The organism is Solwaraspora sp. WMMD1047 (assembly GCF_029626155.1).
Classification (GTDB): domain Bacteria; phylum Actinomycetota; class Actinomycetes; order Mycobacteriales; family Micromonosporaceae; genus WMMD1047.
In genome coordinates this window covers 3,716,945-3,832,287 of the sequence record NZ_JARUBL010000001.1, presented here as the reverse complement: position 1 = coordinate 3,832,287, position 115,343 = coordinate 3,716,945, and the positions used below count along the sequence as shown (strand labels likewise).

The following is a 115,343-nucleotide window of genomic DNA, read 5'->3' as shown; positions in this document are numbered from 1 at the left end:
CGTGGTCCTGGCCGAGATCCGCGGCGAGCCCAGCGTGCACGCCCTGGGCCGGCGGCTGCCCTCCGGTGTCCAACGGCAGGCGCTGACCATCGTCCTGCTCTCCGCCGCCGCCGTCGCGGTGTCCACCCTGGTGCTGCTGGCACTCACCCCGTTCCGGCTGGATCAGGTGCTGTTCGAGGTGGTCTCCGCGTTCGCCACCGTCGGCCTGTCCACCGGCATCACCGCGCAGCTCGGCACCGCCGGGCATGTCATCCTCGTCGTGCTGATGTTCATCGGCCGGATCGGACCGATCACCGCCGCCGCGGCGCTGGCCCTGCGGGAGCGGACCCGCCGCTACGAACTACCCGAGGAGCGACCCATCGTTGGCTAGGAAACCGGACACCGACAAGCGCATCGCCGTACTCGGCCTCGGCCGGTTCGGCGGTTCGCTGGCCCTGGAACTGATGCGCCAGCGGTGGGAGGTCATCGGGGTGGACGCCAACCCGGCGGTGGTGCAGGGCTACGCCGACCAGCTCACCCACGCGGCCGTGGCCAACACCACCGAGGAGACCGCGCTGCGCCAGCTCGGCATAACCGACCTGACGCACGCGGTGGTCGGCATCGGCACCGACCTGGAGGCCGGCATCCTCACCACCTCGCTGCTGGCAGACCTCGGAGTGGCCAACATCTGGGCCAAGGCGGTCAGCCGCCAGCACGCCCGCATCCTGGAACGCGTCGGCGCACACAACGTGGTGCTGCCCGAACACGAGATGGGCGAACGGGTCGCGCACCTGGTCACCGGCCACATCCTCAACTTCATCGAGTTCGAGGACGACTACGCCCTGGTGAAGACCCGGGCACCGGCGGAGGCCACCGACCGCACCCTGGCGGACTCCGAACTGCGCACCCGGTACGGGGTGACCGTGGTGTCGATCAAGCGACCGGGGGAGAACTTCACCTACGCCACCGCCGGCACCACCCTCTACGCCGGGGACATCCTCATCGTCGCCGGCCGCACCCGCGACGTGGAGGCCTTCGCCAGCCTCGGCTGACCGCGCCGGGCCGCTGCGGGGCGTCAGCAGAGCAGGTCGACGTGCGCGTGCGCGGCGGCGGCGATGTCGTCGCCGCGCAGCCACCGCCGAGCCCACAGCGGTGCCGCCACGGCGGCCACCGGATCCCCGCCGGACCCGTCCGCGGCCTGCGCGGCCAGCTCGGCCAGCAGCGCCGTGGCCAACGCGTACGCCATCCGCAGCGCGAGTCCGCGGGCGCCCGCGACCACCGCCGCCGCGCCCGGGTCGGCGGCGACCGGAGCGAGCGCGGCCCGCAGCCCGGCGGCCGTGTCCGCGAGCGCGTCCGCCAGCGCAGGGTCGAGCCGTACGGCGGTGTCGGCGGCCTCCTCCAGCCGGGTCAGCAGCGGCTCCGCGGCACCGCGGGCGGCCGAACGCAGCACGTCCAGGGCGAGCACGTTCGTGGTGCCCTCCCAGATCGGCAGCACCTGGGCGTCGCGCAGCAGCCGCGGCACGCCGGTGTCCTCGACGTAGCCGGCGCCGCCGAAGCACTCCACGTACTCGGCGGCCGAGGCGACCGCCAGCCGGCCGGTGGCCAGCTTCGCCAGCGGCGCCACGATCCGCAGCTCGGCGGCGGCGGCCGGATCGGCGGCCACCTCGACCCGGCCCAGCAGCGCGAACGCGTGGCCGGCCAGCACGAACGCGCCGGCCGCGTCGACGGCCAGCGCGCCCAGGGTGGCCCGGTGCAGCGGGGAGTCGGCCAGCCGCCCACCGGCGACCTGGCGGACCTCGGCGAACGCCCGCGCGTACGCCAGGCCCCGGCGCATCCCGGCGGCGGCCGCGGCGGCGTTGTGCAGCCGGGTCACCACCACCAGCGTCATCGCCCGGGACAGGCCGGGAGAAGCCGGGTCGCCCAACGGCAGCGCGTACGCGTCCCGCAGGCCGATCTCGGCGGTCGGCAGCGCCCAGGTGCCGAGCTTGTCCTTGAGTCGGTGCACGGTGACGCCCGGGGCGGGCGCGCCGGCCGGCGCGTCGACCGGCGCCAGCGGCGAGTCGTCCGCGTAGCGGGGCACCAGGAACGGCACCAACACCCGACTGCCGGCGCCGGCGTCCGCCGGCCGGGCCAGCGCGACCGCCATCGCCGAGTCGGCGGCCGAACAGAACCACTTCTCGCCGGTGAGCCGCCACGACCCGTCCGCGGCGGGGTGGCCGACGGTGGTGGAACGGGCCAGGTCGGAGCCGCCCTGCGACTCGGTCATCCACTGCCCGCTGGTGATCGCGGTGGCCGGGTCGGTCGACAGCAGCCGGGGCAGCCACTCCTGCCGTGCCGCCGGGTCGACCTCCGGCAGGCTCAGCAGCGCCGCCGCCCCGTCGGCCATCGCCACCGGGCAGGAGAAGGTGGCCGACTCCGGGCCGTACAGGTGCAGCAGGGCGTGCTGAACGACCCGGGCCGCCGGGCCGAAGGTGGCGCGGGCACCCGGCTGGTAGGGCAGCGCCACCACCGCGTGCCGGGCGGCCGCGGCGCGTTGGGCCTGCCAGCCGGCGCTGGTGTCGATCCGGTCGATCCGCGCCCCCCACGGGTCGTAGCGCACCAGCACCGGCGGGTTCGCCTCGGCCTGGGCGTGGGCGGTACGCAGCGGGCCGGCCACGTCGGCGGCCAGGGCGGTCAGCCGGTGCGCCGCGGCGGCGTGCCCGGCCGGGCCGAGGCGCCGGTCCAGCCAGCCGCGCAGCAGCGGGTCGCCGGTGTACGGGTCGGCCGGCGCGGGCACCTGTTGCACGTAGCGGGCCATCGGTCCTCCGGCGCGGTCGGGGTGGGACCCAGCCGACGCTAGACGACCCGGCGCGGCGGTGGCCAGCTTCGCCGGTGTCGCTGCGCCGACCGGGGCGCGGTCCCTACCGTCGAGAGATGGCCGACTTCACGCATCCGACCCGGCCCCGCCGGACGGCGCGGGCCGTCCTGCTGGGCGCCGCGGTGGTGGTGCTGGTCTGCCTGGTCGGGGCGACCGGGCTCGGGCTGTGGAACTACCAGTCGGTGCGGGGCGCGCGGGAGCCGGCCCGGCAGGTCGCCGAGGCGTTCCTCGGCGACCTGGTCGTCGGGGACGCGTCCGCCGCGTACGACCGGCTCTGCGCCGGCACCCGGGACCGCTGGCAGCGGTTGGAGTTCGAGCGGTGGCTGGGCGGGCAGCCGGCGATCAGCCGGTACACCGTGCGGGAGGTGAGCGTGGTTACCCGTGACGGGCGGCCGCGGGGCACGGTCACCGCCGAGCTGACCGAGCGGTCCGGCAAGGTGCGCACCCACCCGCTGACCGTGGTCGACGAGGACGGTGACTGGCGGGTCTGCGGGGACCCGTACTGATGGCCGGGTCACCCCGTCGTCGCGGCCAGGGTGTCCGCGCGGCGCGGCGCGGCGCCCGGGCGGCGGCGTCGGCACCGGCCGGCAGCGGGCTCACCCGCCAGTGTGGGCGGTGGTTCGGGGCCGGCGCTCAGCCGGGACCGAGGTCGCCGGTGCGGTGGTGCCGGCGACACAGCACCTGGTAGCGCACCTCCGCCGCGTCGGCGGTGTCGCCGATGACCACCCGGGCGCCCTCGCGGGCGACCACCCCGTCGACCACCCGCGCGTTGAGCAGCCCGGCGCGGCCGCACCAGCACAGCACCTCGACCTGGATGCGGCACACCTCGTCGGCGAGTTCGAACAGCCGCTGCGCGGCCGGGAACAGGCAGGACCGGAAGTCGCTGGCCAGCCCGAACGCGAACACGTCGACGTCGTAGCGGTCGACCAGCTCGGCCATCTGTTCGACGTGCGCGACCCCGTAGAAGCAGGCCTCGTCGCAGATCAGGTAGTCGACCCGGAAGCCGTCGGCCCACCGGCCGCGTACCAGCGCCACCAGGTCCAGGTCGTCGGTGACCTCGATCGCCTCGTGGGCCAGGCCGATCCGGGTGGTCACCTGCGGGCCCAGGGACCGGTCTATGCGGGTCAGCACCAGCCCGTTGCGGCCCTGCCGGGCGTGGTTGTAGTTCATCTGCAGGGCCATGGTGGACTTGCCGCAGTCCATCGGACCCCAGAAGAACTTCAGCATCGCGCCGTGCCGCAGCCGGCCGTCACCGGCGGCCAGGCAGGCGGTCGCCAGCGCGGACGCCTCTCCCGGCGGGGGAGGCGATCCGGCGGGGACGTCGTCGGTCGTCACGGTCGGGCAGCCTAGGCCACCGGCGCCAGCCGGCCCGCCGCGACCTGCCGCAGTGTGCCCCAGCCCGCCCACCGGGGCGCACCGGCGTCGATATTCGGTGGAGGTCCGAGCGGTACGGCCGATACCTTCGGGGCCGGTCCACCGGAATCGAGGAGGTCGGCATGGCACGCATGGTCCGCGGTGAGGTCGCCGTTGCCGCCACGACCCGGGAGCTCCCCACCGGCTGAGCTGCCCGCCTCGTGGCGGTACCACCGGCCGTCGGGTCCGTCCCGGCGGTCCGCACCTCGGCGTCCCCGGCGCCGGGTCACCGCTTACCGCACCGACACGAGGAGACTCCGTGACATCCCCATCATCCTTCGAGCCGTTCGACGCGGCCGAGGGCGGACCCAGCCACGTCACCCGAACCGGCCAGACCGTCCGGCGAGCAGCCCGACCCTGGACCGGCACCGTCCACGCCCTGCTGCGTCACCTGGCCGACGTCGGGTTCACCGGTGCGCCCCGGGTGGTCGGCGACGGCTTCGACACCGACGGCAACGAGGTCCTCAGCCACATCGAGGGCGACATCGGCCACCCGCGCGCCTGGTCGGACCAGGGCGTCTGGCAGGCCGGTCGACTGCTGCGCGACCTGCACACCGCCACCGCCACCTTCCGGCCGCCGCCGGGCGGCGGCTGGCAGCCGTGGTGGATGCACGACCCCGACGCGCCGGATCCGGTCATCGGGCACTGCGACGCCGGCCCGTGGCACACCGTGGCCCGCGACGGCCTGCCGGTCGCGTTCATCGACTGGACCCTGGCCGGCCCGGTCGACCGCCTCGACGAGGTGGCGGCGGCGGCCTGGTGGCACGCCCAACTGCACGACGACGACGTCGCGCGCCGGCACGACCTGCCCGGTCCGGCGGCCCGCGCCCGCCAGCTCGGGCTGTTCCTCGACGGCTACCGGCTGCCCGCCGCCGCCCGCGACGGCCTCGTCACCCGGATGATCGAGGTCGCGGTCCGGGACTGCGCGGCCGAGGCGCGGCGGGCCGGGATCACCCCGGACTCGACCGACGCCGCGCCCCTGTGGTCGCTGGCCTGGCGGGCCCGCGCCGCGGACTGGATGATCCGCCACCGCACCCGGCTGGAGCACGCCGTCCGGGTGTGACCGGCACCGGTGGGCCGCCGACAGCCAGTCGGCGGCCCACCGTCACAGCAGCCGGGGCGGGGTGTTGCCGGCCGCCACGATCGCCCGCCGGATCGGCACCGCCAGCAGCAGCACGAATCCGATCACGAAGAACGCCAGCAGCGAGATGATCGCCACCCGGTAGCTCTCGGTGGCCCCGTAGGCGACGCCGAACAGCAGCGGACCCAGCCAGCTCGTGCCCTTGTCGGAGATCTCGTAGAGGCCGAAGTACTCGCCCTCCTTGCCCTTGGGGATCAGCTGGCTGAACAGCGACCGGCTCAACGCCTGGCTGCCGCCGAGCACCAGGCCGATCCCGCCGCCGAGCGCGATGAACGGCAGCGCCTGACCGGCCGGCAGCTGGTAGGCGATCACCAGCACCACCGTCCAGAGCACCAGGCTGATCAGCACGGTCTTCCAGGCGCCGATCCGCTTCGCCAGCCACCCCATGCCCAGCGCGCCGAAGAACGCCAGGAACTGCACCATCAGGATGGTCGGCACCAGCACGTCGTCGGAGAGCTGCAGCTCCTCGGTGCCGTAGACGGCGGCCAGCGCGATCACCGTCTGGATGCCGTCGTTGTAGACCAGGTAGGCGATCAGGAAGAACAACGTCAACGGGTACGCCTTGAGGCTGCGCAGGGTGTGCCACAACTGCCGGAACCCGTCGATCAGCGGGGAGCCCTGCGCCGCCCCGGCGGCGGGTGGCCGGTTGCGCAGCCGCAGCAGCGGGATGGTGGTGAACGCCGCCCACCAGAGGCCGGCCGACACGATGCTGTAGCGGGCCACCTGCCCGGTGTCCAGCCCGAGGGAGTCCTTGAACAGCACCGCCACCACGTTGAGCGCCAGCAGCGTGCCGCCGCCGAGGTAGCCGATCGCCCAGCCGACGCTGGACACCCCGTCGCGTTCGTCCGGGCCGGCCAGCTGCGGCAGGAACGAGTAGTAGACGACGATGCTGGCCCCGAAGGCGATGTTGGCCAGCAGGAACAGCCCGGCGCCGAGCAGGTACCGGTCCCCGGTCAGGAACACCATCGCGACGGTGGCCGCCGACCCCAGGTACGCGAAGACCGCCAGCAGTTCCTTCTTGTACGGCGACCGGTCGGCGATCGCCCCCACCACCGGCAGCACGAACACGGTCAGGAACACCGACAGCGACACCATGTACGGAAACAGCGAGCCGGGTGCGATGTCGAAGCCGAGCAGGTCGATGGTGCGGCCCCGGCACGGATCGTCGGAGTCGCAGCCGGCGCCGGCCTTGGCGATGACGGTCAGGTACGGCCCGAGGAAGACCGTCACCACGGTGGTCGAGAACGCCGAGTTGGCCCAGTCGTAGAAGTACCAGCCGGTGCGTTCCCGGCGGGTGCTCAACGGCTGCCCACCACCGTCGGCGGGGGTGTCGCCGCCGGGTCCGGCGCGGTCGGCGGGCGGTACGTCACGGTCGGCCATCGGTGGCGTCCTTCGGGCAGGCGGGGCGGCGCGGGTGCGGTGCGGAACGGCGGGACGGGTGGAGCGTCGGCGGCCCGGGCTACCCGACGGGGTCGGGTGGCCAGTGGCCGCGGCTGGCGTACACGTCGCGCAGCACGTCGACGTGATCGGTCATGATGCCATCCACACCCAGCTCCAGTAACTCGTGCATCTCGGTGGGTTCGTCGATCGTCCAGACATGCACCTGCAGCCCGAGCCGGTGCGCGTAGGCGACGAGCCGCCGGTCCACCACCGGCAGCCGCCCGTACCGGACGGGCACCTGGGCGGCCACCACCGACGGCGGCAGCCGCAGCGGCCGGCCGGCAAGCGACCCGATCCGCAGCCGGGCCACCCCGCGCATGCCGAGTGAGGTGGCCACCTTCGGACCGGCCAGGGCCCGCAACCGGGCCAGCCGGGCGTCGCTGAACGAGGCCAGCAGGACCCGGTCGGCCGCGCCGGTGCGCTCGAGGGTGCGGACCGTCGGTTCGGCCCCGCCGTCGGCCTTGACGTCGATGTTGAACCGCACCTGCGGCCAGCCGCCGAGCACCTCGTCCAGGCGCGGCACGGCGGCCGCCCCGCCGACCCGTACCGTGGCCAGGTCGGCCCAGGTCAGGTCGGCCAGCCGCCCCGGTTCGCCGGTGAGCCGCCGCAGCGTCGCGTCGTGGAAGACCACCGGGACACCGTCGCGGGTGGCGTGCACGTCGGTTTCGACGTACCGGTAACCGAGCGCGATCGCCCGCGCGAACGCCGCCCCGGTGTTCTCGTCGCCGTGCGCGGCCCCGCCGCGGTGCGCGAAGGCCAGCGGGGTGGCGGCGTCGAGGTAGCTGGTCGGGCGCGTCACGCTGGGCAGTATGCCCGGCGCCGGTGTCGCGCGGGTGACCGGCAGGCGGACGGCGCCGGCACCCGGGTCGATGCCGGGCCGGCCCAGTAGGGTGTCGCCATGCGTGTGCTCGCCGTCGACTTCGGCACCTCCAACACGGTGGCGATGGTCCGCGGCGCGGACGGCCGCGCCCGCCCGTTGCTGTTCGACGGCGCCCCGCTGCTGCCGTCGGCGGTCTACCTCGACCAGCAGGGGCGGCTGCTGGTCGGCCGGGACGCGGAACGGTCGGCCCGGCTGGACCCGGCCCGGTTCGAGCCCAACCCGAAGCGGCGCGTCGACGACGGCACGGTGCTGCTCGGTGATCGGGAACTGCCGGTGCCGGAGTTGGTGGCGGCGGTGCTGCGGCAGGTCGGCGCCGAGGCGTACCGGCAGCTCGGCGGGGTCGACGAGCTGCGCCTGACCCACCCGGCGCGATGGGGTGAGCAGCGCCGCCAGGTGCTGGTGACGGCGGCGCGGGCGGCCGGCCTGCCGGTGCCCCGGCTGGTCGCCGAGCCGGTCGCGGCGGCCTCCTACTACACGGCGGTGCTCGGTTCGGCGGTGCCGCCCGGACGCGCGCTCGCCGTCTACGACCTGGGCGCGGGCACCTTCGACGCGTCGGTGGTGCGGCGCACCCCCACCGGGTTCGACGTGCTGGCCGAGCAGGGGCTGGCCGAGGTGGGTGGGCTCGACTTCGACCAGGCGCTCGTCGAACATCTGGGGCGCGGCTATTCGGAGTCCCGTACCCAGATGTGGAACAGCCTGGTCGCACCGGCCGACCCGGGGCAGCGCCGGCAGCGGGCGCTGCTCTACGACGACGTACGCGGCGCGAAGGAGATGCTGTCGCGCACCACCCGCGCCGACGTGCACCTGCCGGCGTTGGACATCTCCGCGCACGTCACCCGGGACGAGTTGGAGACGCTGATCCGGCCGCTGCTGGCCCGTACCGTGGACTGCCTGGCCCGGGCGGTGGCCGCGGCCCGGCTGGCGCCGGCCGACCTGGTCGGCATCTTCCTGGTCGGCGGGTCCAGCCGGATTCCGCTGGCGGCGCATCTGATCCACACCGGGCTCGGGGTGGCGCCGACCACCCTGGAGCAGCCGGAGACGGTGGTGGCCGAGGGCGCGTTGTGCCTGGGCGCGCCGACCGGGGTGCCGCACGGCGGGCATTCGGGGGTGCCCAGGCCGGTGACGGGGGCGCATCCGACGGCCCGCGCCCGGGTCGCGGCCGCCTCGCCGGTGGTGACGGCGCTGCCGACCAGCGGGGCGCCGGTCTCCCCGGCGTTCGCGCCGCCGCCGACCCCACCGCCGCGGCCGCCGGTGATCGCCGCGCCGGTGGCGGCCCGACCACCGGCGCCGACCCGATCGTGGTACGAGGAGCCGCTGGCCGCCTGGACGGCCGCGCTCGGTGCCATGGTGGTGATCGCGCTGGTGGTGCTGCTCGTCGTGGCGCTGCGCTGAGCGGGGCGATCACCGTGCCGGTCAGCGGTTTGGGCGCTGGCACCGTCCCGGGGTCAGGGCTGCCGCCGGGGATCCCAGAACCGGGCCAGGGTGCTGGTGGCCGGGTCGTCGGAGGCGGCGAGTGCCTGCCATGGGTCGACGTCCGGGGGTAGCTCTTCGCTGGCGTACTCGGCGAGGTCGGCCGGCGGGGGCGCACCGGCCGGTGCCGCGGGCGGCTCGGCGTAGCCGGCTTCGCCGAGGGTGGCGGGGTCGGTCCAGGGGAAACCGTCGACCGGCTCCGGTAGCGGGCCGATGTCCAGCGGGTCCGGGAATCCCGGCTGGGGCCAGGTGTCCGCGTCGGCGTACGGGGCGAGATCCGGGTCCGCGCCGACCGGCGCCTCGGTGGAGCCGGCCGCTGCCGCGTCGGCGGACTCCGCCCCGTCCGGGGGCTCCGATCCGTCCGCGGGACCGGGGAAGGCTGCGGCCGGCTGGTCGGCGAATGGTTCGTCGGGGCCATCGGCGAATCCGCCGTACCCGAACGGGCCGTCGGACCCGGCGTCGTCGTCGGGTCCGGCGTCGTCAGCGGGGCCGAGGTCCGCGAAGTCCTCGACCGGGTAGTCGCCGTACCCGGGGTCGGCGGGGTCCGCCGGCCCCGACAGGTCGGCGGTGTCCCGGTCGTCGTACTCGGCGTCGTCGCCCGGCCAGTCGTCCCAGTGGTCGGTCACCCGGTTCCCTCCTGCCCGGTCCCGGCCGGCGCGGGGGAGAGCACCCGGGCCCGGATGAGAACCTCGTCGACCTGTTTGATCCTGCCCCGCAGGGTCTCCCGCTCCGCCTGCAGCGCGGCGCGCCGCCGGGCCCGGCTGGCCTTGTCCTCGGCGACCGCCTTGTCGATCTCGGCGAGGTGTTCGTCGAGTTGCCGCAGCCGCCGCTCGATCGCGTCGTCAAGCGCCAGGGTCAGGGCGTACTGCAGGTCGGTGAAGCGGTGGGTGATCTCGTCGCCGAGGGTGGCGCGTGCCTCACCGAGCACCTCCCGCAGCCAGACCCGGGCCTGCTGCCGGTCGGTCTGCACCCGGCGGCGGTGCAGGATGAAACCGCCGGCGGCCAGGCCCAGGCCGAGCCCGGCGAACGGGATCAGCAGTCCACCGCCGATCAGCGCGCCGGCGCCCAGCGCGGACGCGCCGGCCATCGCGCCCCGGCCGGCCATGAACGCCACCCCGCCGGCGGAGACGGCGATCATCATGCTGTCGGGTCCGCCGCCCTCGCGGCGGGGTCGGCTGGTCAGCGCGTGCCGCAGGGTGGCGTTGAGCCGGCCGAGCACGAACTGCAGCTCATGCGGCGGGAACACCTGCGCCAGGGTACGTTCGCCCACCTTGCGGAACCGGAACTCCAGGTCCTGGGAGAGCCGTACGGACAGCGCCTGCAGGCCCCGGTCGAGCTCCTGCGGCAGCGCCTTGAGCTCGTCGCCGCGGCCGTTGTCGATCCGGCCCAGGAAGTCCTCCTGCAGGGCGGTCAGGTAGCCGCGCAGCCGGCCGGTCGCCTCGACCCGGGCCCGCTGGGTTTCGGTGTTCAACGCCAGTGACCACTGCCGCGACTCGGTGCGCTTGCGGGCCGCCAGCGCCGCCCGGTCGGCGCGGACCCGGACCGCCTCGGCCGGGTCCGGGTCGGCGGCGGTCAGCCGCTCGCCGACGGTGAGGTCCAGCCGGACCAGTTCGCTGCGCAGCGCCCGCAGCACGTTCGCCTGCCGCAGCAGGTGCCCGCGGCCGGCCAGGTCGATCAGGGCGTGCTGCAGGTCGGCGACGCGGGACTCGCGGGCGAACTCGGCGGCGGCCGCCGGGGTGGTCAGCGCCAGCTCGGCGAGCCGGGCCGACACCGGGAACCAGGCCGCGGCGCCGAACCGGGGAGCGTGCGCCTGCAGCTGGGCCCGGTTGGCGGCGAGGATCTCCCGCCAACCCGGATAGGCGTCGATCTTGGACAGCGCGAACACCACCACGTTGACCCGCTTGCTGGCCTCGATCAGGAAGTCCAGTTCCGGGCGGGTGAACGGCGAGGAAGCGTCGACGACGAACAGCAGGGCGGCGGCGTGCCCGGCCGCGTCGAGGGCGATCTCGGTGTGCGCCGGGTCGAGGCCACCGGTGCCGGGCGTGTCGACCAGCCGCAGGTAGCGCAGCAGCGGCGCCGAATGGGTCACCTCGATGCGCCGGGGTGGGCGCTGCCCCTGCGGCAGCCGCCCCAGCCGGGTCCCCCAGTCGCGCAGGTCGGCCAGCTCCAGCGGGATCGGGTCGTCGCGGTCGGGCAGCCAGGCGCGGGCGCCGTGCGCGGCGCCGTGGCCGAACTCCAGGTAGCTGGCGGTGGTGACCGCGGTGTCCACCGGTGACAGGTCCGGCACCCCGACGAGCGCGTTGACAAGTGAACTCTTGCCGCGTTTGGTCTCGCCGACGACCACCACCGACGGCGCGGTCACCTCGCGGCGGCGGGCCGCGTCCAGCTCACCGGCGGCGTCGGGGTCGACCTTGCGCAGGAACCCCAGCGTGCTGTCCACGGCACCGGTGAGCAGCTTCGCCAGGGCCGCGTCGGAGGGCGCCCCGGCGGTCATGCCGCGGCCCCGGTGCCGTCGCCGCGCAGCCGCTGGGCCAGCAGGTAGAACCCCCGGTGGGCGACCTGCGCGACCCGGGCCTGCGACGGGCTCGCGCCGGCCACCGCGAAGACCCGCCACCGGGTGGCGGCGGCCAGTGCCGCGTCCCGCAGCTGCGGCGGTTCGCCCGCCGGCAGGCCGAGGATCCACCGGGCGTCGTCGGCCAACGCCAGCCGGATCAGCTCCTGCTCCAGCTCGGCGGGCAGCTCCACGGCGCCGGCGCTGACCTGCTGGGCGGCCTCCAGCAGCCGCAGCCGGTGGTAGTCGGGCTGTTGCAGCAGCCGCTCGATCGCGTCGCGCAGCACCTCCCGGTCCGCCGCCCGCTCGGTGTGGCCGGCGGTCTTGTCCAGGCTGGACAACGCCCAGCCGGCCTTGATGGCGTCGGTGCGCCAGCGGAACGCCTGGTCGAGGGTCTGCCGCAGGCGGGGGAAGCCGGAGGCGAGGAAGAGCAGCCGGACCAGCTCACCGCTGGACAGGTCCGGTCGGGCGGCGAACTGGGCGATGGCGAAGCCGATGCCGTACAGGTCCAGCAGCCGCAGCAGCCGCTCCCGCTGCGCGGCCGGGACCGGGCACTCCCGGGAGGTGAACAGGTCCACCGACGCCAGCAGCACCACCCGCTGCGCGTGCGGCAGCCGGGCCAGCACCCGCAGCGCCTCACAGTCGGCCGCGGTCAGCCGGCCGGCCTCGGTCGTCTCGGCGAGCAGACCCACCGTCGGCACCACCTCCGAGACCACCCGCCGCAGCACCCGGGCCTGGTCGGCGGCGAGTGGTCCCACCACCGGCCACGGGTCGGCCACCCCGCCGACCAGCTTGTCGACCTTGTTGAACAGGCCGAGCGAGTTGATCGGGTTGCCGGCCAGCCGCGCCGACACCGACCGGAACGCCTCCAACGCCTGCAGGTCGTCGTCGCGTACCGACTGGGTGAAGACGTAGATGATCGCCTCGGCGCCGGCGATCGCGTTGGCCGAGTCGTCGTCGATGTCGTCGTCGAACGGCCCGGACCCGTCCTCGAACAGGAACTGTCTGGCCCCGGCGCTGACCGAGGTGTTCGTCGAGGCCAGCCCCGGGGTGTCCAGCACCGTCAGGTCGCGCAGGTGGTCGCTGGTGAGGGTCACGTCGACGTAGGCGATCTCCGAGCGGGGCACGCCGAGCCGCTGCGGGATCATGCCGGCGGTGTCCAGCGGCAGGCTGGCCCGGCCACCGTCGCGGCGGATCACGTCGACCCGGTCGGCGGTGCCGTACCGGAACTGGGTGACGATCCGGGTGCACTCGCCGACCTCGGTCGGCGCGACCCGCCGACCGATGAGCGCGTTGACAAGTGTCGACTTTCCGGCTTTCAGCCGGCCGGCGATCGCCACCCGCAGCGGTTCGTCGAGGCGCCGCCGCACGGCGGACACCTGATTTCGCGCCTGCGGGCCGAGCCGGCCGCCGACCTCGTCGCAGAGGGCGGCCACCCGGGCACTCAGCGGACCAGGTCCCATGATTGGTCAGCCGGCGTCGACATCGGCGACAATGGCGGGGAACCGCTGCTGGTGCGCGTTCATCTGGTCGGGCGTCCCTCCGGGCGGCGGCCGGGGTGAGCGCCCCGGCCGGACTTCACACATTACGAATATCCTGCCGGCGCAGGATCCCATGTTCGTGCCACGGTCTCACGGGTCGGTGGCGGTGAGTTCAGGCGGGAGGACGGTTGCGGCATGCGACGGGCGGTGACCTGGCACCGCCTCCGGTCGACCCGGCGGTCCGGTCCGGCAGCGACCCCACGGCCGGCGGGAACGCCGTGACCGACGCCGACGCCTCAGCCGGCGGTGATGTGCTCGACCGGGTGGTGGCCGAGGCGTCGGCGCTGCTGGCCCGCCCGGGGCTGGTGGTGGTGCACGGCGGTCCCGGCTGTGGCCGCAGCACCGTGCTGCGACGCCTGGGCGCGGCGTTCCGCGGTCCGGTCTTCACCGGCGGCGGCCTGGCCAGCCTGCAGACCATGCCCGCGTTCGCGCTGACCCGCGCGGTGCGGGCGCGGCTGCCGGTGCAGGATCCGGCGCTGCTGGCCGAGGCGGTGCGGTCCCGGGTCCGCGGCGGTCTGCTGCTCCTTGACGACCTGCAGTGGGCCGACCCGGCCACCGTCGCGGCGTTGACCGCGCTGCTGCCGCACTGCCGGATCGCGGCCGCGTTGCGGACCCCGAACCGGCTGCCCACCGCGGCGGTCGCCGCGCTGCGGGCCGGCGCGGCCGGCTGGCTGCCCGTGCCGCCGCTGGACCGGGCCGGCGCCACCGCGTTGGCCGCCGCGGCGGCCCCGACGCTCGACCCGGCCACGCTGGCCGAGGTGGTGCGCCACGGCGGCGGCGTGCCGCTGGCGGTGACGGCGCTGGCCCGGCACGCCGCCGGCAGCAGGTCCGGCGCGGGCGCCGCAGCGGGCGGTCGGCACGACGTCGACCAGGTCGGGTACGCGGTGGCCGTGGCGCTGGCGGACCTGAGCCGGCCGGCCCGCACCGCGCTGGCCGCGCTCGGGCTGCTCGGCCGCCCCGCCCCGGCCGCCCTGCTCGGCGCGGGCGTCGACGAACTCGCCGCCGCGGGCCTGGTGACGAACGCGCCGGCCACCGTCGCGGTCCCGGGCGTCGCGCCGACCGGTGACGCGGCCGCCGGCGCGGCCACGGGTGTCCGGCCGGTTGACGGCACGTCCGCGCCGGACGTCGCGCCGGTCTCGCCGTACCTGGCGGAGGTGGCCGCCGGGCTGCTCGACGAGCCGGGCCGCCGGGCGCTGCACCGGCGGCTGGCCGCGCTGGTGCCGGCCGGGGAGGCGGCCCGGCACCTGGCCGCGGCGGGGGCGCCCGAGGAGGCGTACCGGCTGGCGGTGGCCGCGGCCGAACGGGCCGCAACCACCGGGGACCGCGCCGACCTGCTGCTGCTGGCCTGCGGGCTGCCGGGCGTGGACCCGCCGGAGACGGTCCGGGTGGACGCCGGCCGCGCCGCGCTGGCCTGCGGCCGGTCCGCCGCGGCGGCCCGCGCGCTGGCCGGCGTCACCGGCCCGGCCGGCACCGTGTTGCGGGCCGAGGCGTTGCTGCACGCCGGTGACCTGCCGGCGGCACGCGCCGCGGCGGAAGCGGTGCCGGCCGACGTGCCGGACGAGGTGGCCGCCGGGCGGGACCGGGTGTTGCTGCTGGCCCGGCTGGCGCAGGACCCGGCGGCGGCCGGGCGCGCCGCCGCCGAAATCACCGCCCGGCACGGCCGCACCCCGCCGCACCCGGGGCTGCGGGCCGCGCTCGCCGCGGTGGCCGCCGCCGTCCGCGAGCCGGGGTGGGAGTACGCCCTGGCGTCGGCGGCCGGGGCGGCCGGTGCCGACGACCCGCTCGCCGCCCGCTGGAGCGCCTGGTTGCTGGTGGAGACCCTGGCCGCCGACGGCCGGCTGGCCGAGGCCGAGCGCAGCGCCAGGTCCGCCGCCCAGGCGTGCGCGGCGGACCTGGCCTACAGCTGGCAGGTGCGTTTCGTGGCCGCCGGGCTGTGGTGCGCGGCCTTGCGCGGCGACCCCACCGCCGGCGGCCCCACCACCGGCGGGGAGCCGCCGGCTGACCCGCCGCCCGCCGACCCCGGCGAGGTGCTGCGTCGCGCCGGTGACCTGACCGACCGCACCCTGCCGGCGGCGGCGCGTGGCTACGCGGTGGCCGCCGTCAGCCTGGTCGAGGCCGACGGCGGGCTGCTGGGTCCGGCCCGGGCCCGGCTGTCCGGGCTGGACGCCGGCCCGGTGGCCGCCCTGCTGGACTGGGTCCGCCGGGAGGCGGCCTGGCTGGACGGCCAGCCGGACCGGGCCGCCCGCGCGGCGGTACCGGGCGGTCCGCCGCTTGTCGACGGGCTCGGCCGGATCACCGCCCGGTGGGCGCGCCACGACGGCGCCGACCCACCCGCGGACCCGGCCGGCGTCCCGGCCTGGCCGCAGCCGGTGCGCGCCACCCTCGCCGCCTGGGCCGACGCGGACGGCGCGGCGGTGCGGTTCACCGACGCGGCAGCGGCCTGGCGGCCGGTGGCGGTGCGGGAACAGGTCCGCTGCCTGCTGGCGGCGGGACTGCACGAACCGGACCGCGACCGGGCGGTGCCCGCGCTGCTGGCGGCCGAGCGGTTGGCCGAGCGGGCCGGGCTGGTGGTGCTGCTGGGCCGGGTACGGCGGGCCCTGCGCCGGCACGCGGTGCGCCGCGACGGCACGCCAACGCGCACCGGTGGCGACCTGACCGGCCGGGAACGCGACGTGCTGCGCCTGGTCGCCGGGGGTGAGCCGACCCGCCGTATCGCCGGGCGGCTGGGCATCTCCGTCGAGACGGTCGAGACCCATGTGCGGTCGGGGATGCGCAAGCTGGGGGCGCGGACCCGCACCGAGGCGGCCGCGCTCGCGCTGGCCGGACCGGGGTGACCCGGCGCCGGGTGGCGGGGCGGGCAGCCGCGGGGTGGGGGCGCGCCGGTCCGGGGTGACCGCGGGCGGGGCGCGGGAGAATGGCCGGGGGGAGTGGGGATGAACGGGGGACCGGATGAGTGACGAACCGCCCCGCTATGTGGTGCCGACGGCGGGCGACGCGACGGCGGTGCTGCGCCGGCTGACCCGGGCGGGCTGGTTGAGCCGGGAAGGGTTCGCGTTGGCCGAGAGCGGCTGGGACGTCAGCGCGGCCCGGGTGGTGCTCTTCGGCCGGGTCGCCGACGCCGACACGGTCCGGCTGGCGGTGCTCGCCTCGGTGCGGGGGGCGGGCGTGGTGGCGATCACGGATGTCACCGAGGATCACGGCCGAGCGCTGGTGGCCGACCTGGAGCGGCTCGGGGCGGTGCAGCTGGATCCGGACGCCGAGCCGGCGGTCGACCCGGTCGAGGCGGCCGGGCGGCTGGTGCCCGAGCAGCGGGCCCTGCTGGAGCGGCTGGCCAACGGGGAGACCATCGCGGCCGCCGCGGCGGCGGAGTTCCTGTCGTTGCGCACGGCCAACCGGCGGATCGCCCAGGCCCGGGCGGCGCTCGGTGTCGGCACCACCCGGGAGGCCGTGCTGGCCTACCTGCGCCAGCGTCCACCACCCCGCTGACCAGCACTCGTCGGCGCGGCGACCCGGACCGTGGACCCCGCTGTCCGCACCGGGCGGTCCTGCCGGCTGCGTCGCGGCGGATTTTTCCAGCGTGCGTCCTGTCCTGGCGGGCGCCGCGCCGGGTCCGGCGTCAGGGCAGGCTGCGGTGCGGGCGTCCGCCGTCGAGGGGGCGGCTGGGGTCGACGTGCCGGGGGCGGTCCGGCTCGTCGGGGCGCAGCGGCGCCAGGGTGGCGGTCAGCGCGTCGATCACCCGGGCGGTGGCCCGTACCGCGGCGCCCGGGGTGGCCGGGTCGACCGCGGTCAGGTCGACCGGCGGGCCGAAGCGCACCTGGATCACCGGGCGGCGGCGCAGCGACCGGGCCAGTCCGCGTAGCGCGCCCCGGGGGGCGCTGTAGGGGAGTACCTCGTGTGCGCCCCACTGGGCGACCGGGACGACGGCGGCGCCGGTGGCGAAGGCGAGCCGGGCCACTCCGGTCTTGCCGCGTTCCGGCCACATGCCGGGGTCCAGGCCGATCCGGCCCTCCGGGTAGAGCAGCACCACCGAGCCGGCCACCGCGTCGGCGGCCACCCGCAACGCCTCGCCGACGGTGGCGGTGCGTCGGTCGACGCGGATGTGGCCGCTGTGCCGCATCGCGGCGCCGATCACCGGGGCGCGGAACAGGCCGCCGGTGGCCATGATCCGGGGGGTGATGCCGCGGACCTGGCAGGCGGCGACCAGCACCACCGGGTCGAACGGGCTGATGTGGTTGGCGGCCAGGATCAGCGGGCCGTGCCGCAGCGCGTCGGGAACGTCGCCGGTGACCCGCAGCCGGGCCAGCGGGGCGACCACGGCGCGGGCGAGCAGTTGCGCGGCCCGCCACAGCAGCGGCGCCCGCCACCGGGCGCCGCCCGGTGGCGCGGTCAACGCCGCCCCGCAGAGGGGCCGTTCGGCCCGGGACCAGGGTGACGGACGACTCTGCGCCGGCCGCTACGACCCGGAGTAGTATCTACTACCGGCCGTCGTAGAAGTTGCCGTTGTCGCGGCGACCGGCCGGGAACCGGGGAGGGATCCGTGGACGCGCTCGACGTCGCCCGCTGGCAATTCGGTGTCACCACCGTCTACCACTTCCTCTTCGTACCACTGACCATCGGGCTGTCCCTGCTCGTCGCCGTCCTGCAGACCCGCTGGCACCGCACCGGCGACGAACGCTATCTCAAACTCACCAAGTTCTACGGCAAGCTCTTCCTGATCAACTTCGCGATGGGGATCGTCACCGGCATCGTGCAGGAATTCCAGTTCGGCATGAACTGGAGCGACTACTCCCGCTTCGTCGGCGACATCTTCGGCGCCCCACTGGCCATCGAAGCCCTCGTCGCGTTCTTCCTCGAATCCACCTTCCTCGGACTGTGGATCTTCGGCTGGGACCGGCTGCCCCGCCGCATCCACCTCGCCACCATCTGGGCCGCCGCGCTGGGCTCCGCCCTGAGCGCCTACTTCATCCTGGCCGCCAACTCCTGGATGCAGAACCCCGTCGGCTACCGGATCAACCCCGACAGCGGCCGGGCCGAACTCACCGACATCGGTGCCGTGCTCACCAACAAGGTCGCCCTGGTCACCTTCCCCCACACCATCGCCGGCTGCTTCCTCGTCGCCGGCTCCCTGATGGTCGCCGTCGCCCTGTGGCACCTCATCCGCCACCCCGACGGCCCCGACACCGCCGCCTTCCGCACCGCCACCCGCCTCGGCGCCTGGGTCACCCTGGTCGCCGCCGCCGCCGTCGTGATCAGCGGCGACATCCAGAGCAAGATCATGACCCAGGTGCAGCCGATGAAGATGGCCGCCGCCGAAGCCCTCTACGACACCGAGGCACCCGCCTCGTTCTCCGTGCTCACCATCGGCAGCCTCGACGGCAGCCGGGAACTGTACGCCCTCAAGATCCCCTACCTGCTGTCGTTCCTGAGCACCGGCGACCCCGAGGGCACCGTCCGCGGCATCAACGACCTGCAGACCCAGTACGCCACCCAGTACGGCCCCGGCAGCTACACCCCGATCATCCCGGTCACCTACTGGAGCTTCCGCCTCATGATCGGCCTCGGCCTGGCCGCCGCCGCCATCGCCGTCTGGGCACTGTGGGCGCAGCGCCGCGGCCGCACCCCCACCTCCCGCTGGCTGCTGCGCGCCGGCCTGCTCATGCCCCTGCTGCCACTGGCCGCCAACTGCTTCGGCTGGATCTTCACCGAGATGGGCCGGCAACCCTGGATCGTCTTCGGCGAGATGCTCACCCGCGACGGCGTCTCCCGCAGCGTCTCGCTCACCGAGGTCCTCACCAGCTTCACCGCCTTCACCCTCGTCTACGCCACCCTCGCCGTCATCGAGGTCAAACTGCTGATCCGCTACGCCCGCGCCGGCCTGCCCGACGTCACCCCCGACCCCGAACCCGACGACCACAGCGACGACGACCGCCCCCTCGCCTTCGCCTACTGACGACTACCGACCCGGAGCCTCCCCGTGGAACTGACCACCGTCTGGTTTCTGCTCATCGCCGTGCTGTTCACCGGCTACTTCATCCTCGAAGGCTTCGACTTCGGCGTCGGCATCCTGCTGCCCGTCCTCGGCCGCACCGACCGGGAACGCCGCGTCCTGATCAACACCATCGGACCCGTCTGGGACGGCAACGAGGTCTGGCTCATCACCGCCGGCGGCGCCATGTTCGCCGCCTTCCCCGAGTGGTACGCCACCCTCTTCTCCGGCTTCTACCTGCCGCTGCTGCTCATCCTCATCGCCCTGATCCTGCGCGGCGTCGCCTTCGAATACCGCCACAAGCGCCCCGAACCCGGCTGGAAGGCCCGTTGGGACGCCGCCATCGTCGCCGGCTCACTCGTGCCGGCGATCCTGTGGGGCGTCGCCTTCGCCAACATCCTGCACGGGGTGCCGCTGGCCGCCGACCACGAGTACACCGGCGGCCTGCTCGACCTGCTCAACCCGTACGCGATCCTCGGCGGCGTCACCACCGCGGCGTTGTTCGTCACCCACGGCGCCGTCTTCCTCGCCCTCAAGACCACCGGCGAGATCCGCGAACGCGCCGGCCGGCTCGCCGTGCGCACCGGCCTGGCGGCCGCCGTCGCCGCCGTCGTGTTCCTGTCCTGGACGCTCACCATCCGCAACACCCCGACCGCCGTCGCCCTCGCCGTGGTCGCGTCCGGCGCGCTGGTCGCCGGTCTGGCCGCCGCCCGGGTACGCCGGGAGGGCTGGGCCTTCGCCGGCACCGCCGCCGCCATCGGCCTGACCGTCGCCACCCTGTTCGCCGCGCTGTTCCCGAACGTGCTGCCGTCCACGGGCGACCTGGCCGGCACCCTCACCGTCACCAACGCAGCCTCCACCGGCTACACCCTCACCCTGATGACCTGGGTGGCGGCGATCTTCACGCCGATCGTCCTGGCCTACCAGGGCTGGACCTACTGGGTCTTCCGCAAACGCATCGGCACCGCCAACATCCCACCCAACTGACCGCGCCGACTCTAATGATCACGAAGGATCAGGGTGCCGGAATGCACCCTGATCCTTCGTGATCACCAACGGCACCGCGTCAGCGCGGCGCCACCCGCGGTCGGACCACCACCCGCGGCAGCGACCGACCGCCGCACGCGTCAGCCCAGGTCCACCGACGGGTACAGCGGGTGCCCCGACAGCAGCTCCGACGCCCGCCGCGACACCTCGTCGGCCACCTTCTCCTCCAGCACGTACCGCGCCTTCGACGCCGACCCGTCCGGCCCGACACCGGCGGTGGTCTGCGACAACACCGTGTGCATCAGCTCCGCGACCTCGTCCATCTCGGCCACCCCCAGCCCGCGGGTCGTCAACGCGGGCGTGCCCACCCGGATCCCCGAGGTGTACCAGGCCCCGTTCGGGTCCCGCGGCACCGCGTTGCGGTTGGTGACGATCCCCGCGTCCAGCAGCGCCGACTCCGCCTGCCGCCCGGTCAACCCGTATCCGGCCACGTCCAGCAGCACCAGGTGGTTGTCCGTCCCGCCGGTCACCAGGGTCGCGCCGCGGCGCAGCAGCCCGTCGGCGAGCGCCACCGCGTTGTCCACCACCCGCCGCGCGTAGTCGCCGAACTCCGGCCGCCGCGCCTCCGCCAACGCCACCGCCTTGGCCGCCATCACGTGCGGCAACGGCCCGCCGAGCACCATCGGACAACCCCGGTCCACCTGCTCGGCCAGCTCCGGCTGGCACAGCACCATCCCACCGCGCGGCCCGCGCAGCGACTTGTGCGTCGTGGTGGTCACGATGTGCGCGTGCGGCACCGGATCGAAGTCCCCGGTCAGCACCTTGCCCGCCACCAGCCCCGCGAAGTGCGCCATGTCCACCAGGAACGTCGCGCCCACCTCGTCGGCGATCTCCCGCATGATCCGGAAGTTCACCAACCGCGGATACGCCGAGTAGCCCGCCACCAGGATCAACGGCCGGAACTCGCGGGCTGCCTCCCGCACTGCCGCGTAGTCCAGCAGCCCCGTCGCCGGGTCCGTGCCGTAGCTGCGCTGGTCGAACATCTTGCCGGAGATGTTCGGCCGGAACCCGTGCGTCAGGTGCCCACCGGCGTCCAGCGACATCCCCAGCATCCGCTGGTCACCCAGCTCCCGCCGCAGCACCGCCCAGTCCGCCTCGGTCAGGTCGTTGACGTGCCGCGCCGACAGCCGCCGCAACGTCGGCCCCTCCACCCGGTCGGCCAGCACCGCCCAGAACGCCACCAGGTTCGCGTCGATCCCCGAATGCGGCTGCACGTACGCGTGCGCCGCCCCGAACAGCTCCCGGGCGTGCTCGGCCGCCACCGACTCCACCGTGTCCACGTTGCGGCAACCGGCGTAGAACCGCCGCCCGACCGTGCCCTCGGCGTACTTGTCGCTGAACCAGTTGCCCATCGCCAACAGCACCGCCGGCGACGCGTAGTTCTCGCTGGCGATCAGCTTGAGCGACTCCCGCTGATCGGCCAGCTCGGCGCCGATCGCGTCGGCCACCCGCGGCTCCACGGCCCGCACCACGTCCAGCGCCCGCCGAAACGCCGCCGACTCGGCGCTGAGCTGGGAATCCGACGCATCGACAGCGCCACGGAAGGAATCAGACACGGAACCTCCAGGAGAAGACACGGGGGAGGCCCAGGCGCGCGGCACCACGTCACTCGACGAGGCCGCTCCCCGATGGTTCATCCCATCCCAGCACGCCAGTCACGGCCCGCCGCCGAGCCTACCAACCCGAACCCCACCACCGACGGCACGGCGCCCCGGACCGCCGTTCACATCCGACGGTGCCGGCCGCCCGCGGGTCAGCCCGCGTCGCGCAGCTCCGCCAACCGCGCCTCGATCTCCGCCAACTCGGCCCGCAGCTTCTCCGCCTGCTGCTCGGCCTCCGACCGCTCCGCCGCCATGATCTGCTCGACCGCCTCCCGCACCCCGGGCACGTCGATCAACCCGACCATCTTCAACGCCTCCACCGGCTTGATCACGTACGGCTTCGCCAGCGCCTTGCTGCCCTGGTTCGCCGCCACCGTCCACTCGCCGTCCGCGTACGCCAGGGTCACCGTCAGCCCGGCCGGCCCCTTGGGCCGGGCTGCCTTCGCCGGCCGCCGGCCCGATTTGGCCGGCGCCTCCGCCGCCGGGGCAGGGTCCACCGAGGTCACCGTCGTCTCCTCCCGCGGCGCCGGCACCGGCGACCGAGTGATCTTGAATTCGGGCTCCGGCGGCGCCGGCGCCTCCACCTTCGGCTCCGCCGGCCGCCGCGCCGCGCCCCGCGGCGGAACGGTCAGATCGGCGGGGGAGAAGGGCAGCTCGTCGCGGCCGAACCGCACCACCACCCACTCGTCGGACACCGCCGGATCGGTCAACCCGACCACCTGCCCGATCTGCCCGGCGATCTGCCCGGCCGACTCGGTGAACATCACCTTCGGCTTACGACCCGACGCCAACGTGTCCCGGATGCTCTGCAACTCGTCGGTGGTCAACCCTCGATCGGCGGTACGCGCGGCAGCCATCAGTTCCCTCTTCCGTACACCTGTTTGATTCCGCTCTTACTACCAGCCGGGCCCGACAACGTCGAGCCGGCACCCGGCGACCACCCGCCACCACCCCGGCGCGCCACGGTAGCGTGACCCGATCAAACGCAGCCCAGGGGAGGGCCGATGGCGCCGGTGACCGTGGTGACCGGCGGCAGCCGAGGAATCGGCGCCGCCACCGTCGCGCAACTCGCGACCGCCGGACACGACGTCGCCCTCTGCTACCGCCGCGACGAGGCCGCCGCACACGCCGTCCTGCGCCAACTGGAGGCCACCGGCCGGCGCGGCCTCGCCATCCGCGCCGACACCACCGACCCCGACGACGTCGACCGGCTCTTCGACACCACCGGCGACCAGCTCGGCCCGATCACCGGCCTGGTCAACAACGCCGGCGTGACCAGCCCGATCGGCCCGTTCATCGACCTCACCGACGACGACCTGCGCCAGGTCGTCGACGTCAACCTGATCGGCTACATCCGCTGCGCCCAACGGGCCGCCCGCCGGATGCCACCCGGCTCGGCCATCGTCAACGTCTCCTCGGCCGCCGCCACCCTCGGCGCCCCCGACGAATACATCCACTACGCCGCCGTCAAGGCCGCCACCGACGCGCTCACCGTCGGCCTGGCCAAGGAGCTCGGCCCCCGCGGCATCCGGGTCAACGCCGTGTCGCCCGGCCTGATCAACACCGACATCCACGCCAGCTCCGGCATGCCCGACCGCCCCCGCCGACTGGCGCCCCAGGTCCCGCTGGGCCGCCCCGGCGAACCCGACGAGGTCGCCGCCGCGATCGTCTGGCTGCTCGGCCCCGGCGCCTCCTACACCTCCGGCGCCATCATCCGCATCGCCGGCGGCCGCTGAACCCACCCCGCGGACCCCGACCCCGCGGACCCCAACCCCGCGGAACTGGGCAACCCCCGGTCCGACGTGGCACGATCGCGCAGGTGACCAGCAGACCCGCCGCCGCGCAGCACCTGCGCGACCTCGCCCGGCTGCGCCGCATCCGCGACCGCATCGACCGCGAGTACGCCCAGCCGCTGGACGTCGAGGCGCTCGCCCGCGGCGAGAACATGTCGGCCGGCCACCTCAGCCGCCAGTTCCGCCTCGCCTACGGCGAATCGCCCTACGGCTACCTGATGACCCGGCGCATCGAACGCGCGATGGCCCTGCTGCGCCGCGGCGACCTCAGCGTCACCGACGTCTGTTTCGCCGTCGGCTGCGCCTCGCTGGGCACCTTCAGCAGCCGCTTCACCGAACTCGTCGGCGTGCCGCCGAGCGTCTACCGCCGCCAGGCCGGGCGCGCCACCGCCGGCATGCCGTCCTGCGTGGCGAAACAGGTGACCAGACCGATCAGGAATCGAGAAGCCTCCGCCGCCGGCCGCGCCTAACGTGACTGCCATGGACATCAGCATTCACTCCAGCTACCTCCCGCAGGACGATCCCGACGCCGCGCTGGCCTTCTACCGCGACCTGCTCGGCTTCGAGGTCCGCAACGACGTCGGATACGGCGGCATGCGCTGGATCACCGTCGGCCCCACCGGCCAACCCGGCACCTCCATCGTGCTGCACCCACCCGCCGCCGACCCCGGCATCACCGACGACGAGCGCCGCACCATCGCCGAGATGATGGCCAAGGGCACCTACGCCGGCATCAACCTGGCCACCCCCGACCTCGACGACACCTTCGAGCAGCTGCAGGCCGGCAAGGCCGACATCGTCCAGGAGCCCACCGAGCAGCCGTACGGGATCCGCGACTGCGCCGTGCGCGACCCCGCCGGCAACATGATCCGCATCCAGGAACTGCGCTGACCGCACCACACCGATGGAGACCCCGATGAGCAGGGCCACGAAGACCGACACCCACCCGCCCACCTCGGCGGCCGCCGACAGCCACGACCTGATCCGGGTCCAGGGCGCCCGGGTGAACAACCTCAAGGACATCAGCATCGACATCCCGAAACGCCGGCTCACGGTCTTCACCGGCGTCTCCGGCTCCGGCAAGAGCTCCCTGGTCTTCGGCACCATCGCCGCCGAGTCACAACGGCTGATCAACGAGACCTACAGCACCTTCGTCCAGGGCTTCATGCCCACCCTGGCCCGGCCCGAGGTCGACGTCCTGGAAGGGCTGACGACCGCGATCATCGTAGACCAGCAACGGATGGGCGCCGACCCCCGCTCCACCGTCGGCACCGCCACCGACGCCAACGCGATGCTGCGGATCGTCTTCAGCCGACTCGGCAAACCGCACATCGGCTCACCCAGCGCCTACTCCTTCAACGTCGCCTCGGTCCGGGCCAGCGGCGCGATCACCGTCGACCGCGGCGCCGCCGCCAAGGCCACCAAGGTCACCTTCACCCGCACCGGCGGCATGTGCCCGAACTGCGAGGGCCGCGGCACGGTCTCCGACTTCGACCTCAGCCAGCTCTACGACGACAGCCTGTCGATCAGCGAGGGCGCCATCACCGTCCCCGGCTACAAGGCGGACAACGTCTGGACCGTGCAGACCTTCGCCCAGTCCGGCTTCATCGACCCCGACAAGCCGATCCGCCGGTACACCAAGAAGGAACTGCACGACTTCCTCTACAAGGAACCCGTCAAGATCAAAGTCAACGGCATCAACCTGACGTACGAAGGGCTCATCCCCAAGATCCAGAAATCCTTCCTGGCCAAGGACCGGGAAGCGATGCAACCCCACATCCGCGCCTTCGTCGACCGCGCCATCACCTTCACCGCCTGCCCCGAATGCGGCGGCACCCGGCTCAGCGAAGCAGCCCGCTCCTCGAAGATCAACGGCATCAACATCGCCGACGCCAGCGCCATGCAGATCACCGACCTCGCCGAATGGGTCCGCGACCTCAAGGAACCATCCGTGGCGCCGCTGCTGACCGCACTCGGCCACACCCTCGACTCATTCGTCGAGATCGGCCTCGGCTACCTCTCCCTCGACCGGCCCGCCGGCACCCTCTCCGGCGGCGAGGCCCAACGCACCAAGATGATCCGCCACCTCGGCTCCTCACTCACCGACGTCACCTACGTCTTCGACGAACCCACCATCGGCCTGCACCCGCACGACATCCAACGCATGAACAACCTGCTGCTGCGGCTGCGCAACAAGGGCAACACCGTCCTCGTCGTCGAACACAAACCCGAGACCATCGTCATCGCCGACCACGTCGTCGACCTCGGCCCCGGCGCCGGAACCGCCGGCGGCACCGTCTGCTTCGAAGGCACCGTCGACGGACTCCGCGCCAGCGACACCCTCACCGGCCGCCACTTCGACGACCGCGCCACCATCAAGGCCACCCCCCGCACCCCGACCGGCGCCCTGCAGATCCGCGGCGCCGACACCCACAACCTGCGCGACGTCGACGTCGACATCCCCCTCGGCGTACTCGTCGTCGTCACCGGCGTCGCCGGCTCCGGCAAGAGCTCCCTCGTCCACGGGTCGATCCCCGCCGACGCCGGCGTCGTCTCCGTCGACCAGACCCCGATCCGCGGCTCCCGCCGCAGCAACCCCGCCACCTACACCGGCCTGCTCGACCCCATCCGCAAGGCGTTCGCCAAGGCCAACGGCGTCAAACCCGCCCTGTTCAGCGCCAACTCCGAAGGCGCCTGCCCCAACTGCAACGGCGCCGGCGTCATCTACACCGACCTGGCGGTGATGGCCGGCGTCGCCACCACCTGCGAGGAGTGCGAAGGCCGGCGGTTCGAAGCCTCCGTGCTCGACCACCACCTCGGCGGCCGCGACATCAGCCAGGTGCTCGCCATGTCGGTCACCGAGGCGCGGGAGTTCTTCGGCGCCGGCGAGGCACGCACCCCGGCCGCCCACGCCATCCTCGACCGGCTCGCCGACGTCGGACTCGGCTATCTCAGCCTCGGCCAGCCCCTCACCACGCTCTCCGGCGGCGAGCGGCAGCGGCTCAAACTCGCCACCCACATGGCCGACAAGGGCGGCATCTACGTCCTCGACGAACCCACCACCGGACTGCACCTGGCCGACGTCGAACAGCTGCTCGGACTCCTCGACCGGCTCGTCGACGCCGGCAAGTCGGTCATCGTCGTCGAGCACCACCAGGCGGTCATGGCGCACGCCGACTGGATCATCGACCTCGGCCCCGGCGCCGGCCACGACGGCGGCCGGATCGTCTTCGAGGGCACCCCCGCCGACCTGGTGTCCACCCGCTCCACCCTCACCGGCGAACACCTCGCAACCTACGTGGGTGCCTGACCCGGCACCCGGCCGCGTAGGCGCCGGACCCGACCTGTCAGCTCACCTGGCGCAGGAGAGCGGCCAGATCGGCGGCGGAGGCCGGGCGGGCGGGGGCGGCGAACATCCCGTCCGGATCGAGGTAGGCGAGCTGGGCGGGGGAGCCGGGCGCGAACCGACGGCACTCGGCGAGCGGACCCACGTCGTACGCGTCGAAGCCGAGCGAGTCGATCAGGGTGGCGACCGCTGCCCTGGCCGGACCATGGTCGCCCGCGATCGGCACGGCGCTGCGGTCCGGTGCGCCGGCCGGCCGGGCGAGCTGCGGCAGGTGCCTGAAGAACACGGTGCTGAACGCCTTGACCACGTACGCGTCCCGCAGGTGGGCCTGCAACAGCAGCTGCGGCGCAGTGTCGCCGGCCTCGATCTCGGGGACGACGCCCTGCCGGGCCGGATCGTAGTTGAGCGTGTCGATGACGACCCGCCCGCGCAGCGGCCCGACCGGCACCTGCCGGTGGGCGCGGACCGGGATGGCCACCACCACCAGGTCACCGGCGAGGGCGGCCTCGGTGGTGGTGCCCGCACTGGCCCGCGCCCCCAACCCGGCCACCGCCTCCCGCAGGCTCTGCGGTCCGCGGCTGTTGCTCAGCACCACGTCGTGTCCGGCCGCGACGGCCAGGTGCGCGAGCGCGCCACCGATCCGCCCGCTGCCGATGAAACCGATCGTTGTCATGATCCAAATCTAAGGCGACCACACCGTACCCTCTATGCTTGAAAGTCTCTGTTTTGTTCGCGATCGTCCGGGGGCGCGATGGATCCGCTGAGCGAGGTACTCGCGCTGCTGAGGCCGCACGGCTACCTCACCGCAGGCTTCGACGCCGGTGGCGACTGGGCGCTGGAACTCGACGATCTGGCCGGCCGGATCAAGTGCTACGCGGTCGTCAAGGGCTCCTGCTGGCTGACGCTCGCCGGCCACCCGCCGGTTCCCGTTGCGGAGGGCGCCTGCTTCGTGCTTCCCACCGGCCGCACGGCCGTCATCGGCAGCGCACCGGACGTCGCACCGGCGCGCGCCTCCACGGTGCTCGACCCCGACCGCAGCGGCCAGGTCATCACCTACAACGGCGGCGGTGGCGTCTACCTGGTCGGCGCCCGCTTCGAGGCCGGCAGCCCGCACGTCGGGCTGCTGCTGCGGAACCTGCCGCCGCTGATGCTGGTCAGCACCTCCGACGACCGGGCCCGGCTGCGCTGGTCGATCGAGCTGATGATGGAGGAGTTCCGCGAGCCGCGTCCGGGCTCGGACCTGATCGCGCAACAGCTCGCGCACATGATGCTGGTCCAGGCCCTGCGCCTCTACCTGGCCGCGCCCGCCCACGACGACGTCGGCTGGTTCGCCGCGCTCGCCGACCCCCGCATGCACGCCGCGCTCGCCGCCATGCACGCCGACCCGGGCCGCTCCTGGACGGTGCGCGGCCTCGCCACCGTCGCGGGCATGTCCCGCTCCGCGTTCGCCGAGTGCTTCCGGACCCGCGCCGGCGAGACCCCGATCGCCTACCTGGCCCGCTGGCGGATGATGCTCGCCGCGGAGCGGCTCCAGCACGGCGACGACACCGTCGCCCGGATCGCCGGCTCCCTGGGCTACGAGTCCGAGCCCGCGTTCAACACCGCGTTCAAACGCATCATGGGTGTGCCGCCGCGCCGGTACGCCGGCCTTGTTCGCCAGAACGGCTCCCACCTGCCTGCCGGGAGGGTGGGCGACCCCTCCGAGCAGGACCCCGTACCGGTTCGATAATTGACATTATGTCAACTAGCTCGGCCGATGGGCGCCGAGGAGCGTGCGGTGGACTACACCGCTGTCATCCTCTCCGGAAGCCGCGCGCCTCGGCCTCCTCGCTGCGACGTGTCGACGGCGCCTCCGCGCCGACGCCGGATGCACCCCGGGTACGTCCCAGGTGGCCGGCTTCCACCCGGGAAACGGTCGTCGGTTCGGCGCCGGCGCTGTCTCCGGTCGTGTCCGCCTCCGCGCGGTGAGTCGGATCGTCGGACCTTGCCGTGGTGCCGCAGGTCGACGCCGCTGACGCCCCGCCCCCGATGCAGCCACCCCGGACCCGGGCACTCTCCCCTGATCCCAGTGTCCACATGAGACAGAATCATGCATAATATCCGTTATGCATGATTCGGGTGAAATGCCCCTACTCCCCCTCATCGCCGACTTCCTCGCCTCCCGGGCCACCCGCAAGCCGTCCCCGCACACCCTGGCGGCGTACCGGCGGGATCTGGTCGCCGTCGCGGTGCTGGTCGCCGGGCGTGATCCGGCGGCACTCCCCCGGTCGGGTCCGCTCCCGGCGCCTGATCCGCTCGCCGGGGTGTGCGTCGACGCCTTCACCGGCCGGGCGCTGCGGGCCGCGTTCGCCCGGTTCGCCGCCCCGCGGGCCGCGGCGTCGGTCCAGCGGGCCTGGTCGACCTGGAACAGCTTCTTCACGTTCCTGGTCGGTGAGGGCGTGGTGGCGGGCAACCCGATGCTGGCGGTGGCCAGACCGGCGAGCCAGGTTCCGTTGCCGAAGCCGCTGCGCGGTGAGCAGACCCCGGAGCGGCTGTTGGCCGCCGTTGCGGTGCCGGACGGGCGGCAGCGGGATCCGTGGCCGGAGCGGGATCTGGCGGTGCTGGGCCTGGCGCTCTGCGCCGGGTTGCGGCTGGCGGAGTTGCTCGCGCTGCGGACGGGTTCGGTGTCGGGTCGGCCCGGTGAGCGCCGGGTGGAGGTGGCGGGCAAGGGCGGCCGGGTCCGGATGATCCCGGTCGAGCCGGAGTTGGACGCGCTGGTGGAGGCCTATCTGGATTCCCGGCGGCGCCGGTTCGGGGCGCGGTCGGTCGAGGTGGGTGGCGCGTTGCTTGTCGACCGGTGGGGTGCGCCGCTGCGCCGCGGTGGTCTGCAGTATCTGGTGGAGTCGTGTTACCGGCGGGCGGGCGTCACCGACCGGGTGCCGCGGGGGGCGCGGTTGCACGCGCTGCGGCACACGTTCGCGACGCGGCTGGCCGAGGACGGGGCGAGCGCGTCGGAGATCATGCGGTTGTTGGGGCACGCGAGTCTGGCGTCGAGCCAGAACTACATCGAGGTCACGGCGGGCCAGCAGCGGGCGGCGATCCGGGCGAACCGCACGAACCGGGTGCTGGGCACGTTGCTCGGTGTGCCGGGTGGGTAGGCCGCCGGTGGGGCCGCGTGGCTGCGGCCCCACCGGCGCTCCGGGGTCAGGCGACGGCGCAGGTCAGGGCTGGTGCGGCGTTGGTGCCGGTCCAGGAGCCGATGAATCCGAAGGTGGTGCTGGCGCCGGCGGCGATGCTGCCGTTGTAGCCGACGTTGCGGGCGGTGGCGGTCGAGCCGCTGGTGGCGATGGTCGCCCCCCAGGCCTGGCTGATGCGTTGGCCGTTGGCGAAGGGCATGGTGACGGTCCAGCCGGTGATGGGCGATGCGCCGGCGGTGACCCGGACCTCGGCCTGGAAGCCACCGGACCATTGGCTGGTGATGGTGTAGCTGGCGGCGCAGCCGCCGGTGCCGGCGGGTGGCGTGGTCGGTGCCGGCGGGGTGGTCGGGGCGGGCGGCGTGGTGGCGGGCGGGGTCGTGGGTGCCGGCGGGGTGGTGACCGGTGGGGTGGTCGGGGTGGTGCCGCCGCCGGGGAAGATCACGTCGCTGCAGAAGTAGTAGGTCTGGTCGGAGTGGCTGGCCTTCCAGATGGTGTAGACCAGGTGGCGGCCGGTGCGGCCGGGGGCGCTGACGTTGATGGAGACGTTGACGCCGTTGAGGACCGGGTCGTTGGGGACCCTGGTGCCCTGGCCGGGTGGTACGACGCCGGTCTGGCTGACCAGTTCGAGGTCGCTCCAGCGGGGCGCGGTGGTGAGCGGGTTGAAGCCCTGCCGGGTGACGTAGATGCGGTGGTAGTCGGCGCCGTGCAGGGCCTGGTCGTGGACGGTGACGGTGAAGTTGTTGTTCACCTGGGTGGCCTGCCAGGCGCCGGGGGTGTCCATGGCGGCGTAGCGGTTGCCGTCGGTGCGGCCGGCGCTGCAGAGCTGTCCGTCGGGGACGTAGGCCTGGTGGTTGCCGCCGACGCCGTCGCGGTAGAGGCCGTTCCAGTTCCACATGCCGTTCGGGTCGTTCTGCCAGGCCTGGTGGCACATGGGGTCCTGGGTGGCCATTTCGGGGGCCTGGAAGTTGCCGCCCCAGCGTTTCCAGCAGCCGTAGTTGCGCGACGGTGGGTTGATGGCGGAGCCGTGTGCGTGGGCGGCGTCGGCGTTGATCAGTGCGGTGGTGAGCACGATCAGGCTCATGGTGGCGATGGCCAGGGCGCGCAGGGCGGCCGGGCGGTGGGTGCGTGCGGTCGATGACATTGTGGGCCCCCAGTGGGTGCGGAGAGGCGGCGCCGTCGCGGGCCCGTGGCGGTGGGTGGTCGGGCGTGCGCAGGCTGGGACGGGTGGCGTGCGGAGGGCTGCCCTCGGCCACTCCGGTGCCGGCCGGTTGGCTCCCACGACCGGTCCCGCAGTCAGAGATTGACATGGCTGGATCAGTGCTGTCAATAGTTTGGGGCTTAAACTAACAGCGGGTCGCGGTGCTGGTCAGGCCAGTTCCACCACGAGCGGCCGGTGGTCGGAGATGGTGGCCGGTGGCGCGTCGACGGCCACCACGGGGGGCAACGAGCCGCCGCCGCGGGGGTCGGCCAGGACGTGGTCGAGCTGCACGCGGGGCGCCTCGGCCGGATACGTCGGGCGCCGGCCGAGCACCTGCCAGCCGGAGACCAGCCGGGCCAGACCGCCCGGCATGTTGAGGTCGCCGAGCAGGATCCGGGGCGGTGGGAGGGTACGCAGCGCGCGGACCACCTGTCGCAGCTGGCGCAGGTTCCAGCCCGGTACGAAGGACAGGTGGGTGGCGGCGGCGGTGAGGGGGCCGTGCGGGGTGTCCAGGACGGCGGCGATGACCACCCGCGGTTCGTCGCGGAGCAGGATCAGCCCTCCGCCGGGGCCGGCGACCCAGACCGGTGACCGCACCGGCGTGCAGGGCAGCCGGGTGACATGCCAGGAGCGGACGGGATACCGGCTGACCAGGCCGACTCCGTAGCAGGGTTCGCCGTGTCCGTCGTCGTCGTGGGTCAGTGGGCGGAACCGCTCCCCGGGCGTGCCGACCATGGCGGCGGCGAACCGGTGGGCGGGGGCGCCGAGCGCGCGGGCGGCGATCGCGGTCTGGTCGAGCCGGCCACTGCGGGTCTGGTCGCGGTCGACCTCCTGCATGGCCAGGATGTCGGCGTCGAGTGCGGTGACGGCCGCGGTCAGGCGGGCCTCGTCGACCAGCCCGTCGTGGGGTGAGCGGCCGTGCAGCAGGTTGAAGGTCGCCAGGCGCATCCCTGCACCCTAAGGCCCGGCGGTGTGGCACAGTTGCCGCTGTGATCTTCAAGGCCCTGGTCTGTTCGGTGTTGCTGTTCGTGGCGTTGGGTGCCGTGGGGATCTGGATCCGCCGGCTCCGCGGCCGCTGACGGGCCGGTGTGGTCGGCGCCGGGCGGGAAGTGAGATCACCGCCACCCTGCCGCGCGGGCGGTGCGGCGCGAACAATGGTGCCGTGTCCGACAGTCCTGTGCGCCGGTCCGTGCCGTCGGTGGCGGTGGTGTTGCCGGGGCCGGTGGAGGTCGGCGACGACCTGGCCCGGTGCCGTCCCGAGTTGTCGGCCGGATACGCGGCCGAGTTGCCGGCGGCCCGGGCCGCGGTGTTGGCCCGGTTGTGGGGGGCGCTGTCGCGGGAGCCGATCGCCGGCGTCGCCGGTCGGGAGGAGCGCGGCGGTCGGTTGACCGTGGTGCTGTCCGACGGGCGGCGGTTGTCGGGTCCGGTGTCCGCGGCGGCGCCGTTCGCGGTGGCGGCGGCCGGGTTGGTGGTGCGGGTGCGGCACCCGGACGGGTCGGGTGGGGCGTACGCGGATCCGGCGGAGTTGCTCGCCGGGTGTGGGCTGCCGGGTCGGGGCGGCGGGTTCGCGGCCGAGGTGGCGAACAGTGTGGCGAACCTGGCGCTGGCCCGGGCGGCCCGGCCGGCGCCGGTGGCCGGTGGCGGTGCGGGGGGCGGGTTGGTGGAGCCGCCGGCTGGCTGGGAGTCGATGGTGGTCGACGGGCATCCGCTGCATCCGGGGTGCCGGACCCGGGCCGGGATGTCGACCGGGCAGGTGTTGGCGTACGCGCCGGAGCATCGGCCGCGGGTGGCGTTGCGGTTGGTGGCGGTGCCGGCTGGCCGTTGGTTCAGCACGGGTGCGGGTCTGGCGCCGGTGCTGCCGGTGCACCCGTGGCAGTACGAGCGGCTGGTGGAGGGTCTCGGCTGGTTGCGGGACACCGGCCGGCGGTTGCCGGTGCGGCCGTTGATGTCGCTGCGGACGGTGTCGGTGGTGGGTGAGCCTGGCCGGCAGCTGAAGACGGCGGTGGACGTGCAGATGACGAGTGCGGTGCGGACGGTGTCGGAGGCGGCGGTGCGTAACGGGCCGCCGGTGACGGCGTTCCTGGCGGGGTTGGCGGCGCGGGCCGGGTCGGGGTTGACGGTGTTGGTGGAGCCGGCCGCCGGGGCGGTGCTGGTGGACGGTCGGCCGTGGCGGAGTCTGGCGGTGGTGCAGCGGCGGGTGCCGCCGGTCGGGGCGGGTGAGGTGGTGTTGCCGTTGGCGGTGCTGGCGGCGGCGGGGGTGGATGGTCGGCCGGTGTCCGCGGCGGCGGTCGACGTCGGTTGCGCCGGTGATCCGGTGCGGTGGCTGGCGGCGCTGGCGCGGGTGGTGTTGCCGGGCCCGTTGGCGCTGCTGCGGTGGGGGGTGGCGTTGGAGGCGCACGGTCAGAACCTGCTTGTGGTGTTGCGGGCCGGTCGGCCGGTCCGGTTGTGGTACCGGGACGTGGGTGGGATCCGGGTCAGTCCGGCCGGGTTGGCCCGGTACGGGTTGGCGCCGCCGCCGCTGCACGGTGACCTGGCCGCCGATGATCCGCAGGTGCTGCGCGACACCCTGTTGGGGGCGCTGGGGGTGGCGTTGGGTGAGCAGGTGGCGGTGCTGAGTCGGACCTTCGGGGTGGCGCCGGGGTCGTTGTGGCGGGCGGTGGCTGAGGTGGCGCGGGGGGTGCCGGCGGCGGCCGGGGATCGGGCGGCGTTGTTCGGCGCGACCTGGCCGGTGAAGGCGACCACGGCGATGCGGTTGGCCACCGATCCGCTCGACGTGCGGTGGGCGCGGGTGCCCGGCCCGCTCGCCGGGCTGGCGGGTCGGTGAGCGGGCGGGCGGTGGTGGCGGCCGATGGTGGCCGGCGGCCGGTGTCGGGGGGTCCGGGCGGGGTGGTGCCGGTGCGGGAGGCGGCGGCGCTGGTGGAGCGGGAGCTGGCGGTGCTGGCCCCGGAGCTGGTCGACGGGTTCCGGGCGGCGTTGCCGGCGGCGGCGGGCAGTGTGGCTGCCCGGTTGGCCGCGGCTCTGTGGCGGGAGGACGTGGCGGGGGCGCGGTCGCGGCCGGCGCCGGCGGGGCGGCGGCACGGGTTCGACCGGATCGACGTGCCGGCCGGTGGGGGCGCCGGCAGGCCGGCCGGCGGCGGCGGGCCGGTGGATCCGGTGGAGCTGTTGTCGGCGGCGGTGCCGGGCGGGGCGGGGCGGGCGTTGGCGGTGGAGTTGGCCGATGCGGTGGTGAAGCTGGCGGTGGCGTTGGCCCGGCACTCGCCCGGCGGGTATCCGGCGGCGGCGGGGGTCGGGGCGGATCTGGCGGCGCTGGGCGCGGAGCGGTTGGCGGTGCACGGGCACAATCTGCACCCGTGCGGCCGGACCCGGCTGGGGTGGGGGGTGGCCGACGTGTTGGCCCACGACCTGGAGGCGGAGCGGACCTGGGTGGGGTTCGTCGCCGTACCTCGGGAGGAGTTCGTCGGCGACGACGTGGCCGCGGCGTTGGCGGGGGCGTATCCGCAGGTTCCGGCGGCGCCGCCGGGTCACGTGTGTCAGCCGGTGCACGGCTGGCAGTTGGCGGGGGTGCTGCGCCGGTATCCGCGGCTGCGGCGGCTCGACGGTGAGTTGCCGGCGTGGCCGACGGCCGCGTTGCGGACGCTGCTGCTGCCGGCCGGGTCGGATGGGCGGCACCGGTACCTGAAGGTGTCGTTGGACATTCAGGTCACCTCGACCCGGCGGACCATCTCGGTGGCCAGCACCCGCAACGGGCCGGTGATCTCCGGTCTGCTGGGTCGGCTGCTGGCCGACGACCCGGCGGCCGGGCGGTTGCTGCTGTTGGCCGAGACGGCGGGTTCGGCGGTCGCGGCCGGGTCGGGGCGGGACGTGTCGGCGATCCTGCGGTCCGGGCTCGACGGTCGGCTGGCCGCCGGGGAGACGGTGTTGTCGGGGGCGGCGCTGCCGGCGGAGGCGGCGCTGCCGGCGGAGGCGGCTTTGCCGGCCGGGTCGGTGGCCGGCCCGGTGGTGGCCGGCCTGGTGGACCGGTACGCGGCCACCCGTGGGGTGGTCGCGGCGGCGGACGCCGCGCTGGGGTTCGTGACCGAGTACGCCCGGCTGTTGCTGCCGCCGCTGCTGCGGTTGACGACCCGGTACGGGGTGGCGTTGGAGGCGCATCTGCAGAACTGCCTGCCGACGTTCGTGGCCGGGGTGCCGCACCGGATGGTGTGGCGGGATTTCGCCGGTCTGCGGCTGCATCTGCCCCGGTTGGCGGCGGCCGGGTTGGCGCCGCCGTTGTGGCCGGGTTCGGTGACGGCGACCGCGGACCTGACCGCGGTGCGGGCGAAGGTGGGCTATTCGGCGTTGCAGGCGCATCTGGGTGAGCTGGTGCTGCGGTTGACCGGTTCGCACGGGTTGGACGAGGCGGCGGCGTGGCGGTCGGTGCGGCAGGTGGTCGACGAGACGTACGAGCCGTTGCGGAGCGACCGGAACCGGCGGATCGCGGCGGCCGCCGAAGCCGATCATGCCGCGTTGACGGCGCGGCGGGTGCCGCACAAGGCGCTGGTGCGGATGCGGCTGGCCGGCTCCGGTGACGTGTACGTCGCGGTGCGCAACCCGCTGCACGGTGCTTCCCGTGACCGGTGAGCTGGCCGGCGGTGGGTTGCCGGCGGCGGTGGTCGGGGCGCTGCGGGCCGCCGACCGGCCGGTGTGCGCGTACGTGTACGACCGGGACACGCTGCGGGAGCGGGCCGCCCGGCTGCGGGCCGCGGTGCCGCCGGGGTGTTCGCTGCTGTACGCGGTGAAGGCGAACGGGCACCCGGCGGTGGTGGGCGCCCTGGCGGCGGTCCTCGACGGGTTGGAGGTGGCCTCCGGCGGCGAGTTGGCGCTGGCGGTGTCGGCCGGGGCGGGCACGGTGGTGTTCGGTGGGCCGGCCAAGACCGACGCGGAGTTGCGGGCCGCGGTGGCGGCCGGGGCGCTGGTGCACGTGGAGAGCGGTCACGAACTGCGCCGCCTCGACCTGGTCGCGCGGGCGGCGGGGGCGCGGGTGCCGGTGGCGGTGCGGGTGAACCGGGCCGGGCGGCGGTTGGCCGGCTCGCACACCATGGCCGGCGAGGCCACCCCGTTCGGGGTGGACGAGGAGCAGTTGCCGGCGGTGGTGCGGCTGGCACGGGGGTCGCCGGGGGTGCGGCTGGTCGGCTTCCATCTGCACGCGGTGTCGAACAACCTGGACGCGGTGGCGCACGCCGGGTTCGTGGCCGAGGCGGTCCGCTGGTCGGTGGCGGTGTCGGACCGGCTCGGGGTCGCGTTGGAGTACGTCAACGTCGGCGGCGGGCTGGGCGTGGACTACACCGGCGGTGCGGTCTTCGACGTGGCCGCGTTCGGCGCCGGGCTGGTGCCGGCGGTGGCGGCGTTGCCGCCGGCGGCCCGGCTGGTGGTGGAGCCCGGCCGGTTCCTGGCCGCCGACGCCGGCTGGTACGCCGCCGAGGTGCTCGACCTCAAGCGGGTGCACGGCCGGTGGTTCGCGGTGCTGCGCGGCGGCACCCACCATTTCCGGCTGCCGGCGGCCTGGGGGTACAGCCATCCGTTCACGGTGCTGCCGGTGCCGGGGTGGGACTACCCGTTCGAGCGGCCGCGGGTGGTCGACGTGGACGTCGATGTGGTGGGTGAGCTGTGCACGCCGCGCGACGTGCTGGCGCGCGGCCGGCGGGTGGCCCGGTTGCGGGCCGGTGACGTGCTGGTGTTCGGCCGGGCCGGCGCGTACGGCTGGGACATCTCCCACCACGACTTCCTGCGGCATCCGCATCCGCAGCAGCTGGTGCTGTGAACGGGGTCAGCTCGCGCCGGGGGTGGCGAACCGGCCGGCGCGGATCTCCCGCAGGGCGCGGCGGCGGGTGTCGCCGCGCAGGGTGTCGACGTAGAGCCGGCCGTGCAGGTGGTCGGTCTCGTGTTGCAGGGCGCGGGCCAGGAATCCGCTGCCGGTGATGGTCACCGGTTCGCCGTGCTGGTCGACGCCGTGCGCGGTGACGTGCAGCGCCCGGGGGGTCGGGAAGTAGAGGCCGGGGATGGACAGGCAGCCCTCGTCGTCGTCCTGCAGCTGTTCGGACAGTTCCAGGGTCGGGTTGATCAGGTGGCCGCGGTGGCCGTCGGCGTCGTAGACGAACACCTGGGCGCTCACGCCGATCTGGTTGGCCGCCACCCCGGCCCGGCCGGGCGCCCCGAGCAGGGTGTCCATCAGGTCGCCGACCAGGGCGCGCAGGCCGGCGTCGAAGGTGGTGACCGGTTCGCATCCGGTGCGCAGCACCGGGTCACCGATGATCCTGATCGGCCGCATCGTCATGACCGTAAGGCTATCGGCTGGTTACCGCGCCCGGTCGGTGGCGGGGTCGGGCCGGCGAGCGCGGCGCGCAGCGGCGCGGCCTTCGCGGCCGCCTCGGCGACCTCGGCGTCGGGGTCGCTGCCCCAGGTGATGCCGCCGCCGGCCCACAGGTGCAGCCGGTCGTCGGCCGCGGCGGCGGTGCGGATGGTCAGTCCGAGGTCGAGGCGGCCGGCGCCGATCCAGCCGAAGGCGCCCATGGCGGGGCCGCGGCCGACCGGTTCCAGGTCGGCGATCTGGGTCAGCGCGGCCAGCTTCGGGGCGCCGGTGACCGAGCCGCCGGGGCAGACCGCGCGCAGCAGGTCGGTCAGGCCGGCGCCGTCGGCGAGCCGGGCCGTCACGGTCGACTCGGCCTGCCACAGGTCGCACCAGCGGCGGATGGTGTAGAGGTCGTCGACGCGGACCGAGCCGGTGGCGGCGACCCGGGCCAGGTCGTTGCGTTCCAGGTCGACGATCATGACGTGTTCGGCGCGTTCCTTGGCCGAGGCGAGCAGGTCCCGCCGGCCGGCGGTGGTGGCGGGGCGGGTGCCCTTGATCGGGCGGGTGGTCAGCCGGGTGCCGTCGACCGTGACGAGGGTTTCCGGGGAGGCGCAGCCGACCGCCCAGCCGGGGCCGGTGAGCACCCCGCCGTAGCGGGCGCCGGGGAGGCCGGCGAGCCTGGTCAGCGCCGGCACCGGGTCGCCGGTGTGGGCGGCGTGGGCGTGGCCGACCAGGTTGACCTGGTAGACGTCGCCGCGGCCGATGGCGGCGCGGGCCCGTTCGACGGCGGCGGCGTGCTGGTCGGTGGTCCAGCTGTCCCGCCACGGCCCGACCCGCCAGGGTCCGACCCGCCGCCGCCCGGCGACCGGCGTGCCGTCGGCCCGCGGCGGCGTGGCGGGCGGTCGCGGGTCGGGCGGTGGTACGGGGTGCGGCGGGTGGGCGTAGATGACGGCCACCAGGTCCGGCACGGCCGGTGCCGGGGTGGGCGCCGCCGCGGCGGCGCCGGTGATCCGGGCGCCGGCGGCCGCGGAGATCAGCACCGCGGCGCCGCAGACGGCGCCGGGGCGGTGGTCGTCGGCGGCAGCGGCGCGGGCCAGGTCGGCCACCGGCAGTCCGTGGCCGGTGAGGAAGTCGGCCAGCCGGGCGGCGGGGTCGCCGCCGGTGTCGGCGTACCAGTGCAGCCGGGCCCGTTCGACGAGCCCGGCGCGGCAGGCCGGCGGCGCTCCCGGGATCGACAGCCGTCCGGATGGGAGCGTTTCCAACACGAGTGGTTCAATGGGTCTCATCCGAAGGGAGGATTCTTCCGTACTACAGCCGACACCTGCTCGATATCGCACTGTCGGGCTTGGTAACGTGCATCACTGGTCATGTGAACCATGACACAGCACCCCCACAGTCCGGAGAACCCGATGTGCCAGCACCAACCCACCTGCCCCTCCGCTGAGGCGACCGACCGGGAAGCCGCCCGGGTCATCGCCTGCTTCCGCGAGCAGGGCTGGAGCCTGCTCTGCAACGGCGTCATCGTCTTCGAGGACACCGGCGAGCTGCTGCCCGACGGCAGCAGCATCGAGCCGCACCGCGGCCCCGCCCGGCACGTCCTGGTCGCCTAGCGTCCCGGGTCGCTCAGCGTCCCGGCCGCCCCGTTGGCGCCCCGCCCGGCCGCATCGCCGCCCGCCGGGCTCCCGACCCGACCCGCCCTCACCGTCGAGGCTTGCTCACACCGCCGGTTCACTGCTCGAACGCGTCCGGCGGCGGGCACGCGCAGACCAGATTCCGGTCGCCGTACGCGCCGTCGATGCGGCGCACCGGCGGCCAGTACTTGCCGCCCCGGTCGACGCCGGCCGGATACGCCGCCACCGACCGTGGGTACGGGTGCGGCCACTCGTCGGCGGTCACCATCGCCGCGGTGTGCGGCGCGTTGGCCAGCGGGTTGTCACCGGCCGGCCACCGCCCCGACCCGATGTTCTCGATCTCGGAGCGGATGGCGATCATCGCGTCGCAGAACCGGTCCAGCTCGGCCAGGTCCTCGCTCTCGGTCGGCTCCACCATCAGGGTGCCCGCCACCGGGAACGACATCGTCGGCGCGTGGAAGCCGTAGTCGATGAGGCGCTTGGCGACGTCGTCGACGCTCACCCCGTACGCCTTGGTCAACGGCCGCAGGTCGAGGATGCACTCGTGCGCGACCAGGCCCTTGTTGCCGGCGTAGAGCACCGGGTAGTGGGCGCGCAGCCGGGCCGCGACGTAGTTGGCGGCCAGCACCGCCACCCCGGTCGCCCGGGCCAGCCCGTCCGGACCCATCATCCGCAGATACGCCCACGGGATCGGCAGGATGCCCGCCGACCCGTACCGGGCGGCGGAGATCGCCGCCGGGCCGGACCCCGCGGAGTCCGGCCCGGCGAGCGGGTCGCCGGGCAGGTAACGGGCCAGGTGCGCGCGGACCGCCACCGGGCCGACCCCGGGTCCGCCGCCGCCGTGCGGAATGCAGAACGTCTTGTGCAGGTTCAGGTGGGACACGTCGGCGCCGAACTCGCCCGGCTTGGCGTAGCCGACCAGCGCGTTGAGGTTCGCGCCGTCGACGTAGACCTGACCGCCGGCGTCGTGCACCTTCGCGCACAGCGACGCGATGCCGGTCTCGTAGACGCCGTGCGTGGACGGGTAGGTCACCATGATCGCGGCGAGCCGGTCCCGGTGCGCGTCGATGCGCCGGTCCAGGTCGACCAGGTCGACGTTGCCGTCGGCGTCGCAGCCGACCACCACCACCCGCATGCCGGCCATCACCGCGCTGGCGGCGTTGGTGCCGTGCGCCGACGACGGGATCAGGCAGACGTCCCGGTGCGCCTCGCCGCGGTCGCGGTGGTAGGCGCGGATCGCCAACAACCCGGCCAGCTCCCCCTGGGACCCGGCGTTGGGTTGCACGCTCACCGCGTCGTAGCCGGTCACCTCGGCCAGCCAGCCCTCCAGGGAACCGATCAGCTCCCGGTAGCCGGCGGTCTGGTCGGCCGGCGCGAACGGGTGCACGTCGGCGAACTCCGGCCAGCTGATCGGCTCCATCTCGGTGGTGGCGTTCAGTTTCATCGTGCACGACCCGAGCGGGATCATCCCCCGGTCCAGGGCGTAGTCGGCGTCGGCCAGCCGGCGCAGGTAGCGCAGCATCGCCGTCTCGGAGCGGTGGGCGTGGAACACCGGGTGGGTCAGGTAGTCGCCGGTGCGGCGCAGCGCCGCCGGCAGCTCGGCCCCCGCCGCCGGCGCGGCGTCGGCCGCCGGCTCCGGCACCCCGAACGCCGCCCAGACCGCCCGCAGGTGCGCGGCGGTGGTGGTCTCGTCGCAGCTCACCCCCACCCGGTCGGCGTCCACCAGGCGCAGGTTCACCCCCCGGGCGGCGGCCGCGGCGACCACCTCGGCGGCCCGGCCCGGCACCACCGCGGTGACGGTGTCGAAGAACGCCTCCCCGCCGGTGGCCACCCCACCGGCCGCCAGTCCCGCGGCCAACTCCCCCGCCAGCCGGTGCACCCGCTCGGCGATCGCCCGCAGCCCGTCCGGGCCGTGGTAGACGGCGTACATGCCGGCCATCACCGCCAGCAGCACCTGGGCGGTGCAGATGTTGCTGGTCGCCTTCTCCCGGCGGATGTGCTGCTCGCGGGTCTGCAACGCCAGCCGGTAGGCCCGGTCACCGGCGGCGTCGCGGGACACCCCGACCAGCCGGCCCGGCAGCATCCGCTCCAGGCCCGCCCGCACCGCCAGGTAGCCGGCGTGCGGCCCACCGAACCCCATCGGTACGCCGAACCGCTGGGTGGTGCCGGCGGCGATGTCGGCGCCGGCCTGCCCCGGCGGCCGCAGCAGGGTCAACGCCAGCAGATCGGCGGCGACCGTGACCAGCGCCCCGACGGCGTGCGCCGCCTCCACCAGCCGGCGGTGGTCGCGGACCGCGCCGCTGGCCCCCGGGTACTGCAGGTGCAGACCGAAGAACGACTCCGGCAGCGACTCGGCGGACAGGTCGAGCACCCGCAGCTGGATGCCCAACGGTTCGGCCCGGCCGGCCAGCACCGCCACCGTCTGCGGCAACGCGTCGGCGTCGACCACGTACACTCCGCTGCTGCTCTTGGACGCCCGGCGGGCCAGCGTCATCGCCTCGGCCGCCGCGGTCGCCTCGTCGAGCATCGACGCGTTCGCGGTGGCCAGCCCGGTCAGGTCGGTGACCATGGTCTGGAAGTTCAGCAACGCCTCCAGCCGGCCCTGGCTGATCTCCGGCTGGTACGGGGTGTAGGCGGTGTACCAGGCCGGATTCTCCAGCACGTTGCGGCGGATCACCGCCGGGGTGTGGGTGCCGTGGTAGCCCAGGCCGATCATCGACACCGCCACGGTGTTGCGGGCCGCCAGCGCCCGCAGCTCCGCGCCCACCTGCGCCTCGGTGGCCGCCGGCGGCAGGTCGAGGGTGCCGTGCCAGCGGATCACCTCGGGGATGGCGGCGTCCATCAACTCGTCGACCGAACCGTACCCGACGGCCTCCAGCATCCGGCGCTGCGCGGCCGGGTCCGGGCCGATGTGACGGTCGGCGAACTGCTCTGCGGTCATCTGTGGCGCTCCCGGACGAGGTCGACGATGCGGCCTCCCCCTCTGTCGCCGCCCGCGCCGATGCGGGCCGCTCCACAGTCGCCTGCCCGCGCGGTCCTTTTGCCTGAGAGGTTCCGGGGAGGATTTGCCCCTTCGGCGCCGCTGACGCGGTCTCTCCCACGCGGGTGGTATCGGCGTGGGCAACGCTACCAGCGATCATGTTTCGGCGGGATGTCGGCACGGTCCTAGCCCCCACCATAACCAGACAAAAGCCCCCATTCCGTCCGAACGGGGCCGCCCCCCCGTCAGTACACCGTGGCCGCGCCCTGGTGCCGCATCCCCTCCTGCGGCAACGCCGACCGGTTCCCGCCGCCGGCGCCGATCGCCGGCTCCCCCTGGACGGCCAACCGGTCCATGGTGCGGGCCAGATGCTCACTGCCGTCATCCAGATGCCGGGCCGCCGCCTGCATGTGCGAGATCATCATCTCGCCGTAGATCCGCAGCGCCTCCCGGGTGGCCACCGCCCCGTCGAAGTCGGTCCCCGCCGAACTGCGGTAGTCCTGCACCGCCCGCTCGGCCTCCTGCCGCGCGTCGTCCACCGCCGCCCGCACATAGCTCTCGTACTGCACCCGCGCGTACTCGGCCACCCGGCGGGCATAGTCGTGCGCCTGCGCGATGATCTGCTCGGCCTCCCGCTGCGCCGCCGACAGCAGGTTGACCTCCTTCGGCCCCGGCAACTGCGGCTGCGCGCTCGGAATCACCCCGTGCCGGTGCAGCTCGACATGATCGTTGAGCCGCTCGTTCTCGGCCCGCAGATCAGCCACCCGCGACGCCAGATGGTCCAACTCGTCGGCCACCTGCAACCGGAACCGGTCCACGTCACGCTGGTCGTAACCACGCCGCCCGAACGACGTGTGCTCGAACTCCCACCGCCGCACCCGGTCCGCGGTGATCCTCACCTGCTGGCCGGCCGGCCGGCCAGCGGCCGAACCGTCGTACCTGCTGATCGGGACTGCGCTCACTCGGTTCCTCCGTACGCCTGCGGTGCCGACCCGTACACCGGCCCGTCACCGGCGAGCCGCCGGTCCGGGCCGTACCAGTGGTTACCCAGGCCCTCGTGGTGCACCTGGTCACTGTGAAAACCGTTACGCAGCAGCGCGCCCACCGTCGCGGCCACCATCGGGTCCGCCCCACAGACGAACACCTGCCGGCCCCGGAAATCGCCATCGGCGAACACCTGCTCGGCGATCGGCAACCCGCCGCGGGGCGCCGGCGCGCCCTGCGGCTCCGGATCCGCCCCCGCCACGTACCCGACCCGCAGCCACGGGTACGACGCCGCCAACTTCTCCACCGCCTCCCGGTCGTAGAACTCCGTCCGCGACCGGGCCGCCAGATACAGATCCACCCGCCGGCCGGCGCCACCATCGGCGGCCACCTGCTCCACCAGGGCCTTCATCGGCGCCCACCCCGTACCACCGGCCAGCAACAGCAGATCGGCCCCACCGGCCCGACGCAGCGTCAACCGGTCACCCACCGGCGACGCCAGATTCACCTGGTCGCCGACGCTCACCCCGTACACCAGCCGGGAACTGACCACCCCACCCGGCGCGGCCCGCACATGCAGCTCGATCGTGCCGTCCGACCGGGGCGCGTTCGCCGGCGAGTAGTACCGCCAGGAACGAACCGTCGGACTGGACACCCCGATCGACTGACCCGGCGTGAACGGCAACAGATACTGCGGCCGCAGTGTGATCACCGCCACGTCGAAGCCGCGCGGTTCGTGCGCGACCACCTCCGACACCCACCACGGCGGACTGACGTTCTCCGCCTCCGCCGCCGCGTCCTGCATCACCTTCGCCACCAGGCCGTACGCCGCCGCCCAGTCCTCGTGCAGCCCGTCACTCCACTCGTCACCGAGGAAATGCCGCAGCGTCGCCAACAGCGCCTCACCGACCGCCGGATAGTGCTCCGGCCGGACCGCGAACTTACGGTGGTCGACGCCGAGATCCTGCAGATAGCCGACCAGCCGGTCGACCTGGTCCACGTTGCTCACCACATGCCCCAACGCCGACACCAGGCGGTCCCGCTGACCGGCCATGTTGGTCGGAAACATCTGCCGGGTGTCCGGATGGGCCAGAAACAGCGTCGAATAGAAGTAGAGCGGAACCTGATCGCCGTGCGCGGCCACCAGGCTCCAACTCTGCTTGAGCCGGGCGACGTCCACGCCGTCAGCCACCCCGCCGATCGCCGGCCCCGACCACCTGGTCACGCACCTGCACCAGCACGTCACCCACGTGGGCCAGCACGTCAGCCGGCGCCCCCAACTCCGACAGCGTCGCCATCAGATGCTCCCCCACCAGCGCATAGTGCTCCGGCGGAATGCCCAACGGCTGGTGCGCCTCGGCCAACCCACGGCCGCTGTAGCCGTCCGGGCCACCGAGCACCACCGTCAGCATCAACGCCAGGTGGCGGCGCTGCTGCTCCATGTCCACGGCCGCGAAATAGCCGGCCAACTCCGGATCGGCCAACACCTTGTCGTAGAAGAGCCCCACCGCCGCCTTCACCGCCTCGGCACCGCCGACCCGCTGGTAGTACGAGGCCCCGGCGACCACCCCCGGATCACCTTCCTGAACGGGGGCGTTTGCAGCTTCGATGTCAGTCACGAGCGGTTCCTTCCGGCGCGGTCGAGGTCGCGCGGCGACGGGGGACGCAGCGCAGCGGCGGCACGGGCATCCTGACCGCCCATCCGCGCGCGTGTGGGACGATAGCGTGCATCCCGGACGCTGTCATGCCGTCCACCCCGGCTGGCCGCACAGTCCACCCCGCCGACCGCGCCCGACACACAACAAAGTCCAGCTAGGAACACAGATCGAAGCCCGCCAACCGGGCCGAAGAAATTGCTGATCGACAAACGTCAACGCACGTTCACCGCGGGTGGGACCGCACCCCGGGCTCAACCAGCCCGCCGCCGCGCCCGCCGCGCCGCCAACTCGTCCCGGGCCGCATCCGACGCCTCGTCACCCGCAGCCGCCGGCACCGCCACCACCGCCGGACCCGCCGCCGGCTCAGCCGGCAGATGCGACAACGAACCCTGGATCTCCTTGAACGCCCCCCCGATGGCGATGCCGAACACCCCCTGGCCGCCCTGCAGCAGATCCACGACCTCCTCCGGCGACCGGCACTCGTACACCGTCGTCCCGTCCGAGATCAGCGTGATACCCGCCAGATCGGCCACCCCACGCGACCGCAACGCCTCGATCGCCTTCCGGATGTTCTGCAGCGACACCCCCGCGTCGAGCAGCCGCTTGACCACCTTGAGCACCACCAGGTCCCGGAACGAATACAGCCGCTGGGTACCCGACCCCGACGCGTCCCGGATACTCGGCACCACCAACGCCGTACGCGCCCAGTAGTCCAACTGCCGGTAGCTGATTCCCACCGCCTGGCACGCCGTCACCCCGCGGTAACCCACCACACCGTCACCCTCGGCCGCCGCGCCATCGTCCGGACGCCGACCCCCGTCCCCCTCACCACCCGGGCCGAACTGGCGATCTGCGGTACCTTGATCAGGGTCCTGTGGCTGATTCATCGAACAACCTCCCCGCCAACGTGGCGCCGCGCCGGTTCCGGGGCGCGCACCCCTCGACACGGCAACCCTATAGCGCCGCTGGAGGGTTGCCCGGCAGGAAATGACGCGACACGCCGGACCCGGAACGCGACACGACGGATCCAGAGCGTCACCACGCCCCACGGCGACCCCGACGGGGAACTCAGCCGGCGAAGTCCTCCGGTCGAACCTGCTCCAGGAACTCCCGGAACTTCTCGACCTCATCCTCCTGCTCGTCGGGAATCACGATCCCGGCCTCCGCCAACACCTGCTCGGCACAACGGATCGGAGCACCAACCCGTAACGCCAACGCGATCGAGTCACTCGGCCGGGCCGACACCCGCAGCCCATCCCCGATCAACAGATCAGCGTAGAAGACGTTCTCCTTGAGCTCGGTGATCTCCACCGCCCGCAACGGCGCCTCCAGCGCCGCCAGCAGATCCCGCATCAGATCATGCGTCAACGGCCGGGTCGGCTTCACACCCTGCTGCTCGTAGGCGATCGCGGTGGCCTCGACCGCACCGATCCAGATCGGCAGGTAACGCTCGCCGTCGACCTCCCTGAGCAGGACGATCGGCTGGTTGCTGGGCAGCTCCACCCGAACCCCGACCACGCTCAGCTCGCGCACCGCCGCCTCCGTGTCGTTGTCGTCTTCCCCAGCACCGTGCCGCGGCCCGCACCGTCCGGTCGCCGCACCGTCCGGCCCCTTCCCTGCACGGTACACGGACCACGAGACACCCGTCCCACGCGCGCCGCCCGCACCACACCGGTGCCTGAGGGCAATACCCCGCGAAGCGTACGGCACGCCCCCCACGACGGCTCCGCCCAGCCGCCCGGCAACCCACTCACCGGCCCAGACTCTCCCGCAACCCGACCCGCACCAACGCCGCGTGCAACTGCTGCGACAACCCCACCAACTCCCGCGCCGTCTCCGCCGCCCGCGCCCGGGCCGCCGGATCACTCTGCCGCGCCAACGGGGCCACCAACTGAGCGAACAACCCCACCTCCCGATCCGCCGCCGTCCGGTAACCCCGCAGATGACGCGGCTCCAACCCGTACCGGGCCAGCCCCGCCACCGCCTGCGCGATCACCAACGCATCCGCGTCATACCAACCCGGCGGCCGGGACACCAACACCCCCAGCCGCTCCAACTCGGCCAACGTCGACGAATCGATCCCACTACGGGCCACCAACTCGGCCCGGTCCAACCGGACCTCCGTCGGCTCGGTCGGGCCACCCTCGCCCGCCCGACCCGGCACCTCACCGGTCGGCCCGACCGCCACCAACGCCGGACGCGGCCGACCCGCCGACGGATCCGACCGCTCCGCCAACTGCTCACGAATCACCCGCAACGGCAGATACTGGTCCCGCTGCGCGGTCAGCACGAAGCGCAGCCGGTCCACATCATCCCAGCTGTACTTGCGATAACCAGCCGGCGTCCGCTGCGGCTCCACCAGCCCCTCGGCCTCCAGGAACCGCAACTTCGAGATCGTCGTGTCGGGAAACTCCAGCCGCAACTGCGCCAGCACCTCGCCGATGCTCATCAACGGCTGGGACCGGCCGTCCCCCGACGCGGGAACAGCCGACGCCGCACGCTCACTCACCCCCGGACGGCCTCCTCGTCCGGACGCGGGCCCGCGATGAACACCAACCGGAACTTGCCGATCTGCACCTCGTCGCCGTTGCTCAAGGTGGCCGCCTCGACCCGCTCCCGGTTCACATAGGTGCCGTTCAGACTGCCGACATCACGCACCGTGAACGTCCCCGAGTCCCGGTGGAACTCGGCATGCCGACGGGACACCGTCACATCATCGAGGAAGATGTCGCTGTCCGGATGCCGCCCACTGGTGGTCACATCGTGGTCAAGCAGGAACCGGGCACCCGCATTAGGGCCCCGCCGCACGACGAGCAACGCCATTCCCGGCGGCAGCGAACCCGACATCCGGCTGGGCACGACATCAGCGTCCGGCCCCTCCAGAACCTCGTCGAGCGAGCCGAGATTCAGCGTTGATGTGACGTCGAGTGGGGGGAACTCGTCGTCTGGGCGCGTCATGGGACCACCTCACGGATCTGTTCGGTCGGCGTCGGGGTGTGGCGGGTCTGGCCGCCGGGCCGGCAAATGCCCAGCGGCTGGCTCCCCCGTGCCCGGGAAGGCATTCCACAACGCGCAACTATTTGGTTCTCGGTCGACTGGGCGAGCCTAGCCAGCGCCGAAAAACAGGGCAACCAGACGCGCGGACACAACCGGACTCGGCGTGCCGCGGTCAGCTTTCGGTGAGTTCGCGATACGCCGCCGCGGTCAACAGCTCCGCCACCGCCGCCGGCTGCGCCGGTGCGATCTCGACCAGCCAACCCGCACCGTACGGGTCGGTATTGATCACCTCGGGAGTGTCGCCCAGCACCGCGTTACGACCCACCACCGTGCCGGAGACCGGCGCGTAGATCTCCGACACACTCTTCGTCGACTCGATCTCGCCCAGCGACTCCCCCGCCGCCACCGTGGCACCCTCCTCGGGTAGCTGGACATAGACGATGTCACCCAGCGCGTCCTGCGCGAAGTGGGTGATCCCCACCCGCACCGGCGCGCTCCCATCGCCCGCCACCCACTCATGCTCGGCGGTGTACCGCAGATCCTCAGGAATCACCAGAACGCGTCCTTCGTCGTCGCACCGTGTCCGCCGCGCCGGTCACGAGACCGGACGCGCGTATCGCAGCTCCCCAGGCGCGCTCAGCGCCGACACGTCGACGACCTCCCGCTCCTGGACGGTCACGTTACCGCCGTCGCCACCGACCGACGCCACCACCCCGCCCGGAATGTTCAGCGCGGTCCGCATCGTCGTCGGATCACCGATCACCGAGATCGTGTACGGCGCCGTCAGCCGCCGACCATCGGCCAGCACCCCACCGTCGGCATCGAGAAAGTACGTCGAGGCCACCACCCGCACCGCCGCGCCGTCCGACCCGGCGATCTGCATCGCCTCCGCCCCCGCACCCCGCAACTCCTGCACCGCGTCCAACAACGTCGAGGCCCGGATCGGCTTGGCCACCGGCGTGAACCGCACCGTCAACCCCGGACCCGAAGCCGGCAGCGTCCCCGCCAGAATGCCCAACTCGTCGGCCCGCCGGGTGGCCTCCTCCAACGCCGCCTGACGCCCCTGCGCCCCGGAGGTCAGCTGCCGCTCACTCTCCTCCAACGCGGCGATCTCCAGCCGCAGCCGCTCCTCCTGCGCCTCCAGATCCGACAGAATCCGGACCAGGTCCTCCTGCCGCAGCGCCGCCAACGACGAATCCGTCGAGGTGCTCTTGACCTGCACCACGAAGGTGAACCCCAGCAGCGCCAACAGCACCGCGATCACCACCGCCGCGGAACTGAGCCCGGGCCGCCCACCGGCCGAACCGGACGCCGCCGAGCCGCCCGGCTCCCGCGCCGCCACCGACCCCACCGCCTGGGTCGCCGCCGTCGTCCCCTCCGGCTCCGCCGCCGGAACGTCCGTCACCGGACCCGGCCCCGCCGGAACGTCCGCCGAGCGACCCGGACGCGACGCCGGCGCCGCGTCCGGCCAGCCGGTACCGGTAGGTCTGTGCTGCGACGTCATCGAACCCGCCTATGCCCGGAACAGGTGCCGACGGATCGCCGCCACATTGCCGAAAATCCGCACCCCGAGCACCACCACCACGCCCGTGGAGAGCTGGCCACCAACGCCCAACTGGTCACCCAGATACACGATCAGCGCCGCCACCAGCACATTGGAGATGAACGAGATGACGAACTGCTTGTCGTCGAAGATGCCGTCCAACTTCGCCCGGACCCCGCCGAACACCGCGTCCAACGCCGCCACCACCGCGATCGGCAGATAGGGCAGCAACGCCGACGGCACCGTCGGATCCACCACCACGCCGAGCACCACACCCGCGATCAGGGCCAGCACGGCGATCATCGGCCACCTCCGGACGGGCTCGGGGACACACCCGGCGCCACCCGCGACACCGGCGGGCTGGACTCCGGCGAGGGACGAGCGTAGTCCAGCCGCGGTTCACCCGCCGCCGGCAGGGTGAGATCGTCGACCCGCCGGACCCCGAACGACATCCCGTACTCGTTGGCGACACTGCGCAACAACCGCGCCGCACCGCTGTCCTGGAACCGGTCCGCCATCTCGTCCGGGCCGATCGCCGACACCTCGTACGGGCCGGTCACCGGCCGGAACCCCACCAGGATCGCGCTGCCCGCCGCCCTGATCGTCGAGGTCGCCGTCAACCGCTGCCCGTTGATGGAGATCGCCTCCGCCCCCGCGCTCCACAGCGCGTTCGCGATGTCCTGCAGATCGCGGTCCAGCACCCGACCCAGATTGGTGCCGCCGGCGCCGGTGACCGCGTCCGCCCCCGTGGGGCCGTCCGCCACCGTCACCACCACCCCGTCCCCCCGAACCCGACCCAGGCCGGTACTCGCCTCCAGGTCCCGCAGTTCGGCGGCCGCGTCACCGGACAACGCCGCGTCGCGCTGCCGGGCCACCTCGGCCCGCAGCTCATCGGCCCGCCGGGTCAACTCGTCGGTCTCCTCGTCCCGGGCGTTGATCTGCGAGACCAACCCGGCCCGGGCCTGGCTGCGGCCGGGCTCGTCGGCGATCGTCTGCCGGTAGGCCACCGCCAGCAGGAACCCGAGCGCCACCAGGGTCAGCACGCTCACCGCGCGGACCGTCCCCCGACGCCAGCCGGTCACCGGACCGACCCGCTCCCGGCGGGCCGCCGCGTCCGCGTAACCCGGGTCGAGCGGATCCCGGAACAGCTGGGTCAGGAAGTCCGGCGCGTAGGTACGCCGTGGTTCGTCTCCCGCCATCGCCCCGCCTCGCTCGTCGCCGGTCCGACCCGTCGGCTCAGCCACCACCGGCCCCGTTCACCGTCCGGGCGGCGCGGACCAGCCCCACCGCCTGCACCACGTAGAGCGCCCCGGCCGCCCAGTAGAGCACCAGGCCCCACCAGGCCAACCCCCAACCGATCGCCCCCGCCACCGCTGCCGTACCCGGCACCGCACCCGCCAGCAGCAGCACCGGGAACGCGGCCAGCAGGATGAACGTCGCCGTCTTGCCGAGGTAGTGCACCGGCGGTGGACCGTACCCGTACCGGCGCAGGATCGCCAGCGACCCGAGCAGCAGCAGCTCCCGGGCCAGCAACGCGGCGGTGAACTGCCAGGGCACCAGCTCCCGGGCGGTGAACGCGACCAGGGTGGCGAGGATGTAGAGCCGGTCGGCCAGCGGGTCCAGCAGCTCCCCCAGCCGGCTCACCTGGCGGAGCCGGCGGGCGACGTAACCGTCCACCCAGTCCGTGGTACCGCCCACGGCGAGGACCACCAGCGCCGCCACGTCCGCGTGGGTGGCCAGGAACAGGTAGAGAAACAGCGGCACCCCGAGCAGCCGGGCGAAACTGATCAGGTTCGGGATGGTGATCACACGGCCCGTGCCGGGCTCCGCATCGCCCCCGGTCGGCTGGGCGCGCACCTCCGGCGTCGGCCGACGCGCCACCCGGACCTCCCTGGCACCCGACGCAGCCTGGTCGGTAGGTCGACGGTCCCCGTGGCTGCTGAGTTGCGTTGCCACTATATCCGCCGCCAGCCACTGCCAGCTGAGCCCGTGACCTGGGCGACTCCCTGTAAGGCATCCTAGGATGCTAGGTTGTGGTTGGTCCGGCGCGGTGCGTGCCCCTCACTCGGCGTCGTGATGGATCCGGCCGTCCAGGCCGGTCAGCGGAGTGCCGGTGCCGCCCCACCGGCACGCGATGATCTCCGCGGCGATGCTGACCGCCGTCTCCTCCGGCGTCCGCGCCCCCAGGTCCAGACCCAACGGCGAGGCGAGCCTGCCCAGCTCCGCCGGGCCGAGGCCCGCCTCCCGCAACCGATCCAGCCGGTCGAGGTGGGTCCGCCGGGACCCCATCGCACCGACGTAGGCCAACGGCAGCCGCAGGGCCACCGCCAGCACCGGTACGTCGAACTTCGGATCGTGGGTGAGCACGCACACCACCGTGCGCCCGTCCACCCGACCGGCCGCCGCCTCGGCCGCCAGGTAGCGGTGCGGCCAGTCCACCACCACCTCGTCGGCCGTCGGGAACCGGCGCGCGGTGGCGAACACCGCACGGGCGTCGCAGACCGTCACCCGGTAGCCGAGAAACCCGCCGATCCGGGCCACCGCCGCAGCGAAGTCGATCGCCCCGAAAACCAGCATCCGCGGCCGGGGCGCGAACGCCGAGACGAAGACGGCGAGCCCGTCGCCGCGCTGCTGACCGTGGTAGCCGTACCGCAGGATGCCGCTGCGACCCGCGGCGAGCATCCCGCGGGCGTCGTCGGTGGCCGCCGCGTCCAGGCGTGGCGTCCCGAGCGTGCCGGCGGTACGGTCCGGCCACACCACCAGCCGCCGGCCGAGCCGACCCGCCGGATCGTCCGCGCCCGCCGCCACGCAGGTCAGCACCGCGACCGGCAACCCGGCCCGAATGGCCGCCAACGCCTCCCCCAGCTCCGCCGCACCGGCCGGATCCACCCGCTCGACGAAGACGTCCAGGACCCCGCCGCAGGTCAGGCCCACCGCCGACGCGTCACCGTCGGACACCCCGTACCGCTGCAACCGGGGCGTCCCGGTCGCCAGCACCTCCCGGGCCAGCTCGTAGACCGCACCCTCCACGCAGCCACCCGAGACGCTGCCGGCGGCGGTGCCGTCCGGGCCGACAAGCATCGTCGCGCCGGCCGGCCGGGGAGCCGACTGCCAGGTCTCGACCACGGTCGCCAGCCCGACCGGCGCACCACGACGCCACCACCGGTCCAGCTCCGCCAGCACGTCCCGCACGCCCGACCTCCTCGCCGCTCGGTACCCAACCCTGGCAGCCCGGCCGGCCGAGTACCAGAGACGGGCGTTCGGCCCCGCCCGGCCGCGACGGCGGCGATACTGGGTGCTCACCCCGGTCACCGGCGGTCGGTCCGGTCGGGCGGACCGGCAGGCAGAAGGGTGCCCGCACATGAGCACAGCCAGCGGCGCGGCCGTCGTCGTCGGGGTGGACGGCTCCGCCGACGCACTGCGCGCCGTCCGGGTCGCCGCGACCGAGGCCACCGTCCGGCAACGGCCGCTGCGGGTGGTGCACGCGCTCGGCTGGCCGCGACGGAACATGCCGGCCAGTCCCGCGCCCGCGGGACCGCTCGACGGTGGACCCCGCTACGAGGCCGAGCGGATCGTGGCCAGGGCGATCGCCGAGGCCCGCGCGGCGGCTCCCGACCTGGACGTCACCGGCGGCATCGCCGAGGGCGAACCGGCCGAGGCGATGCTGGGCGAGTCACCGAAGGCCGCCCTGCTCGTCCTCGGCGACCGCGGCCTGGGCGGATTCAGCGGCCTGATCGTCGGATCGGTCGCGGTGCAGGTGTCCGGCCACGCCGCCTGCCCGGTCCTGGTGGTACGGGGCCGCGACGACCCGAGCGGCCCGGTGGTGGTCGGCGTGGACGGCTCGGAGCTGTCCGAACTCGCGGTCGGGTTCGCCGTCGAGGAGGCGGCGCTGCACGGCACCGACCTGGTGGCCGTACACGCCTTCAACCACCCGGTCTCCGCCGGCGCCGGCGACATGCTGCTGCTGGTCTACGACGTCGACGAGCTGCGGTCGGACGAGGAGCGGCTGCTGGCCGAATCCGTCGCGGGCTGGCGGGGACGGTACCCGGAGGTGGCCATCCGGCCCCGCCTCATCCGGGGCCGGCCGGCCCCGGCGCTCATCGACCAGACCGCGACCGCGCGGCTGGTGGTGGTGGGCGCGCGCGGACGCGGCGGCTTCACCGGCCTGGTCACCGGCTCGGTCAGCCAGGCCCTGCTGCACCACGCGCAGTGCCCGGTCGCGGTGGTGCACCGCCCCGACGGGCAGCGGGCCGACGCCCCGGCCCGCGACGCCGCCGGCCTGCGCTCGGGCCGCTGAGGGCGCATAGCCGCCGGTCAGGCGGGTAACCGCGCTCCGCACGGCACCGACATGACGGGAGGCGCCGACATGCCAGGACCACGACCGGGAAGCAACGCGTACGACATCGAACGGGCGCGGCTGCGCAAGCTGCTGGAGAACTCCGGCCGCGCAACGGACAAGCGGGCCAATGAGGTCGCGAACCGGATCCTGCAGGAGGATCGCGGCCAACGCGGCGTGCTGCGCGGCGAACGGGGCCGCGGCCCCAAGGGCGGCCGCGGCCGAGGTGAACCCCGATGACGCCCTGGGCGGGCCACGGCGCCGGGCCGATTCCGCCGAACCGCGGCGGGCAGCGGTGGTCGCGGTGAACCGCGGCGGTCAGGGCGGTAAGCCGGCCCGCGACCTGATGGACGGGCTGCTCGCCGGGGCGGCCGGCACGACCGCGCTGAACGCGGTGTCCTACCTGGACATGGCGGTCCGTGGGCGGCCGGCCAGCCAGACCCCGCAGGAGACGGTCCGGCGGCTCGCCGGCCTGGCCCGGGCGGGAGAGCTGGCCTCGGAACAGCCCAGCCGGATGACGGAGAACCGCCGGTCCGGCCTCGGACCACTGCTCGGCTACGCCACCGGGCTGGCCACCTCCGCGCTGTTCGCGGCGGCACTGCGACGCCGCCGGATCCCGGTGCCGGCGGCCGCCGCGCTGCTCGGGGCCGCGGCGATGCTGGCCTCCGACGCACCCATCACCGCGCTGGGCATCTCCGATCCGCGCAGCTGGAGCCGGGCAGACTGGCTGGCCGACCTGGCGCCGCACCTCGCGTACGGCGTGGTGTCGGCGTTGACCTGGCACCTGCTGGCCGGTGACCGCCGCCGCTGAACAGGTGGTCGGCCCGCCGGCCCGGTCAGCTCACCGGCTTGCCGGTGCCGGGCTTGGTGAGGAACCAGACCAGCACTCCCGCGGCCGCGGCCAGCACCAGCACCGCGTTGGTGACCCCGCCCCCGTCTTCGGGGCGACTACCGAAGAACACCACGGCGACGGCGGCGCCCACTGACAGAAATGTCCGCAATCCCTTGTTGTTCACCAGGACCACGCTAATCACTGCATAACGGGTTAATTGCGAATCGGCTACACATCCCTCGATCGAGACCCGCGGTCACCTCGTCAGCACCAGCAGGACGACCAGATAGGTGCCCAGCAGGGCGATTCCCTCGAAGCCGAGGCGGCCCCAGCCCCGGGACTGGCGGACCAGCAGGCCGGCGACGAGGAGCGCGGTCATCAGCAGGCCGGCGCCGGTGACGAAGAGCTCGTCCGGGCCGGCCGCGTGATAGAGCGACCCACCCCGGTACGCCGCATCGCCCACCACCAGGTTGAGCGCGTCGAGGCAGTTGCCGCCGAGGACCACGGCGACCGCCAGGGTCACCGCGCCCCGGCGGACCGCGGCGATGGCCGTCACCGTCTCCGGCAGGGCGTTCACCACCCCCATCAACACCGCGCCCACGAACCCGGCGGAGAGGCCGGTGGCCGCCACCAGGTCCCCGGCGGCCACCGCGATCGCCCAGCCACCCACCGCCACCACGGCACCGACCAGGGCGAACCGGCCCCACAACCAGGGCACCGCGCGCAGGTCCAGCGTGCCGTGTCCCTGCGGTACGTCGGGCCGGGTCTCCGGCGTCTGCACCGCCTCCCACAACGGCCGGGCACCGGTCGACCGGATCAGCCGGAGCCCGCCGAGGTAGCAGCCCACCAGCGCGGCGGAGACCGGGTGGATGCCGGCCAGGGTCAGCTCCGGCGCGAACGTGCCGAGCAGCGCCAACGCCAACATCGCGGTCAACAGGGACCCGAACAGCAGGTTGGCCAGCGAGGCGGAGGCGTGTTCCAGATTGACCCGGCGGTAGCAGGCGTCCGCCACCGCCACCGCCGTGGTCTGGGCGGCGATCCCGCCCACCGCGTTGCCGTAGGCGAGTTCCGGCTGGTCAGCCAGTGCCGTCACGGTGGTCATCACGATCCCCGACAACGAGGTGGCCAGACCGAAGAAGACCGCGCCGAAGAGCGCCTCCCCCCAGCCGGTCCGGTCGGCCAGCGCGTCGCCGAGCGCCACCAGCCGGGTGCTGCCGACCACGGTCACCACGGCGGCGACCGCGAAGACCGCGACCGCCACCGAGACCGACCACCCGCCCAACACATCCGGCATGGCGCGTGTTTCCCCACCTGACCGGATTCAACCGGCTGGCCGGATTCAACCGGCTGACCCGAATTGAACCGGCACGGTCGGCGGTCGCCTCAGTCGACCACTTCCAGGTCGTCGAGACCAATTTTCTGCACCATCAGCCAACGCGCCAACGCCGGCATGCCGAGCAGCCAGAGCGGCACCGACTCGGTGGTGCCGTTGGTGGCGTAGATGGCGAACCGGAGGTCGGGCGCCCGGTACGCCTCGATCCGCCAACGACGGTTCTGGTCCCGCCACACCGCCGATGGATCCACCCCACCACGCTAAGCGACCGGCCGGTCGCGGAGCGGACGTTCGCGGCCTGATCCGGCCGCCCGGATCGGCGACCCGGGCCGACAGCGGCTTCCGATGCGGCGGGCCAGTTCGATACCATCAAACAGAATTCGCGCCGGCCGCCCCCGGCCGCGCGGCCGTCGCGGGAGGTCCGGTGCGCAGGTCTGAACGGGTCGCTGCCGCGGATGGTGCCGGCCGGCCGGACCTGGTCGGTTCCCGGATGCGCCAGTTCCGCACCGAGCGCGGCCTCACCCTGCGCGGCCTGGCCAGCCGGTCCGGGTTGTCGATCGGCTTTCTCTCCCAGGTCGAACGGGGGGTCTCCTCGATCGGCCTGACCGCGCTGAACAGCGTCGCCGCCGCGCTGGACCGGCCGGTGGCGGAGTTCTTCAACGACGAGCCGGCCAGCACCGAACCGGAGACCACCCGGCTGCCGACGCATTTCACGCTCACCCGCGCCGACAACGGCGCCACCCAGTACGTCTCCGGCCAGCAGACCTACCGGATGCTCTCGGACCGGGGCCCGAACCTGGTGCTGGAGCCGATGCTGGTGCACATCGCCCCCGGCGGTCGCCGGGAGGAGGCGTACGGCCATGCCGGTGAGGAGTTCGCGTACGTGGTCCGGGGCGAGTTGCTCTACGAGGTCGACGGGGTGGAGCACCGGCTCTACCCGGGCGACAGCGTCCATCTGCGGTCGAACGTGGCGCACCGGCTCTTCAACGACACCGCCGAGGTGACCACCGTCGTGTCGGTGGTCACCCCACGGCTCTTCTGACCGGCCTGTTCACTCCCACTTCATTATCGGGCGCCAGCGGCGGATCAGCGGCCGAGCAGTTGGTCCAGCTCGCCGAGCGTGGCCTGCCAGATGTCGGCCGCCGGATCGATCACCGCGAAGTGGTCGCCCGGCTGCTCCAGCCAGACCACCTCGTCGCCGACGGCGCGGGCACGGGCCACGTACCGCCGGTTGAAGTCGATCAGGTCCAGGTCGTCGCCGGCGCCCTGAACGACGAGCTGCGGCACGCCGATCGGCAGCCGGCGCATCGGGTCGGCTTCGGCGTACACCTCGGGCCGGTCGGCGTGCCCCCCGCCGAGGGCGGCGGCGACGGCGCCGGTGCCGACGCCACGCCGGTCCCCCTCGGTCAGGTCCACCACGCCGGCCAGACTGACCGCGACCGCGACCCGGACCCCGCCGCCCGGCCCGCTGCCGCCGGTCCGGGCCGGCCGCGCGGTGTCGGCGGCCAGTCGCAGCGCGAGCTGCCCGCCGGCCGAGTGCCCGAACACCGCCACCCGGCCAAGGTCGAGCACCTCGACGTCGAGACCGGCCAGCGCGTCGAGACCGGCAGCCACATCGGCCACGGTCGCCGCCCAGCCGTGCCGGTCGGGGCGGCGGTACTCCAGGTTCCAGGCGGCGTAACCGCGGTCGGCCAGGTCGATCGCGAGCGCGTCCATCAGGTCCGCCGCCCAGACCGACCGCCAGAAGCCGCCGTGCAGCAGCACGGCCACCGGCGGCGCTGCGGCGGCCGGCGGCAGCCGCAGCTCACCCCACTGCTCGGGGCCTGGGCCGTAGCGGATCCGCCGGGCCGGCCGGCGCAGCCGGTGCACCGCGTGCCGGATCGCCCACGCCAACCCCCAGACGCCCCGCCCGGCCAGCCACCGCGAGCCCGGCGCCACCGCAACCGGTGCGGTCACGTCCGGGTCGTACCAGACGGTACGCCCCGCGTGCGGACCCGGCGCCGCCAGCAGCGACCGCGCCGTCGGGTCCGCCCCGACCAGCGCCACCACGGCCACCGCCGGGTCGGCGCCGGCCGACGCAAGCAGGTCACGCAACTCACCCAGATCACCGGCCACGACAAACCGACCGGGTACGCCGAGAGCCGCGGACTCGGTGGCGGTCAACCGGGCCAGCAGCTCCCGATCCGCGACCAGCCCCGGTCCGGCGACCACCAGCAGCCGCGATCCCGCCGCGGTGACCCCGGGCGACGACGTTCCCGGGGCGGTCACTGCCGTACCCCGGTCTCGGCGGTCGACGTCGGGCGGCGCAGCCGCGGTAGGACCTCGGTGCCGAGTAGGTCCACGCCCCGCTCGTCGGTCAGTCCGTGCGGGGTGCCGAACTCCACCCGCCGCACCCCGGCGTCGATGAGCGCCTGGGCCCGGTCGGCGACCTGCTCCGGCGTACCGCAGAAGGCGAACAGGTCGAGCAGGTCGTCGGGGATGAGCCGGCCGGCCTCCTCGTGCCGGCCGGCGTCGACGAGCGCGGTGACCCGGTCGAGCAGGTCGGCCGGCACGTCGACGGTCGGGTCGAGGTCCGCCACCACCGCAAGGTACATGGCGACCTCGGTACGGGCGCGGGCCCGGGCGGCCGCCCCGTCGCCGTCCACCACGGTCACCGCGCCCAGCACCACCCCGACGTCTTCGGCGCTCCGGCCGGCGGCTTCCGCGCCGGCGCGGACCCGGTCGCGCACCACCGGCACCATCGCCGGGTTGGCGCTGCCACCCACCTTGATCTCGGCGGCGATCCGGCCGGCCAGTTCCGCGCCGCGCGGCCCCCAGGCGCCGAGCAGCAGCGGCGGGTCCGGGCGGTGCACCGGGTAACGCAGCGCGGTCCCGGGAGCGAGCCGGAACACCCGCCCGGCGAAACCGTCCCGGTCCCCGCCGAGCAGCCGGTAGACTACCTCGGCCGCCTCGGCCAGGGCGGTCAGCGGCCGGGGCTGGTCGAGGCCGACCGCGCCGAGCCAGGTGCCCCGGGCCAGTCCCAGGTAGGCCCGCCCGTGCGAGGCGAGGTCGAGCGCCGCGACCTGGCCGGCGATCTCGTACGGCGCCATCGAGTACGGGTTGAGACAGGCCGGCCCGAGCCGGACCCGGGTGGTGGCGGCGGCCATCTCCAGCAGCGGGAAGATCGGCGGCTGGTACATCAGATCACCGAAGACGGTGAGCACGTCGAAGCCGTACTCCTCGGCCCGCCGGGCCAGCCGGGCGTAGTCGCCGGGCCGCTTGTCGCTCTGCAGCCCGAGCCCGATCTCGACGGTCGGCACGAGTGCCCCTCTCAGGTCAGGTCGGCGGAGTTCATCGACCGGCGGCCGGTGCGCTCCACCCGCATCACCAGCCGCTCCTCCGGGTCGGGGCAGGCGAACAGCGAGTCCTGGGCGAGCCAGTCGCCCGGCGGCACGTCCCGCTGCTTGGCGGCCAGGAACGGCAGCACCGCCGCGAGGGCGTACACGCAGAAGTGCCGGTCCGCCGGGATCCGCAGGTGCGCGCTGTGGGTCAGTTCGAAGTAGTCGCCGACGGCCATCCCGCAGACCGACCGGCCCTCGATCCGGTCCACGCAGACCCGCAGGTCGTACAGCTCCATGTCACCGCCCTGAGCGGCGGCCGCGTTCTCGGTCATGCCGGTTCCCTCCGCTCGGGGTCGCCCGGCCCGGCGACCCGCACCACGATCTTCCCGACGGTGCGCCGGGCCGCCAGGTCCGCCAGCGCGGCCGGGGCCTGCGCGAGCGGGACCACCCGGCTGACCGGCGGCCGCACCGCGCCGGCCGCACAGAGCTCGAACACCATCCGGTACGCCGCCCGCACCTGCGCCGGCCGCTGCCACGGGTACGCCGACCCCCAGGAGAGGCCGACCAGGGTGGCGTTGGCGGCGATCAGCCGCATCGGGTCGACCGGCGGCGGGTTCCCACCGGCCGCGCCGACGGCCACCAGCCGGCCCTCGAAGGCCAGGCAGTCCAGCGACCGGGCCAGCACGTCACCGCCGACCGGGTCGATCACCACGGTCGCCCCGGCGCCGCCGGTGGCCGCCGACACGGCCGGCACGAAGTCCTCGTTCCGGTAGTCGACCACCAGATCCGCGCCGTTGGCGCGGCAGGTGGCCGCCTTCTCCGGCCCGCCCGCGGTGCAGAGCAGCCGGGCCCCGCGCGCGACCGCGAGCTGGCTGACGGCGATCCCGACACCGCCGGCGCCGGCGTGCACGAGCACGGTGTCGCCGGCGGTCACCCCGGCCCGCTCCAGCGCCCACCAGGCGGTCTGGTAGGTGACCGGCAACGCCGCCGCGTCGACCGGATCGATCCCGGCCGGCCGGGGCACCACCAGGTCCGCGTCGATGGTGACCGACTCGCCGAGCGCGCCATGCGGCAGCGCCGGACAGGCGATCACCTCGGAACCGATCCGCAGTCCGGAGCCACCCGCCAGGTCAGCGCCAGCCCTGAGATCGGAGCCACCGTCGTTGTCGGAACCGCTGTCGCCATCGGAGCCACCCAGCGGGTGGGAGCCGGTCACGCGGTGGGAGCCGCCCCCGAGGTCGATGCCCGGGCCGGCGGCGACGATCCGGCCGGCCAGCTCGACCCCGGGCGTCATCGGCGGATCCGGCCGGACCGGGTAGTCGCCCCGGCAGAGCAGCACGTCGAGGAAGTTCAGCCCGACGGTCTCGACAGCGATCCGGACCTGGCCGGGACCGGGTGGCGGATCGGGCGGCAGCTGCGCCACCGAGAGCACGTCGGCCGGCTCCCCGGTCCGCCACGCGATCAGCCGGCGCACGGTTCCACCCCCGGTCCGTCGGCCCGCCGCTCGGAGACCGGCGGTTCGTCGGCAGGACGCTCGGAGACCGACGGTTCGTCGGTGGAACCGGACAGCAGCTCGGCGTGGTGGTGGACGATCAGCCAGCCGGCGTCGGTGCGCCGCAGCACATCGGTGACCCGGCTGTGGGTGACTGGCCCGTCGCCGGCCGGGGCAGCGACCAGCAGATACCGGGCCAGCCCGGTATCCCCCCAGACGTCGATGCGCTTGTGGTGGGCGGCCAGCGCGGTGAGGTCGGGCCGGGCCCCGGCGGCGTCCCGCCGGGTCCGGTACTCGTCCAGCTCGGCGCGCTCCCGCAGCGGCCCGGGCAGGTGGGTCTCCCAGGTGGTGACCCGGGGATGCAGGTGGGCGTCGAAGCGCACCCGGTCGCCGGCGAGAAACGCCTCGTACATGTCGTCGATCCCCGCGGCGATCTCCGCCGCCGACCCGGCGGACGCGGCGTTCCCGCTCGCCCCGGCGGTTCCGGCTGCCTGGCCGCGGTCGCGCCCGCTGCCGTCGGTGAGCCCGTGGCCGGTGAGCCGGTGGCCGGCGGGGCCGCCCGGCGCGGTCACCGGGCGCTCCAGCCGGCGCGGTCGTCGCGGACCACCCGGCCGCCGGCCATCACCCAGCGCACCCCCCGCAGCGCGGAGGTGCCGGTCAGCGGGTCGCCATCCATGGCGATCAGGTCGGCGTACTTGCCCGGTTCGACGGTGCCGAGGTCGGCCTCGGCGCCGAGCCAGCGCACCGGTCCCAGGGTGCCGGCGTAGAGGGCACGGGCCGGGCCGATACCGCCGTCGGACATGTACTCCAGCTCCCGCACCGAGGCGTTGGTCCCCTCGAAGTGCCAGAACGGCGGCATGTCGCTGCCGAGCAGCACCTCCACCCCGGCCTGCAGCGCCATCGCGTAGCTGTCCAGGTGGCGGGGTCCGGCGCCGAGCGACCGCTGCTGCATCCAGTCCGGTACGCCGAGTTCGTCGAAGAACTCCTTGCAGCGGGTGACCAGCAGCGTCGGCACCAGCGCGGTGCCCCGCTCGGCCATCCGGCTGGCCACCGCCGGGGTGAGCTGGTAGCCGTGTTCGACGCAGTCCAGGCCCAACTCGACCGCCTCGGCGATCACCGGCGCGGGGCCGGCGTGCGCGGTGACCTTGCGGCCCCAGGCGTGCGCGGTCTCGATGACGGCGGCCATCTCGTCGGCGAAGAGCTGCCGGGTGTGGATCGACTCGTGCTCGCCGGCGATGCCACCCGAGATCATCACCTTGATCAGGTCGGCGCCGGCCCGGACCTGGCGGCGGACCCCGCGCCGGAACCCGTCGACGCCGTCGCACTCCTCGGTGTCGGAACCTTCGTGGCCGTGCCCGCCGGTGCAGACCAGCGCCCGGCCGGCGGTGAAGATCCGCGGCCCGATCGCCCGGCCGGCGGTGATGGCCCGGCGCAGGGCGAAGTCGGCGTGGTCCTTCTCGGCCACGCACCGCACGGTGGTGACCCCGCACAGCAGGGTCCGGCGGGCGCCGTCGGCCATGTAGAGCGCCAGCTCGTGGGCGGTCATCTGCTTGACCCCGTCCCCGCCGGCTCCCGGCAGCGACAGCGACAGGTGGGTGTGCATGTTGGCCAGGCCCGGGGTGACGTACCCGCCGGCCAGGTCGAGTTCGGTGAAGTCGCCGCCGGCGCGGGCGGCGGCGAGCACCTGCGTCCGGGGGCCGGCGGCGGCGATCCGCTCGTCGCGTACCCAGACGGCGGCGTCCGGGACGGGGCCGACGCCGTCGAGGACCCGGCCGTCGACGATCGTGCAGTTGGTCAGGACGGTGTCGACCGGTTCGGGGTGTTCGGCGGCGCTCATCGCGGCTCTCCGATCTGGACCTGGTAGCTGTCGAGGGCGGCTTCGGGTGAGACGTACCCCTCGGCGACGTCGCGGCGCACCGCCGCCGGATCCCGCAACGCCGGATCGCCGTGCCCGCCACCACCGGCGGTCAGGATCGTCACCCGGTCGCCGGGGAGCATCGCGGTCCGCCGGGTCGACACCCGGGCCTCCCGGTCGGTGCCGGGAAACACGATCACCTGGTTCGGCTCCGGTTGGCCGCCGCCGGCCAACGCCCACGGCGCCGACCTGGTCTTCTTGATCACCGACAGGAACTCCCCCGCCGACACGAACCTGATGTCCCGCCGCAACCCCACCCCACCCCGGAACCGACCCGGACCACCCGAATCAGTCCGCATCTCCACCCGCTCGAAGAACATCCCCGTCCGCGCCTCCAACACCTCGACCGGGGTGTTGCGGGCCTGGGTCTGGCAGAGATGGTTGGCGGCGTTCATCCCGTCGTGGTCGGGGGTGCCGCCCCAGCCGACCGGGTCGTTGTTGCTCACCGCGAAGAGCTGGCCGGTCTCGGGATGCCGCCCGACCATCATGAAACCCGGCACGTCCCCACCCGACGACGCCGCCAACCGGTCCGGCATCCCCTGGGCCAGCGCCCGGTAGATCAGTTCGAGGGCGACGGTGCCGGTCCACTGGGTGAAGGTGGCCGCCGGGTAGACGGCGTGGAACAGAGTGCCGGGTTCGGCGCGTACCCGCAGGGCCGCGAAGTGGCCGGCGTTGGTCTGCTCGGCCGGGGTGGTGATCGCCTTGAACGCCACCCGGGCGGTGGCGATCGTCGCGCCGAGCGGCAGGTTCACCGGCCCGGGCACCGCCGGTGACGACCCGTCGAAGTCGACGGTGAAGGTGCCGTCGGCGACGGTGACGGTGACCCGCATCAGGATCGGCTCGTCGGTGACACCGTCGTCGTCCAGCCAGTCGGTGGCGGTCCAGGAGCCCTGCGGCAGCGCGGCGACCGCCTCGGCGGTGGACGCCTCGGCGGCGGCGACGACCGCGTCGACCACCGTCTCCACGGTGGACCGGCCGTACCGGTCGAACAGGTCGACGAGCCGCCGCTGTCCGGTCCGCAGTGCCGCCACCTGGGCGTGCAGGTCGCCGACGACCAGGTCGGGCAGTCGGGAGTTGAACCGGATCAGCTCGATGATCTCGTCGGCCGGCCGGCCGCGCCGGAACACCTTGGTGCCGGGGAAGATGATCCCCTCCTGGTGCAGGTCGGTGGAGTCCAGCACGTACCCGGGATCCTTGGCGCCCAGGTCCATCCAGTGCGCCCGTACGCAGAGAAACCCGACCAGCTCCCCGTCGGCGGCCGGGTCGGCACCGTCGGGCTGGAAGACCGGCGCGAACAGGGTCGCGTCGTAGGAGTGGGCGGCGTTCCAGTACGGGTAGTTCAGCAGCACCACGTCGCCGGGGTGCAGGTTCTCCCGGCCGACGTACTCGACGCCCCGGCCGATGGAGTAGTCGTTGGCGCCGAGGAACCGGCTCAGCCCGGTCGACTCGGCGACCAGCCGCAGCCGGGCGTCGTAGACGGAGATGCCGAAGTCGTGCACCTCGTAGATGACCGGGTTGAAGGCGGTCCGGACCAGCGCGGAGCGCATCTCCTCGGCGACGGCGGCGAGATGGCTGCGGATCACCTCGACGGTCGCGCCGTCGATGGCGGTGGGCTCAGTCATCGCCGGCCCCGTCGGCCGGGTCCACGCTGTAGACCTGCCGGGCGGCTTCGGGTGAGACGTACCCCTCGGCGACGTCGCGGCGCACCGCCGCCGGATCCCGCAACGCCGGATCACCGTGCCCGCCACCACCGGCGGTCAGGATCGTCACCCGGTCGCCGACCGCGACCGCCGTCCGCTTCGTGCTGACCCGGGCCTCCCGGTCCGTACCCGGGAACACCACCACCTGGTTCGGCTCCGGCTCGCCGCCACCGGCCAACGCCCACGGCGCCGACCGCGTCTTCTTGATCACCGACAGGAACTCCCCCGCCGACACGAACCGGATGTCCCGCCGCAACCCCACCCCACCCCGGCACCGACCCGGACCACCCGAATCAGTCCGCATCTCCACCCGCTCGAAGAACATCCCCGTGCGCGCCTCCAACACCTCGACCGGGGTGATCCGGCCGGTGCTGCCGGAGACGTGGGTGGCGGCGTTCATGCCGTCGTGGTCCACGGTGGCTCCCCAGCCCACCGGGTCGTTGTTGCTGACCGCGAACAACTGGCCGGTCTCGGGATGCCGCCCCACCATCATGAAACCCGGCACGTCCCCACCCGACGACGCCGCCAACCGGTCCGGCATCCCCTGCGCCAGCGCCTTCAGGATCAGTTCGACGGCGACGATGCCGGTCCAGAGGGTGTAGGTCGGCTGCGGATAGACGGCGTGGAACAGGCTGCCCGGCTCCGCCCGCACCACAAGCGGCGCGACGGTGCCGGCGTTGCTCGGCTGGTCCGGCGAGGTGAGCGACTTGAGGATCACCTTGCAGATCGCCTCGGTGGCGCCGAACGGCATGTTTATCGGCCCGGCGGCGGCCGGCGCCGAACCGGCGAAGTCGACGGTGAAGGTGCCGTCGGCGATGGTGACCGTCACCGCCATCTTCACCGGATCGTCGGTGATGCCGTCGTCGTCGACCCAGTCGGTGGCCGTCCACGAGCCCTGCGGCAGGGCGGCCAGCGCGGCCCGGCTGCGGGCCTCGCCGTCGGCGATGATCCGGTCCACGGCGGCGGAAACGATCGGCCGACCGAACTTGGCGATGATCTCCAGCAGCCGCCGCTCGCCGGTCCGCAGCGCCGCGATCTGGGCGTGCAGGTCGCCCAGCACCTCGTCGGGCATCCGCGAGTTGAACCGGATCAGCTCGTGGATCTCGTGGACCGGTTCGCCCCGGGCCACCACCTTCGTGCCCGGGAAGATCAGTCCTTCCTGGTGCATGTCCGTGGAGTCCAGCACGTACCCGGGGTCCTTGGCGCCCAGGTCCATCCAGTGCGCCCGTACGCAGAGAAACCCGACCAGCTCCCCGTCGGCGGCCGGGTCGGCGTCGTCGGGCTGGAAGACCGGCGCGAACAGGGTCGCGTCGGCGGCGTGCGCGGCGTTCCAGTACGGATAGTTCAGCAGCACGATGTCGCCGCGGTGCAGGTTCTCCCGGCCGACGTACTCCACGCCCTTGCGCAGCGAGAAGTCGTTGGCGCCGAGGAAGAAGGTCAATCCGGTGGCCTCGGCGATCAGCCGCAGGTCGGCGTCGTACATCGACATGCCGAAGTCGTGCACCTCGTAGATGACCGGGTTGAACGAGGTCCGGATCAGGGTGGCCCGCATCTCCTCGGCCGCCGAGATCAGATAGCTGCGCACCACCTCCGCGGTGGCGCCGTCCAGGGCGGTCACGACCCCTCCTCGATGGCGGCCGGTAGCGCATCGTCCAGGGAGACCAGCAGATGGCCGTAGTCGTCGACCTCGACCCGCTGCCCGCCGTGGACCACGGTGGTGGAGGTGCCCTCGTCCACCAGGGCCGGTCCGGCGAACCGGTCACCGGCGGCCAGCCGGGACCGGTCGTAGACGGCGAACGGCACCACCGCCCGGGTGGCGAAGTCGTAGGCGTCGCGGTGGCCGAGCAGGGCGCGACCCACGTCGCCGTCGCCGGCCGGCCGGCGGACCAGCTCCGGACGCCCGGTCAGGCCGATACCGCGTACCCGCAGGTTGAGAATCTGCAGCCGGTTGGCCATCGCGTGCCCGTACCGGGAGCGGTGCGCGGCCTCGAACGCGGCCCGGATGGCGTCCCGGTCCAGGTCGGCGCCGACCGTGACGATCAGCGAGTGTTCCTGGCCGACGTAGCGCAACTCCAGCTGTCGCTCCAGCACCGAGGCGTCGGCCGGCACACCCTGCCCGCGAAGCGACCCGAGCGCCTCGGCCTCCACCTCTTCGAACCGGGCCGCGAGCGCCGCCAGGTCGACCGCCCCGTCCGGCGCGTCCGCGTCCAGGGTGGCCAACACGGTACGGGAGAAGTCGTCCACGATGTCGGCCGACAGCATCCCCCAGGCGGAGAAGCCGGACGGCGCGAACGGCACCACCACCTCCCGGATGCCCATCTCCCGGGCCAGCAGCGGGGCCAGCAGCGGCCCGGCGCCACCGAAGGCGAGCAGCGAGAAGACCCGCGGGTCGTGGCCGCGTTCGACGGTGATCTGCCGGACCGCGCCGACGGTGCGGGCCAGCAGCACGTCGTAGACGCCGGCGGCGGCCGCCTCCGGGGTCAGCCCGAGCGGTTCGGCGAGCTGACTTTCGATCGCCTCCCGGGCGGCCTTGGCCTGCAGTCCCATCGTGCCGGCGAGGAACCGGTCCGGGTCGACGTAGCCGAGCACCACCGAGGCGTCGGTGACGGTCGGCCGGTCGCCGCCGCGGCCGTAGCAGACCGGCCCGGGGTCGGCCCCGGCGCTGTGCGGACCGACCTTGAGCAGCCCCCGGTCCAGCCAGGCGATCGAGCCGCCGCCGGCGCCGATGGTGCGGATGTCGTACGTCGGGATCAGCAGCGGGAAGTGTTCGAGCTGCGCCTCGTACGCGGCCACCGGGGTGCCGCGCTCGATCACGCAGGCGTCCAGCGAGGTGCCGCCGATGTCGAAGGTGAGCAGGTTGTCCCGGCCGATCACCCCGGCCAGGGCGGCGGCGCCGACGATCCCGCCGGCCGGGCCGGACAACACGGTGTGGGTGGGCGAGGTCTTCGCCGCCGCCGAGGTCATCGACCCGCCACCGGAACGCATGATCAGGAACCGGCCGGCGAAGCCACGGTCGGCCAGCCCGGCCTCCAGCTCGTCGACGTACCGCTCGAAGATCGGCCGGATGTACGCCTCCAGCACGGTGGTGCTGGTCCGCTCGTACTCCCGGTGCTCCCGGACGATGTCGGTGGAGACCGAGACGCTGACGCCCGGATGGGCGGCGCGGATGATCGCCGCCGCTGCCCGCTCGTGGGTCGGGTCGACGAACGAGTGCAGGAAGCAGATCGCGATCGACCGCACCCCGTCGGCGACCAGCCTGTCGGCGGCGGCCCGGACGCTGGCCGGGTCCAGCTCGTCGACGACCCGGCCCCGGTGGTCGAGGCGGCCGACCACCCCGGCGGTGTGCCGGCGACGCACCAGGCTCGGCGGCCGCTGGTACTGGAAGTCGTACATGTGGTCCGGGGGGACGTTGCCGCGGCCGAGCAGGAAGATGTCCCGGAATCCCTCGTTGGTGATGATCCCGGTGGCGTCGCCGCGCCGCTCCAGCACCGCGTTGAGGCCGAGGGTGGTGCCGTGGATGAACAGCTCCACGGTCGACAGGTCGGTGCCGAGCGCCTCGACCGCGGCCAGCACCCCCTCCCACGGCCGGGCCGGGGTGGTCGACGCCTTGCGGAACCGCACCCGGTTGGTCCTGGTGTCCAGCTCCATCGCGTCGACGAAGGTCCCGCCGATGTCGACGGCGAGCCGGATGTGCCGGTCAGGCATCACGCATGCCACCTTTCGTGTCGTCGCCGGCCGGCGCCGGTTCGGGGCTGGCCGGCGTCGGACCGGCCGGGTCGGGGTCCTCGCCCAGCAGGGCCGGGATCTCGGGGGACCGCCAGCAGGCGGCCCGGCTGCCGTCGTACGGGCGCAGGTGTTGCTCCTCGGTCCGGCACCGGTCGGTGACGAACGGGCAGCGCGCCGCGAGCGGACACCCGGCGGCGGCGTCCGCCTCCTCCAGGTCCTTGACCAGCTCAACGCGGCGGCCGGCGAATCCGGCACCGAGGCTCGGCGCGCTGGACAGCAGCGCCCGGGTGTACGGGTGCCGGGGCCGGGCGAAGACCTCGTCCACCGGCCCTTCCTCGACGATCCGGCCGAGGTAGAGCACCACCACCCGGTCGGCGAAGCCGCGTACCGTCGCCAGGTCGTGCGAGATGAAGACCGAGCCGCGCGACCGGTCGGCCGCCACCTCGCCGATCACCCGCAGGATCTGCGCCTGCACGGTGACGTCCAACGCCGAGGTCGGCTCGTCGAAGACGATCAGGTCGGGCTCGCCGACCAGGGCGCGGGCGATGCCGACCCGCTGGGCCTGGCCGCCGGAGAGCTCGTGCGGCCGGCGGGTCAGGATCGAGCGGTCCAGCTCCATCCGGTCCAGCACGGCGCCGACCCGGTCGGCCCGCTCGGCCGCCGGTACGCCGAGCGCGCGCAACGGTTCGGCGATCGCGTCGGCGACGGTACGGCGCGGGCTCAGCGACCCGACCGGGTCCTGGAAGACCAGCTGGGCCCGGCTGCGCAGCCGGCGCAGTTCCCGGCCCCGCAGCTCACCCATCCGGGCGCCGCCGACGGTGACGGTGCCCCGCTCGGCCGGGACCAGGCCGAGAATGAGCCTGGCCAGCGTGCTCTTGCCGCAGCCACTCTCGCCGACCACGCCGAGCGTCTCGCCGGCCGCCACCCGCAGGCTGACGCCACGCAGCGCCCGGTGCCCGCCCCGGCCGAACCGGCTGCGGTAGACCACGTGCGCGTCGTCGATCTCCAGTACGGTCCGGGTCGTACCGGGGTCCGCGGCCGTTGCAGGGAGCGCCGTGAGATCAGGAGGCGCGGCCGGACCAGGCATTGTCGGGCTCGGGACCGGTGGCCCGGTCTGTGGGAGCACGCACGCGACCGTCCAGGTACCGGCGCCCGTGCCGGCGGCGGTCGGGGCCGGGACGGTCGGTGGGCGGGCGGTCGTGCACTCGGCCGTGGCGTGGGGGCAGCGCGGCGCGAAGGGGCAGGCGTCCGGCGGCTCGCGCAGCAGCGGCATCGCGCCGGCGGTGGCGGTCACCGGCCGGCCGTCGACGTCCGGCACCGAGGCCAGCAGCGCCCGGGTGTACGGGTGGGCCGGCTCGCGCAGCACCCGGGCGGTCGGGCCGCTCTCCACGACCGTGCCGGCGTAGAGCACCACCACCCGGTCGCAGATCTCGGCGATCGAGGCGAGGTCGTGCGAGATGAGCAGCACCCCCCGCCGGTCGGCGTCGGCGGCGTGCCGGAACTGGCGCAGGATCTCCCGGGCCAGGGTGACGTCCAGGCCGGTGGTCGGCTCATCGGCGATCAGCAGACCCGGCCCGCAGCCGGTGGCCAGCGAGATCATCACCCGTTGCGCCATCCCGCCGGAGAGCTCGTGCGGGTACGCGTCGAGCCGCCGGCCCGGGTTGCGGATGCCGACCGCCTCGAACAGCTCGCGGGCGCTCTCCCTGGCCCGGCGCGGGCTCATCGACTGGTGGGTGATGAGCCGGTCGGTGAGTTGCCGCCCGACGGTGCGGGTCGGGCTGAGCGCCCCTCGTGGATTCTGGAAGCAGATCGCCGCACCGTGTCCCCGGTGCGCCCGCAGCGCAGCCGCGTCCATCCGCAACACGTCGGCCATCCCCGGCATCGGCGACGGCTGCCCACCCGACGCCGGTCCACCCGACGGCCACTCACCCGACGGCGGCTCACCCGCCATTGGCTGGGTCGGCGGCCGGCGGGACGTCGTTGTCCCGTCGGCCGCCGACCGCCGTGCCGGCTCCCCACCGGTGCCAGGGTGGGGAGCCGGGCTGTCGGCGGCGAAGAGCACCCGGCCGGTCGCGTGCGAACCCGCCGGTAGCAGCCCGACGATCGACCGGGCCACCATGCTCTTGCCGCCGCCGCTCTCACCGACCAGGCCGACCACCTCACCGGCGTCGACCCGCAGGTCCACCCCGCTGAGCGCGGCGACCCGCCGGCCGGGTCGGTCGATGACGACGCTGAGGTCCTCGATGGCCAGCAACGGCCGGCCCGGCCCGGCCGACACGCCGGGTCCGCTGGCGGCGCGGTCGCTGGCGGCGGGGCCGGTGGCGGCGGTCATCGCCGACCCGCCCCGGCGCGTTCCTGCAGGCCCTCGCCGAGCAGGCTGAAGCCGAGTACGCAGAGCAGCAGCACCAGGCCGGGTGGCACAGAGGTCCACCAGCGGCCCGCCACCACGTCCGGGCTGCCGAGGCTGATCATGGCGCCCCATTCGGCGGTCGGCACCGGCACGCCCAGGCCGAGGAAGGAGAGCCCGGCCAGCGTCAGCATCGCCCAGCCGCAGTTCAGCGGGGCGATCACCCGGACCGGGGTGAGGCTGTTCGGCAGCACGTGCCGCCAGAGCACGCCGACCGTGGAGGCGCCGGAGGTGACGGCCGCGTCGATGAACGGCAGTTCCCGGACAGATCGGGCCTCGGCGCGGACCAGCCGGGCGTAGCCGGGGGCGTTCACCAGCGCGATCGTGATGATCAGGTTGACCGTGCCGCCGCCGAGCAGGGCGGCCACGGCGAGCGCCAGGATGAAGGTGGGGAACGCCTGGAAGATGTCGAGCAGCCGCATCAGCACGTCGTCGAGCCAGCCGCCCAGGTAGCCGGCGACCAGCCCGAGGGTGGTGCCGGCGACCACGGCGAGCGCCACCGCGGCGACGGCGATGCCCAGGTCGAGCCGGCCGGCGTGCAGCAGCCGGCTCCAGACGTCCATCCCGTTGGAGTCGGTGCCGAGCAGGTGACTGCCGCCCGGCGGGGTACGCGAGCCCGCCGGGTCGATCTCCAGCGGCCCCCACTGGCTCAGCAGCGGAGCGAAGATCGCGGCAAGCGCGACCACGGCCAGGATCGTCGCGCCGACGCCGAGCAACACGTTGGCGAACCGCCCGGCCGCCGCGCCCCCACCGGCGACGACCGGGGAACCACCAGCCACCCCCGGCGAGCCACCAGCCACTGCCGGGAAGCCGCCAGCCACGCTCGGGGAACCACCAGCCACGGTCGACGAACCACCACTCGGGGAGCCACCCCTCGGGGAGTCACCGGACACGCCAGAGCCGGGGCCGGTGGCTGACGGGCCGGCGGACTCCCCCGCTCCGCCGGTGGCGCGCAGGTCGGCCATCAGATCTTCACTCTCGGGTCGAGGATCGCGTGCACGACGTCGGCGATCAGGAAGACGAGCACGTAGCCGGCGGCGATCAGCAGCACCGACGCCTGCACCACCGGGTAGTCGCGGTAGAGCAGCCCGCGCAGCGCCCACTGCCCGAACCCCTGCCACGAGTAGACGTACTCGACGAGCACGGTGGAGCCGATCGCGGTGCCGAAGACCAGGGCGGCCAGCGACGGCAGCCGGACCAGGGTGGCCCGCATCAGGTAGCCCCGGCGCAGCACCCGCTCCGGCAGCCCGTGCGCGGCGGCGGCCGTGTACGGCTCGGAGTGCAGCACCTCCAGCGCGGAGGCCCGGACGCTGCGCAGCAGCGGCGCCACGATGACGATCGACAGGGTCGCCACCGGCAGCACCAGGTGCGCCAGCGCCGAGCCGAACGCCGGCCCGTTCGCGGTCAGCGCCGCGTCGAGCAGGTCGGCGCCGGTCAGCGGGGTCAGGTCGGTGTCCGGGTCGACCCGGCCGCTGGGCGCCGGGAACCAGCCGAGCACGCTGTAGCCGACCAGGATCAGCACCAGCCCGAGCCAGAACTCGGGCATCGAGTTGCCGATCAGGGCGAGGATCCGGATGCCGTGGTCGCCGGCGGAGTCGGCCCGCCGGGCCGACCAGACGCCGAGGGTCACCGCCACCACGAGCGCTACCCCGACGGCGATGACGACGAGTTGCAGGGTCGGGCCGACCCGCAGCGCCAGTTCGGCGCCGACCGACGCCCCGCTCTGGATGGAGGTGCCGAAGTCGCCGGTGACCAGCCCGCCCAGGTAGTCCAGGAACTGCCGCCACAGCGGCTGGTCCAGGCCGTACCGGGCGCGGGCCGCCGCCGCGTCGGCCTCGGTGGCGTTGGGGCCGAGGATGGTCCGGATCGGGTCGCCGGGCAGCACCCGCACCAGCAGGAACGTCGCGACGACCACCCCGAGCAGCACCGGGATGAGCTGGAGCAGCCGCCGCGCGACGAACCGGGAGATCCGCATTGACAGGTCAGGCCGACGCGCTGAGGTAGCGCAGCCGGGCCAGCCCGTCCATCGGCTGGACCCAGCCGGCCACCTGTTCGCGTACCGGAAGGTTGAAGTTGGGCTGGCAGATGATCACCCACGGCACGTCGGTGGCGAGGATCTCCTGCACCCGGGTCCAGAGGGCGTTGCGTTCGGTGGCGTCGACGACGGTGTGGGACCGCTCGTAGATCTGCTCGATCTCCGGGTTGGTGTAGTTGGCGTAGTTGAGGTTGGCGCCCTGCACGAAGCTGGTGGCCAGCATGTACTCGACGTCGTTGACCCAGAGCTGGCCGGCGGTGAGCTGCAGCGGGATGTTCTTGGCGCCGCGCCGCTCGGCCAGGGTGGCCGGGTCCAGCGGGGTCAGGGTCAGCTCGATGCCGGCCTTGCGGGCCTCACTCTGCACCAGCACGGCGAGCTGCTGCTGGGTGTCGTTGTCGGTCTCGAAGACCAGCTCGGAGGTGACCGAGGTCTTGCCGGAGGCGGCCAGCGCCGACTTCGCCTGCTCGATGTCGTACGTGAACGGGTAGCCGCGCTCGTCGTAGCCGGGCATGTCCAGCGGCACGATGCTCTTGGTGGGTCGGGCGTCGCCGCCGTACACGTTGTTGATGATCTGCTCGTAGGGCACCGCGTACGCCAGGGCCTTGCGGACGTTGACGTCGTCGAAGGGTGCGGTGGTCACGGACATCTGGATGGCGACCTGCTCGTTGCTGGCCGCCGAGATGACCTTGATGCCGTCGGCCTGCTTGAGGTCGGCGATGTCGCGCTGGCCGATGCCCAGCGCCACGTCGATGTCGCCGGCCTGGAGTTGCAGGCGCTGGTTGGAGGCGTCCGGGACGACGCTGATCCGGATGGTCGGGGTCTTCGCCCCGTCCGGGCCAGGGTAGCCGGAGTTGGCGGCCAGCACGATCTCCTGGCCCTGGGTGGCCTGGCTGACGTTGAAGTAGCCGCCGGTGGGCGGGTTCTTGGCGTACCACTGCGCGGCCCACGGGTCGTCGGCGGTGACGTGCTTCTTGGCCTCGACCGAGTCGAAGACGTAGAGCGAGATGGCCTGGATCTGGCGGGTCAGCGCGCTCGGGAACGCCTGGGTGAACTCGACGGTGTAGTCGTCGACGACCCGGACCTGGTCGGGTTCGGTCAGGCCGATGGTGCGGTAGATGCCGGCGACGTTGGCCTGCGCGGCGAACGCGCGGTCCTTGGACCACTTCACGTCGGCGGCGGTCATCTCGTTGCCGCTGCCGAACTTCACGCCCTGGCGCAGCTTGAGGGTCCAGGTCTTCTGGTCCGGGCTCGGCTCGAACGACTCGGCGAAGGTCGGGATGATGTTCTCGGTGTCGAGGATCTTGCTGCCGTCGACCTCGGTGACCGCGTAGTCGATCATGTAGGGGAAGACGTTCTTGTAGAGCATCAGCGCGGTCAGGTCGAACCCGACGAAGTCCTGGTCCCAGCTCGACAGGTAGCTGGAGACGGCGATCCGCAGGGTGTCGGCGGTGGCGCCGCCGGGGGTGTCGTCGTCGCCCTCGGTGCGCGAGCCGGCCGCGCAGCCGCCGGTGGCGACCAGCAGGGCCACGCCGCCGGAGAGCTGCAGCAGTGAACGGCGGGAGAGCGCGGGTGATCCGGAGCCACCGCGACGAGATGTGCCAGCCATCAGATGTCCTCCGCTTGCACGAGGGGGTGGACCGGAGCTGCGGCCCGCTCTCCGTGTTCTATCAGGGCAAACTTCTGTGAACAAGAGCCGGGGCGTTGTTCACCGGGTTGCAACCATCTAGAGCTGGCCACCCAACCGAACGGCGGATGGCCGGCGACGCACTTTGTTCACGGAGTTTCACACAAGCGATACACAACCGTGTTCTCCGGCGGGTCCTGGCGTCGCGGTATGACGGAAGCTGTATGTATCCGCATCGATACCGCTCGACTACCGTGAGGTGATGACGCGCCGACCCGCCGCAGTCGCCCTGTCCTCCGCCGCCGTCCGACTACTCGCCGTCGTCGGGCTGCTCGCCACCTCCGGGCTGGTGGCCACGCCCACCACGGCCGCCGCCGGAGAGCCGCCGGCCAGCATCGGGTACGGCGAACGCGCGCTCGCCGCGAGCGCCGACCGGCTCGACCGCGCCGCGCGATCCGCCCCGGCCGGGGTCACCAGCTGGTACGCCGACCCCGGCACCGACCGGGTCGTGCTGACCGCCCTGCCCGGCGCCGAGGCCGCCGCCCGCGCGTTCGCGGTCCGGGCCGGCGCACCCGCCGGCGCGGTCCGGGTGGAGGTCTCCGCCGAGCGTCCGGTCGCGTACGCCGACGTCCGCGGCGGCGACCCGTTCACCACCAGCCCGTCCCCGGGCTTCCGGTGCACGGTGGGGTTCAGCGTCGTCGGCGGGTTCGTCACCAACCGGCACTGCGGCCGGGTCGGCACGGTCGTCTACAGCCTGGCCGGTCAGCGGATGGGCGTCTTCGCCGCGGTCTCGGCGGCAACGGCCGACTGGGCGCACGTCCGGCTCGACCCGGGCTGGCGTCCGGTCGGCCAGATCCGCGGGCCGGCCGGCAGCTACGTGCCGGTGCGCGGCTCGGTCGCCGCCCCGGTCGGTGCCTCGGTCTGCCGCTACGGCAACACCACCGGCTGGCGGTGCGGCGTCATCCAGGCCCGCAACGTCACCGTCGTTTACCCCGAGGGCGTGATCTACGGCCTGACCCGCACCAGCGTCTGCGCCGAGCCGGGCGACTCGGGCGGGCCGTTCATCTCCGGCAACCAGGCACAGGGCATGACCTCCGGCGGTTCGGGCAACTGCACCTCCGGCGGGGTCACCTACTTCCAGCCGGTCAACGCCCCACTCACCGCCCTGGGCCTGACCCTGGTGACCTCCCCCTGATTCCGCGATCCTCGTGGCGGCCGGTGGCCGGGTTCCGCCTCGCCTCGGCGAAGACAGCGATGGGCCGGGTCCCCGTGGTGTGGGAACCCGGCCCGTTCGGTGTGTATCGGTGGTCAGCTGTTCCAGTGTTCGGCGACCAGGTCGGCAGCCGCCTGCTCCCACTTGGCGTAGTGGTCCGGGAACGCCGACACCTGCACCGTCTGGGCGGCAGCGGTCAGCGGCAGCTCTTCCCAACCGTCAACCTGCTTCAGCGCCTTCAGGAACGCGGTCGTGGCGTACTCGGGGTCGGTGATCTGCTCGACCGAGCCCCAGCCCGAACTCGGGCGCTGCTGGAACAGGCCCTGTGAGTCGTGGTCGTTGCGGTCACCCAGGTGACCGAAGTTGTTCAGGGTGGACTCCTGCATTGCGGTAGCGACCGCGATCACGGCGGCTCGCTCGTCCATGCCGTTGGCCTTGGTGGCCTTGATGATGGCCTTCGCGTTACCGACCTGCTCGTCGTTCCAGTCGACAGACTGCTGGGCACCCTGGGTGCCGTTGGGGATCAGCTTCGCCGTGTCCGGCTTGTCAGCGGCCACTGCAGCCGTCGGCGCCATCGACCGGGCACCCTCATCCAGCGCGGCAGTCACGGCGGGGCCGGCGGTCACGCCGCCGACGAACGCCAGACCAGCGATACCAAGAGCAGCCTTGCGGAGCTTGCTGTTCTCGAAGACGTTCGTGTTCATCAAAGATCAGTCCTTCCGATCGGGGGTGCAGCACACCGACGCGCGGGGACGCGAAGATGTGCCGGCGCGCTCCAGGAAGGCAGAGCACGACTTGATAAGGGGGATGCACGACCGGGCGCCTACGCCAACCAACCCGCAGCCGGGGCGTGGTCCTGCGGTCGTACGCCGGGTGTAACGCCCCGACCCCATCCAAGATTCCGGCAAAACGGACGGCTACTAAGTTGATCAAGCCGATCCGGGTCCGCCGGATCGGACACCCGACCCATCCGCGACACCGCGGAATGATCAGGAGCTACCTGGAGGTGTACGTGACAAGGGCATCCGGTCCCACCATCGCGCGCTGGCAGCTCGGCGGACAGTTGCGACAGCTCCGCGAAGCCGTCGGCCTGACGCACCAGTCGATAGCAGCCCAACTGGGCTGCTCCTCGTCAAAGATCTACAAAATCGAGTCGGGCGATGTCGGCGCCGCACGTGCGGACGTGTTGGTGATGCTGACGGAGTACGGCGTCACGGACGCTCAGCAGCGAGATGGGCTGCTGGAGCTACAACGTCAGGGCAAGGAACGCGGCTGGCGGGCGAAGTATGGCCAACTCCCCGCCCCCTACGCGATGTACATCGGGCTGGAGTCGGCCGCCCTGGCTATACGGAACTTCGAGCTCGCTGCCGTCCCCGGCCTGCTGCCGACCGAGGCGTACGCCCGGGCGCTACTGGACCAGCAGCAGATCACCCAGGAAGAGTCGGAACGCGACCGGCGGAGGCAGGTCCGGGTCGCGAGACAGAGTTGCCTCACGGAGGAGGACCCCACCACGCTCTGGGCAATCCTCGACGAGAGCGTGCTCCACCGTCAGGTCGGCGGACCCGACGTCCTACGCGACCAACTCCAACACTTGCTCGAGATGGGACACCGTCCCAACGTTCACATTCAGATCCTCCCATTCCACGAGGGCGCCCACCCCGGCATGCTCGGGTCGATCGCGATACTCGAGTTTGACCCGGAGATCCATTCGCCCGTCGCGTACGTGGAGACACTGGCTGGCGACGTGTACCTCGAGCGGGAGACCGACCTACAACGCGTTATCATGGCGTACACGCACCTCCAGTCCAGTGCGCTCAGCCCGTCCGCGTCCCGGGAACGGATCGAGGCGGCGGTACGCGCGCTGGCTTAGGAACAGGGGAGGAACAGTGGATCTGACTGGCGCCCGGTGGCGCAAGAGCAGCAGAAGCCAGAGCAACGGCCAGTGCGTGGAGGTCGCTCACCTGCCAGGCATGACCGCAATCCGCGACAGCCAGGACCCGACCGGCCCGACCCTACGATTCGGCCGCCACTCGTTCACCGCCTTCGTGACGGCGCTAAAGAGCAACCAGTAGCAGGGACGATGCACGACGACACCAGGTGGCGGAAGAGTAGCCGCAGCAACACCAACGGCGCCTGCGTCGAGATCGCCGAACGCGCGGACGCCGTATCCGTGCGGGACAGCAAGGACCCAACCGGCCCGGCTCTACGATTCGGCCGCCACTCGTTCACCGCCTTTGTAGCGGCGCTGAAGATCAGGCAGTAGCAGAGGGCGCGTCTCCTCAGGCGGGCTCCTACGTCGGTCTCCGTTGCAGCACGCATCATCATTGGCCGTGCCTGGGAGAAGGTTTACCGGCGAGGGCGGCCCGGTCGCCCAGGCCAGCACCCGGGGTAGGCCGCGAGTTCGGTCACGGTGGGGTCGGCGGACGGACCGGGGTGGACCGGACGGGTGCGCTCAGTGCCCGGTTCCACCAGAGCGACAGCGCAACGGCGGCGGCTGTCAGCAGCGCGCCGACCAGCGCGAACCACCCGGCGAGTTCGATCTCCTCCTGCTGCACCACGATCGCGTCCGGCAGGTCCAGCAGCACGTCGACGAGTTGGTCCGCGTCCTCCGCCCGGTAGTACTCGCCGCCGGTCAGCCGGGCCATCTCCGACAGGCTCGCCTCGTCGATCCGCAGCAGGCGTCCGCCGCCGAACCGGCCGCCGCCGAACCGGCCGTCCCCGCCGAAGGCTTCGCCGGCGCCGATCTGGTCGGCGCGGCACACCATCGGCGCGGGTTCCGTGGTGCCGAAGCCGATGGTGTAGACGCGCAGTTTGCGGGCGGCGGCCTGTTCGGCGGCGGTGATCGGATCCACGCCCTGGCTGTTCGCGCCGTCGGTGAGCACCACGATGGTGTCGGGTTGGTAGTCGCCGTCGACGCCGGGCAGCGGGGCACCCGGGTCGAGGTCGACGCCGGTCGGCGGCACCGCCGGGTTGGTCTCGGCGATCGCGTCGATGGCGGTCAGCACCGCCATCCCGATCGCGGTGCCGCGGGCGGTGTCGAGGTTGTCGAGCGCGGCGAGCAGTTCGGCCTGATCGGTCGTCGGCTCCACCAGCAGGCCAGCCACCCCGGAGAAGGCGACCAACCCGATCCGGGTGCCCTCCTCCTGGGAGGTGATGAACTGCCGGGCGGCGTCCCGCGCGACGGTCAGCCGGTTCGGCTCGACGTCGGTGCTGCACATGGAAAGTGACACGTCGAGCGCCAGCAGGATCGAGGCGGAGTTGGCGGGCACCGGCACCGAGGCCAGCGGCCGGGCGGTGCCGAGGCCGACACTGATCAGGCCGGCCAGGAACAGGACCACGGGTATCCGGCGGCGCCACCCGGACCGGCCGGGCATGGCCGCCCGGATCAGCGCGAGGCTGGAGACCCGGACCGCCGTCCGGCGGCGGCGCCGGGCCAGCCACCACCGCACGGTCGGCAGCAACGGTACGGCCAGCAGCGCGGCAAGTGCCCAGGGCCAGGCGAACGACATCAGACGATCCTTCCGTGCCAGCGGATCATCAGCAGCGCGCCGACCGCCAGGAGCAGCAGCGCCACCCCGGCGAGCGGTGCGGTGAGCTCGATCGGCTCCGGTCGGGTGGTGACGCGCAGGTCGATCGCGCGGTGGATGTCGTCGAGCGCGGCGGTGTCCTGCGGCTGGTGGTAGGTCCCGCCGGTGATCTCGGCGAGGCTGGCCAGCCGGTCGTCGTCGCGGGCGGTGGCCACCTGGTAGCCGTCGACCTCGACGGTGGTGCCTTCGGTGGTGCCGATGCCCACCGTCTCGATCCGGACGCCGGCCGCGGCCGCGAGCGCCGCGGCCTCCTCCGCGCGGCCGGTGGTGTCCTCGCCGTCGGAGAAGATCACGATGGTCGCCGAGCCCCAGTAGCCGAGATCCGGCGGCTCCGCGTCCTCGTCGTCGGGCAGCGTCACCTGTTCACCGACGATCGCAGTCAGGGACGCCAGGATCGCGGCGCTGAGCGAGGTCCCACCGCCGACGCTCGGCCGGTTGATCGCGGCGATCGCCTCGTCGTGGTCGTCGGTGGGCAGTTGGGTGGTGAGCGCGCCCGGCCCGAACACGACCACGCCGATGTCGACGGTGGCGGGCTGGGCGCGTACGAATCGGGTCGCCGCCTCCTGGACGGCGGCGTACCGGGACGGTTCGACGTCGTCGGCGGCCATGCTGTTGGAGGCGTCGAAGGCCAGGATCACGGTCCCGGCGACGCGTGGCACCTCGACGACGGTCTGCGGGCCGGCGAGGGCGACCAGCAGCGGCGCGAGCGCGGCGAGGAACAGGGCGAAGGGCAGGTGCCGGCGTACGGCGGTCCGGCGGGAGGCGGCGGAGAACGCCAGCGGCGAGCCGGCCAGGGCGGCGGCGCGGCGGCGCTGCAGCACGACGTACGCCGTGACCGCCGCGACGGTGACGACCACGGCGACGAGGAGCAGCAGCGGGTACCGGGCGGTCATCCGCGCCGCCGTCCCGAGCGTCGGGCGAGGTCGACGAGGGTCCGGGTCAGGTCGTGGTCGGTGGTGATCCGGTGTGCCGCCACGCCGGCCCGACTCATCGCGGCGGCCAGGGTGGCCTCCCTGGCCCGCACCTCGGCCGTCAGCCGTTGCCGCAGGTGCGGGTCGCTGGTGTCGACGAGCAACTGCTCCCCGGTCTCGGCGTCCTCCACCAGGACCAGTCCCAGGTCGGGCAAGTCCAGCTCGGCCGGATCGACGACCCGCAGCACGATCACCTCGTGCCGGTGGGCGAGCCGGGCCAGCGGCGCCTCCCAGCCCGGCTCCCCGATGAAGTCGGAGACAACGAAAATCAGGCTGCGCCGGCGGGCCGTGCCGGCCGCCAGCCGGAGCATCGCCGCCAGGTCGGTGGTGGTGCCGCCGCCCGGTTCGACCGGCCGACCGAGTTCGTGGGCCAGCCGCAGGGTCTGGGTCCGACCGGTACGCGGCGGGATCACCTGTTGCCGCTGGTTGTCGTAGAGGATCGCGCCGACCCGGTTCCCCGATCCGGAGAGCAGCCGGGCCAGGCAGATCGCCAGGTCGGTCAGGACGTCGGCCTTCCCCGGCCCGGCGCCGCCCGGCGTCATCGAGGCGGACCGGTCGAGCACCAGCCAGCCGGTCAGGTCGCGGTCCTCGGTGTACTGCCGGACGAACGGCTCGTCCAGCCGGGCGGTGACGTTCCAGTCGATGTGCCGGACGTCGTCGGAGGGCGTGTAGGCGCGCAGGTCGGTGAAGTCGATCCCGGCGCCGCGCGACACCGTCCGGTACCCGCCCTGCAGCTGCCCGTCGAGGCGGCGCAGCACCCGTCACTCCAGTCGCCGCAGCAGCCGCTCGGGGGCGGTGGCCACCGGTCAGCGCCCCTGGCCGACGCGGTCCGGGCGGGGCACGGCGGCCAGGATCTGCCGCACCACCACGTCGGCGGTGATGTCGTCGGAGTACGCCTCGTACGACAGCACCAGGCGGTGTCGCAGCACGTCGAGCGCGAGGTCCGCGAGGTCCTCGCCGAGCGCGTAGTCCCGGCCGCGGACGAAGGCCAGGGCCCGGGCGGCGAGGACGAGATTGATCGAGGCGCGCGGGCTGGCCCCGAAGGTGACGTAGCGGGCGAGGTGCCCGAGCCCGACGGTGCCGAGGTCGCGGGTGGCGTTGGCCAGCGCCACCGCGTACTCGATGAGGGCCGGGTCGACGTAGACCTGGTCGGCCTGCCGCTGGAGCTCGACGAGCCGGGCGGGATCGATGATGCGGGCGATCGTGGCGGCGGCGCCGATCGCCCGCTCGACGATGACGAACTCCTCGGTGCGGGCCGGGTAGCCCACGACGACCTTCATCATGAACCGGTCCACCTGCGCCTCGGGCAGTGGATAGGTGCCCTCGGACTCGATCGGGTTCTGGGTGGCGAGCACCAGGAACGGCTCCGGTACGCGGTACGTCTCCCGGCCGATGGTGACCTGGTGCTCCTGCATCACCTCCAGCAGCGCGCTCTGCACCTTGGCGGGAGCCCGGTTGATCTCGTCGGCGAGCAGCAGGTTGGTGAAGACCGGGCCGAGCGAGACCTGGAACTCACCGGTCGGCTGGTGGTAGATCCGGGTACCGACGAGATCGGCCGGGACGAGGTCGGGCGTGAACTGGATCCGGTGGAACTGTCCACCGACCGCCTCGGCGAGCGACTTCACCGCGAGGGTCTTGGCCAGGCCCGGCACCCCCTCGACCAGGATGTGCCCACGGGCGAGCAGCGCGACGACCAGGCGCTCCAGCAGCACGTCCTGCCCGACGATCACCTTCTTGACCTCGTACAGCACCTGCTCCACCGGGTTGGCGCCCGGCGGGGTGGAGCCGTTGGGGTTGGGCGGGGTGTCCATGGGTCCGTCCTCGGGGTGGGGGTGCCTGCTCGGTCAGATCTGGGGTGCGTTGGCGCCGGCGCCCAGTGCGACGCCGATCGGCACGGCGAACCCGACACCGATGAAGGTGCCGGCCTCGGTCGGATTGGCCAGGGCCACCACGATGCCGACCGTGGCGCCGCTGACGTTCACCAACGGTCCGCCCGAACTGCCCGGGTTGACCGCCGCGTCGAACTGGATGAGCCCGTTGAGGTCCTCGGTGCCGTCCGAGCTGGCGGAGCGGCCGAGCCCGGAGACCACGCCGGCGGTGGTGCTGCCGGTCAGGCCGAGCTGGTTTCCGATCGCCACCACCTCGTCGCCGATCGAGACCCCGCCGCCGAGAACGGCCGGCACGACGACGGTGGGCAGGGCGGCCGGGGTGAGCGTCGCGATGTCGTTCGCCGGGTCGGTGTCGCCGACCGTGGCCGCGGCCCGGGTCCCGTCGGCGAAGGTCACCTGGATCGCGCCGGCGTCCCGCACGACGTGCAACGCGGTGAGGATCGTCCCGTCGGCGTTGATGATCACCCCGGTGCCGCCGCCCGCCCCGACGGTGCGGGTGGCCGCGATGGAGACCACCGAGGGAGCCAGGGTCGCGTACACCTCCGCCACGGTCAGCGTCCCGTCGCCGGTGTCGTCGGAGGCAGTCGGGCTGGCGGCGTCCGGACCGGGCGACGACGCGGCCGAACCCCAGCGGAACGCGACCAACGCGGTGAGCACCAGCAGCGCCACCACGGCGAGCGTGATCGGCACCGCGCGACCGCGGACGAGGGTGCTGGGTTGTCTCGGCATCAAGGAACGGTAGGCCTCCCAGCTCAGGATTCCCTCCGAGAAGGGCGTGGGCCGGAACCCCATCGTACGGGGACCCGGCCGACGCGGCCGATCTTGCTGTTCGCGCTGACACGCGGTGACGGCCGGTCCTACCGGGTGTTCGACAGCGGGTCGCTGCCGGCGTACGCCCACGGCGTCCCGGTGCCGTGCCACATGGGCTGCAGGACGGGACCGCCGTCGGGCAGCGGGACCGGCGGGCCGTGGTCGGAGAATCCGTGCCGGGCGTACAGCCTGCGGTTCGACGGGGTCGACGCCTCCAGGTAGACGGGCAGACCGAGCCCGCGCGCCCGGTCGAGGCCGTGGCGCAGCATCGCCGTACCGGCGCCCGACCCGCGCCAGCGCGGCAGGGTGCCCATGGCGGACAGGTACACGTGGGGTACGGCAGGATGCCGCGCCGCCGTGGCCGACACCACCATGGCCAGCCGTCGCGCCACCGGGTCGCCGGCCGTCGGCGGCACCGGTGCTGCCGGGGCTCCCTGCTTGTCGATCCAGACCGACGCCGCGACGGCCTCGCCGTCCGGGCCGACCGCGAGGATGACCGCCCCGGCGTCCAGGGCCGCCGCCAGCGACGCGGGCAACATCTCCCGCATACCCGCCAACCGGGCTTCCGGATCGGGCACGACCCAGGCCGTTACCGCCTCGTCCGCGAACGCCTCCAGGCAGATGGCCAGCAGGCTGCCGGACTCTGATCGGTGGGCCGGGCGGGTGGTCAGGGTGGTCATGGCGCCTCCTCGCGACGGATGTCGTACGCCTGCCACGCTGCGGCACCGGCGGCGCGCGGCGAAGTAGTTTCGTCACACGAACTGTGGGACGAAAGGAGGCGCGATGGGGTGCGCGGAGTGCGGGCGGGAACTCGGGGCGCCCGCGCGGACCGGGCGGCCGCGCCGCTACTGCTCACGGTCCTGCCAGGCCCGCGCGTACCGGCGTCGCCGCGACCGCGGACGGCTGGCGGCGGCCGTCAGACGCACGCCGCCGGAACCGCGTACGGACCGGATGATCGCGGCCGCCCTCGGCCTGGCCGACGCGGAGGGCGCCGAGGCGCTCACCCTCCGCGGGGTCGCACACCGGGCGGGGCTACCGCTCACCGCCGTGCAGCAGACCCTCGGAAGCCGCGACCGTCTGGTGGAGACATTGGTGCAGCACGTCCTGTCGAGGCGCCGTCCGCCGGCCCCGCCCACCGGTACGCCGGCCCAGGCGCTCGCCCGGCTGGCGGAACACGAGTGGGAGACCTATCGGGCCCATCCGTGGCTCGTCGGAGTCCTGGCGACCACGAGGCCGCCGCTGGTCCCGGCGGTTCTCGACCTGGCGCGGGCGAGCGTCGACGCCTTCGTGGCACTCGGCCTCGACACCGCGACGGCGCTGCGCCGTTATCTGTCGCTCAGCGGGTACGTGCAAGGCATGGCGCTGCTCATCCGGGCCGAGCAGCAGGAGTCGGCCCGCTCGGGGACGACGTACCGGTCCTGGTGGGGTCGGGAGACGCGACGGCTGGACCGCACCGGCGGCCGCCTGCGTCACCCCTGGCTGGATGAGCTGACCGGGGACGCGGCGCCCGACACCTTCGACGCCGACGCGGCGTTCCGGGACGGCCTGGGCCGCGTCCTGGCGGGCCTGACCGGGGTGGGTGACAGGTAGGCCAGCCTGCTGAGACGAGTAATGGGCCGGATCCCGGTCGGGATCCGGCCCATTACTGCTCGACTTAGCTGTTCCAGTGTTCGGCGACCAGGTCAGCAGCCGCCTGCTCCCACTTGGCGTAGTGGTCCGGGAACGCCGACACCTGGACGGTCTGCGCAGCGGCGGTCAGCGGCAACTCTTCCCAGCCGTCGACCTGCTTGAGCGCCTTCAGGAACGCGGTCGTGGCGTACTCGGGATCAGTGATCTGCTCCACCGTGCCCCAGCCACTGGACGGGCGCTGCTGGAAAAGGCCCTGCGAGTCGTGGTCGTTACGGTCACCGAGGTGACCGAAGTTGTTCAGCGTCGACTCCTGCATCGCGGTAGCAACCGCGATCACGGCGGCCCGCTCGTCCATCCCGTTGGCCTTGGTGGCCTCGATGATGGCCTTCGCGTTACCAACCTGCTCCTCGTTCCACTCCACGTCCTGCTGCACACCCTGGGTGCCGTTCGGGATCAGCTTCGCCGTGTCCGGCTTCTCCGCCGCAACGGCGGCAGTCGGCGCCATAGAGCGGGCACCCTCATCCAGAGCAGTGGTCACGGCCGGGCCGGCGGTCACGCCACCGACGAACGCCAGACCAGCAACACCCAGCGCAGCCTTACGAAGCTTGCTGTTCTCGAAGATGTTCGTGTTCATCAAAGATCAGTCCTTCCGATCGGGGGTACGGCACCACCGCGTCGGGGGGACACGAAAAGGTGCCGGCGTGCTCCAGGAAGGCAGAGCACGACTTCAGGGGATACACGACCGGGCGCCTACACCAACCGGCCCGGAGGCGGGGCGTGGTCCTGCGGTCGTACGCCGGGTGTAACGCCCCCGGCCCATCCCAGATTCCGGCAAAACGGACCGCCACTAAGTTGATCAAGCCGATCTCGGGGCCTCGGATCGGACACCCCGACGCATCCAGGTCACCGCGGACAGCCTGGTCGGTGAGCAGCTCGGCGGCCCGGTGCATCACCCGACAATCCGCCCACCCGCCTCGGCCGGCGGGCGAGGTGCCCGCGGCGGACAACTCCGCCACGGGCACCTCCATCAGCCCGACCTGATCAGTTTGGCGCGCGGACCTGGTCGGTGGCGTAGTCCCTCGTCGCACCCCGGACGTAGAGCGGTGTCGAGGAGTTGCCCGAGAAGTACTGCTGGATCGAGCCGGTGAACGGCGTGGTGGAGGCGTTCCGGCCGTACACGTCGGTGTAGACCGTGGTGGGGCCGCTGTTCTGGACCGTGAAGGTGCCCGGCCGGAACTCCCGCAGGGTGCCCTTGAACGGCGAGCGCGGGTCGTCCCAGGCGATCTGCTGCCCGGTCTGCTGGGTGATCCGGCGGACCTCCTCGCAGTAGCTGCCACCGGCGAGGTTCGTGTAGCAGAGGTCGACGATCCGGCCGAGCCGGTCCGGCTGGGCCGGGTCGTAGTAGCGCGACGGGTTGACCACGTAGAACAGCGGTGCCAGGCGGAAGCTGAGCCCGGAACCGGTCACCTGGACATCGGCGAACCAGAAGTCGTCCATGTCGGAGACGGTGAACGGCACCGGGTTCGGGTAGAGCGGGTCGTTGTGGGTGCGACCCTCGCGGATCGCCTGGACGCAGCCCGGTTCGGTGATCAGCCGACCCAGCGAACGGTTCTCCGAGGGCGAGTCCGCCGGCACCGCGGGCCCGACGTTGATGAACTGGCCGCCGAAGCCCGGGCATTCGCTGGGGCTGAATCCGCCGGCCCGGCCGAGGGGGATCATCAGGCTGAACCTCGCCTCGGTGACCGCCCCGCCGTTGCCGCGCTGGCACCGGCTGTTGTAGATCAGCTCGTGGATGTTGTTGGTGAAGGCGTCCTTGGAGTGGGTGCCCTGGTGGAACTTGAGCAGCACGTCGCAGACGGCGATGACGGTGCCCTGCGGCGGGAAGAAGCTGCTGCCGTTGTCACCCTGGATGACGTTGACGTTGTTGACCGACAGCACCTTGTGCCCGACGTGGTCCTCGTGCCGCTGGCTGGTCTCGGCCAGCGAGGTGGCCATCACCTCGCTGGTGTAGCCGAAGGCCGGCCAGCCGGCGGTGGCGAACAGGTCCGAGGTACGCGGATCGTCGCCGTGCTCGTGCCCGAAGGCGCATCCGCTGGGGTCCCGGGCCGGGTGCCAGGTGGGGTAGACCTTCCCGTCGGGTCCGTACGTCCAGTACCGCCGGTGGATGTCCACCGAGCACTCGCCGCTGCGCGGCAGGTAGTCGACCCCGGTGCGGATCCGCTCGTACGCCCGGCTGGTCGGGGCGTCCGCCGGCGGCAGCCCCTGTCCCCAACTGGGATTACCCGGCGGGTTGCTGGGCGGTGGGGTGCTGGGTGGCGGGCTGGTGGGTGGCTGGCCGGTCGGAGGTGGCGTGGTCGGGTTGCCGGTCGACGGCGCGCCGGTGCAGGCCGTGCCGTTCATGGCGAAGCTGGTCGGCACGGGGTTGCTCCCGGACCAGGCTCCGTTGAAGCCGAACGACGTGCTCGCCCCGGTGGCGAGGCTGCCGTTGTAGCTGACGTTGCGGGCGGTCACCTGGTTGCCGCTCTGCGACACGGTGGAGTTCCAGGGCTGGGTGACCCGCTGCCCGTCGGCGAATGTCCAGGTCAGGGTCCATGAGCTGACCGGGTCGCCGAGGTTTGTCAGCACCACGTTCCCGGTGAAGCCGCCCTGCCACTGGGAGGCGACCGAGTAGGTGACGCCGCATCCGGTGGCGGCATGGGCGGGGGTCAGTGAGACGACCACGGCGCCGGTGGCGGCGAGCGCGGTCACCACCGCGGCCGATAACGGCCGTGATCGATACCGGTTGATGTGCACGGCTTTCCTCCAGGCGGAGTCGATGGGGTTACTCCGGGGAGCTGCCTGACCCCGCCAGGTCGTACGCGGCGCGCACCCGGACGTCTTGACGCGCGGTCACGTACGGCGGGATCACGTCGAGGTCGCCCTCCACCCAGACCCACAGCCCTCTAATCGATGATTCTCGATTAATGCGAGCTGGCGCGACAATGACGTTTTGTCCGGTTCGACCATAGGTGTCGATTGTCTTTGTGCAGCGAAAGTTCGCTGGCGCATCCCCGTTGGAGGCGGAACGACGCGGTGCCTTGACAGCAAACGGGTTGCGTCGTCCTGCGGCTACCGCCGGTCCGCCACCAACTTTCGCAACATCGACTAAAAGTCCAATCACTTTGGCCGAAACATCTGGACAGGTTGTTAAGAATTTCCTATGGTTCGAACAGAACGATGCGCGTCACTGGACCGACATCGTCCGGCGTGGTCGGGGCACGCCCGTCCGTCCTCGTACGACACAGGAAAAGGGGCGACCGACCATGTTACGAAGATTGTCGATGGGTGCTGTCCTGCTCATGTGCCTCGTCGGCTTCACCGCCACCCCCGCGCAGGCCCAGGCAGACTTCACCGTCCTGATCTTCAGCAAGACCGCCGGCTTCCGGCACGACTCCATCCCGGCCGGCATCACCGCGATCGGTCAGCTGGCCACGCAGCACAACTTCACCGTCGAGACGACCGAGGACGCCGGCCAGTTCACCACCGCGAACCTGGCCCGCTTCGACGCCGTCGTCTGGCTCTCCACCACCGGCGACGTGCTCAACGCCAGCCAGCAGACCGCGTTCGAGGGCTACCTGCGGGCCGGCGGCGGCTACGTCGGCGTGCACGCCGCCTCCGACACCGAGTACGACTGGCCCTGGTACGGCGGCCTGGTCGGCGCCTACTTCGCCAGCCACCCCGCCAACCAGGACGCGACCGTCCGGATCGAGGACCCGACGCACCCCTCCACCGCCGGCCTGCCGACCGCCTGGCAGCGGCACGACGAGTGGTACAACTACCGCGACAACCCGCGCGGCGACGTGCACGTGCTCGCCACCCTCGACGAGTCGACCTACACCGGCGGCACGATGGGCGCCGACCACCCGATCGCCTGGTGCCACGGCTACGACGGCGGCCGGTCCTGGTACACCGGCATGGGCCACACCGCGGCCAGCTACAGCGAGGCCAACTTCCGGACCCACCTGCTCGGCGGCATCCGGTACGCGGCGCTGGGCACCGGCGGCTGCTCGGCCGGCCAGCAGCCCGGCTACGAGACCCAGACCCTGGCCAAGGGCGTCGCCGAGACCGGCGAGCCGATGGGCCTGACGGTGCTGCCGAACCGGGGCGTGCTGCACACCTCCCGGGACGGTGTCGTCCGCTACACCGACCCGGCCGGCAACACGAAGGTGGCCGGCACGATCCCGGTCTACACCCACGACGAGGAGGGCCTGCAGAGCATCAAGGCCGACCCGAACTTCGCCACCAACCGCTGGGTGTACCTGTTCTACGCCCCGCCGCTGAACACCCCGGCCGGCGGCGCGCCCGCCACCGGCACCCCCGCCGACTTCGCCCCCTTCAACGGCGTCAACCGGGTCTCCCGGTTCACCGTGAACGCCGACCACACCCTGAACCTGCAGTCGGCCGTCACGGTCATCGACATCCCCACCAGCCGGGGCATGTGCTGTCACGTCGGCGGCGACCTGGACTTCGACGCCGCCGGCAACCTGTACCTCTCCACCGGCGACGACACCAACCCGTTCGACTCCGCCGGCTACGCCCCGATCGACGAGCGGACCGACCGCAACCCCGCCTTCGACGCGCAGCGCACCTCGGCCAACAGCAACGACCTGCGCGGCAAGGTGCTGCGGATCCGGCCGTCGGCTGGCGGCGGCTACACCGTGCCGGCCGGCAACATGTTCGCACCCGGCACCGCCAACACCCGCCCGGAGATCTACGCGATGGGCTTCCGCAACCCGTTCCGGATGAGCGTCGACAAGGCCACCGGCGTGGTCTACCTCGGCGACTACGGCCCGGACGCGGGCACCGCCGACCCGAACCGCGGGCCGGCCGGTGACGTCTCCTTCGAGCGGATCACCGAGCCGGGCTTCTACGGCTGGCCGTACTGCACCAACCGCAACCTGCCCTACCACGAGTACACCTTCCCCAGCGGCCCGTCGAACGGCACCTTCGACTGCGCCGGCGGCCCGACGAACAACTCCCGCAACAACACCGGGATCGGCCGGCTGCCGGCCAGCCGGTCGGCGTGGCTGCCGTACGGCGGCGGCCAGGACCCGCCGGGAATCTGCTGCGGCAGCCTCTCCCCGATGGGCGGCACCGTCTACCGGCACGACCCGGCGCTCGTCTCGGACGTCAAGTTCCCGGCCTCGATGAGCGGCAAGGTGTTCCTCGGCGAGTTCGGCCGGCGCTGGATCCGGACGGTCACCCTCACCGGTGGCGGCGGGGTGGGCGCCATCGAGAACTTCCCGTGGAGCGGCACCCAGGTGATGGACATGGAGTTCGGCCCCGACGGCGCGCTCTACGTCCTCGACTACGGCACCGGCTGGTTCGGCGGCGACGCCAACTCGGCGCTGTACCGCATCGGCTACAACACCGGTTCCGGGCGGGCCCCGATCCCGGTGGCCGCCGCGACGCCGACCAGCGGCAACGCGCCACTGACCGTGCAGTTCAGCTCGGCCGGGACGGCCGACCCGGACGGCGACGCGATCAGCTACGCCTGGGACTTCACCACGAACGGCAGCACCGACTCGACCGCGCCGAACCCGTCGTTCACGTACTCCGCGAACGGCGAGTACACCGCGACCCTGACGGTTACCGACTCGACCGGCCGGCGGGCCACGGCCAGCGTGGTCGTCAGGGTCGGGCAGGCCACCGTCCGGCTGACCACGCCGGTCGACGGGCGGCTGTTCAGCTTCGGCGACGCGATCCCGTTCCAGGTCGCCGTCACCGACCCGAACGCGGCGACCGTCGACTGCGCCCGGGTCCGGGTCAGCTACATCCTCGGCCACGACAGCCACGGGCATCCGATCGTCAACACGACCGGCTGTTCCGGGACGATCCAGACCACCGTCGACGGCGAGCACGACCCGAACGCCAACATCTTCGGGGTGATCAGCGCCGAGTACACCCCGGCCGGTTCGACCACCGCCGTGGTGTCATCGCCGGTGGTGCTGCAGCCGAGGACCCGGCAGGCCGAGCACTTCGGCGCCCACCAGGGGGTGACCGTGGTGGCGAAGCCGTCGGCGCACGGCGGCAGCGCGGTCGGCTACATCGAGAACGGCGACTGGCTCTCGTTCACGCCGTACCACCTGGCCGGGGTCACCTCGTTCACCGCCCGGGTCGCCTCGGCGGGCGCGGGCGGCACCATCTCGCTGCGCACCGGCTCGCCCACCGGGCCGGTGGTCGGCACGGCCACCGTCGCCCCGACCGGCGGCTGGGAAACCTGGACCACCGTGACGGGCACGGTCACCCCACCATCGGGTACGCACACCCTGTACCTGGTCTTCACCGGCGGGGCGGGCTCACTGCTCGACATCGACGAGTTCACCTTCACCGGGGCGCCACCCACCTCGACGAACCTGGCGCTCAACAAGCCGGCCACCGCGTCGAGCGTCGAGTCGGCCGCGTTCCCGGCCTCGGCGGCGGTGGACGGGTCGGCGACCACCCGCTGGTCGAGCGCCTTCGCCGACCCGCAGTGGATCCAGGTCGACCTCGGCCAGTCGTACGCCCTGGACCGGGTCCGGCTGGTCTGGGAGGCGGCGTACGGATCGGCGTACCAGATCCAGACCTCGGCGAACGGTTCGGACTGGACCACGGTCCGGTCCGTGACCGCCGGCGACGGCGGCGAGGACGACCACGCCGGGCTGGGGGCGACCGGCCGCTACGTGCGGATCAACGGCACGGCCCGGGGCACCGCGTGGGGCTATTCGCTGTTCACCTTCGAGGTGTACGGCAGGTGAGCTGACGCCGCAGACACGGGTGGGCCGGGTCCCCGTGGTACGGGACCCGGCCCACGCCGGATGGTGCTTTTCGATTAGCTGTTCCAGTGTTCGGCGACCAGGTCGGCGGCCGCCTGCTCCCACTTGGCGTAGTGATCCGGGAACGCCGACACCTGCACCGTCTGGGCGGCAGCGGTCAGCGGCAGCTCTTCCCAGCCGTCGACCTGCTTCAGCGCCTTCAGGAACGCGGTGGTCGCGTACTCGGGGTCGGTGATCTGCTCGACCGAGCCCCAACCCGACGACGGACGCTGCTGGAACAGGCCCTGCGAGTCGTGGTCGTTACGGTCACCGAGGTGACCGAAGTTGTTCAGCGTCGACTCCTGCATCGCGGTAGCGACCGCGATCACGGCGGCCCGCTCGTCCATCCCGTTGGCCTTGGTGGCCTCGATGATGGCCTTCGCATTGGCGATCTGCTCGTCGTTCCACTCGACAGACTGCTGGGCACCCTGGGTGCCGTTCGGGATCAGCTTCGCCGCGTCCGGCTTCTCGGTGGTCACCGAGGCGACGGTCGTCATCGGCGCAGCAGTCTCGTCCAGCGAGGCCGTGATGGCCGGGCCGGCGGTCACGCCACCGACGAACGCCACACCGGCGACACCCAGAGCAACCTTGCGGAGCTTGCTGTTCTCGAAGATGTTCGTGTTCATCAAAGATCAGTCCTTCCGATCGGGGGTCAGCACCCACGCGTCGGGGGGACACGAAAGATGCCGGCGCGCTCCAGGAAGGCAGAGCACGACTTCATGAGGGGGATGCACGACCGGGCGCCAAACGCCAGCCAGCCCGGAGGCGGGGCGTGGTCCTGCGGTCGTACGCCGGGTGTAACGCCCCGACCCCATCCCAGATTCCGGCAAAACGGACGGCTACTAAGTTGATCAAGCCGATTCGGGGTTGCCGGATCGGACACCCGACGCATGGCCGACAGCGAGCACCTTCGCCATCCCCGGTTCCCACAACACCTCGGCGGCCGGTACGGGTAGCCGTAGGTGACCCTGCGGTACGACCTACTCGGGATCGGGTCGCCGGTCGTATCTCGCCAGCGTCGCCTTGTTCGTGCTGGCGTCCTCGAAGACCAGTTCCCACGGGCCGGTGTTGACGTCCATCTCCTTGCCGAAGCCGACCCACTTCCCAGTCAGCCGACGCCTGGTCGGCTCGGCCAGGAGCTGGATCGCGCCGTGGTAGCGGGCGCCCCGGTAGTAGCCCTGCGGCGCGGTCTGTTCGACCCATGTCCCGGTGATGACGCTGCCATCCACGGTGAGGTCCATGGTGAGCGGCGAGTCCGACGAGCCCGGCAGGCTCCGCACGGTGAGTCGGTCACCATGCTGGAGCAGGACCACGTAGTGCCGGCCGGTGAACGTATCGCCCCGGCCTGAGCTGTAGTACTCGTAGCGGGACAGCCATACGCCGGAGTAGTTGCCGCCCGGTGCGGGCTGCCGCACCTCAGCGGGTTTCTCGACCGCTGGCGGGTCCAGATCGTGACCACCCCGCCCGTCGTCTGAGATGCCCTCGGTGCGCGACACGGCGGCCAAGGTGAATCCGAGCGACCCGATCGGCAGCCCTGTGACGACCTCCAGAGCGCGGGCGTACGCCGGGCGCGGCGACACGATGAGACCCGCCTCCCAGCGCTGGACCAGCCGCTTGTTGGCGTCATTCGGCACTCCGGCGCGTGCGCCGGCTTCGCGCAGGGCACGGGCGAAGTCGTCCTGACTCATGAGTAGACCCATGCGCACCGCGCGGAGCGTCGCGTTAGACCTGGTCGTCATGGAGGCGAGCATAGATTCAATGTCGCCGAAATGTCACCCCGAATGCCGCCGGAAAGTCGCCTCGAACGCCGTCGCGTAGGACGACATTCCGGCGACATCATGGGCTGTCCGCTGTTATTGCCCATGAGTCTCGCGGTTCGCGTGAGCAGGAGGGATGTTCTATGGCACACTCCGAAGTCCTGGCGGTCGGCCCACGGTCGCTGCCGGAGCACGGGACGGTCGAGGTTCGGGTCGACGCTGGCAGTGGCGCCACCGGCCAGACGATCACGGTCCCCGTCGGCGACCTCCGGATTGCCGAACTGGACAACGGCAAGGGCAGTTCTGCCCTCTACGCCCTGCGCATCCAGTAACCCCGTCACCATCGGATCGGCCCAAGATCGCCGAGGGCCGGCTCCCCCGGCGACGCGGGGAACCGGCCCTTCGGATTCGACTCAGCTGTTCCAGTGTTCGGCGACCAAGTCGGCGGCCGCCTGCTCCCACTTGGCGTAGTGATCCGGGAACGCCGACACCTGCACCGTCTGCGCCGCAGCGGTCAGCGGCATCTCTTCCCAGCCGTCGACCTGCTTCAGCGCCTTCAGGAACGCGGTCGTCGAGTACTGCGGGTCGGTGATCTGCTCCACCGAACCCCAACCCGAACTCGGGCGCTGCTGGAACAGGCCCTGCGAGTCATGGTCGTTACGGTCACCCAGGTGACCGAAGTTGTTCAACGTCGACTCCTGCATCGCGGTAGCAACCGCGATCACGGCAGCCCGCTCGTCCATCCCGTTGGCCTTGGTGGCCTCGATGATGGCCTTCGCATTCGCCACCTGCTCATCGTTCCACTCCACGTCCTGCTGAGCACCCTGAGTGCCATTCGGCATCAGCTTCGCCGTGTCCGGCTTCTCCGCCGCCACCGCAGCCGTCGGCGCCATCGAACGCGCACCCTCATCCAGCGCGGCAGTCACCGCCGGGCCGGCGGTCACGCCACCGACAAACGCCAGACCAGCGACACCCAGCGCAGCCTTACGGAGCTTGTTCGTGTTCATCAAAGATCAGTCCTTCCGATCGGGGGTCAGCACCCACGCGTCGGGGGGACACGAAAGGATGCCGGCGCGCTCCAGGAAGGCAGAGCGCGACTTCATAAGGGGGATGCACGACCGGGCCAGCCACCAGCCCGCGAGGGCGGGGCCAGGTCCTGCGGTCGTACGCCGGGTGTAACGCCCCGACCCCATCCCAGATTCCGGCAAAACGGACGGCTACTAAGTCGATCATGATTCGGAAACCGGACACCGAGGACGAAGCCCGGCGCCTCGGCCGAGATCACCCGGTCAGCAGCCGGTCCAGTGGTTCGCGCAGGTGATCCGGTGCGTGGCCCGGGTGCCAGGTGCAGCCCAGCCCGATCGCGGCCACCCGGCCGGTCCCCAGGACCCGCCTGGCGGCCGCCCAGACGGCCGTGGCCGCCGGCCCGGCAGGCGCCGGAAACCTGAGCCCGGCCAGCTCCGCCGGATCCAGGATGTCGAGATCCAGGTGCAGGTAGAGCGGACCGTCCGGGATCACCCCGTCGGTGACGTCCGCGACGTCGTGGCGCCCGATCGCCGACCCGGCCAGGTAGTCCACCTCGGGTGGGTCCAGGTCGCGGGCGTCCACCAGCAGGATCCGCTCCGGCGGTACGGGGACCAGCCCGAGCCGCCGGCCGATCAGCTCGGGCCGGTAGCCGGCCAGGATCCGCAGCGGCATCCCACCGAGGTAACCGGACGCGCTGGTCTCCACGGTCTGCACGTCGCCGTGCGCGTCGAACCAGACGATGCCCGGGTTGATGCCAGCGCGTCCCATCCCGGCCAGCACGGCCAGCGAGGCGGTGCAGTCGCCGGAGACGACCACCGGGCGCGCCCCGCCCCGGATCCGCCCGGCGACGGTCTCCGCGACGGCGTCGTACAGCGTCGCCATCCGGTGCCAGGGGTCGCCGCCGTCGGGCAGGTCCACCCGGATCGACTCGTCCACGTCGATCGGGACCCGCAGGTCGGGAAGGTGTTCATCGAGGTGGTACGGAACCAGGATCCGACTCATCCCCCGGAGGTTACCGATGGGCGACGGTCGGCACGGTCACGACCGGAGCTTGTTGATCTGGTCGCGGACCACGGTGGCCATCGTCGCCGCCTTGTGCGGCTGGCCGCGCAGGTACGCCTCGGTGAAGTGCTTGGCCTGCTCGTAGTGGACCTTGCCGGGCATCGGCGGCTCGTTCGGGTTGACGTCGCAGTCGACGAGCGCCGGACCGGGGTACGCCAGCGCGGCCCGCACCGCACCGGCCAGGTCGCCGGCGCGGGTCACCTTGGCGCCGTACCCGCCGCAGGCCGTCGCCCAGGCGGCGAAGTCGGCCGTCGGCTGCTGATGCCGGACGGCGTACTCGGGATAGCCCAGGATGATCTGCTCCCAGAGGATCTGGCCGTACGAGTTGTTGTTGTTGATGATCACCTTGATCGGCAGCTCGTGCCGGGCGGCGGTGAGGAACTCGGCCATCAGCATCGCGAAGCCGCCGTCGCCGACGTAGGCGATCACCTGCCGGTCCGGGTACGCGTGCTGCATGGCGATCGCGTAGGGCAGACCCGGCGCCATGCTGGCCAGGGTGCCGGAGAGGTAGAACTCCCGGTCCCCACGGATCGTCCAGTGCCGGGCCGCCCAGGTCGAGATGGTGCCGGAGTCGCAGGTCAGGATCGCGTCGTCGGCGGCCAGGTCGTCCACGCAGCCGATCAGGTACTGCGGGGCTACCGGATCGCGGCGCGGGTCCTGCAGCGACGCCATCTCCGCCCGCCACCGTTCGCTGCCACGTTGGCACGCGGTCAGGAACGACCGGTCGGTACGCCACGGACCCAGCCGGGGCAGCAGCGCCCGCAGCGTCGACCGCGCGTCGCCGGTCACCGCCACGTCGACCGGCAGCCGCAGCCCGATCAGGCTCGGGTCGATGTCGATCTGCACCACCCGGGCCTGCCCCGGCGACGGCAGGTAGGACCCGTAGGGGAAGCAGGTGCCGACCATCAGCAGGGTGTCGCACTCGGCCATCAGCTCCTCGCTGGGCTTCGTGCCGAGCAGGCCGAGCCCACCGGTGGTCAGCGGGTGGTCGTCGGGTACCACCATCTTGCCGGGCAGGGTCTTCACGATCGGACTGGCCAGTGCCTCGGCGACGGCGAGGACCTCGTCGCGGGCGTCGCGGGCGCCGACCCCGACCAGCATCGCGACCTTGCGTCCGGCCCGCAGCACCTCGGCGGCCTGCACCACGTCCTCCTCCGCCGGGGGCAGCGCCGGGCGGGACAGCACGGTGCTGCTCCTCGGCGGCGCCCCGGGCGTGACGTTGCGGTACGGGTTCTGCGCCACCGGGGCGACCTGGATGTCGTTGGGGAAGGTCAGGTGCGCCACGGTCCGCTGGGCGTACGCGTGGCGGATCGCGATGTCCAGCACGCCCGGCATCTGCTGCGGGTTGGCGACCATCAGGTTGTACCCGGCGACGTCCTGGAAGAGCAGGTCGGTGTGGACCTCCTGCTGGTAGCGGGAGCCGAGCACCGAGGTCTCCTGCATGCCGGTGATGGCCAGCACGGGTACGTGGTCGAGCTTGGCGTCGTAGAGGCCGTTGAGCAGGTGGATCGCGCCGGGGCCGGAGGTGGCGACGCAGACGCCGAGCCGGCCGGTGGCCTTCGCGTAGCCGGTGGCCATGAACGCGGCCGCCTCCTCGTGGTGGACCAGCACGAACCGCAGCCGTTCGCGCTCCCGGCGGAAGCCCTCCATCAGTCCGTTGACGCCGTCGCCCGGCAGCCCGAACACGGTGTCGACGCCCCAGTCGACCAGCCGCCTGGCCAGGCTCTCTCCGACGATCTCCGGCATGACGACTCCTCGGCTGGGTCGGGTGGGCGGGCGGCGCTTCGGCTGCCGGCGGCTACCCGCTCGGTCCGCCGGCAAACCACCAGACGCGGTGTGGGCCGGGTCCCCGAACGTCCGGGGACCCGGCCCACACCGGTAAGGCGACCGCTCAGCTGTTCCAGTGCTCCTGCACCAGCTCGGCCGCGTCCTGCTCCCACTTGGCGTAGTGGTCGGGGAACGCCGAGACCTGCACCGTCTGGGCGGCCTCGGTCAGCGGCAGCTCTTCCCAGCCATCGACCTGCTTGAGCGCCTTGAGGAACGCGGTGGTTGCGTACTCGGGGTCGGTGATCTGCTCGACCGTGCCCCAACCCGACGACGGACGCTGCTGGAACAGGCCCTGCGAGTCGTGGTCGTTGCGGTCACCGAGGTGACCGAAGTTGGTGAGCGTCGACTCCTGCATTGCGGTCGCCACCGCGATCACGGCGGCCCGCTCGTCCAGGCCGTTGGCCTTGGTGGCCTCGATGATCGCCTTGGCGTTGGCCTGCTGCTCGTCGGTCCAGGCCACGTCCTGCTGGGCACCCTGGGTGCCGTGCGGGATCAGGGTCCGGGTCGACGGCTTCTCGACGGCGGCCGAGGTGACCGGCGCCGAGGTGCGGGCGGTGTCGTCCAGGGAGGCGGTGATGGCCGGGCCGGCGGTCACGCCACCGACGAACGCCACGCCCGCGATCCCGAGAGCGGCCTTGCGGACCTTGCTGTTCTGGTAGAAGGTCGTGGTGTTCATGAAGATCAAGTCCTTCCGATCGGGGGTACGGCACGCGGCGCGCGGGGGGCGCGGCCAGAACGTGCCGGCGCGCTCCAGGAAGGCGGAGCGCGACTTGGGGTACGCACGACCGGGCGCCGACACCAGCCAGCCCTGCGGGCGGGGCGTGGTCCTGCGGTCGTACGCCGGATGTAACGCCGCCGGCCCATCCCAGATTCCGGCAAAACGGACCGCCACCAAGTCGATCATGACCCGAGATCCGGACACACCCCGCGCGATGCGTCGATCCTGGCGCCAGGATGGCCCTCGGGCGGGCCCAGCCGGAGGGTCAGCCGCTGTAGGCGCGGTCGAAGGTGAACATGTGGGCACCGGGGGTCAACGGTGCCGGCTCGCGGGTCCGCCGGTGTAGGCCGACCCCGAAGTCCTCGGCCGGGTCGGAGAGCCAGCGCAGCGCGAAGCCGTGCCGGTCGAACCAGCCGCAGACCGTCGGCACCAGGTCGGGTGGCTCGCGGTGGCGGGTCCAGACCAGGAAACCGCCAGCCGCGGTCAGTGCGGCGCAGTGTCCGATGGTCCGCTCGATGTCCGCCTCGCTGATGTTGCCGAACACCCCGCACACCAGTACGAGATCGGCTGGCGCCAGGTCGGCGTAGTGATCGATGAGGGCCGCGTCGCCGACCCGTACCTCGACGCGGTCCAGCCCGGCCGCGTCGGCCAGTGCACGCGCCGCCGCCGCGTTACGCGGATCCAGCTCCACCAGGCGCGCGGTGACATCGGCACGCCGCGGGTGCGTCCGCAGGACGCCGATCAGGTCACGTCCCTGTCCGGCGCAGAGGCTCACCACCCGCAGCGGGCCGGGCGGCAACGCGTCCAACGCGTCCCGGACCCGGTCGGACACCACCGCCAGCCGGCGCGACAACACCGAGTCCGGGGCGTCATACGCCCGGTGCCAGTCCAGCCAGTCGCGATCCACCATGATGGTCGCCACGATAGGCGACGCTCAGGTACGCCGCAGCACCTGGTTGAGCTGTTGCTCCGCCTCGGCCAGCGCCTCGGCTGGGCTGGCCCGTCCGGTCAGCGCGTTGCTGATGTTCACCGAGACCACTTCGGACAGCTCCCGGTAGGCGGGCGTGATCGGGGGCACACTGGCCTGCTCGATCCCCCGGCGCAGCGCCTGGTGGTGGGGCAACGCCTCACGGACCAGGGGTTCGTCGTAGAGCGCGGCCAGGGTCGGGGTCAGTCCGCGCCCGGCGGCGAGCCGCTGCCCCTGCTCCGAGGTCAGCCAGTCCAGCGCCCGCAGCCCGCCAGCCGGGTTGTCCGAGTACGCCGGCAGCAGCAGGCTCATTCCGCCCAGCACTCCCCCACGTCCGCCACCGTCGAACGCCGGCAACGCGATGGCGTCCACGTTCGCGCCGATCGCCGGCGCGCCGCGGACCGAGGCCCAGGCGGATGCCCAGTCGCGGTGGAAGGTGGCCCGGCCGGCTTCGAACGCGCGGCGGGCCGGATCCTGGGTGTAGGTCTGCACGGCCCGGGGCGCCGCCCCGTCCCGGATTCCGTTTGTCAGCAGGCGCAGGGCGGCGAGGTTCTCCCGGGAGTCGACAAGCACCCGACGGCCGTCGTCGGAGAGGATCCGGCCGCCGCTGGCGTACGCGATCTCCAGGAAGTTGGTGGTCAGGCCCTCGCCCGGGGAGCCCTGGTAGACGATGCCGCCGGTGCGCGCCGCCTCGGCGTACACCTGTTGCCAGCTCTGTGGTCGCACCGGGACCTGATCGGTGCGGTAGTAGAGCAACCCGATGTCGGCGACGAAGGGCACCGCCCAGTCGCGGCCGTCGTAGTGCCCGCCGGCCAGCGTCGTCGGCAGATAACCCTCCCGGCGGCCGGCCAGGTAGGGACCGAGGTCGTAGACCCAGCGGTTGGCGGCGAGCTCGGCCACCCAGGTGATGTCCGCCCCGATCAGGTCGCACTCGGCCGACCTGGACCGCAGCCGGTCGACGAGCCGGTCGTGCCACAGGTCGGCGGCCCCGGGGAACTCGCGCAGTTCGAGCCGGTGCCCGGCGGCCGCCTCGGTGGTGTTGTACGAGTCCACAAGGGTCTGGAAGGCCCCCACGGTGTCCCGCCCGGTGCACCAGGTGACGGCGCCGGGTGGCGCGGTCCGCAGCGTGGACACCTCGACGGTACGGATGTTCGCGGCGCCGGCGACGGTTCGGCCGGGTAGGTCGCAGGCCGCGGTCGCCAGCAACGCCGTGACGGCGAGCAGCACCGGGCGGATTGTTTCGGAGGCCATCTTCATGGGCGGCCGGGACATGACATCCTCGCATCACGCCGCCGACCGGTGGCGAATCCAGCGACCGGCAGCGACTACAGCAAATGGATACTTCTCTCCGGAGAGGATAGTAGAAAAGCCAGAAACAATCTGTTTTTCCGCAAATCGGGCGGAATCGCCGGTCAGGCGACCGTTCCCGCCGCCAGCCGGCGGACGGCGAGTTCGGCCAGCAGGGCGGCGCCGTCGGCGAGCACCCCATCGTCGAACGCGGCCAGCGGCGAATGGTTGGGCGGCGCGGTGTCCGGGTCGTCGCCGACGCAGGCGCCGAGGAAGAAGTACGCACCCGGCACCCGATCGAGCACCCGGGAGAAATCCTCTGAGCCGGTCATCGGGTGCGGCATCTCCTGGAACCGGTCCGCGCCGAAGACCTCCTCGACGGTGGCGGCCACGAACTCGTGGTCGGCCGCGTGGTTCACCGTCGCCGGGTACTCGGTTTCGTAGCGCACCTCGACCCGCAGGCCGTACGCGGCGGCGATGCCCTCGCAGAGTTCGGTGGCCCGGACCCGGACCCGGTCGCTGACGGCGGTGGAGAAGGTGCGCACCGTCGCCTCGAAGGTCGCGTCGTCGGGGATGACGTTGCGCCGGGTCCCGGCCTGGAACACCCCGACCGTGATGACCACCGGCTCGAACGGGTCGAACCGGCGCCCGATCATGGTCTGCAGCGCGGTCACCATCTCGCACGCGGCCGGCACCGGGTCCAACGCGGTGTGCGGTCGCGAGCCGTGCCCGCCGGCGCCGACGACCCGCACGAACAGGCCGGCGGAGGCCGCCATCAGCGGCCCCGGCCGGGACGCGAACACCCCGCGCGGCACCATCGAGGAGAGCACGTGCAGCCCGTACGCGGCGTCCACCGGCCGGCCGGCGGCGGTGAGCACGCCCTCGTCGATCATGTGGCCGGCGCCGTTGTAGCCCTCCTCGCCGGGCTGGAACATGAAGACCACGTCGCCGGGCAGCTCCGCGCGGCGGGCCGACAGCAGCCGCGCCGCGCCGACCAGGCCGGCGGTGTGCAGGTCGTGCCCGCAGGCGTGCATCACTCCCGCGTGCCGGGAGGTGAACTCCAGGCCGGTGCGCTCGACGATCGGCAGCGCGTCCATGTCACCGCGCAGCAGCACCACCGGCCCGGGGCGGCCGCCCCGCAGCACCGCCGTCACCGACGAGAGCCCGGCACCGGTTGTCACCTCCAGCGGCAGCCCGGCGAGCGCGGCCAGCACCCGTTCCTGGGTGCGTGGCAGGTGCAGCCCGGTCTCCGGGATCTGGTGCAGCTCCCGCCGCAGCGCCGCCAACTCGCCCTGGATCGCCCCCGCCTCGGCCCGCAGACTCATCCGGCGATCGTAGTTCAGCCACGGCCCCGGGCCGGGCGGCCGGGCGTTGGTCCGACCGGCCCAGGGCCGTCGGAACTGGCCGGGCCCCGTTGCGGGCCCGGCCAGTTCAATGCTGCAGACGGTCAGCGGGTCCAGAGTTCCTGGACCAGCTCGGCGGCCTCCTGCTCCCACTTGGCGTAGTGGTACGGGTACGCCGACACCTGCACGGTCTGCGCCGCGCCGGTCAGCGGCATCTGCCGCCAGCCGTCGACCCGCTCCAGTGCCCGCAGGAACGCGGTGGTCGCGTACTCGGGGTCGGTGATCTGGGCGGGCGAGCCCCAGCCAGAGGAGGGGCGTTGCTGGAACAGGCCCTGCGAGTCGTGGTCGTTGCGGGCGCCCAGGTGGCCGAAGTTGTTGAGCGTGGACTCCTGCATCGCGGTGGCCACCGCCACCACCGCGGCCCGCTCGTCGAAGCCGAGCTTCTTGGTGGTGTCGACGATCGCCTCGGCGTTCGCGACCTGCTGGTCGTTCCAGTCGACCACCTGCTGCGGCCCCTGGGTGCCGTGCGGGATCAGGGCTTCCATGCTGGGCTTCTCCGCGGCGCGGGGCTGCTCCGCCTCCGGCCGCTCGGTGTCCGGGTCGGTCCGGTCGGCCGCCGACCGCGACGCCGACTGCTCGGCGGTGCGCTTTTCGGCGGGGTCGGCCGGCGCGGTCGCCGTCGGACCGGCACCGGGCTGGGCCGACTCCTGGGCGGCGTCCACCGCCGCCGGTGCCCCGATCACGAGGCCCAGCAGCACGACGGCCGCGGTGGTTCGTCCGGTGTCCTTCGCGATGGCGGGAAGCCATCGACTGAAGAGGGTGGTCTTCACGATGGTCGCCTTCCGTTGCGGGGGGCACGCTCCGGGGGCGGAGCGCGGCGCGCCCGGCAGGAGGTCCTGCTCGGGCGCACGGAAGGCATAACCTAGCCGGCCTATCGGACATTCCGTAGATGCCGGAAATCTAGTGTTCGGCGCCGGTCGCGTCAGGCGGTCATCCGCACCGCCGCGCCGGTGACGGTGATCCCCGTCTCACGACCCGGGCCGATGCCGACCAGGAGCCGGCTCGGTCTGCCCATCTCCTCGCCCTGCCGCAGCGCAACGGTGGCCGGCGGATCGACCAGGCCCAGCTCCCGCAGGTAGCCGCCGAGCGCCGCGGCCGCCGCGCCGGTGGCGGGGTCCTCGACCACCCCACCGGGCGGGAACGGGTTGCGGACGTGGAACACCGCGGCGGACTCACGCCACACCAGCTGGACGGTGGTCCAGTCGTGCCGGGCCATCAGCGCGCCGAGCGCCGCGAAGTCGTAGTCCAGCTCCGCCAGACGCCGCCGGGTCGCGGCCGCCAGCACCGGATGCCAGGCCCCGGCGTACGCGACCCTCGGCGGCAGGGCCGGGTCCAGCTCGGCCGCCGTCCAGCCCAGGGCGGCGAGCAGCGCGGCCAGGTCCGTGGCCGAGATCTCCCGGGTACGCGGGGTGACACTGACCAGCGTGGCGGTGCTCGCGCCGTCCGGCGCGGTCTCGGTGGCAACCTCGATGGTGCCCGCCTTCGTCTCGAACGTCAGCTGGCCGGCGCCGTGCCGTTCGGCGTAGGCGACGGCGGAGGCGATTGTCGCGTGCCCGCAGAACGGCACCGCCAGCGGGCTGAATTGACATCCTCTCCGCCCTAAAGGACGGAGATTCCCTCCACGCTGCGCGTGGAACACGCGGCGTCTGGGTGGGTTACCGCTTCCTTGCGCGCCGCCGGGACGAGTCCCGGTCTTACGTGCGCTCCACGGTCGTTGAAGTCCGCCTGCCCGGCGGCCTTGATGTTGATGGCGGCGTTGATGTCCCGGTCGTGGTGACTGCCGCACGGGCAGTCCCACTCCCGGACGTTCAGCGCCATCTGGTCGGTGATCCGGCCGCAGTCGCAGCACATCCGGGTGGACGGGAAGAACCGGTCCACCCGGGCGAACGCGCGCCCGTACCGCGCGGCCTTGTACTCCAGCATGCCGGTGAAACTGGCCCAGCCCGCGTCGTGCACGGACTTCGCGAGCCGGGTCCGGCCGAGACCGACCACGCACAGGTCCTCGACGTACACCGCTTGGTTCTCGCGGATGATCGCCGTGGTCAGTTTGTGCTGCCAGTCCCGCCGGGTGTCGGCTACCCGCGCGTGAGCGCGGGCCACCTCGATCACGGCTTTCTCGCGGCGGTTGCTGCCCTTCTGCTTGCGTGAGAGGGCCTGCTGCAACCGCTTGAGCTTGCGGGCCGCGCGGCGCAGGAACTTCGGTGCGGTCACCTTCGTCCCGTCGGACATGACCGCGAAGTGGGTCAGGCCCAGATCGATGCCGATCTCGGAGTCGACCGGCGGCAGCGTCTCGTCCTCGCCGATCCGCACGACGAACGAGGCGAAGTACCGGCCTGCTGTGTCCTTGATCACGGTGACCGAGGTGGGATCCGACGGCAGGCTGCGCGACCAGCGCACCGGAATGTCGCCGATCTTCGGCAGCCGCAGGCGGCCGTTGTCGCAGACCTTGAACCGGGAGTTGTTCGTGAACCGGATCGCCTGCCGGTTGTCCTTGCGGGACCGGTACCGGGGCGGGGCCACCTTGCGGCCCCGGCGTTTGCCGGACAGCGAGTTGAAGAAGTTGCGGTACGCGGTGTTCAGATCGGCGAGGGCCTGCTGCAACACCACGGCCGACACCTCGCCCAGCCAGGCCCGGTCCTCGCTGGCCTTGGCCGCTGTGATGACCAACTTCGACAGGTCGCCGTCGGAGATGTACTTCTCGCCCGCCTCGCGGGCCTGCTGACGCAGCCTGAGTCCGTCGTTGAAAACCACCCGGGCACACCCGAACGCCTGCGCCAGCGCGGTGCGCTGGGCGGCGTCCGGGGTGATCCGGTAGTTGTAACGGAGCTGCACGATCAGCACTGTATCATGTTGGTTTATGGTCGAACTTCAAGGCGTCCGCACCGGCAGGCACTGCATTTTCGCGATGCATGTCCACTTGGTTTTCGTGACGAAGTTCCGGCACAAGGTGTTCGCCGACCGACACTTGACCCGGATGGAGGCGATCATGCGAGACGTGTGCGCCGACTTCGAAGCCGAACTGGTCGAGTTCAACGGCGAGAACAACCACGTCCACCTGCTGGTCAACTTCCCGCCCAAGGTCGCCGTGGCCAGGCTGGTCAACAGCCTCAAGGGGGTCTCCTCGCGCCGCTTGAGGCAGGAATTCCCCGACCTGGTGCGCCACTACTACCGGGCCAACAAGCTCTGGTCCGGCTCGTACTTTGCCGGGTCTGTCGGCGGCGCACCGCTGAGCGTCATCAAGCAGTACATCGAGCAGCAGAACCGTCCCGGTTAAGGCACTGCTCGGGCCTAGCCGCCCTCCCAGCCCGGGCCTTCACCCCCGGCCTGAAGGCCGGAGCACTGGCCCGCATCCCGGTAGCGGACCTGGAACCGGTTGTCGCCCAGGGCGGCGAGAAAGGCCGTCTCCGAGTAACCGACCTCGGCCGCCAACCGGAGCATCTCCGCCTCCTCGAGGCCGCCCGCCGCCAGCACCACCCCCGCCGGATTGCCGCCGGCCGGATCGTCGCTGAAGGCGCTGTACCGAAGGATTTCCACGCACCGAGGGTAGAACCCGAACCTCCGCACCCCGAGGGCCACTTCCGCACCGGTGGCGCCCTCCGCAGTCGACCACGAGGTGAACCTCAGTTACCCTAAAACCGCGCCGTAGGGTACCTGTTGTTCACCTCGTGCATCCAGAAAAGGGGCCGGCTCCGGAGAGCCAGCCCCTTTCCGTGGTCTTCTTAGCTGTTCCAGTGTTCGGCGACCAGGTCGGCTGCCGCCTGCTCCCACTTGGCGTAGTGGTCCGGGAACGCCGACACCTGCACGGTCTGCGCGGCGGCGGTCAGCGGCATCTGCTCCCAGCCGTCGACCTGCTTGAGCGCCTTCAGGAACGCGGTCGTGGCGTACTCAGGATCGGTGATCTGCTCCACCGAACCCCAACCCGAACTCGGGCGCTGCTGGAACAGGCCCTGCGAGTCATGGTCGTTACGGTCACCCAGGTGACCGAAGTTGTTCAACGTCGACTCCTGCATCGCGGTAGCAACCGCGATCACGGCAGCCCGCTCGTCCATCCCGTTGGCCTTGGTGCCCTCGATGATGGCCTTCGCGTTACCAACCTGCTCGTCATTCCACTCGACAGACTGCTGAGCACCCTGCACACCGTTCGGGATCAGCTTCGCGGTGTCCGGCTTGTCCGCGGCCACCGCGGCGACCGGCGCCATCGAACGGGCACCCTCATCCAGCGCGGCCGTCACAGCCGGGCCGGCGGTCACGCCACCGACGAACGCCAGACCAGCAACACCCAGCGCAACCTTACGGACCTTGCTGTTCTCGAAGATGTTCGTGTTCATGAAGATCAAGTCCTTCCGATCGGGGGTCAGCACCCACGCGTCCGGGGGAGGACACGAAAGATGCCGGCGCGCACCAGGAAGGCGGCACACGACTTAAGGGGGACGCACGACCGGGCCAGCCACCAGCCCGCGAGGGCGGGGCCACGGTCCTGCGGTCGTACGCCGGGTGTAACGCCCCGACCCCATCCCAGATTCCGGCAAAACGGACCGCCACTAAGTCGATCATGAGCCGAAATCCGGACATTCGCGCCGGACGGGACGCGGCGTGCAAGCGACCAGCCGGCCGGGGCCGGCCAGCCGAGCCCGTCGGTCGGGAGCCGATCAGTCGTGGAGCTGGGCGACCTGGCGCATCTTGTTCACCGCGTCGAGGGCCGCGACCTTATACGCGACCGCCAGCGTCGGGAAGTTGAAGACCGCGTCGACCAGGTAGTCCACCCCGCCGCCGCAGCCCATCACGGCCTGACCGATATGCACCAGTTCGGTGGCGCCGGTGCCGAAGATGTGGACGCCGAGGAGCTGCTTGGTCTCCGGCGAGACGAGCAGCTTCAGCATGCCGTAGGAGTCGCCGATGATCTGGCCCCGGGCCAGCTCCCGGTAGCGGGAGATGCCGACCTCGAACGGGATGCTGGCCTCGGTGAGCTCGTCCTCGGTCCGGCCGACGAAGCTGATCTCGGGGATCGTGTAGATGCCGATCGGCTGGTTCTCCGGCATCGCCCGCACCGGTTCACCGCAGGCGTCGTACGCGGCCAGCCGTCCCTGCTCCATCGACGTCGACGCCAGGGCCGGAAAGCCGATCACGTCGCCGACCGCGTAGATGTGCGGAACCGCGGTCCGGAACCGGTCATCCACCTTGATCCGGCCCCGCTCGTCCGCGCTCAGCCCGGCCCGCTCCAGGTCCAGCGCGCCGCCGAGGCCCTGCCGACCCGCCGAGTACATGACGGTGTCGGCGGCGATCCGCTTCCCGCTGGCCAGCACCGCGATCGCGCCCCGGGCGTGCCGCTCCACCGACGCCACCGCCTCGCCGAACCGGAACGTCACCGCCAGGTCACGCAGGTGGTATTTCAGTGCCTCGACGATCTCCAGGTCGCAGAACTCGAGCATCCGGTCGCGCCGCTCCACCACCGTCACTTTGGTGCCCAGGGCCGCGAACATCGAGGCGTACTCGATGCCGATGACGCCCGCGCCGACCACCACCATCGAGCGCGGAACCCGCTCCAGGCTGAGGATGCCGTCCGAGTCGATGATCGTCTTCTCGTCGAAGTCGACGCTGCCGGGCCGGGCCGGGCGGGTGCCGACCGCGATCACGATCTTGTCAGCGGTCACCTTCGACTCGTGCCCGCCGGCGTCGGTGACGACCACGGTGTGCGGGTCGTCGAACCGGCCGGTACCGGTCAGCAGCTTCACCCGGTTGCGGGCGAACTGGCTGCGGATCACGTCCACCTCGCGGCCGATCACGTGCTGCGTCCGGTCGGCGAGATCGGCCACCGTGATGTCGTCCTTGAGCCGGTAGCTCTGGCCGTACATCTCCCGCTGGTTCATCCCGGTGAGGTAGAGGACGGCCTCCCGCAGCGTCTTCGAGGGAATCGTCCCCGTGTTGATGCAGACCCCGCCGACCATGTTCGCGCGCTCGACGACGGCGACCCGCCGACCGAGCTTCGCCGCCGCGAAGGCGGCCCGTTGGCCGCCGGGACCCGAACCGATGATGAGGAGGTCGTAGTCATGCACCCGCCCAGTCTCGCAGCATCGGGTTACCAACGCGCAACATGAAAGGTTCGAGCTTCCGACCCGGGTGCCGGTACCGGGCCGACGGCCGGACGTGATGCAATGAGGCCACCGGCGGGGACCGCTACCCGTTCGTCAGTGCGGGCGGTGTAAACGGGGCGTTCCCGGCCAAGTCCGGGAAGGTGCGCGATGACCTCTTCCTCCGTCCCACCGCGTCCCGCCCTTCCCGGATCCGGCTCCCCGGTCCACGACCTGACGGTGCTGGGCAGCACCGACACCCACGGCTTCGTCTACAACTGGGACTACTACCGCGACGCCGAGTACGACGACCCGGCGGGCAACGACGTCGGGCTGGCCAAGCTGGCCACCCTCATCCACCGGGTCCGCGCCGAACGAGGCGACCGGCCCACCCTGGTCCTGGACGCGGGCGACACCATCCAGGGCACTCCACTCACGACGTACTACGCCAGGCAGGAGCCGATCACCAGCACCGGGCAGACCCACCCGGTCGCCCGGGCGATGAACCTCATCGGCTACGACGCGGTGGTGCTGGGCAATCACGAGTTCAACTACGGGCTGCCCCTGCTGGAGCACTGGATCCGGCAACTCGACTGCCCGGCCCTGGCCGCCAACGCCGTCCACCACGACAGCGGCGAGCCGGCCTACCAGCCGTACCAGATGACGCGGTTCGCGCCCGGACCGGGCCTGCCGGAGCTGGTGGTCGGCATCCTCGGTCTGACCAATCCGGGCACCGCCATCTGGGACCGGGCGGTGGTCGAGGGCCGGCTGCGGTTCGAGGACATGGTCGCCTGCGCACACCGGTGGGTGCCGGTGATCCGCGCGGCCGGCGCGCACGTCGTGCTGGTCAGTGCGCACGGTGGCGACAGCGGCGCGTCCAGCTACGGACCCGAGATGCCGAACGAGAATCCGACCGCGTTCATCGCCGAGCAGGTGCCCGGCATCGACGCGATCCTGTTCGGGCACGCGCACCAGGAGGTGCCGCAGCGGTTCGTCACCAACCGGGTGACCGGTGACCGGGTGCTGCTCTGCGAGCCGTCGTACTGGGGTCAGCGGCTGGCCCGGATCGACCTGTCCCTGGTGACCGACGGCACCGGCTGGCGGGTGGCGGGCGCCCGCTCCGCGCTGCTGAACACCAACACCGTCGCCGAGGACCCGGCGGTGTTGGCGGCGGTACGCCCCCAACACGCCAGGACCGTCGACTACGTCAACCGGGTGGTCGCCACGTCGGTGGTGGAGATGTCGGCGGCCGAGTCGCGGTACCGGGACACGCCGATCCTGAGCTACGTCAACGAGGTGCAGGCCGACGCGGTCCGCACGGCGCTGGCCGGCACCGCGTACGGCGGCCTGCCGGTGCTGTCGGTGACGCCGCCGTTCCGGCGCACCGCGGTCTTTCCGGCCGGCGACGTACGGATCAAGGACGTCGCCGGGCTCTACATCTTCGACAACACCCTGGAGGCGGTGCTGCTCGACGGTCGGGAGGTGGCCGCCCACCTGGAGCGGTCCGCCCGCTACTTCCGGCGGTTCGCGCCGCAGGAGCCGGTCGACCCGGCCCGGATCAGCGACCCGCGGGTGCCGGACCACAACTACGACATCATGTCCGGCGTCGACTACGACATCGACATCAGCCGGCCGGTCGGGGACCGGATCACCCGGCTGACCCACGCCGGTACGGACCAGCCGGTCGTTGCGACCGACCGGTTCGTGGTGGCCGTGAACAGCTACCGGCGGGCCGGCGGCGGCAACTTCCCGGCCGTGGTCCGGCCGGCGATCCACCACGACCACCGGGAGATCCGGCAGCTGCTGATCGACTGGGCGCAGCGCCGCGGCAAGATCGACCCGGCCGACTTCTACCGGCAGAACTGGCGGCTGGTCCGCGCCGGGGTGCCGGTCTTCTGAACCGGCCCGGCAACACAGGCCGGCCCGGCACCACAGGCCAGCCCGGCAGCCGGAAGGTCGCCGGCAGCTCGACCACCCGGGCTCAGCGCAGGAGCGCCAGCGCCGCGCGGACCGGCATCCGCTCCACGGCGTCGGCGAAGGTGGCCCGACCCTGGCAGAAGGCGGCGAACATCCGCCAACCGGGCGGCGTGGCGAGCAGGGCGTGGAAGGCGCCCGGCCGGCGGGAGAAGACCGACAGCAGCCGCCTGCCGGCCCGCATCGACGCGCCGAACTCCCGCTCGATCGCCGCCGGGTAGCCGGCCAGGTCGCCGCCGGCCGCCGCCGCGCCCGCCAGCGCCCCGGAGCGCAGCGCGTAGCTGATCCCCTCCCGGGTCAGCGGCTCCAGCAGGCCGGCGGCGTCGCCGGCGACCAGCACCCGGCCGTGCCGCAGCGGCGAGGTCGCCGACCGGCAGCGGGTCAGGTGTCCGGAGTCGTGCACCGGCGGCAGCCCGCCGAGCCCCAGCCGGTCGACGAACGCGTCCAGGTAGCGGCGGGTCTCCTCGCCCCGGCCGCGGGCGGCGATGACCCCGACGGTGAGCACGTCCCGCTTCGGGAAGACCCAGCCGTACGAGCCGGGGATCGGCCCCCAGTCCAGCAGCACCCGCCCGCGCCACTGCCGCGACATCGGCTCGTCGACCGGGAGCTCCACCTCCAACCCGAGATCCACCTGGTCGTAGGTCACCCCGACGTGCCGGGAGCTGGGCGCTGTGGAGCCCTCGGCGCCGACAGCGACCCGGGCCACCAGCGTCGTGCCGTCGGCCAGCCGCAGGCGTACCCGATCGGGGTCCTGGTCGATCGCGCGGACGGTGACCCGCTGCCGGATCTCGGCGCCGGCGGCGACGGCCGCGGCCCGCAGCCGGTCGTCGAACTCCGCACGTCGCACCATCGCCAGCAGCGGACGGTGCCGGCGACCGCGGGTGAACTCGCGCCGCCCACCCCGACTGAAGGTGATCCGGTCCACCTGGTCCTCGGCCGGGACCTCGATCCGGCCGGCCAGCGCCTGTACCGAGGTGCCGATCAGGCCACCCCCGCAGGTCTTGTAGCGCGGGTGTTCCGCCTTCTCCAGGACGAGGGTGCGCGCCCCGGCCCGGGCCGCCGCGTAGGCGGCGGAGAGCCCGGCCGGTCCGGCTCCGACAACGACGACATCGGGGTCGGTCACCGCCACAGCGTAGGGCAGTGCCGCATCCACCAGTTGCAGGCATCATCGCGCCGGGCGCGGGTAAGCGCAGCGCGTTGGCAGCCCCGACACCGTGGTCGGAGGCCGAGGAGGTCATCATGCAGCAGTTGCAGCTGTCCGACGTCGAAGAGCTCGTCTACGTGGCGATCGGCGCGTTGGAGGCGCGCGGCCAGGTGCCGTTCCCGGACGCCATCGCGGCCGAGACCGGCCTCACCGAGGAGGAGCTGGTCGTGCCCTTGCACGAACTCGGTGAGAAGAACCTCCTGCATCGCGAGGATTCGCCGCTCGCGGGCCTCGACTTCGGCCCACGCTGGTGCACCAGCATGCTGGCTTGACCGGCCCGGGACCCCGGCCGGAAGCGGCCCGGTAACGGCCGGTGCCGGCCCGGCCCGCGCGGCCCGACCCCGACCGGCGGCGCTGGCACGCGCTGGCGGTGGGCCTGGTCGCCGCCTTCATGACACTGCTGGACGTGAGCATCGTCAACGTGGCGGTCCCGTCGATCGGGACGGCGCTGCGGGCCGGACCGGGCGACCTGCAGTGGATCCTCTCCGGATACGCGCTGACCTTCGGGCTGGTCCTCGTGCCGGCCGGCCGGTTCGGCGACGCCCGGGGCCGGCGGGCTGTCTTCATCACCGGCCTGGCGCTGTTCACCCTGACCAGCGCGGCCGCCGGGCTGGCCACCTCCGCCGGCTGGCTGATCGCCGCCCGGCTGGTCCAGGGCGCCGCCGCCGGGGTGGTCAACCCGCAGGTCGTCGGGATGATCCAGCAGCTGTTCGCGGGCCCCGAGCGGGGCCGGCCGTTCGGACTGCTGGGCGCCACCATCGGGGTCTCCACGGCGGTCGGTCCGCTGCTGGGCGGCACACTCATCCACCTCGGCGGCTCGGAAACCGGCTGGCGGTGGGTGTTCTACGTGAACGTGCCGGTCGGCCTGGCGGCGATCGCCTTCGCCTGGCGGTGGATCCCGACCGGTCGGGCCGGCGCCCCGGACGGCGGCCGGCAGGCACTCGACCCGGTCGGCGTACTGCTGCTCGGGGTCGGCGTCGTCGCGCTGCTGGTGCCGCTGGTGCAGGCCCGGCAGTGGCCGGGACCGGGCAAGTGGCTGCTGCTGCCGGCCAGCCTCGCCGCGCTGGTCGGCTTCGTCGGGTGGGAGTTGCGGTACCGGCGGCGCCGGGAGCCGCTGTTCGACCTCGGGCTGTTCCGGCACCGGTCGTACACACTCGGCTCGCTTGTCGCGCTGCTCTACTTCGCCGGCTTCACGGCAACGTTCTTCACCTTCACGCTCTTCCTGCAGAACGGCCTCGGCTACAGCGCGCTGCAGGCCGGGCTGGGGATCACCCCGTTCGCGGTCGGCTCGGCCGTCACCGCCACCCTCGGCGGCCGGCTCGTCAACCGGTACGGCCGACCGCTGGTCGCCGCCGGGCTGGCCATCGTGCTGGTCGGGCTCGCCGCGACGGTGGTGGCCCTGCATTTCGTTCCTGGCCGGGGGGCCGCGCTGGCCACGGCGGCGCCGCTGCTGCTGGCGGGGCTGGGCAGCGGCCTGGTGATCACACCGAACCAGAACCTCACCCTCGCCGAGGTACCGGTCGCGCGGGCCGGCAGCGCCGCCGGCATGCTGCAGACCGGGCAACGGATCGGCTCGGCGATCGGCATCGCGGTGGTCGGGTCGCTCTTCTTCGCGGTCCTGGCGGATACCGGAAACGGCTGGTCGAGGGCGTTCCGGGACGCCGTGCTGTTGCTGATGGGGTTCATCGCGCTGGCTCTGACCGCCGCGCTCGCCGACGGCCTGGCCAGCCGCCGGGCCGCCCGTTCCGGCAGACCGAACCGGAGGCGTTGACGGTGCTCTACTTGGAATCCCTGTCGCACGGCGAGTTGAGCCGGCCGGCCGCGTAACCACCGCCGCTCCAGGTGGTCCAGGAGCAGCAGCCGGCCACCCGGCCGCAGCACCCGGCGCATCTCGGCGATGGCCCGGGCGACCGCCTCCCGGGCGCTTGTGGACCACGCACTGGCCTGCGATTCGGAGGACTTTCTCCGGTGCCGGAACTTCCAGGACCTGGTGCACGCACTCGACCCGCCGGCCTGCGCGACGGACCCTCAGCCGGGCCGGTGATGGCGACCGGCGTAGCCGCCGTCGCGCCCCGCCGCCGCCTCGACAAGCATCCGTTCGATCTGGTCGACCCCGAGCCGCAGCGACATCCGCCGCAGGTAGCTCTCCCGGGCCCGCTGCGCCATCTGGGCGCGCGCCTCCGGCGGAATCACCGCGGCCAGCGCGAACCGGTCCGCCAGCGACCGCCAGTCGTCCGGCGGGCAGGACAGCCCGGCGCGGTCGCGCTCCACCAGGTCCGCCGTGTCACCGCCCGCCGAGGCGACCACGGGCGCGCCGGCCGACAGCGCGGCCGGCAGCTTCGCCGGCACGGTGCCACGCAGCGCGGGCAGGTCCCGCATCATCACCAACTGGTACTCCGCCGCACCGTACAGCTCGGCCATCTCCGCCGGCGGACGGCGCTCGACGAACCGCACATTGCTCGCGCCCAGTTCGGCGACGAGTTGCCGGGTCGGCCCCTCCTGGGCGCCCGTGCCGACCAGGACCAGATCGAGGTCGACCTTGCCGTTCAGCTCGGCTGCCGCCCGGACGGCGGTGTCGGCCCGCTGGAAGGGGCCGATCGTGCCCGCGTGCATGATCGTGCAGCGGCCCCGGTGCCCGATCGCCCGGCGGGCCGCGACACTCGGCCGCGCCGGGCGGAACAGCCGCTCGTCGGTCCAGTTGAGCACCACCCGGACCCGGTCCGGATCGGCACCGCGTTCGATGACCTGGTCGCGCATCGACGGGGCGATCACCGCGACTCCGGCCGCCGACTCGTAGACCCGACGCATCGCCTTCGCGATCATGGACCGTTCCATCCGGTCGGCCATCCCGCCGGCCGCCGGTCCGGTGGACGATTGACCCTCGGGTGGCGGCGGGTCATCGGAGAGGTCCTGCACGTGCACCACGGCGGGTACCTGGTTCACCAGCCGGGACAGCCCGGCCGCCGCGTACGCGCCGGCCGACGGGGCGTACACGTAGAGCGCGTCGACCTGGCGCAGGAAGGTACGCGCCGCCAGTGCCCCGCTGGCCAGGAAGGAGAGCTGGCTGGCCAGCCGCCGTCGCGCGGTGCTCTCGTCGGTCGGGTAGGACGGCACCCGGCGGACCGAGAGCCCACCGGTGGTGCTGCTGTCCCACCACCGCCGCCGGAATCCCGGATACGGCTGCCCGCCGGGGTGGCTCGGAAAGCCGGTCAGGACCCGCACCTCGTGGCCCCGGGAGACGAGTTCGTCGGCGAGTCCGCCGGGAACGAACGCCGGTTCGGGCGGGAACCAGTGCGAGATGATCCCGAATCTCACGGCGTCACCGCCCGGGTGGTCCGGTTCATCGCCGGATCCGGCTGAGTTCCTCGGTCGGGTTGTCGATCACCGGCCCGCCGATCCCGTCGCCGTGTCCCGCCGCCGGCCTGGGCAGGTCGACAGGCTCGGCGATGGCCGGCTGCGCGGTCGGCCGGGCCCGGTACGCCTCGTACTGGTAGGAGTCCGCCTTGGTCAGCTTCGTCATGTTCAGCACGCAGCCCAGCAGCCGGGCGCCGACCGCCCGCAACGCCTGCGCCGCCGCGATCGCCTGGCCCTGGGACGTCTTCGCGTGCCGGGTGACCAGCAGCGCCCCGTCGGACTGCACGGCCACCACCACACCGTCGGTGACCGCCTGCAGCGGCGGGGTGTCGATGATGACGATGTCGGTCATCCCCTTCAGTTCGAGCAGGAGATCGGCCATCGCCTTCGAACCGAGCAACTCACTCGGGTTCGGCGGCGTGGACCCGGCCGGCAGCACCAGCAGCGACTTGTCCCCCCACGGGCGGACGACGTCGTCGACCGACGTCTCGCCGATCAGCACGTCGGTCAGGCCGGCCCCGCTCTCGACGCCGAGGTAGTCGGCGACCCTCGGCCGCCGCAGGTCCGCGTCGACGAGCAGCACCTGCCAGCCCGCCTCGGCCAGCGCGATGGCCAGGTTGCAGGAGATCGTCGACTTCCCCTCGCCCTGCACCGCGCTGGTGACCGCGATCACCCGGGCCGGCTCGTTGACGTCGACGAACCGCAGGTTGGTCCGGATCTTGCGCAGCGCCTCGGCCTGCACCGAGTTCGCCGCCCGGCCCGCCATCAGCGGCACCAGGTCGGTGGTGTCGACGAGCGGAACCTCGCCGAGCAGCGGGGTGTCGGTGACCCGCCGCAGGGTGGCGCCGTCCCGTACCGTGTTGTCCGAAATGCCCCGCAGCACCGACAACGCCACCCCGAGCACCAGCCCGAGCACGCCGGCCAAGGCCAGGTTGCGCGCCGGCTGGGGCGAGACCGGCTCGGTGCCCACCCGGGGGCCGCCCACCACCTCGACCTTGATCGGCGCCTGCTGGGCGCCGGGCGGCGTCTCGATGACCTGGACCAGCGCGACGAACTGGGTCACCAGCGCCTCGGTCAGCCGCAGCGACCGGGCCGGATCGGGATCGGTCACCGAGGCGGTGAGCAGCACCTTGTCCGCGAGCATCTCGGCCGAGACCCGGGACTGCACCTCGGCCGGGGTCAGGCCGATGCCCTCCTGCCCGGCGATCCCGCGCGCCAACCGGTCACTGGTGAGCAGATCCGTGTACGACTTGACGCGCTGCTGGAGGAACAGGCCCCCCTGGTACGCGTCGGTCACCCCCTGGCTCGGAATGGTGACGAAGAACGTCACCGAGGAGGCGTACTGGGGCTCGGACCGGATCGTGACGACGCCCGCGACACCGAGCGCGACCAGGATCGTCGAGAGCACGACCCACCATCGTTGGCGCACCAGGCGCAGGTGGCTTTGCAGGTCCATCAGGCATGAACTCCTTCGAACGATGACCGGGCCATGCGGCACCACCGGCTC

General features: G+C 72.9%; 103 protein-coding genes, 3 pseudogenes and 1 riboswitch (1 of these 107 cut by a window edge). Of the genes and pseudogenes, 34 read left to right on the top strand and 72 right to left on the bottom strand.

Features of this window, described 5'->3' with window-relative positions; all coding sequences use genetic code 11:
• Both O7627_RS17385 and O7627_RS17380 read left to right on the top strand, forming a co-directional pair.
• Positions 1-370 carry the end of a potassium transporter TrkG gene (locus O7627_RS17385; protein WP_278094570.1) on the top strand. The gene continues 1,187 nt to the left of window position 1, outside the view, so the window shows 370 of its 1,557 coding nt (coding positions 1,188-1,557); the start codon falls outside the window, past its left edge; its stop codon occupies positions 368-370.
• Positions 363-1,031, top strand: a complete 669-nt coding sequence (locus O7627_RS17380; protein WP_278094569.1) for a TrkA family potassium uptake protein — start codon at positions 363-365, stop codon at positions 1,029-1,031. Before O7627_RS17385 ends, O7627_RS17380 begins: the two co-directional genes overlap by 8 nt.
• Before the next feature lie 23 nt (positions 1,032-1,054).
• Here the strand turns inward: O7627_RS17380 and O7627_RS17375 are convergent, their stop codons facing one another.
• The gene (locus O7627_RS17375) at positions 1,055-2,776 is read right to left on the bottom strand and encodes an acyl-CoA dehydrogenase family protein (protein ID WP_278094568.1); all 1,722 of its coding nucleotides are present in this window, start codon (positions 2,774-2,776) and stop codon (positions 1,055-1,057) included.
• 116 nt (positions 2,777-2,892) lie between these two features.
• Between O7627_RS17375 and O7627_RS17370 the strand changes: the two genes are divergently transcribed.
• Entirely contained in the window at positions 2,893-3,342 is a 450-nt protein-coding gene (locus O7627_RS17370; RefSeq protein ID WP_278094567.1) for a hypothetical protein, read from the top strand.
• A gap of 127 nt (positions 3,343-3,469) precedes the next feature.
• On the opposite strand, the gene O7627_RS17365 is transcribed toward O7627_RS17370, so the two are convergent.
• On the bottom strand, positions 3,470-4,063 hold the full coding sequence (locus tag O7627_RS17365; protein WP_278098306.1) for a thymidine kinase: 594 nt from the start codon (positions 4,061-4,063) through the stop codon (positions 3,470-3,472).
• A 445-nt stretch (positions 4,064-4,508) separates the two neighbouring features.
• Here O7627_RS17365 and O7627_RS17360 point away from each other — a divergent pair, with 445 nt between their 5' ends.
• Positions 4,509-5,312 (top strand): aminoglycoside phosphotransferase family protein, encoded by an 804-nt coding sequence (locus tag O7627_RS17360; RefSeq protein ID WP_278094566.1) that lies wholly within the window; start codon positions 4,509-4,511, stop codon positions 5,310-5,312.
• A gap of 42 nt (positions 5,313-5,354) precedes the next feature.
• Here O7627_RS17360 and O7627_RS17355 read toward each other — a convergent pair whose 3' ends face one another.
• Together O7627_RS17355 and O7627_RS17350 are read right to left on the bottom strand one after the other, a co-directional pair.
• Positions 5,355-6,770, bottom strand: coding sequence for an MFS transporter (locus tag O7627_RS17355; RefSeq protein WP_278094565.1), 1,416 nt, complete (start codon positions 6,768-6,770; stop codon positions 5,355-5,357).
• Positions 6,771-6,849: 79 nt separating this feature from the next.
• A complete protein-coding gene (locus O7627_RS17350) occupies positions 6,850-7,629 on the bottom strand; it encodes a glycerophosphodiester phosphodiesterase (protein WP_278094564.1) in 780 nt (259 codons plus the stop codon).
• Between the two features lie 99 nt (positions 7,630-7,728).
• On the opposite strand from O7627_RS17350, the gene O7627_RS17345 reads away from it, so the two are divergent.
• Complete coding sequence (locus O7627_RS17345; RefSeq protein ID WP_278094563.1) at positions 7,729-9,102, top strand: Hsp70 family protein; 1,374 nt, start codon at positions 7,729-7,731, stop codon at positions 9,100-9,102.
• A gap of 53 nt (positions 9,103-9,155) precedes the next feature.
• Here the strand turns inward: O7627_RS17345 and O7627_RS17340 are convergent, their stop codons facing one another.
• The 3 genes from O7627_RS17340 to O7627_RS17330 are packed head-to-tail and all read right to left on the bottom strand — an operon-like array spanning position 9,156 to position 13,194.
• Positions 9,156-9,806, bottom strand: coding sequence for a hypothetical protein (locus O7627_RS17340; RefSeq protein ID WP_278094562.1), 651 nt, complete (start codon positions 9,804-9,806; stop codon positions 9,156-9,158).
• On the bottom strand, positions 9,803-11,674 hold the full coding sequence (locus tag O7627_RS17335; protein ID WP_278094561.1) for a dynamin family protein: 1,872 nt from the start codon (positions 11,672-11,674) through the stop codon (positions 9,803-9,805). The genes O7627_RS17340 and O7627_RS17335 overlap by 4 nt, the downstream gene beginning before the upstream one ends.
• Positions 11,671-13,194: a dynamin family protein gene (locus O7627_RS17330; protein ID WP_278094560.1), complete on the bottom strand. Its 1,524-nt coding sequence runs from the start codon at positions 13,192-13,194 to the stop codon at positions 11,671-11,673. Before O7627_RS17330 ends, O7627_RS17335 begins: the two co-directional genes overlap by 4 nt.
• 206 nt (positions 13,195-13,400) lie before the next feature.
• Here O7627_RS17330 and O7627_RS17325 point away from each other — a divergent pair, with 206 nt between their 5' ends.
• The gene (locus O7627_RS17325; protein ID WP_278094559.1) at positions 13,401-16,106 is read left to right on the top strand and encodes a LuxR C-terminal-related transcriptional regulator; all 2,706 of its coding nucleotides are present in this window, start codon (positions 13,401-13,403) and stop codon (positions 16,104-16,106) included.
• A 115-nt stretch (positions 16,107-16,221) separates the two neighbouring features.
• On the top strand, positions 16,222-16,758 hold the full coding sequence (locus O7627_RS17320) for a LuxR family transcriptional regulator (RefSeq protein ID WP_278094558.1): 537 nt from the start codon (positions 16,222-16,224) through the stop codon (positions 16,756-16,758).
• Between the two features lie 130 nt (positions 16,759-16,888).
• Here the strand turns inward: O7627_RS17320 and O7627_RS17315 are convergent, their stop codons facing one another.
• Positions 16,889-17,662, bottom strand: a complete 774-nt coding sequence (locus O7627_RS17315) for a lysophospholipid acyltransferase family protein (protein ID WP_278094557.1) — start codon at positions 17,660-17,662, stop codon at positions 16,889-16,891.
• A 147-nt stretch (positions 17,663-17,809) separates the two neighbouring features.
• On the opposite strand from O7627_RS17315, the gene O7627_RS17310 reads away from it, so the two are divergent.
• The gene (locus O7627_RS17310) at positions 17,810-19,222 is read left to right on the top strand and encodes a cytochrome ubiquinol oxidase subunit I (protein ID WP_278094556.1); all 1,413 of its coding nucleotides are present in this window, start codon (positions 17,810-17,812) and stop codon (positions 19,220-19,222) included.
• Positions 19,223-19,246: 24 nt separating this feature from the next.
• Positions 19,247-20,245 carry a cytochrome d ubiquinol oxidase subunit II gene (gene cydB / locus O7627_RS17305; protein ID WP_278094555.1) on the top strand — a complete coding sequence of 333 codons (999 nt, stop codon included), beginning with the start codon at positions 19,247-19,249 and terminating at the stop codon, positions 20,243-20,245.
• 140 nt (positions 20,246-20,385) lie between these two features.
• Here the strand turns inward: cydB and O7627_RS17300 are convergent, their stop codons facing one another.
• Positions 20,386-21,861, bottom strand: a complete 1,476-nt coding sequence (locus O7627_RS17300) for a glycine hydroxymethyltransferase (RefSeq protein ID WP_278094554.1) — start codon at positions 21,859-21,861, stop codon at positions 20,386-20,388.
• Positions 21,862-22,058: 197 nt separating this feature from the next.
• The gene (locus O7627_RS17295; RefSeq protein WP_278094553.1) at positions 22,059-22,763 is read right to left on the bottom strand and encodes a hypothetical protein; all 705 of its coding nucleotides are present in this window, start codon (positions 22,761-22,763) and stop codon (positions 22,059-22,061) included.
• A gap of 147 nt (positions 22,764-22,910) precedes the next feature.
• Between O7627_RS17295 and O7627_RS17290 the strand changes: the two genes are divergently transcribed.
• The 4 genes from O7627_RS17290 (at position 22,911) to O7627_RS17275 (ending at position 27,009) form a co-directional block, all read left to right on the top strand.
• Positions 22,911-23,642 (top strand): SDR family oxidoreductase, encoded by a 732-nt coding sequence (locus tag O7627_RS17290; RefSeq protein WP_278094552.1) that lies wholly within the window; start codon positions 22,911-22,913, stop codon positions 23,640-23,642.
• 83 nt (positions 23,643-23,725) lie between these two features.
• On the top strand, positions 23,726-24,169 hold the full coding sequence (locus O7627_RS17285; RefSeq protein ID WP_278094551.1) for a helix-turn-helix transcriptional regulator: 444 nt from the start codon (positions 23,726-23,728) through the stop codon (positions 24,167-24,169).
• Between the two features lie 10 nt (positions 24,170-24,179).
• The gene (locus O7627_RS17280; protein ID WP_278094550.1) at positions 24,180-24,590 is read left to right on the top strand and encodes a VOC family protein; all 411 of its coding nucleotides are present in this window, start codon (positions 24,180-24,182) and stop codon (positions 24,588-24,590) included.
• Positions 24,591-24,615: 25 nt separating this feature from the next.
• On the top strand, positions 24,616-27,009 hold the full coding sequence (locus tag O7627_RS17275; protein WP_278094549.1) for an excinuclease ABC subunit UvrA: 2,394 nt from the start codon (positions 24,616-24,618) through the stop codon (positions 27,007-27,009).
• 37 nt (positions 27,010-27,046) lie between these two features.
• On the opposite strand, the gene O7627_RS17270 is transcribed toward O7627_RS17275, so the two are convergent.
• Positions 27,047-27,718, bottom strand: coding sequence for an NAD(P)-binding domain-containing protein (locus tag O7627_RS17270; RefSeq protein WP_278094548.1), 672 nt, complete (start codon positions 27,716-27,718; stop codon positions 27,047-27,049).
• Between the two features lie 78 nt (positions 27,719-27,796).
• Between O7627_RS17270 and O7627_RS17265 the strand changes: the two genes are divergently transcribed.
• On the top strand, positions 27,797-28,774 hold the full coding sequence (locus tag O7627_RS17265; protein WP_278094547.1) for an AraC family transcriptional regulator: 978 nt from the start codon (positions 27,797-27,799) through the stop codon (positions 28,772-28,774).
• A 394-nt stretch (positions 28,775-29,168) separates the two neighbouring features.
• Positions 29,169-30,182, top strand: coding sequence for a tyrosine-type recombinase/integrase (locus O7627_RS17260; RefSeq protein WP_278094546.1), 1,014 nt, complete (start codon positions 29,169-29,171; stop codon positions 30,180-30,182).
• 46 nt (positions 30,183-30,228) lie between these two features.
• On the opposite strand, the gene O7627_RS17255 is transcribed toward O7627_RS17260, so the two are convergent.
• Together O7627_RS17255 and O7627_RS17250 are read right to left on the bottom strand one after the other, a co-directional pair.
• A complete protein-coding gene (locus tag O7627_RS17255) occupies positions 30,229-31,362 on the bottom strand; it encodes a lytic polysaccharide monooxygenase (protein ID WP_278094545.1) in 1,134 nt (377 codons plus the stop codon).
• 225 nt (positions 31,363-31,587) lie between these two features.
• Positions 31,588-32,367: an endonuclease/exonuclease/phosphatase family protein gene (locus tag O7627_RS17250; protein ID WP_278094544.1), complete on the bottom strand. Its 780-nt coding sequence runs from the start codon at positions 32,365-32,367 to the stop codon at positions 31,588-31,590.
• A 214-nt stretch (positions 32,368-32,581) separates the two neighbouring features.
• On the opposite strand from O7627_RS17250, the gene O7627_RS17245 reads away from it, so the two are divergent.
• The 3 genes from O7627_RS17245 to O7627_RS17235 are packed head-to-tail and all read left to right on the top strand — an operon-like array spanning position 32,582 to position 37,216.
• A complete protein-coding gene (locus O7627_RS17245) occupies positions 32,582-34,243 on the top strand; it encodes an IucA/IucC family protein (RefSeq protein ID WP_278094543.1) in 1,662 nt (553 codons plus the stop codon).
• Positions 34,240-36,036: an IucA/IucC family C-terminal-domain containing protein gene (locus tag O7627_RS17240; RefSeq protein ID WP_278094542.1), complete on the top strand. Its 1,797-nt coding sequence runs from the start codon at positions 34,240-34,242 to the stop codon at positions 36,034-36,036. Before O7627_RS17245 ends, O7627_RS17240 begins: the two co-directional genes overlap by 4 nt.
• Entirely contained in the window at positions 36,026-37,216 is a 1,191-nt protein-coding gene (locus O7627_RS17235) for an alanine racemase (protein WP_278094541.1), read from the top strand. The genes O7627_RS17240 and O7627_RS17235 overlap by 11 nt, the downstream gene beginning before the upstream one ends.
• A gap of 6 nt (positions 37,217-37,222) precedes the next feature.
• On the opposite strand, the gene def is transcribed toward O7627_RS17235, so the two are convergent.
• Entirely contained in the window at positions 37,223-37,729 is a 507-nt protein-coding gene (def, locus tag O7627_RS17230; protein ID WP_278094540.1) for a peptide deformylase, read from the bottom strand.
• Complete coding sequence (locus O7627_RS17225; protein WP_278094539.1) at positions 37,726-39,030, bottom strand: chorismate-binding protein; 1,305 nt, start codon at positions 39,028-39,030, stop codon at positions 37,726-37,728. Before O7627_RS17225 ends, def begins: the two co-directional genes overlap by 4 nt.
• A gap of 123 nt (positions 39,031-39,153) precedes the next feature.
• On the opposite strand from O7627_RS17225, the gene O7627_RS17220 reads away from it, so the two are divergent.
• Positions 39,154-39,354, top strand: a complete 201-nt coding sequence (locus O7627_RS17220; protein WP_278098305.1) for a DUF5999 family protein — start codon at positions 39,154-39,156, stop codon at positions 39,352-39,354.
• 118 nt (positions 39,355-39,472) lie between these two features.
• On the opposite strand, the gene gcvP is transcribed toward O7627_RS17220, so the two are convergent.
• The 14 genes from gcvP to O7627_RS17150 all read right to left on the bottom strand — a co-directional run bounded on the left by gcvP (position 39,473) and on the right by O7627_RS17150 (position 52,729).
• A complete protein-coding gene (gcvP, locus tag O7627_RS17215) occupies positions 39,473-42,316 on the bottom strand; it encodes an aminomethyl-transferring glycine dehydrogenase (protein WP_278094538.1) in 2,844 nt (947 codons plus the stop codon).
• Positions 42,317-42,397: 81 nt separating this feature from the next.
• A riboswitch (glycine riboswitch) is annotated at positions 42,398-42,485 on the bottom strand.
• 115 nt (positions 42,486-42,600) lie between these two features.
• Positions 42,601-43,317, bottom strand: coding sequence for a cell division protein DivIVA (locus O7627_RS17210; protein WP_278094537.1), 717 nt, complete (start codon positions 43,315-43,317; stop codon positions 42,601-42,603).
• Positions 43,314-44,564: a globin domain-containing protein gene (locus O7627_RS17205; RefSeq protein WP_278094536.1), complete on the bottom strand. Its 1,251-nt coding sequence runs from the start codon at positions 44,562-44,564 to the stop codon at positions 43,314-43,316. The genes O7627_RS17210 and O7627_RS17205 overlap by 4 nt, the downstream gene beginning before the upstream one ends.
• Positions 44,524-44,958 (bottom strand): group 1 truncated hemoglobin, encoded by a 435-nt coding sequence (locus O7627_RS17200; RefSeq protein ID WP_278094535.1) that lies wholly within the window; start codon positions 44,956-44,958, stop codon positions 44,524-44,526. The genes O7627_RS17205 and O7627_RS17200 overlap by 41 nt, the downstream gene beginning before the upstream one ends.
• A 290-nt stretch (positions 44,959-45,248) precedes the next feature.
• Positions 45,249-45,884 carry a MerR family transcriptional regulator gene (locus O7627_RS17195; RefSeq protein WP_278094534.1) on the bottom strand — a complete coding sequence of 212 codons (636 nt, stop codon included), beginning with the start codon at positions 45,882-45,884 and terminating at the stop codon, positions 45,249-45,251.
• A gap of 181 nt (positions 45,885-46,065) precedes the next feature.
• Positions 46,066-46,530, bottom strand: coding sequence for a bifunctional nuclease family protein (locus tag O7627_RS17190; protein ID WP_278094533.1), 465 nt, complete (start codon positions 46,528-46,530; stop codon positions 46,066-46,068).
• Between the two features lie 217 nt (positions 46,531-46,747).
• Positions 46,748-47,446: a MerR family transcriptional regulator gene (locus O7627_RS17185; protein ID WP_278098304.1), complete on the bottom strand. Its 699-nt coding sequence runs from the start codon at positions 47,444-47,446 to the stop codon at positions 46,748-46,750.
• 56 nt (positions 47,447-47,502) lie between these two features.
• Complete coding sequence (locus O7627_RS17180; protein ID WP_278094532.1) at positions 47,503-47,955, bottom strand: FHA domain-containing protein; 453 nt, start codon at positions 47,953-47,955, stop codon at positions 47,503-47,505.
• Positions 47,956-48,166: 211 nt separating this feature from the next.
• Positions 48,167-48,547 carry a glycine cleavage system protein GcvH gene (gene gcvH / locus O7627_RS17175; protein ID WP_278094531.1) on the bottom strand — a complete coding sequence of 127 codons (381 nt, stop codon included), beginning with the start codon at positions 48,545-48,547 and terminating at the stop codon, positions 48,167-48,169.
• A 42-nt stretch (positions 48,548-48,589) separates the two neighbouring features.
• On the bottom strand, positions 48,590-49,498 hold the full coding sequence (locus O7627_RS17170) for a DUF881 domain-containing protein (RefSeq protein ID WP_278094530.1): 909 nt from the start codon (positions 49,496-49,498) through the stop codon (positions 48,590-48,592).
• Positions 49,499-49,507: 9 nt separating this feature from the next.
• Positions 49,508-49,840, bottom strand: coding sequence for a small basic family protein (locus O7627_RS17165; RefSeq protein WP_278094529.1), 333 nt, complete (start codon positions 49,838-49,840; stop codon positions 49,508-49,510).
• A complete protein-coding gene (locus O7627_RS17160; protein WP_278094528.1) occupies positions 49,837-50,736 on the bottom strand; it encodes a DUF881 domain-containing protein in 900 nt (299 codons plus the stop codon). The genes O7627_RS17165 and O7627_RS17160 overlap by 4 nt, the downstream gene beginning before the upstream one ends.
• Before the next feature lie 37 nt (positions 50,737-50,773).
• Entirely contained in the window at positions 50,774-51,394 is a 621-nt protein-coding gene (locus O7627_RS17155) for a CDP-alcohol phosphatidyltransferase family protein (protein WP_278098303.1), read from the bottom strand.
• A gap of 204 nt (positions 51,395-51,598) precedes the next feature.
• Entirely contained in the window at positions 51,599-52,729 is a 1,131-nt protein-coding gene (locus O7627_RS17150; protein ID WP_278094527.1) for an XdhC family protein, read from the bottom strand.
• 169 nt (positions 52,730-52,898) lie between these two features.
• On the opposite strand from O7627_RS17150, the gene O7627_RS17145 reads away from it, so the two are divergent.
• From O7627_RS17145 to O7627_RS17135, 3 genes are all read left to right on the top strand, one after another.
• Positions 52,899-53,834 carry a universal stress protein gene (locus O7627_RS17145; protein WP_278094526.1) on the top strand — a complete coding sequence of 312 codons (936 nt, stop codon included), beginning with the start codon at positions 52,899-52,901 and terminating at the stop codon, positions 53,832-53,834.
• Positions 53,835-53,903: 69 nt separating this feature from the next.
• The gene (locus O7627_RS17140; RefSeq protein WP_278094525.1) at positions 53,904-54,113 is read left to right on the top strand and encodes a phosphatidylethanolamine-binding protein; all 210 of its coding nucleotides are present in this window, start codon (positions 53,904-53,906) and stop codon (positions 54,111-54,113) included.
• Positions 54,114-54,219: 106 nt separating this feature from the next.
• The gene (locus tag O7627_RS17135; protein WP_278098302.1) at positions 54,220-54,684 is read left to right on the top strand and encodes a hypothetical protein; all 465 of its coding nucleotides are present in this window, start codon (positions 54,220-54,222) and stop codon (positions 54,682-54,684) included.
• 25 nt (positions 54,685-54,709) lie between these two features.
• Here O7627_RS17135 and O7627_RS17130 read toward each other — a convergent pair whose 3' ends face one another.
• The 3 genes from O7627_RS17130 to O7627_RS17120 form a co-directional block, all read right to left on the bottom strand.
• Positions 54,710-54,889, bottom strand: coding sequence for a hypothetical protein (locus O7627_RS17130; protein WP_278094524.1), 180 nt, complete (start codon positions 54,887-54,889; stop codon positions 54,710-54,712).
• A gap of 72 nt (positions 54,890-54,961) precedes the next feature.
• A complete protein-coding gene (locus tag O7627_RS17125) occupies positions 54,962-55,999 on the bottom strand; it encodes a cation transporter (RefSeq protein ID WP_278094523.1) in 1,038 nt (345 codons plus the stop codon).
• Positions 56,000-56,088: 89 nt separating this feature from the next.
• Complete coding sequence (locus O7627_RS17120; protein WP_278094522.1) at positions 56,089-56,289, bottom strand: hypothetical protein; 201 nt, start codon at positions 56,287-56,289, stop codon at positions 56,089-56,091.
• 173 nt (positions 56,290-56,462) lie between these two features.
• Between O7627_RS17120 and O7627_RS17115 the strand changes: the two genes are divergently transcribed.
• On the top strand, positions 56,463-57,080 hold the full coding sequence (locus O7627_RS17115; protein ID WP_278094521.1) for a cupin domain-containing protein: 618 nt from the start codon (positions 56,463-56,465) through the stop codon (positions 57,078-57,080).
• Between the two features lie 44 nt (positions 57,081-57,124).
• Here the strand turns inward: O7627_RS17115 and O7627_RS17110 are convergent, their stop codons facing one another.
• From O7627_RS17110 to O7627_RS17050, 13 genes are all read right to left on the bottom strand, one after another.
• A complete protein-coding gene (locus O7627_RS17110; RefSeq protein WP_278094520.1) occupies positions 57,125-58,306 on the bottom strand; it encodes an alpha/beta hydrolase in 1,182 nt (393 codons plus the stop codon).
• Positions 58,303-59,337, bottom strand: a complete 1,035-nt coding sequence (locus O7627_RS17105) for an LLM class flavin-dependent oxidoreductase (RefSeq protein WP_278094519.1) — start codon at positions 59,335-59,337, stop codon at positions 58,303-58,305. The genes O7627_RS17110 and O7627_RS17105 overlap by 4 nt, the downstream gene beginning before the upstream one ends.
• Positions 59,338-59,348: 11 nt before the next feature.
• Positions 59,349-59,690: a TIGR04076 family protein gene (locus tag O7627_RS17100; protein ID WP_278094518.1), complete on the bottom strand. Its 342-nt coding sequence runs from the start codon at positions 59,688-59,690 to the stop codon at positions 59,349-59,351.
• Positions 59,687-60,832 carry an NADPH:quinone oxidoreductase family protein gene (locus O7627_RS17095; RefSeq protein WP_278094517.1) on the bottom strand — a complete coding sequence of 382 codons (1,146 nt, stop codon included), beginning with the start codon at positions 60,830-60,832 and terminating at the stop codon, positions 59,687-59,689. The genes O7627_RS17100 and O7627_RS17095 overlap by 4 nt, the downstream gene beginning before the upstream one ends.
• Positions 60,820-61,422, bottom strand: coding sequence for a nuclear transport factor 2 family protein (locus O7627_RS17090; protein ID WP_278094516.1), 603 nt, complete (start codon positions 61,420-61,422; stop codon positions 60,820-60,822). Before O7627_RS17090 ends, O7627_RS17095 begins: the two co-directional genes overlap by 13 nt.
• Positions 61,419-62,687 carry an amidohydrolase family protein gene (locus O7627_RS17085; protein WP_278094515.1) on the bottom strand — a complete coding sequence of 423 codons (1,269 nt, stop codon included), beginning with the start codon at positions 62,685-62,687 and terminating at the stop codon, positions 61,419-61,421. The genes O7627_RS17090 and O7627_RS17085 overlap by 4 nt, the downstream gene beginning before the upstream one ends.
• Complete coding sequence (locus tag O7627_RS17080) at positions 62,684-64,387, bottom strand: hydantoinase B/oxoprolinase family protein (RefSeq protein WP_278094514.1); 1,704 nt, start codon at positions 64,385-64,387, stop codon at positions 62,684-62,686. The genes O7627_RS17085 and O7627_RS17080 overlap by 4 nt, the downstream gene beginning before the upstream one ends.
• Positions 64,380-66,083, bottom strand: coding sequence for a hydantoinase B/oxoprolinase family protein (locus O7627_RS17075; protein ID WP_278094513.1), 1,704 nt, complete (start codon positions 66,081-66,083; stop codon positions 64,380-64,382). The genes O7627_RS17080 and O7627_RS17075 overlap by 8 nt, the downstream gene beginning before the upstream one ends.
• Positions 66,080-68,170, bottom strand: coding sequence for a hydantoinase/oxoprolinase family protein (locus O7627_RS17070; protein WP_278094512.1), 2,091 nt, complete (start codon positions 68,168-68,170; stop codon positions 66,080-66,082). The genes O7627_RS17075 and O7627_RS17070 overlap by 4 nt, the downstream gene beginning before the upstream one ends.
• Positions 68,163-70,523, bottom strand: a complete 2,361-nt coding sequence (locus O7627_RS17065; protein ID WP_278094511.1) for a dipeptide ABC transporter ATP-binding protein — start codon at positions 70,521-70,523, stop codon at positions 68,163-68,165. The genes O7627_RS17070 and O7627_RS17065 overlap by 8 nt, the downstream gene beginning before the upstream one ends.
• On the bottom strand, positions 70,520-71,377 hold the full coding sequence (locus tag O7627_RS17060) for an ABC transporter permease (protein ID WP_278094510.1): 858 nt from the start codon (positions 71,375-71,377) through the stop codon (positions 70,520-70,522). Before O7627_RS17060 ends, O7627_RS17065 begins: the two co-directional genes overlap by 4 nt.
• A 185-nt stretch (positions 71,378-71,562) precedes the next feature.
• Positions 71,563-72,573 carry an ABC transporter permease gene (locus tag O7627_RS17055; protein WP_278094509.1) on the bottom strand — a complete coding sequence of 337 codons (1,011 nt, stop codon included), beginning with the start codon at positions 72,571-72,573 and terminating at the stop codon, positions 71,563-71,565.
• 7 nt (positions 72,574-72,580) lie between these two features.
• A complete protein-coding gene (locus tag O7627_RS17050) occupies positions 72,581-74,239 on the bottom strand; it encodes an ABC transporter substrate-binding protein (protein ID WP_278094508.1) in 1,659 nt (552 codons plus the stop codon).
• Positions 74,240-74,519: 280 nt separating this feature from the next.
• Between O7627_RS17050 and O7627_RS17045 the strand changes: the two genes are divergently transcribed.
• Positions 74,520-75,452 (top strand): S1 family peptidase, encoded by a 933-nt coding sequence (locus O7627_RS17045; protein WP_278094507.1) that lies wholly within the window; start codon positions 74,520-74,522, stop codon positions 75,450-75,452.
• Positions 75,453-75,565: 113 nt separating this feature from the next.
• Here the strand turns inward: O7627_RS17045 and O7627_RS17040 are convergent, their stop codons facing one another.
• Positions 75,566-76,174, bottom strand: a complete 609-nt coding sequence (locus O7627_RS17040) for a hypothetical protein (RefSeq protein WP_278094506.1) — start codon at positions 76,172-76,174, stop codon at positions 75,566-75,568.
• Positions 76,175-76,395: 221 nt separating this feature from the next.
• Here O7627_RS17040 and O7627_RS17035 point away from each other — a divergent pair, with 221 nt between their 5' ends.
• The 3 genes from O7627_RS17035 to O7627_RS17025 are packed head-to-tail and all read left to right on the top strand — an operon-like array spanning position 76,396 to position 77,733.
• Positions 76,396-77,340, top strand: coding sequence for a helix-turn-helix transcriptional regulator (locus tag O7627_RS17035; protein WP_278094505.1), 945 nt, complete (start codon positions 76,396-76,398; stop codon positions 77,338-77,340).
• A gap of 16 nt (positions 77,341-77,356) precedes the next feature.
• Positions 77,357-77,542, top strand: a complete 186-nt coding sequence (locus O7627_RS17030; RefSeq protein ID WP_278094504.1) for a DUF397 domain-containing protein — start codon at positions 77,357-77,359, stop codon at positions 77,540-77,542.
• Positions 77,543-77,550: 8 nt separating this feature from the next.
• The gene (locus O7627_RS17025) at positions 77,551-77,733 is read left to right on the top strand and encodes a DUF397 domain-containing protein (protein WP_278094503.1); all 183 of its coding nucleotides are present in this window, start codon (positions 77,551-77,553) and stop codon (positions 77,731-77,733) included.
• Positions 77,734-77,875: 142 nt separating this feature from the next.
• Here the strand turns inward: O7627_RS17025 and O7627_RS17020 are convergent, their stop codons facing one another.
• The 6 genes and pseudogenes from O7627_RS17020 to O7627_RS16995 all read right to left on the bottom strand — a co-directional run bounded on the left by O7627_RS17020 (position 77,876) and on the right by O7627_RS16995 (position 83,407).
• Positions 77,876-78,979, bottom strand: coding sequence for a VWA domain-containing protein (locus tag O7627_RS17020; RefSeq protein ID WP_278094502.1), 1,104 nt, complete (start codon positions 78,977-78,979; stop codon positions 77,876-77,878).
• On the bottom strand, positions 78,979-79,950 hold the full coding sequence (locus O7627_RS17015; RefSeq protein ID WP_278094501.1) for a VWA domain-containing protein: 972 nt from the start codon (positions 79,948-79,950) through the stop codon (positions 78,979-78,981). Before O7627_RS17015 ends, O7627_RS17020 begins: the two co-directional genes overlap by 1 nt.
• Positions 79,947-80,786, bottom strand: coding sequence for a DUF58 domain-containing protein (locus O7627_RS17010; RefSeq protein WP_278094500.1), 840 nt, complete (start codon positions 80,784-80,786; stop codon positions 79,947-79,949). Before O7627_RS17010 ends, O7627_RS17015 begins: the two co-directional genes overlap by 4 nt.
• A gap of 61 nt (positions 80,787-80,847) precedes the next feature.
• Positions 80,848-81,839 (bottom strand): annotated as a pseudogene (locus O7627_RS17005) (MoxR family ATPase); the annotation flags it as partial.
• Between the two features lie 33 nt (positions 81,840-81,872).
• Positions 81,873-82,646 (bottom strand): trypsin-like peptidase domain-containing protein, encoded by a 774-nt coding sequence (locus O7627_RS17000; protein ID WP_278094498.1) that lies wholly within the window; start codon positions 82,644-82,646, stop codon positions 81,873-81,875.
• Positions 82,647-82,774: 128 nt separating this feature from the next.
• A complete protein-coding gene (locus tag O7627_RS16995; protein ID WP_278094497.1) occupies positions 82,775-83,407 on the bottom strand; it encodes a GNAT family N-acetyltransferase in 633 nt (210 codons plus the stop codon).
• A 103-nt stretch (positions 83,408-83,510) separates the two neighbouring features.
• On the opposite strand from O7627_RS16995, the gene O7627_RS16990 reads away from it, so the two are divergent.
• The gene (locus tag O7627_RS16990; protein ID WP_278094496.1) at positions 83,511-84,317 is read left to right on the top strand and encodes a TetR/AcrR family transcriptional regulator C-terminal domain-containing protein; all 807 of its coding nucleotides are present in this window, start codon (positions 83,511-83,513) and stop codon (positions 84,315-84,317) included.
• A 64-nt stretch (positions 84,318-84,381) separates the two neighbouring features.
• On the opposite strand, the gene O7627_RS16985 is transcribed toward O7627_RS16990, so the two are convergent.
• Positions 84,382-84,990 carry a hypothetical protein gene (locus O7627_RS16985; RefSeq protein WP_278094495.1) on the bottom strand — a complete coding sequence of 203 codons (609 nt, stop codon included), beginning with the start codon at positions 84,988-84,990 and terminating at the stop codon, positions 84,382-84,384.
• Between the two features lie 407 nt (positions 84,991-85,397).
• The gene (locus O7627_RS16980; protein WP_278094494.1) at positions 85,398-87,104 is read right to left on the bottom strand and encodes a cellulose-binding domain-containing protein; all 1,707 of its coding nucleotides are present in this window, start codon (positions 87,102-87,104) and stop codon (positions 85,398-85,400) included.
• Between the two features lie 572 nt (positions 87,105-87,676).
• Between O7627_RS16980 and O7627_RS16975 the strand changes: the two genes are divergently transcribed.
• Complete coding sequence (locus tag O7627_RS16975) at positions 87,677-91,132, top strand: ThuA domain-containing protein (RefSeq protein WP_278094493.1); 3,456 nt, start codon at positions 87,677-87,679, stop codon at positions 91,130-91,132.
• A gap of 74 nt (positions 91,133-91,206) precedes the next feature.
• Here the strand turns inward: O7627_RS16975 and O7627_RS16970 are convergent, their stop codons facing one another.
• On the bottom strand, positions 91,207-91,815 hold the full coding sequence (locus tag O7627_RS16970) for a hypothetical protein (RefSeq protein ID WP_278094492.1): 609 nt from the start codon (positions 91,813-91,815) through the stop codon (positions 91,207-91,209).
• Between the two features lie 354 nt (positions 91,816-92,169).
• Positions 92,170-92,940, bottom strand: a complete 771-nt coding sequence (locus O7627_RS16965; RefSeq protein WP_278094491.1) for an XRE family transcriptional regulator — start codon at positions 92,938-92,940, stop codon at positions 92,170-92,172.
• A 149-nt stretch (positions 92,941-93,089) separates the two neighbouring features.
• On the opposite strand from O7627_RS16965, the gene O7627_RS16960 reads away from it, so the two are divergent.
• The gene (locus tag O7627_RS16960; protein ID WP_278094490.1) at positions 93,090-93,278 is read left to right on the top strand and encodes a hypothetical protein; all 189 of its coding nucleotides are present in this window, start codon (positions 93,090-93,092) and stop codon (positions 93,276-93,278) included.
• 81 nt (positions 93,279-93,359) lie between these two features.
• Here O7627_RS16960 and O7627_RS16955 read toward each other — a convergent pair whose 3' ends face one another.
• From O7627_RS16955 to O7627_RS16910, 10 genes and pseudogenes are all read right to left on the bottom strand, one after another.
• Complete coding sequence (locus tag O7627_RS16955; protein ID WP_278094489.1) at positions 93,360-93,953, bottom strand: hypothetical protein; 594 nt, start codon at positions 93,951-93,953, stop codon at positions 93,360-93,362.
• 274 nt (positions 93,954-94,227) lie between these two features.
• Positions 94,228-94,974, bottom strand: a complete 747-nt coding sequence (locus O7627_RS16950) for an arginase family protein (protein ID WP_278094488.1) — start codon at positions 94,972-94,974, stop codon at positions 94,228-94,230.
• Positions 94,975-95,010: 36 nt separating this feature from the next.
• A complete protein-coding gene (locus O7627_RS16945) occupies positions 95,011-96,780 on the bottom strand; it encodes a thiamine pyrophosphate-dependent enzyme (protein WP_278094487.1) in 1,770 nt (589 codons plus the stop codon).
• A 145-nt stretch (positions 96,781-96,925) separates the two neighbouring features.
• Positions 96,926-97,537: a hypothetical protein gene (locus O7627_RS16940; RefSeq protein ID WP_278094486.1), complete on the bottom strand. Its 612-nt coding sequence runs from the start codon at positions 97,535-97,537 to the stop codon at positions 96,926-96,928.
• A 307-nt stretch (positions 97,538-97,844) separates the two neighbouring features.
• Positions 97,845-98,489, bottom strand: coding sequence for a class I SAM-dependent methyltransferase (locus O7627_RS16935; RefSeq protein ID WP_278094485.1), 645 nt, complete (start codon positions 98,487-98,489; stop codon positions 97,845-97,847).
• A gap of 24 nt (positions 98,490-98,513) precedes the next feature.
• On the bottom strand, positions 98,514-99,818 hold the full coding sequence (locus O7627_RS16930) for an extracellular solute-binding protein (RefSeq protein ID WP_278094484.1): 1,305 nt from the start codon (positions 99,816-99,818) through the stop codon (positions 98,514-98,516).
• 140 nt (positions 99,819-99,958) lie between these two features.
• Positions 99,959-101,158, bottom strand: coding sequence for a M20 family metallopeptidase (locus O7627_RS16925; RefSeq protein ID WP_278094483.1), 1,200 nt, complete (start codon positions 101,156-101,158; stop codon positions 99,959-99,961).
• A gap of 122 nt (positions 101,159-101,280) precedes the next feature.
• Positions 101,281-102,006 carry a hypothetical protein gene (locus tag O7627_RS16920; RefSeq protein ID WP_278094482.1) on the bottom strand — a complete coding sequence of 242 codons (726 nt, stop codon included), beginning with the start codon at positions 102,004-102,006 and terminating at the stop codon, positions 101,281-101,283.
• Positions 102,007-102,158: 152 nt separating this feature from the next.
• Positions 102,159-102,818 (bottom strand): annotated as a pseudogene (locus O7627_RS16915) (PhzF family phenazine biosynthesis isomerase); the annotation flags it as partial.
• A gap of 17 nt (positions 102,819-102,835) precedes the next feature.
• A complete protein-coding gene (locus tag O7627_RS16910) occupies positions 102,836-104,077 on the bottom strand; it encodes a transposase (protein ID WP_278094481.1) in 1,242 nt (413 codons plus the stop codon).
• A gap of 16 nt (positions 104,078-104,093) precedes the next feature.
• Between O7627_RS16910 and tnpA the strand changes: the two genes are divergently transcribed.
• On the top strand, positions 104,094-104,510 hold the full coding sequence (gene tnpA, locus O7627_RS16905) for an IS200/IS605 family transposase (RefSeq protein ID WP_278094480.1): 417 nt from the start codon (positions 104,094-104,096) through the stop codon (positions 104,508-104,510).
• Between the two features lie 80 nt (positions 104,511-104,590).
• Here the strand turns inward: tnpA and O7627_RS16900 are convergent.
• The 3 genes and pseudogenes from O7627_RS16900 to sthA form a co-directional block, all read right to left on the bottom strand.
• Positions 104,591-104,770: pseudogene (locus O7627_RS16900) on the bottom strand (PhzF family phenazine biosynthesis protein); the annotation flags it as partial.
• Positions 104,771-104,955: 185 nt separating this feature from the next.
• Positions 104,956-105,564 carry a hypothetical protein gene (locus O7627_RS16895; RefSeq protein WP_278098301.1) on the bottom strand — a complete coding sequence of 203 codons (609 nt, stop codon included), beginning with the start codon at positions 105,562-105,564 and terminating at the stop codon, positions 104,956-104,958.
• Between the two features lie 321 nt (positions 105,565-105,885).
• Positions 105,886-107,289 (bottom strand): Si-specific NAD(P)(+) transhydrogenase, encoded by a 1,404-nt coding sequence (gene sthA, locus O7627_RS16890; protein ID WP_278094479.1) that lies wholly within the window; start codon positions 107,287-107,289, stop codon positions 105,886-105,888.
• A 186-nt stretch (positions 107,290-107,475) separates the two neighbouring features.
• Here sthA and O7627_RS16885 point away from each other — a divergent pair, with 186 nt between their 5' ends.
• Entirely contained in the window at positions 107,476-109,203 is a 1,728-nt protein-coding gene (locus O7627_RS16885; RefSeq protein ID WP_278094478.1) for a 5'-nucleotidase C-terminal domain-containing protein, read from the top strand.
• Between the two features lie 82 nt (positions 109,204-109,285).
• Here the strand turns inward: O7627_RS16885 and O7627_RS16880 are convergent, their stop codons facing one another.
• Complete coding sequence (locus tag O7627_RS16880) at positions 109,286-110,401, bottom strand: geranylgeranyl reductase family protein (RefSeq protein ID WP_278094477.1); 1,116 nt, start codon at positions 110,399-110,401, stop codon at positions 109,286-109,288.
• Positions 110,402-110,517: 116 nt separating this feature from the next.
• Here O7627_RS16880 and O7627_RS16875 point away from each other — a divergent pair, with 116 nt between their 5' ends.
• Positions 110,518-110,754, top strand: coding sequence for a hypothetical protein (locus O7627_RS16875; RefSeq protein ID WP_278094476.1), 237 nt, complete (start codon positions 110,518-110,520; stop codon positions 110,752-110,754).
• 41 nt (positions 110,755-110,795) lie between these two features.
• Positions 110,796-112,253 (top strand): MFS transporter, encoded by a 1,458-nt coding sequence (locus tag O7627_RS16870; RefSeq protein ID WP_278094475.1) that lies wholly within the window; start codon positions 110,796-110,798, stop codon positions 112,251-112,253.
• Positions 112,254-112,510: 257 nt separating this feature from the next.
• On the opposite strand, the gene O7627_RS16865 is transcribed toward O7627_RS16870, so the two are convergent.
• Positions 112,511-113,797 (bottom strand): glycosyltransferase family 4 protein, encoded by a 1,287-nt coding sequence (locus tag O7627_RS16865; RefSeq protein WP_278094474.1) that lies wholly within the window; start codon positions 113,795-113,797, stop codon positions 112,511-112,513.
• A gap of 25 nt (positions 113,798-113,822) precedes the next feature.
• Positions 113,823-115,292: a polysaccharide biosynthesis tyrosine autokinase gene (locus O7627_RS16860; protein WP_278094473.1), complete on the bottom strand. Its 1,470-nt coding sequence runs from the start codon at positions 115,290-115,292 to the stop codon at positions 113,823-113,825.
• Positions 115,293-115,343 lie beyond the last annotated feature (51 nt).

Bases quoted from the DNA above. Each gene is read 5' to 3' on its own strand.
- O7627_RS16990 (WP_278094496.1), top strand. From the start codon at position 83,511: ATGGGGTGCGCGGAGTGCGGGCGGGAACTCGGGGCGCCCGCGCGGACC.
- def (WP_278094540.1), bottom strand. From the start codon at position 37,729: ATGACGATGCGGCCGATCAGGATCATCGGTGACCCGGTGCTGCGCACC.
- tnpA (WP_278094480.1), top strand. From the start codon at position 104,094: ATGGTCGAACTTCAAGGCGTCCGCACCGGCAGGCACTGCATTTTCGCG.
- O7627_RS16975 (WP_278094493.1), top strand. From the start codon at position 87,677: ATGGGTGCTGTCCTGCTCATGTGCCTCGTCGGCTTCACCGCCACCCCC.
- O7627_RS16885 (WP_278094478.1), top strand. From the start codon at position 107,476: ATGACCTCTTCCTCCGTCCCACCGCGTCCCGCCCTTCCCGGATCCGGC.
- O7627_RS16970 (WP_278094492.1), bottom strand. From the start codon at position 91,815: ATGAACACGAACATCTTCGAGAACAGCAAGCTCCGCAAGGTTGCTCTG.
- O7627_RS17220 (WP_278098305.1), top strand. From the start codon at position 39,154: ATGTGCCAGCACCAACCCACCTGCCCCTCCGCTGAGGCGACCGACCGG.
- O7627_RS17000 (WP_278094498.1), bottom strand. From the start codon at position 82,646: ATGCCGAGACAACCCAGCACCCTCGTCCGCGGTCGCGCGGTGCCGATC.
- O7627_RS17265 (WP_278094547.1), top strand. From the start codon at position 27,797: ATGGATCCGCTGAGCGAGGTACTCGCGCTGCTGAGGCCGCACGGCTAC.
- O7627_RS17370 (WP_278094567.1), top strand. From the start codon at position 2,893: ATGGCCGACTTCACGCATCCGACCCGGCCCCGCCGGACGGCGCGGGCC.
- O7627_RS17050 (WP_278094508.1), bottom strand. From the start codon at position 74,239: ATGGCTGGCACATCTCGTCGCGGTGGCTCCGGATCACCCGCGCTCTCC.
- O7627_RS17135 (WP_278098302.1), top strand. From the start codon at position 54,220: ATGGACGGGCTGCTCGCCGGGGCGGCCGGCACGACCGCGCTGAACGCG.
- O7627_RS16860 (WP_278094473.1), bottom strand. From the start codon at position 115,292: ATGGACCTGCAAAGCCACCTGCGCCTGGTGCGCCAACGATGGTGGGTC.
- O7627_RS17015 (WP_278094501.1), bottom strand. From the start codon at position 79,950: ATGACCGCCCGGTACCCGCTGCTGCTCCTCGTCGCCGTGGTCGTCACC.
- gcvP (WP_278094538.1), bottom strand. From the start codon at position 42,316: ATGACCGCAGAGCAGTTCGCCGACCGTCACATCGGCCCGGACCCGGCC.
- O7627_RS17330 (WP_278094560.1), bottom strand. From the start codon at position 13,194: ATGGGACCTGGTCCGCTGAGTGCCCGGGTGGCCGCCCTCTGCGACGAG.
- O7627_RS16940 (WP_278094486.1), bottom strand. From the start codon at position 97,537: ATGAACACCACGACCTTCTACCAGAACAGCAAGGTCCGCAAGGCCGCT.
- O7627_RS17165 (WP_278094529.1), bottom strand. From the start codon at position 49,840: ATGATCGCCGTGCTGGCCCTGATCGCGGGTGTGGTGCTCGGCGTGGTG.
- O7627_RS16875 (WP_278094476.1), top strand. From the start codon at position 110,518: ATGCAGCAGTTGCAGCTGTCCGACGTCGAAGAGCTCGTCTACGTGGCG.
- O7627_RS17080 (WP_278094514.1), bottom strand. From the start codon at position 64,387: ATGACTGAGCCCACCGCCATCGACGGCGCGACCGTCGAGGTGATCCGC.
- O7627_RS17070 (WP_278094512.1), bottom strand. From the start codon at position 68,170: ATGCCTGACCGGCACATCCGGCTCGCCGTCGACATCGGCGGGACCTTC.
- O7627_RS17345 (WP_278094563.1), top strand. From the start codon at position 7,729: ATGCGTGTGCTCGCCGTCGACTTCGGCACCTCCAACACGGTGGCGATG.
- O7627_RS17375 (WP_278094568.1), bottom strand. From the start codon at position 2,776: ATGGCCCGCTACGTGCAACAGGTGCCCGCGCCGGCCGACCCGTACACC.
- O7627_RS16995 (WP_278094497.1), bottom strand. From the start codon at position 83,407: ATGACCACCCTGACCACCCGCCCGGCCCACCGATCAGAGTCCGGCAGC.
- O7627_RS17355 (WP_278094565.1), bottom strand. From the start codon at position 6,770: ATGGCCGACCGTGACGTACCGCCCGCCGACCGCGCCGGACCCGGCGGC.
- O7627_RS17065 (WP_278094511.1), bottom strand. From the start codon at position 70,523: ATGACCGCCGCCACCGGCCCCGCCGCCAGCGACCGCGCCGCCAGCGGA.
- O7627_RS17290 (WP_278094552.1), top strand. From the start codon at position 22,911: ATGGCGCCGGTGACCGTGGTGACCGGCGGCAGCCGAGGAATCGGCGCC.
- O7627_RS17020 (WP_278094502.1), bottom strand. From the start codon at position 78,979: ATGTCGTTCGCCTGGCCCTGGGCACTTGCCGCGCTGCTGGCCGTACCG.
- O7627_RS17140 (WP_278094525.1), top strand. From the start codon at position 53,904: ATGCCAGGACCACGACCGGGAAGCAACGCGTACGACATCGAACGGGCG.
- O7627_RS16935 (WP_278094485.1), bottom strand. From the start codon at position 98,489: ATGGTGGATCGCGACTGGCTGGACTGGCACCGGGCGTATGACGCCCCG.
- O7627_RS17045 (WP_278094507.1), top strand. From the start codon at position 74,520: ATGACGCGCCGACCCGCCGCAGTCGCCCTGTCCTCCGCCGCCGTCCGA.
- O7627_RS17180 (WP_278094532.1), bottom strand. From the start codon at position 47,955: ATGACGCGCCCAGACGACGAGTTCCCCCCACTCGACGTCACATCAACG.
- O7627_RS16960 (WP_278094490.1), top strand. From the start codon at position 93,090: ATGGCACACTCCGAAGTCCTGGCGGTCGGCCCACGGTCGCTGCCGGAG.
- O7627_RS17100 (WP_278094518.1), bottom strand. From the start codon at position 59,690: ATGACCGAGAACGCGGCCGCCGCTCAGGGCGGTGACATGGAGCTGTAC.
- O7627_RS17260 (WP_278094546.1), top strand. From the start codon at position 29,169: ATGCCCCTACTCCCCCTCATCGCCGACTTCCTCGCCTCCCGGGCCACC.
- O7627_RS17185 (WP_278098304.1), bottom strand. From the start codon at position 47,446: ATGAGCATCGGCGAGGTGCTGGCGCAGTTGCGGCTGGAGTTTCCCGAC.
- O7627_RS17295 (WP_278094553.1), bottom strand. From the start codon at position 22,763: ATGGCTGCCGCGCGTACCGCCGATCGAGGGTTGACCACCGACGAGTTG.
- O7627_RS16895 (WP_278098301.1), bottom strand. From the start codon at position 105,564: ATGAACACGAACATCTTCGAGAACAGCAAGGTCCGTAAGGTTGCGCTG.
- O7627_RS17280 (WP_278094550.1), top strand. From the start codon at position 24,180: ATGGACATCAGCATTCACTCCAGCTACCTCCCGCAGGACGATCCCGAC.
- O7627_RS16965 (WP_278094491.1), bottom strand. From the start codon at position 92,940: ATGCTCGCCTCCATGACGACCAGGTCTAACGCGACGCTCCGCGCGGTG.
- O7627_RS17160 (WP_278094528.1), bottom strand. From the start codon at position 50,736: ATGGCGGGAGACGAACCACGGCGTACCTACGCGCCGGACTTCCTGACC.
- O7627_RS16985 (WP_278094495.1), bottom strand. From the start codon at position 84,990: ATGAACACGAACATCTTCGAGAACAGCAAGCTTCGTAAGGCTGCGCTG.
- O7627_RS17040 (WP_278094506.1), bottom strand. From the start codon at position 76,174: ATGAACACGAACGTCTTCGAGAACAGCAAGCTCCGCAAGGCTGCTCTT.
- O7627_RS17250 (WP_278094544.1), bottom strand. From the start codon at position 32,367: ATGCGCCTGGCGACCTTCAACCTGCTGCACGGCCGCTCACCCCACGAC.
- O7627_RS17335 (WP_278094561.1), bottom strand. From the start codon at position 11,674: ATGACCGCCGGGGCGCCCTCCGACGCGGCCCTGGCGAAGCTGCTCACC.
- O7627_RS16950 (WP_278094488.1), bottom strand. From the start codon at position 94,974: ATGAGTCGGATCCTGGTTCCGTACCACCTCGATGAACACCTTCCCGAC.
- O7627_RS17025 (WP_278094503.1), top strand. From the start codon at position 77,551: ATGCACGACGACACCAGGTGGCGGAAGAGTAGCCGCAGCAACACCAAC.
- O7627_RS16930 (WP_278094484.1), bottom strand. From the start codon at position 99,818: ATGTCCCGGCCGCCCATGAAGATGGCCTCCGAAACAATCCGCCCGGTG.
- O7627_RS17270 (WP_278094548.1), bottom strand. From the start codon at position 27,718: ATGACAACGATCGGTTTCATCGGCAGCGGGCGGATCGGTGGCGCGCTC.
- O7627_RS17195 (WP_278094534.1), bottom strand. From the start codon at position 45,884: ATGAATCAGCCACAGGACCCTGATCAAGGTACCGCAGATCGCCAGTTC.
- O7627_RS17145 (WP_278094526.1), top strand. From the start codon at position 52,899: ATGAGCACAGCCAGCGGCGCGGCCGTCGTCGTCGGGGTGGACGGCTCC.
- O7627_RS16955 (WP_278094489.1), bottom strand. From the start codon at position 93,953: ATGAACACGAACAAGCTCCGTAAGGCTGCGCTGGGTGTCGCTGGTCTG.
- O7627_RS17275 (WP_278094549.1), top strand. From the start codon at position 24,616: ATGAGCAGGGCCACGAAGACCGACACCCACCCGCCCACCTCGGCGGCC.
- O7627_RS17320 (WP_278094558.1), top strand. From the start codon at position 16,222: ATGAGTGACGAACCGCCCCGCTATGTGGTGCCGACGGCGGGCGACGCG.
- O7627_RS17085 (WP_278094515.1), bottom strand. From the start codon at position 62,687: ATGAGCGCCGCCGAACACCCCGAACCGGTCGACACCGTCCTGACCAAC.
- O7627_RS17125 (WP_278094523.1), bottom strand. From the start codon at position 55,999: ATGCCGGATGTGTTGGGCGGGTGGTCGGTCTCGGTGGCGGTCGCGGTC.
- O7627_RS17170 (WP_278094530.1), bottom strand. From the start codon at position 49,498: ATGACGTCGCAGCACAGACCTACCGGTACCGGCTGGCCGGACGCGGCG.
- O7627_RS17365 (WP_278098306.1), bottom strand. From the start codon at position 4,063: ATGCTGAAGTTCTTCTGGGGTCCGATGGACTGCGGCAAGTCCACCATG.
- O7627_RS17225 (WP_278094539.1), bottom strand. From the start codon at position 39,030: ATGAGACCCATTGAACCACTCGTGTTGGAAACGCTCCCATCCGGACGG.
- O7627_RS17055 (WP_278094509.1), bottom strand. From the start codon at position 72,573: ATGCGGATCTCCCGGTTCGTCGCGCGGCGGCTGCTCCAGCTCATCCCG.
- O7627_RS16945 (WP_278094487.1), bottom strand. From the start codon at position 96,780: ATGCCGGAGATCGTCGGAGAGAGCCTGGCCAGGCGGCTGGTCGACTGG.
- O7627_RS17255 (WP_278094545.1), bottom strand. From the start codon at position 31,362: ATGTCATCGACCGCACGCACCCACCGCCCGGCCGCCCTGCGCGCCCTG.
- O7627_RS16925 (WP_278094483.1), bottom strand. From the start codon at position 101,158: ATGAGTCTGCGGGCCGAGGCGGGGGCGATCCAGGGCGAGTTGGCGGCG.